115 protein-coding genes (1 of these 115 running past the window's edge) are annotated in these 115,343 nt (G+C 37.4%); 43 read left to right on the top strand and 72 right to left on the bottom strand.

The features are described from left to right. From K6I41_RS09935 to K6I41_RS09945, 3 genes are all read left to right on the top strand, one after another. Window positions 1–270, top strand: coding sequence for a YARHG domain-containing protein (locus tag K6I41_RS09935; protein WP_005304919.1), 270 nt, complete (start codon window positions 1–3; stop codon window positions 268–270). Window positions 271–287: 17 nt separating this feature from the next. Then, window positions 288–701, top strand: coding sequence for an HIT family protein (locus K6I41_RS09940; protein WP_005304916.1), 414 nt, complete (start codon window positions 288–290; stop codon window positions 699–701). A 255-nt stretch (window positions 702–956) separates the two neighbouring features. After that, a complete protein-coding gene (locus K6I41_RS09945) occupies window positions 957–2,063 on the top strand; it encodes a porin (protein ID WP_250374209.1) in 1,107 nt (368 codons plus the stop codon). Between the two features lie 108 nt (window positions 2,064–2,171). On the opposite strand, the gene K6I41_RS09950 is transcribed toward K6I41_RS09945, so the two are convergent. Next, window positions 2,172–2,765, bottom strand: a complete 594-nt coding sequence (locus tag K6I41_RS09950; protein ID WP_151822528.1) for a YidB family protein — start codon at window positions 2,763–2,765, stop codon at window positions 2,172–2,174. 99 nt (window positions 2,766–2,864) lie between these two features. Next, window positions 2,865–3,326 (bottom strand): DUF6231 family protein, encoded by a 462-nt coding sequence (locus K6I41_RS09955; RefSeq protein ID WP_016138231.1) that lies wholly within the window; start codon window positions 3,324–3,326, stop codon window positions 2,865–2,867. Between the two features lie 39 nt (window positions 3,327–3,365). Here K6I41_RS09955 and K6I41_RS09960 point away from each other — a divergent pair, with 39 nt between their 5' ends. Then, window positions 3,366–4,235 carry a DUF2797 domain-containing protein gene (locus K6I41_RS09960; RefSeq protein ID WP_198307959.1) on the top strand — a complete coding sequence of 290 codons (870 nt, stop codon included), beginning with the start codon at window positions 3,366–3,368 and terminating at the stop codon, window positions 4,233–4,235. Between the two features lie 36 nt (window positions 4,236–4,271). On the opposite strand, the gene K6I41_RS09965 is transcribed toward K6I41_RS09960, so the two are convergent. From K6I41_RS09965 to K6I41_RS09980, 4 genes are read right to left on the bottom strand one after another with little or no spacing between them, the layout of a single operon-like run. After that, entirely contained in the window at window positions 4,272–5,390 is a 1,119-nt protein-coding gene (locus K6I41_RS09965) for an ABC transporter permease (protein ID WP_250374210.1), read from the bottom strand. 4 nt (window positions 5,391–5,394) lie between these two features. Next, complete coding sequence (locus K6I41_RS09970; protein WP_250374211.1) at window positions 5,395–6,519, bottom strand: ABC transporter permease; 1,125 nt, start codon at window positions 6,517–6,519, stop codon at window positions 5,395–5,397. 10 nt (window positions 6,520–6,529) lie between these two features. Further along, window positions 6,530–8,293 (bottom strand): ATP-binding cassette domain-containing protein, encoded by a 1,764-nt coding sequence (locus K6I41_RS09975; RefSeq protein ID WP_250374212.1) that lies wholly within the window; start codon window positions 8,291–8,293, stop codon window positions 6,530–6,532. Then, window positions 8,286–9,305 carry an HlyD family secretion protein gene (locus tag K6I41_RS09980; RefSeq protein WP_250374213.1) on the bottom strand — a complete coding sequence of 340 codons (1,020 nt, stop codon included), beginning with the start codon at window positions 9,303–9,305 and terminating at the stop codon, window positions 8,286–8,288. The genes K6I41_RS09975 and K6I41_RS09980 overlap by 8 nt, the downstream gene beginning before the upstream one ends. A gap of 118 nt (window positions 9,306–9,423) precedes the next feature. Between K6I41_RS09980 and eppR the strand changes: the two genes are divergently transcribed. Next, window positions 9,424–10,071: an error-prone polymerase regulator EppR gene (eppR, locus tag K6I41_RS09985; RefSeq protein WP_250374214.1), complete on the top strand. Its 648-nt coding sequence runs from the start codon at window positions 9,424–9,426 to the stop codon at window positions 10,069–10,071. Here eppR and lpxB read toward each other — a convergent pair. Further along, the gene (gene lpxB, locus K6I41_RS09990) at window positions 10,068–11,243 is read right to left on the bottom strand and encodes a lipid-A-disaccharide synthase (protein WP_250374215.1); all 1,176 of its coding nucleotides are present in this window, start codon (window positions 11,241–11,243) and stop codon (window positions 10,068–10,070) included. The two genes, eppR and lpxB, sit on opposite strands and share 4 nt — an antisense overlap. A 221-nt stretch (window positions 11,244–11,464) precedes the next feature. On the opposite strand from lpxB, the gene K6I41_RS09995 reads away from it, so the two are divergent. The 4 genes from K6I41_RS09995 to K6I41_RS10010 all read left to right on the top strand — a co-directional run bounded on the left by K6I41_RS09995 (window position 11,465) and on the right by K6I41_RS10010 (window position 15,793). Continuing rightward, window positions 11,465–13,600 carry a TonB-dependent siderophore receptor gene (locus K6I41_RS09995; RefSeq protein WP_250374216.1) on the top strand — a complete coding sequence of 712 codons (2,136 nt, stop codon included), beginning with the start codon at window positions 11,465–11,467 and terminating at the stop codon, window positions 13,598–13,600. 66 nt (window positions 13,601–13,666) lie between these two features. Beyond that, on the top strand, window positions 13,667–13,966 hold the full coding sequence (locus tag K6I41_RS10000; RefSeq protein ID WP_250374217.1) for a hypothetical protein: 300 nt from the start codon (window positions 13,667–13,669) through the stop codon (window positions 13,964–13,966). Then, window positions 13,959–15,515: a PepSY-associated TM helix domain-containing protein gene (locus tag K6I41_RS10005; protein WP_250374218.1), complete on the top strand. Its 1,557-nt coding sequence runs from the start codon at window positions 13,959–13,961 to the stop codon at window positions 15,513–15,515. Before K6I41_RS10000 ends, K6I41_RS10005 begins: the two co-directional genes overlap by 8 nt. Continuing rightward, on the top strand, window positions 15,512–15,793 hold the full coding sequence (locus K6I41_RS10010; RefSeq protein ID WP_013198031.1) for a hypothetical protein: 282 nt from the start codon (window positions 15,512–15,514) through the stop codon (window positions 15,791–15,793). Before K6I41_RS10005 ends, K6I41_RS10010 begins: the two co-directional genes overlap by 4 nt. Here K6I41_RS10010 and K6I41_RS10015 read toward each other — a convergent pair. Then, window positions 15,768–15,884: a hypothetical protein gene (locus tag K6I41_RS10015; protein WP_081399155.1), complete on the bottom strand. Its 117-nt coding sequence runs from the start codon at window positions 15,882–15,884 to the stop codon at window positions 15,768–15,770. The two genes, K6I41_RS10010 and K6I41_RS10015, sit on opposite strands and share 26 nt — an antisense overlap. A gap of 61 nt (window positions 15,885–15,945) precedes the next feature. Between K6I41_RS10015 and K6I41_RS10020 the strand changes: the two genes are divergently transcribed. Further along, on the top strand, window positions 15,946–16,833 hold the full coding sequence (locus tag K6I41_RS10020) for a sulfite exporter TauE/SafE family protein (RefSeq protein WP_250374219.1): 888 nt from the start codon (window positions 15,946–15,948) through the stop codon (window positions 16,831–16,833). Between the two features lie 96 nt (window positions 16,834–16,929). After that, entirely contained in the window at window positions 16,930–18,039 is a 1,110-nt protein-coding gene (locus K6I41_RS10025; protein WP_284453891.1) for a 3-deoxy-7-phosphoheptulonate synthase, read from the top strand. Between the two features lie 73 nt (window positions 18,040–18,112). On the opposite strand, the gene K6I41_RS10030 is transcribed toward K6I41_RS10025, so the two are convergent. The 8 genes from K6I41_RS10030 to ybaK form a co-directional block, all read right to left on the bottom strand. Beyond that, window positions 18,113–18,856: an adenosylcobinamide-GDP ribazoletransferase gene (locus K6I41_RS10030; protein ID WP_250374221.1), complete on the bottom strand. Its 744-nt coding sequence runs from the start codon at window positions 18,854–18,856 to the stop codon at window positions 18,113–18,115. A 106-nt stretch (window positions 18,857–18,962) separates the two neighbouring features. Then, complete coding sequence (locus tag K6I41_RS10035) at window positions 18,963–20,531, bottom strand: histidine phosphatase family protein (protein WP_250374222.1); 1,569 nt, start codon at window positions 20,529–20,531, stop codon at window positions 18,963–18,965. 125 nt (window positions 20,532–20,656) lie between these two features. Next, window positions 20,657–21,256 (bottom strand): histidine phosphatase family protein, encoded by a 600-nt coding sequence (locus tag K6I41_RS10040; RefSeq protein ID WP_151822706.1) that lies wholly within the window; start codon window positions 21,254–21,256, stop codon window positions 20,657–20,659. After that, entirely contained in the window at window positions 21,249–22,304 is a 1,056-nt protein-coding gene (cobT, locus tag K6I41_RS10045; protein WP_250374223.1) for a nicotinate-nucleotide--dimethylbenzimidazole phosphoribosyltransferase, read from the bottom strand. Before cobT ends, K6I41_RS10040 begins: the two co-directional genes overlap by 8 nt. A 1-nt stretch (window position 22,305) precedes the next feature. Beyond that, window positions 22,306–22,824, bottom strand: coding sequence for a bifunctional adenosylcobinamide kinase/adenosylcobinamide-phosphate guanylyltransferase (cobU, locus tag K6I41_RS10050; protein WP_250374224.1), 519 nt, complete (start codon window positions 22,822–22,824; stop codon window positions 22,306–22,308). Beyond that, window positions 22,812–23,438 (bottom strand): 2'-5' RNA ligase family protein, encoded by a 627-nt coding sequence (locus K6I41_RS10055; RefSeq protein WP_250375775.1) that lies wholly within the window; start codon window positions 23,436–23,438, stop codon window positions 22,812–22,814. The genes cobU and K6I41_RS10055 overlap by 13 nt, the downstream gene beginning before the upstream one ends. A 105-nt stretch (window positions 23,439–23,543) precedes the next feature. Beyond that, window positions 23,544–25,691 carry a bifunctional mannitol-1-phosphate dehydrogenase/phosphatase gene (mtlD, locus tag K6I41_RS10060; RefSeq protein WP_250374225.1) on the bottom strand — a complete coding sequence of 716 codons (2,148 nt, stop codon included), beginning with the start codon at window positions 25,689–25,691 and terminating at the stop codon, window positions 23,544–23,546. Window positions 25,692–26,315: 624 nt separating this feature from the next. Continuing rightward, window positions 26,316–26,783 carry a Cys-tRNA(Pro) deacylase gene (ybaK, locus tag K6I41_RS10065; RefSeq protein WP_151767297.1) on the bottom strand — a complete coding sequence of 156 codons (468 nt, stop codon included), beginning with the start codon at window positions 26,781–26,783 and terminating at the stop codon, window positions 26,316–26,318. Between the two features lie 190 nt (window positions 26,784–26,973). Here ybaK and K6I41_RS10070 point away from each other — a divergent pair, with 190 nt between their 5' ends. The 4 genes from K6I41_RS10070 to K6I41_RS10085 all read left to right on the top strand — a co-directional run bounded on the left by K6I41_RS10070 (window position 26,974) and on the right by K6I41_RS10085 (window position 31,625). Further along, complete coding sequence (locus K6I41_RS10070) at window positions 26,974–27,276, top strand: hypothetical protein (RefSeq protein ID WP_005304842.1); 303 nt, start codon at window positions 26,974–26,976, stop codon at window positions 27,274–27,276. A 233-nt stretch (window positions 27,277–27,509) separates the two neighbouring features. Then, window positions 27,510–28,883 (top strand): ABC1 kinase family protein, encoded by a 1,374-nt coding sequence (locus tag K6I41_RS10075; RefSeq protein ID WP_005304840.1) that lies wholly within the window; start codon window positions 27,510–27,512, stop codon window positions 28,881–28,883. Window positions 28,884–29,112: 229 nt separating this feature from the next. Next, window positions 29,113–30,396, top strand: coding sequence for an acyl-CoA dehydrogenase family protein (locus K6I41_RS10080; protein ID WP_250375776.1), 1,284 nt, complete (start codon window positions 29,113–29,115; stop codon window positions 30,394–30,396). A 23-nt stretch (window positions 30,397–30,419) separates the two neighbouring features. After that, window positions 30,420–31,625 (top strand): acyl-CoA dehydrogenase family protein, encoded by a 1,206-nt coding sequence (locus tag K6I41_RS10085; protein ID WP_250374226.1) that lies wholly within the window; start codon window positions 30,420–30,422, stop codon window positions 31,623–31,625. Window positions 31,626–31,733: 108 nt separating this feature from the next. On the opposite strand, the gene K6I41_RS10090 is transcribed toward K6I41_RS10085, so the two are convergent. Continuing rightward, window positions 31,734–32,957, bottom strand: coding sequence for an alkane 1-monooxygenase (locus K6I41_RS10090; protein WP_250374227.1), 1,224 nt, complete (start codon window positions 32,955–32,957; stop codon window positions 31,734–31,736). A gap of 189 nt (window positions 32,958–33,146) precedes the next feature. Between K6I41_RS10090 and K6I41_RS10095 the strand changes: the two genes are divergently transcribed. Then, on the top strand, window positions 33,147–34,091 hold the full coding sequence (locus tag K6I41_RS10095) for an AraC family transcriptional regulator (protein WP_013198047.1): 945 nt from the start codon (window positions 33,147–33,149) through the stop codon (window positions 34,089–34,091). Between the two features lie 48 nt (window positions 34,092–34,139). Here the strand turns inward: K6I41_RS10095 and K6I41_RS10100 are convergent, their stop codons facing one another. The 3 genes from K6I41_RS10100 to K6I41_RS10110 form a co-directional block, all read right to left on the bottom strand. After that, window positions 34,140–36,005, bottom strand: coding sequence for a SurA N-terminal domain-containing protein (locus tag K6I41_RS10100; RefSeq protein WP_151988016.1), 1,866 nt, complete (start codon window positions 36,003–36,005; stop codon window positions 34,140–34,142). 131 nt (window positions 36,006–36,136) lie between these two features. Further along, window positions 36,137–36,409 (bottom strand): non-specific DNA-binding protein Hbs, encoded by a 273-nt coding sequence (gene hbs / locus K6I41_RS10105; RefSeq protein WP_001043034.1) that lies wholly within the window; start codon window positions 36,407–36,409, stop codon window positions 36,137–36,139. A gap of 168 nt (window positions 36,410–36,577) precedes the next feature. Then, on the bottom strand, window positions 36,578–37,033 hold the full coding sequence (locus K6I41_RS10110) for a phasin family protein (RefSeq protein WP_005304825.1): 456 nt from the start codon (window positions 37,031–37,033) through the stop codon (window positions 36,578–36,580). Window positions 37,034–37,241: 208 nt separating this feature from the next. On the opposite strand from K6I41_RS10110, the gene K6I41_RS10115 reads away from it, so the two are divergent. The 8 genes from K6I41_RS10115 (at window position 37,242) to fdx (ending at window position 43,352) form a co-directional block, all read left to right on the top strand. Then, window positions 37,242–37,889: a hypothetical protein gene (locus tag K6I41_RS10115; protein WP_192454250.1), complete on the top strand. Its 648-nt coding sequence runs from the start codon at window positions 37,242–37,244 to the stop codon at window positions 37,887–37,889. A 109-nt stretch (window positions 37,890–37,998) separates the two neighbouring features. Beyond that, entirely contained in the window at window positions 37,999–38,472 is a 474-nt protein-coding gene (locus K6I41_RS10120; protein WP_004792640.1) for an Rrf2 family transcriptional regulator, read from the top strand. A 1-nt stretch (window position 38,473) separates the two neighbouring features. Continuing rightward, window positions 38,474–39,691 (top strand): IscS subfamily cysteine desulfurase, encoded by a 1,218-nt coding sequence (locus K6I41_RS10125; protein WP_005304823.1) that lies wholly within the window; start codon window positions 38,474–38,476, stop codon window positions 39,689–39,691. 67 nt (window positions 39,692–39,758) lie between these two features. Beyond that, a complete protein-coding gene (gene iscU, locus K6I41_RS10130; protein ID WP_004792646.1) occupies window positions 39,759–40,145 on the top strand; it encodes a Fe-S cluster assembly scaffold IscU in 387 nt (128 codons plus the stop codon). A 30-nt stretch (window positions 40,146–40,175) separates the two neighbouring features. After that, window positions 40,176–40,496 carry an iron-sulfur cluster assembly protein IscA gene (gene iscA / locus K6I41_RS10135; protein ID WP_004792648.1) on the top strand — a complete coding sequence of 107 codons (321 nt, stop codon included), beginning with the start codon at window positions 40,176–40,178 and terminating at the stop codon, window positions 40,494–40,496. Between the two features lie 83 nt (window positions 40,497–40,579). Next, window positions 40,580–41,098, top strand: a complete 519-nt coding sequence (gene hscB / locus K6I41_RS10140) for a Fe-S protein assembly co-chaperone HscB (protein WP_250374228.1) — start codon at window positions 40,580–40,582, stop codon at window positions 41,096–41,098. Window positions 41,099–41,136: 38 nt separating this feature from the next. After that, on the top strand, window positions 41,137–42,996 hold the full coding sequence (gene hscA, locus K6I41_RS10145; RefSeq protein WP_013198052.1) for a Fe-S protein assembly chaperone HscA: 1,860 nt from the start codon (window positions 41,137–41,139) through the stop codon (window positions 42,994–42,996). Window positions 42,997–43,013: 17 nt separating this feature from the next. Then, window positions 43,014–43,352 carry an ISC system 2Fe-2S type ferredoxin gene (fdx, locus tag K6I41_RS10150; RefSeq protein WP_004792653.1) on the top strand — a complete coding sequence of 113 codons (339 nt, stop codon included), beginning with the start codon at window positions 43,014–43,016 and terminating at the stop codon, window positions 43,350–43,352. A gap of 53 nt (window positions 43,353–43,405) precedes the next feature. On the opposite strand, the gene K6I41_RS10155 is transcribed toward fdx, so the two are convergent. The 8 genes from K6I41_RS10155 to K6I41_RS10190 form a co-directional block, all read right to left on the bottom strand. Further along, complete coding sequence (locus tag K6I41_RS10155; protein ID WP_023274248.1) at window positions 43,406–44,872, bottom strand: adenylate/guanylate cyclase domain-containing protein; 1,467 nt, start codon at window positions 44,870–44,872, stop codon at window positions 43,406–43,408. A 56-nt stretch (window positions 44,873–44,928) separates the two neighbouring features. Beyond that, complete coding sequence (locus K6I41_RS10160; protein ID WP_004792657.1) at window positions 44,929–45,363, bottom strand: HIT domain-containing protein; 435 nt, start codon at window positions 45,361–45,363, stop codon at window positions 44,929–44,931. Window positions 45,364–45,564: 201 nt separating this feature from the next. Beyond that, entirely contained in the window at window positions 45,565–49,026 is a 3,462-nt protein-coding gene (mfd, locus tag K6I41_RS10165) for a transcription-repair coupling factor (RefSeq protein ID WP_250374229.1), read from the bottom strand. A 134-nt stretch (window positions 49,027–49,160) separates the two neighbouring features. Continuing rightward, window positions 49,161–49,517: a hypothetical protein gene (locus K6I41_RS10170; RefSeq protein ID WP_174765313.1), complete on the bottom strand. Its 357-nt coding sequence runs from the start codon at window positions 49,515–49,517 to the stop codon at window positions 49,161–49,163. An 82-nt stretch (window positions 49,518–49,599) separates the two neighbouring features. After that, the gene (locus tag K6I41_RS10175) at window positions 49,600–50,532 is read right to left on the bottom strand and encodes a Dyp-type peroxidase (protein ID WP_250374230.1); all 933 of its coding nucleotides are present in this window, start codon (window positions 50,530–50,532) and stop codon (window positions 49,600–49,602) included. A gap of 142 nt (window positions 50,533–50,674) precedes the next feature. Continuing rightward, a complete protein-coding gene (locus K6I41_RS10180) occupies window positions 50,675–51,457 on the bottom strand; it encodes a glutathione S-transferase N-terminal domain-containing protein (RefSeq protein WP_250374231.1) in 783 nt (260 codons plus the stop codon). A gap of 21 nt (window positions 51,458–51,478) precedes the next feature. Then, complete coding sequence (gene rraA / locus K6I41_RS10185; protein WP_250374232.1) at window positions 51,479–51,985, bottom strand: ribonuclease E activity regulator RraA; 507 nt, start codon at window positions 51,983–51,985, stop codon at window positions 51,479–51,481. Between the two features lie 12 nt (window positions 51,986–51,997). After that, window positions 51,998–52,663, bottom strand: a complete 666-nt coding sequence (locus K6I41_RS10190) for an NAD(P)H-binding protein (RefSeq protein ID WP_250374233.1) — start codon at window positions 52,661–52,663, stop codon at window positions 51,998–52,000. 212 nt (window positions 52,664–52,875) lie between these two features. Here K6I41_RS10190 and rpsT point away from each other — a divergent pair, with 212 nt between their 5' ends. Further along, window positions 52,876–53,142: a 30S ribosomal protein S20 gene (gene rpsT / locus K6I41_RS10195; protein ID WP_004792670.1), complete on the top strand. Its 267-nt coding sequence runs from the start codon at window positions 52,876–52,878 to the stop codon at window positions 53,140–53,142. A 57-nt stretch (window positions 53,143–53,199) separates the two neighbouring features. Here the strand turns inward: rpsT and K6I41_RS10200 are convergent, their stop codons facing one another. Both K6I41_RS10200 and K6I41_RS10205 read right to left on the bottom strand, forming a co-directional pair. Continuing rightward, window positions 53,200–53,934, bottom strand: a complete 735-nt coding sequence (locus K6I41_RS10200; RefSeq protein WP_192833436.1) for a histidine phosphatase family protein — start codon at window positions 53,932–53,934, stop codon at window positions 53,200–53,202. A gap of 57 nt (window positions 53,935–53,991) precedes the next feature. After that, window positions 53,992–54,849 carry a 3'(2'),5'-bisphosphate nucleotidase CysQ family protein gene (locus K6I41_RS10205; protein ID WP_250374234.1) on the bottom strand — a complete coding sequence of 286 codons (858 nt, stop codon included), beginning with the start codon at window positions 54,847–54,849 and terminating at the stop codon, window positions 53,992–53,994. Between the two features lie 296 nt (window positions 54,850–55,145). On the opposite strand from K6I41_RS10205, the gene K6I41_RS10210 reads away from it, so the two are divergent. Continuing rightward, window positions 55,146–55,514, top strand: a complete 369-nt coding sequence (locus K6I41_RS10210; protein WP_004792677.1) for a hypothetical protein — start codon at window positions 55,146–55,148, stop codon at window positions 55,512–55,514. Between the two features lie 58 nt (window positions 55,515–55,572). Here the strand turns inward: K6I41_RS10210 and K6I41_RS10215 are convergent, their stop codons facing one another. The 7 genes from K6I41_RS10215 to K6I41_RS10245 all read right to left on the bottom strand — a co-directional run bounded on the left by K6I41_RS10215 (window position 55,573) and on the right by K6I41_RS10245 (window position 65,838). Next, window positions 55,573–56,232 (bottom strand): SOS response-associated peptidase family protein, encoded by a 660-nt coding sequence (locus tag K6I41_RS10215; protein WP_250375777.1) that lies wholly within the window; start codon window positions 56,230–56,232, stop codon window positions 55,573–55,575. 107 nt (window positions 56,233–56,339) lie between these two features. Then, complete coding sequence (locus K6I41_RS10220; protein ID WP_250374235.1) at window positions 56,340–58,073, bottom strand: ABC transporter ATP-binding protein; 1,734 nt, start codon at window positions 58,071–58,073, stop codon at window positions 56,340–56,342. A gap of 12 nt (window positions 58,074–58,085) precedes the next feature. Further along, a complete protein-coding gene (locus K6I41_RS10225; RefSeq protein ID WP_107880070.1) occupies window positions 58,086–59,228 on the bottom strand; it encodes an ABC transporter permease in 1,143 nt (380 codons plus the stop codon). A 7-nt stretch (window positions 59,229–59,235) separates the two neighbouring features. Then, window positions 59,236–60,174, bottom strand: a complete 939-nt coding sequence (locus K6I41_RS10230) for an ABC transporter permease (RefSeq protein WP_250374236.1) — start codon at window positions 60,172–60,174, stop codon at window positions 59,236–59,238. 12 nt (window positions 60,175–60,186) lie between these two features. After that, window positions 60,187–62,220: a M3 family metallopeptidase gene (locus K6I41_RS10235; protein ID WP_250374237.1), complete on the bottom strand. Its 2,034-nt coding sequence runs from the start codon at window positions 62,218–62,220 to the stop codon at window positions 60,187–60,189. Then, window positions 62,221–64,041, bottom strand: a complete 1,821-nt coding sequence (locus K6I41_RS10240) for an ABC transporter substrate-binding protein (RefSeq protein WP_250374238.1) — start codon at window positions 64,039–64,041, stop codon at window positions 62,221–62,223. A gap of 18 nt (window positions 64,042–64,059) precedes the next feature. After that, a complete protein-coding gene (locus K6I41_RS10245; RefSeq protein ID WP_250374239.1) occupies window positions 64,060–65,838 on the bottom strand; it encodes an ABC transporter substrate-binding protein in 1,779 nt (592 codons plus the stop codon). A 780-nt stretch (window positions 65,839–66,618) separates the two neighbouring features. Between K6I41_RS10245 and K6I41_RS10250 the strand changes: the two genes are divergently transcribed. The 5 genes from K6I41_RS10250 (at window position 66,619) to K6I41_RS10270 (ending at window position 71,904) form a co-directional block, all read left to right on the top strand. After that, window positions 66,619–69,288 (top strand): TonB-dependent receptor, encoded by a 2,670-nt coding sequence (locus K6I41_RS10250; RefSeq protein ID WP_250374240.1) that lies wholly within the window; start codon window positions 66,619–66,621, stop codon window positions 69,286–69,288. 108 nt (window positions 69,289–69,396) lie between these two features. Then, entirely contained in the window at window positions 69,397–70,110 is a 714-nt protein-coding gene (locus tag K6I41_RS10255; protein WP_250374241.1) for an energy transducer TonB, read from the top strand. 41 nt (window positions 70,111–70,151) lie between these two features. Then, window positions 70,152–71,033: a MotA/TolQ/ExbB proton channel family protein gene (locus tag K6I41_RS10260; RefSeq protein ID WP_174731767.1), complete on the top strand. Its 882-nt coding sequence runs from the start codon at window positions 70,152–70,154 to the stop codon at window positions 71,031–71,033. Between the two features lie 15 nt (window positions 71,034–71,048). Continuing rightward, on the top strand, window positions 71,049–71,471 hold the full coding sequence (locus K6I41_RS10265) for an ExbD/TolR family protein (protein WP_004792697.1): 423 nt from the start codon (window positions 71,049–71,051) through the stop codon (window positions 71,469–71,471). 19 nt (window positions 71,472–71,490) lie between these two features. Further along, entirely contained in the window at window positions 71,491–71,904 is a 414-nt protein-coding gene (locus K6I41_RS10270) for an ExbD/TolR family protein (protein ID WP_250374242.1), read from the top strand. A 51-nt stretch (window positions 71,905–71,955) separates the two neighbouring features. On the opposite strand, the gene K6I41_RS10275 is transcribed toward K6I41_RS10270, so the two are convergent. The 4 genes from K6I41_RS10275 to K6I41_RS10290 all read right to left on the bottom strand — a co-directional run bounded on the left by K6I41_RS10275 (window position 71,956) and on the right by K6I41_RS10290 (window position 77,290). Beyond that, on the bottom strand, window positions 71,956–72,417 hold the full coding sequence (locus K6I41_RS10275) for a GNAT family N-acetyltransferase (protein ID WP_250374243.1): 462 nt from the start codon (window positions 72,415–72,417) through the stop codon (window positions 71,956–71,958). A 99-nt stretch (window positions 72,418–72,516) separates the two neighbouring features. Beyond that, window positions 72,517–74,682: a malate synthase G gene (locus tag K6I41_RS10280; RefSeq protein ID WP_192454235.1), complete on the bottom strand. Its 2,166-nt coding sequence runs from the start codon at window positions 74,680–74,682 to the stop codon at window positions 72,517–72,519. 365 nt (window positions 74,683–75,047) lie between these two features. Then, window positions 75,048–76,190, bottom strand: coding sequence for a cell division protein ZapE (gene zapE, locus K6I41_RS10285; RefSeq protein ID WP_174732204.1), 1,143 nt, complete (start codon window positions 76,188–76,190; stop codon window positions 75,048–75,050). 77 nt (window positions 76,191–76,267) lie between these two features. Continuing rightward, window positions 76,268–77,290, bottom strand: a complete 1,023-nt coding sequence (locus K6I41_RS10290; protein ID WP_013198070.1) for an AraC family transcriptional regulator — start codon at window positions 77,288–77,290, stop codon at window positions 76,268–76,270. A gap of 121 nt (window positions 77,291–77,411) precedes the next feature. Here K6I41_RS10290 and K6I41_RS10295 point away from each other — a divergent pair, with 121 nt between their 5' ends. After that, window positions 77,412–78,959 (top strand): flavin-containing monooxygenase, encoded by a 1,548-nt coding sequence (locus K6I41_RS10295; RefSeq protein WP_250374244.1) that lies wholly within the window; start codon window positions 77,412–77,414, stop codon window positions 78,957–78,959. A 48-nt stretch (window positions 78,960–79,007) separates the two neighbouring features. Beyond that, window positions 79,008–79,919 (top strand): LysO family transporter, encoded by a 912-nt coding sequence (locus tag K6I41_RS10300; RefSeq protein WP_250374245.1) that lies wholly within the window; start codon window positions 79,008–79,010, stop codon window positions 79,917–79,919. On the opposite strand, the gene pyrF is transcribed toward K6I41_RS10300, so the two are convergent. The 28 genes from pyrF to K6I41_RS10440 form a co-directional block, all read right to left on the bottom strand. After that, window positions 79,916–80,614 carry an orotidine-5'-phosphate decarboxylase gene (gene pyrF / locus K6I41_RS10305; RefSeq protein WP_250375778.1) on the bottom strand — a complete coding sequence of 233 codons (699 nt, stop codon included), beginning with the start codon at window positions 80,612–80,614 and terminating at the stop codon, window positions 79,916–79,918. The genes K6I41_RS10300 and pyrF overlap by 4 nt on opposite strands. A gap of 185 nt (window positions 80,615–80,799) precedes the next feature. Beyond that, window positions 80,800–81,165 carry a lipopolysaccharide assembly protein LapA domain-containing protein gene (locus K6I41_RS10310; protein WP_002121360.1) on the bottom strand — a complete coding sequence of 122 codons (366 nt, stop codon included), beginning with the start codon at window positions 81,163–81,165 and terminating at the stop codon, window positions 80,800–80,802. A gap of 25 nt (window positions 81,166–81,190) precedes the next feature. Continuing rightward, entirely contained in the window at window positions 81,191–81,493 is a 303-nt protein-coding gene (locus K6I41_RS10315; RefSeq protein ID WP_003651488.1) for an integration host factor subunit beta, read from the bottom strand. A 156-nt stretch (window positions 81,494–81,649) separates the two neighbouring features. Further along, the gene (gene rpsA, locus K6I41_RS10320) at window positions 81,650–83,323 is read right to left on the bottom strand and encodes a 30S ribosomal protein S1 (protein ID WP_004792715.1); all 1,674 of its coding nucleotides are present in this window, start codon (window positions 83,321–83,323) and stop codon (window positions 81,650–81,652) included. 111 nt (window positions 83,324–83,434) lie between these two features. Next, the gene (gene cmk / locus K6I41_RS10325; RefSeq protein WP_250374246.1) at window positions 83,435–84,115 is read right to left on the bottom strand and encodes a (d)CMP kinase; all 681 of its coding nucleotides are present in this window, start codon (window positions 84,113–84,115) and stop codon (window positions 83,435–83,437) included. Window positions 84,116–84,125: 10 nt separating this feature from the next. Continuing rightward, the gene (locus K6I41_RS10330) at window positions 84,126–84,566 is read right to left on the bottom strand and encodes an SRPBCC family protein (protein ID WP_013198075.1); all 441 of its coding nucleotides are present in this window, start codon (window positions 84,564–84,566) and stop codon (window positions 84,126–84,128) included. A gap of 68 nt (window positions 84,567–84,634) precedes the next feature. Next, window positions 84,635–85,138, bottom strand: a complete 504-nt coding sequence (gene tadA / locus K6I41_RS10335; protein ID WP_004792719.1) for a tRNA adenosine(34) deaminase TadA — start codon at window positions 85,136–85,138, stop codon at window positions 84,635–84,637. A 4-nt stretch (window positions 85,139–85,142) separates the two neighbouring features. Continuing rightward, window positions 85,143–86,267: an enoyl-CoA hydratase/isomerase family protein gene (locus K6I41_RS10340; RefSeq protein WP_111853773.1), complete on the bottom strand. Its 1,125-nt coding sequence runs from the start codon at window positions 86,265–86,267 to the stop codon at window positions 85,143–85,145. Further along, window positions 86,264–86,977: a uracil-DNA glycosylase gene (ung, locus tag K6I41_RS10345; RefSeq protein ID WP_250374247.1), complete on the bottom strand. Its 714-nt coding sequence runs from the start codon at window positions 86,975–86,977 to the stop codon at window positions 86,264–86,266. Before ung ends, K6I41_RS10340 begins: the two co-directional genes overlap by 4 nt. Before the next feature lie 53 nt (window positions 86,978–87,030). Further along, window positions 87,031–87,627, bottom strand: coding sequence for a 6-pyruvoyl trahydropterin synthase family protein (locus tag K6I41_RS10350; protein WP_004792725.1), 597 nt, complete (start codon window positions 87,625–87,627; stop codon window positions 87,031–87,033). A gap of 228 nt (window positions 87,628–87,855) precedes the next feature. Then, window positions 87,856–88,815 carry a type II secretion system minor pseudopilin GspK gene (gene gspK / locus K6I41_RS10355; RefSeq protein ID WP_250374248.1) on the bottom strand — a complete coding sequence of 320 codons (960 nt, stop codon included), beginning with the start codon at window positions 88,813–88,815 and terminating at the stop codon, window positions 87,856–87,858. Further along, the gene (gene gspJ, locus K6I41_RS10360) at window positions 88,815–89,570 is read right to left on the bottom strand and encodes a type II secretion system minor pseudopilin GspJ (RefSeq protein ID WP_250374249.1); all 756 of its coding nucleotides are present in this window, start codon (window positions 89,568–89,570) and stop codon (window positions 88,815–88,817) included. The genes gspK and gspJ overlap by 1 nt, the downstream gene beginning before the upstream one ends. Next, window positions 89,570–89,950 carry a type II secretion system minor pseudopilin GspI gene (gspI, locus tag K6I41_RS10365; RefSeq protein WP_250374250.1) on the bottom strand — a complete coding sequence of 127 codons (381 nt, stop codon included), beginning with the start codon at window positions 89,948–89,950 and terminating at the stop codon, window positions 89,570–89,572. Before gspI ends, gspJ begins: the two co-directional genes overlap by 1 nt. Then, complete coding sequence (locus K6I41_RS10370; RefSeq protein ID WP_005304714.1) at window positions 89,940–90,494, bottom strand: type II secretion system protein; 555 nt, start codon at window positions 90,492–90,494, stop codon at window positions 89,940–89,942. The genes gspI and K6I41_RS10370 overlap by 11 nt, the downstream gene beginning before the upstream one ends. A 9-nt stretch (window positions 90,495–90,503) precedes the next feature. Then, window positions 90,504–91,112, bottom strand: a complete 609-nt coding sequence (locus tag K6I41_RS10375; protein WP_013198082.1) for a TetR/AcrR family transcriptional regulator — start codon at window positions 91,110–91,112, stop codon at window positions 90,504–90,506. A 36-nt stretch (window positions 91,113–91,148) separates the two neighbouring features. Beyond that, window positions 91,149–91,922, bottom strand: coding sequence for a TatD family hydrolase (locus tag K6I41_RS10380; protein WP_250374251.1), 774 nt, complete (start codon window positions 91,920–91,922; stop codon window positions 91,149–91,151). A 17-nt stretch (window positions 91,923–91,939) separates the two neighbouring features. Next, window positions 91,940–92,281 (bottom strand): PilZ domain-containing protein, encoded by a 342-nt coding sequence (locus K6I41_RS10385; RefSeq protein WP_003651467.1) that lies wholly within the window; start codon window positions 92,279–92,281, stop codon window positions 91,940–91,942. Window positions 92,282–92,291: 10 nt separating this feature from the next. After that, window positions 92,292–93,272: a DNA polymerase III delta subunit-related protein gene (locus K6I41_RS10390; RefSeq protein ID WP_250374252.1), complete on the bottom strand. Its 981-nt coding sequence runs from the start codon at window positions 93,270–93,272 to the stop codon at window positions 92,292–92,294. Between the two features lie 13 nt (window positions 93,273–93,285). After that, window positions 93,286–94,047 carry a 3-deoxy-manno-octulosonate cytidylyltransferase gene (gene kdsB, locus K6I41_RS10395; RefSeq protein ID WP_199942173.1) on the bottom strand — a complete coding sequence of 254 codons (762 nt, stop codon included), beginning with the start codon at window positions 94,045–94,047 and terminating at the stop codon, window positions 93,286–93,288. A gap of 9 nt (window positions 94,048–94,056) precedes the next feature. Beyond that, entirely contained in the window at window positions 94,057–95,067 is a 1,011-nt protein-coding gene (gene lpxK, locus K6I41_RS10400; RefSeq protein ID WP_013198086.1) for a tetraacyldisaccharide 4'-kinase, read from the bottom strand. Window positions 95,068–95,069: 2 nt separating this feature from the next. After that, entirely contained in the window at window positions 95,070–96,797 is a 1,728-nt protein-coding gene (gene msbA, locus K6I41_RS10405; RefSeq protein WP_013198087.1) for a lipid A export permease/ATP-binding protein MsbA, read from the bottom strand. Further along, window positions 96,794–97,222 (bottom strand): ExbD/TolR family protein, encoded by a 429-nt coding sequence (locus K6I41_RS10410; protein WP_004642621.1) that lies wholly within the window; start codon window positions 97,220–97,222, stop codon window positions 96,794–96,796. Before K6I41_RS10410 ends, msbA begins: the two co-directional genes overlap by 4 nt. Window positions 97,223–97,236: 14 nt before the next feature. Further along, window positions 97,237–97,872, bottom strand: coding sequence for a MotA/TolQ/ExbB proton channel family protein (locus K6I41_RS10415; protein ID WP_013198088.1), 636 nt, complete (start codon window positions 97,870–97,872; stop codon window positions 97,237–97,239). A gap of 50 nt (window positions 97,873–97,922) precedes the next feature. Next, window positions 97,923–98,810, bottom strand: coding sequence for a ParB/RepB/Spo0J family partition protein (locus K6I41_RS10420; RefSeq protein ID WP_005304694.1), 888 nt, complete (start codon window positions 98,808–98,810; stop codon window positions 97,923–97,925). After that, window positions 98,807–99,589, bottom strand: coding sequence for a ParA family protein (locus K6I41_RS10425; RefSeq protein WP_013198089.1), 783 nt, complete (start codon window positions 99,587–99,589; stop codon window positions 98,807–98,809). The genes K6I41_RS10420 and K6I41_RS10425 overlap by 4 nt, the downstream gene beginning before the upstream one ends. Window positions 99,590–99,610: 21 nt before the next feature. Continuing rightward, window positions 99,611–100,243 (bottom strand): 16S rRNA (guanine(527)-N(7))-methyltransferase RsmG, encoded by a 633-nt coding sequence (gene rsmG / locus K6I41_RS10430; protein ID WP_003651451.1) that lies wholly within the window; start codon window positions 100,241–100,243, stop codon window positions 99,611–99,613. An 87-nt stretch (window positions 100,244–100,330) separates the two neighbouring features. Further along, complete coding sequence (murU, locus tag K6I41_RS10435; RefSeq protein WP_013198090.1) at window positions 100,331–101,020, bottom strand: N-acetylmuramate alpha-1-phosphate uridylyltransferase MurU; 690 nt, start codon at window positions 101,018–101,020, stop codon at window positions 100,331–100,333. Next, a complete protein-coding gene (locus K6I41_RS10440; RefSeq protein ID WP_013198091.1) occupies window positions 101,020–102,033 on the bottom strand; it encodes an aminoglycoside phosphotransferase family protein in 1,014 nt (337 codons plus the stop codon). The genes murU and K6I41_RS10440 overlap by 1 nt, the downstream gene beginning before the upstream one ends. Window positions 102,034–102,153: 120 nt before the next feature. Between K6I41_RS10440 and K6I41_RS10445 the strand changes: the two genes are divergently transcribed. Together K6I41_RS10445 and K6I41_RS10450 are read left to right on the top strand one after the other, a co-directional pair. Next, on the top strand, window positions 102,154–104,592 hold the full coding sequence (locus K6I41_RS10445; protein ID WP_013198092.1) for an LPS-assembly protein LptD: 2,439 nt from the start codon (window positions 102,154–102,156) through the stop codon (window positions 104,590–104,592). Further along, window positions 104,592–105,902 (top strand): peptidylprolyl isomerase, encoded by a 1,311-nt coding sequence (locus K6I41_RS10450; protein ID WP_049836512.1) that lies wholly within the window; start codon window positions 104,592–104,594, stop codon window positions 105,900–105,902. The genes K6I41_RS10445 and K6I41_RS10450 overlap by 1 nt, the downstream gene beginning before the upstream one ends. Before the next feature lie 113 nt (window positions 105,903–106,015). On the opposite strand, the gene fba is transcribed toward K6I41_RS10450, so the two are convergent. The 3 genes from fba to K6I41_RS10465 all read right to left on the bottom strand — a co-directional run bounded on the left by fba (window position 106,016) and on the right by K6I41_RS10465 (window position 108,732). Further along, entirely contained in the window at window positions 106,016–107,053 is a 1,038-nt protein-coding gene (gene fba, locus K6I41_RS10455) for a class II fructose-bisphosphate aldolase (protein ID WP_005304678.1), read from the bottom strand. 121 nt (window positions 107,054–107,174) lie between these two features. Continuing rightward, window positions 107,175–107,420 (bottom strand): hypothetical protein, encoded by a 246-nt coding sequence (locus K6I41_RS10460; protein ID WP_013198094.1) that lies wholly within the window; start codon window positions 107,418–107,420, stop codon window positions 107,175–107,177. 124 nt (window positions 107,421–107,544) lie between these two features. Further along, on the bottom strand, window positions 107,545–108,732 hold the full coding sequence (locus tag K6I41_RS10465) for a phosphoglycerate kinase (RefSeq protein ID WP_151768065.1): 1,188 nt from the start codon (window positions 108,730–108,732) through the stop codon (window positions 107,545–107,547). A gap of 138 nt (window positions 108,733–108,870) precedes the next feature. Here K6I41_RS10465 and K6I41_RS10470 point away from each other — a divergent pair, with 138 nt between their 5' ends. The 8 genes from K6I41_RS10470 to K6I41_RS10505 form a co-directional block, all read left to right on the top strand. Then, window positions 108,871–109,254 (top strand): DUF2237 family protein, encoded by a 384-nt coding sequence (locus tag K6I41_RS10470; protein ID WP_003651438.1) that lies wholly within the window; start codon window positions 108,871–108,873, stop codon window positions 109,252–109,254. Beyond that, complete coding sequence (locus tag K6I41_RS10475) at window positions 109,254–109,847, top strand: Maf family protein (RefSeq protein WP_151768066.1); 594 nt, start codon at window positions 109,254–109,256, stop codon at window positions 109,845–109,847. The genes K6I41_RS10470 and K6I41_RS10475 overlap by 1 nt, the downstream gene beginning before the upstream one ends. A 31-nt stretch (window positions 109,848–109,878) precedes the next feature. Then, window positions 109,879–111,042 (top strand): ribosomal protein uL16 3-hydroxylase, encoded by a 1,164-nt coding sequence (locus K6I41_RS10480; RefSeq protein WP_250374253.1) that lies wholly within the window; start codon window positions 109,879–109,881, stop codon window positions 111,040–111,042. A gap of 369 nt (window positions 111,043–111,411) precedes the next feature. After that, window positions 111,412–111,975, top strand: a complete 564-nt coding sequence (locus K6I41_RS10485; protein WP_004792769.1) for a TetR/AcrR family transcriptional regulator — start codon at window positions 111,412–111,414, stop codon at window positions 111,973–111,975. A 466-nt stretch (window positions 111,976–112,441) separates the two neighbouring features. Continuing rightward, a complete protein-coding gene (locus tag K6I41_RS10490) occupies window positions 112,442–112,753 on the top strand; it encodes an ArsR/SmtB family transcription factor (protein WP_002121379.1) in 312 nt (103 codons plus the stop codon). 398 nt (window positions 112,754–113,151) lie between these two features. Then, window positions 113,152–114,354 (top strand): serine/threonine transporter SstT, encoded by a 1,203-nt coding sequence (gene sstT, locus K6I41_RS10495; protein ID WP_049836509.1) that lies wholly within the window; start codon window positions 113,152–113,154, stop codon window positions 114,352–114,354. Between the two features lie 4 nt (window positions 114,355–114,358). Beyond that, on the top strand, window positions 114,359–115,039 hold the full coding sequence (locus tag K6I41_RS10500) for a YoaK family protein (protein ID WP_151768069.1): 681 nt from the start codon (window positions 114,359–114,361) through the stop codon (window positions 115,037–115,039). 3 nt (window positions 115,040–115,042) lie between these two features. Next, window positions 115,043–115,343, top strand: the 5' portion of a protein-coding gene (locus K6I41_RS10505) for a DUF2058 domain-containing protein (protein WP_005304667.1). It continues 236 nt past the right edge of the window; 301 of the gene's 537 nt are visible here — the first part of the coding sequence; it begins with the start codon at window positions 115,043–115,045; its stop codon lies off the right edge, out of view.

The following is a 115,343-nucleotide window of genomic DNA, read 5'->3' on the forward strand; positions in this document are numbered from 1 at the left end:
ATGAATAAATTTATGGTTGCAGTCTTTACTGGCATGGTGAGCATGGCTGGTTTAAGCGTTCAAGCTGCAACGCCTGAGCAAGAATGTCAGAAATTGCAAGACGACTATAATTTGATTTATGCATCAAAAGGCTTTTGTTTTAAAGATCCTGATGCTAAAGAAAAATATGGTAATGAAAACTGTCATACGACAAAACCAAAGTTTTCTGACAAAGAGCAACAACGTCTTGATGCTATTAAAGAGCGTCAGAAAGAATTGAAATGTAAATAATTTTAAAGGACTAATACATGGCATACGATGATCAAAATATCTTCGCAAAAATTTTACGCAATGAACTTCCAGCGATAAAAATCTATGAAGATGATCAAGTTCTAGCTTTTATGGATATTATGCCTCAAGCCGATGGTCATACATTAGTTATTCCAAAAACACCTGCTGTAACCCTGCTTGATTTACCCCCAGAAGCAGCCGCATATACCATCCAAATTGTTCAGAAAATTGCGAAAGCAATGGAAAAAGCCTTCAATTTAGAAGGTATTGTCTTGATGCAGCTTTCTGGAGCAGCAGCAGGACAAACTGTTCCGCATGTTCATTTTCACCTTATTCCTACAAATGTGCATCAACTTGGAAGACATGCTGTAGAATTAGGCGATCAAGAAAAAATTAAAGCTTTAGCTGAGAAAATTAAAGCAGCTCTTTGATTTTTAAAATATTAAAGCGGAGTTTTGACTCCGCTTTTTTTCGTCTAAAAACTATAAAAAATTAAAATAATTAATTTATTTCTAAATTTTAATCGTCATAAAACTGTCATTTATTTTTCACTCCCCTGTCACAAAGTTTGCCGATACTGCTTAGCAAGTTGGTGAGCTTTTGTAACTTTTTGTACATAAGTCAACTACAAAATAAATAGTTAACTAGGCATACGCCATTTTTAAATACCTTTTGGAGAAATCTCAATGAAGAAATTGCTACTCGCTGCCGCAGTTGCAACTTTGAGCATAAACGCGGTGCAAGCAGCGCCAACTTTGTATGGCAAACTAAATGTTTCTATTAACCAAGTTGATAATAAAAATTTCGATGGTAAAAGTGATGTTACCGAAGTTAACTCAAACTCTTCTCGCATTGGGGTAAAAGGCGAAGAGAAATTAACTGACAAGTTATCTGCTGTTTATTTAGCTGAATGGGCAATTTCTACTGATGGTTCAGGTTCTGATAGTGACCTTAGCGCTCGTAACCGTTTCATCGGTTTAAAAACTGAAGGTGTTGGTACTTTAAAAGTAGGTAAATACGACTCTTACTTTAAAACTGCTGCTGGTGGTAACCAAGACATCTTTAATGACGATACACGTTTAGATATTACCAATATCATGTACGGTGAAAACCGCTTAGATAACGTAGTTGGTTTTGAATTAGACCCTAAATTATTAGCTGGTTTAACTTTCAACATCATGGCTCAAACTGGTGAAAGCACCTCTGACAGCAAACAAGGTGAAACTGGTAAAGACAGTAAGAATGACAGCTTTGACTCTGTGTCTACTGCGCTTGGTTATGAGAACAAAGACCTTGGCTTAGCAGTAGCTGCCGCTGGTGACTTTGGTATTAAAGGTAAATATGCTGCTTACGGTTTGAAAGATGTTTATACAGATGCTTACCGTGTAACTGGTTCTTATGACATCGCAAAATCAGGTTTTGTTGTAGGTGCTTTATGGCAACACGCTGAACCTACTGATGAATTGACTGCATATGGTCAATCATATAAATCAGATGGTTCAATCGATAAAGCTGGTAAAGCCTACCGCGGTTTAGAGGAACAAGCATATGCAGTAACAGCTGCTTATAAAATTCCTAACACTAAACTTAAAGTGAAAGCTGAATATGCTTCAGCTGAAACCCAAGTAACTGGTCAATCAGACCGTAAAATCGACTTGTACGGTTTAGGTCTTGATTACCAAATCAACAAACAAGCTCGCTTCTACGGCATCGTTGCTCAACAAAAACGCGACTGGTTGAATGATGATGACAAGCAAACTGTTGTCGGTACAGGTATCGAATATAACTTCTAATTAGTTATCTTTGATTCATATCTAAAATAAAAGGGCTAACGCCCTTTTATTTTATTGTTCAGATTAAAAAAGCCGATATTTTTATACCGGCTTTTTTTAATTTGTAGCTTACTTTAAGAAACCACTTACAAGATTCATAACGTTTTGAATGTCTTGGTTTGCTTCTTGATGATCGGTACTTTCACCCTGAGGTGTTAATGAGTCAATGACTTGAGGTAAGACTGAAGCAATTGCACCGTAAACTTGCTCTTTTGGAGCTTGAGCTTGCGCAGCAACTTGCTCAATGTCAGCTGGATTAAATAAACTCTGCAATTGTTGAGTAGGAACTTCGCTATTACTTTGATTTGGATCAACCCAGCTTTGAACTTGGTTACCTAAACCCGCACCTTTTAACTTTTCTAAAGCAGCCTGCAAACCACCTTGTTGTTGAACCCAACCTAAGATTAAAGGTACAACTGCAATTAATAAACTTTGTACGCCACCACCTGCTTGAGGTGCGTTATTATTATTTCCAGTCACTTGACCTAATACAGAACCTAGTACTCCTCCAAGACCACCTTGTGCGCCAGAAGAAGTATTGCCCCCCATTTGTCCGAGTACTGAACCTAAAATTCCACCTAAACCACCTTGACCTGATGCTTGCTGGTTCCCACCTAAAGCCTGCTGAGCCAAAACTTCTACAATGTTGCTTAAATTTGTCATGTGTAACTCTTATGTATGGTTTATACACGAGCATACGCGGATTCTTGTTAAGACAGCAAAAGCCAAATTGTTAAATTTTGAAAGAGATTTGGTGCCATTTTACCAGCGGAATTTATTCCAATTCTCTGGGTTTGCCCAGAACTTTGAATTAAACCAATCTGGAACATGCTTATAGGTCAAGATATTAAATTGCCATAAAGCAAAATCACTATCATGTGAAGTTTTATCAATGAGTTGCGTGAAACCTAAAGAACGTAATAACTGTTCATCACTGCGTTTACTTACTACAACAATTCGTTTTGCTAATAAATCTCTTAGCTTCACTAATAATTGTGACTTTTGTACTTCAGTTATGTTCTGCATTTCATCTGTATCAAACAATACAAAACCCAAATCATAACGCTGAGTAAAAGGCAGACTTAAAAGCTCAGTTACGGTAAAATAGTGCCATTGAATTGCGTTATTCTGGTCAATTTTCTGGCCAATACAAAGTGCAGTATGAATGGGCTGTTCGTTTGATAAATCGTCTAGCATAGAAGTGATGACATTTTGTTCAGCCATAACTGCAACCCTTAATTGAAAGATGTGAGTTTAAACTTTATGGAACTACAAGGCATTTGCCATAAAATGCATGCAGGCCTAAAAGATGCTAGTGTAACTGATCAACAGACAACCAAGGCAAATGTTGAATACAAATTTGTATTAGACCGTTCAGAAATTGATCTTCCTTTTAATTTAGGACAAGAACTAGAAATCGAATGGACAGGTAATATTTATTGCACTTCTTGTGGCACTAAAACACCAAAATCTTATTCTCAAGGCCACTGCTTTAAATGCTTTAAAACTAAAGCAGAATGTGACCTATGCATTATGAAACCTGAAACATGCCACTATCATTTAGGTACATGTCGTGAAGATGACTTTGCCCACAATGTTTGTTTCCAACCTCATATTGTTTATTTAGCAAATTCGAGTGCTTTAAAAGTGGGTATTACTCGTGTTAGCCATATGCCAGGTCGTTGGTTAGATCAAGGTGCAACCCAAGCCTTACCAATTTTAAAAGTTGGATCACGCCGTTTATCTGGTCAACTTGAAACTATGTTTGGTTCTTTAGTTGCTGACAAAACTGATTGGCGTAAACTTCTTAAGGGTGAAGCTGAACCTCTGAAACTGACAGAACAACGTGATCAGTTAATCGAAGAGTTTGCACCAAAAATTCAATCTATTCGTGAAGAATTTAGTCAAAATCTTGAATTTAACGAAACGGTTGAACTACTAGAAAATGAATTGCCACGTGAGTTTGTTTATCCAGTTGAACAATATCCTGAAAAAATTAAGTCTCTAAACTTAGATAAAACACCAAAAATTCGTGGTGTATTACAAGGTATTAAAGGGCAATATTTAATCTTTGATATTGGTGTTATTAATATCCGTAAATATACGGGTTACGAGCTGATCGTACGTGCATAAGTGAAATTAAAAAGCCCCTAAAATGGGGCTTTTTAATTAAGATAATCTGTTTCTAAATAGCCAAGCTGCCAAAGGTAAAGTGACCAGTCCAAGTATGATCATTGGAATAAAGTTGAATTTGATTTGTGCAAAGCCTGCACCTTCCAAATAAACTCGTTGTACCAAGTTAATTCCAAACCTTAAAGGATTTGCGTACGTTGCTATTTGTAATGCTTCCGGCATGTTTTCTACTGGGGTCAATAAGCCTGAAAGTAGCATCAAAGGCATAATGAGTAAAAACGTAAACAACATAGCTTGTTGCATATTTAAAGATAATGCTGAAATTGATAAACCCACACCGACTACAGCTACGTTAAAACTCAATAAACCAAAATAAAGTAGCCCAATAGAGCCATTCATGGGAATTTTAAACCAGAACAAAATAATCAATAAAATAATGGTTGATTGCATCAAGCCTACAAAAATTGGCGGCAAGGCCTTACCAATCATAATTTGTAATGGTGTATACGGTGTCACTAATAACTGATCAAATGTGCCCTGCTCACGTTCACGCGCAACTGATAAAGCAGATAAAAGCAATGTTTGCATCATACTTAAGGCCGCAATTAATGAAGGCATTAGGCTCCATCGAGACTCTTGATTTGGGTTATACCATGTTCTTGTTTCAAGGCTAATCGGCAAAGCTGAGTTAAATTTTTGCTGATTAAACTGACCAACAATTTTATTTAGATATGAACCAGCCACAACAGCAGTTGATGAGTTCCTGCCATCAACAATCACTTGTATAGATGAACTTTGGTTATTATTTAATTTGTCTTCAAAGTCGGATGGTATCGTAATTACAACCAGTGCCTGACGGTTATCAATAACTTGTTTGATTTGATCGGTATATTCAAGTGTTGCAACACGCTTAAAAATACCAGAACCATCTAATTTTGAGATGAGTTCATGTGAGACCTGCCCATTGCTCTGGTCTAAAATTGCATAATCGACATGGTTAACATCATAAGTAGCAGCATAGCCAAACAAAAGTGCCTGCATAAGGGCTGGTACAAATAGAATAACTCTATTTGCAGGGTCACTAAAAATGGTTAAGAATTCTTTTTTGACCAAAAAACTTAAATGTTTTAGCCAAGCGATTAGTTGCTGCCACATATCTTTATCTCAACCGTTTTTTGAGTGACAAGTTCACAGCACATATCAAAACAACGATATATCCCACCAGAAAACCGCATTCTTTAAACCATAGCTTCCAATCATCACCTCCCATAAATAAGGTTTTAATTAAAATCATAAAATGTGTAGCCGGTAATAACTGGCTAATAATTTGAACAACCAAAGGCAAGTTGCGTGTATCAAAAACAAACCCAGAAAGCATCAGCGCGGGCATAAAACTTGCCAATAAGGCAATTTGACTGGCCTGAAACTGACTTTGAGCAAAGCCTGATATAGTTAAACCAAGTAATAAAGAAACAACTAAATAGAGAAATGAAGCCGATAAAATTGAAAATAATGAACCACGTATAGGCACTTCAAAAATAAAATATGCAGCAACAATACAGATCACGATATCAATCATGCCGATCACCACATAAGGAATGAGTTTTGCTAATACAATTTCAAATGGCCGTACAGGTGTGACAAATAAAGCTTCTAGAGTTCCCCGTTCCCTTTCACGAGCAATAAGTAAACCAGTTAAAAATGCGCCAATTAAAGTTAAAATGAGTACCATTAAGCCAGGGACTAAAAACCAAGTACTGTTACCAGATTCGTTAAACCATATTCGTTGTTCAATATTAACGGCACTTGACGTTGCTAATATTGGACTACGGTCAAACTGTATAGACGGCGCGGTAGCTAAAGCACCTGCAACATATCCCTCTAGAGCTGTTGCTATGGTAGTGGATGTACCATTTAATAATAGTTGAACCTTGGCATTACCTTGCTGTGCCTGACTGGCAAAATCTGAATGAAAATGCAAAATGGCATCAATTTCGCCATCTCGAATGGCCTGCTCTGCTTCAGGCAAATTATGAAACTCTTGACTAGCTAAATATCGTGAGCCATTTAAACCAGCTAAAGCCTGATTGATCTGTGGTGAAGACTGATCAACGACAACTCCGACTCGAGCCTGATTTAAGTCAAAAGAAAGTCCATAACCAAACAGTAGAATTAAAATAACAGGCAAAACCAGACCAATCCCGAGGCTGCTTTTATCGCGAATGAGCTGCTTAGTTTCTTTACGAACTAATGCTGTCAGCCGATTCCAAAATCCAAAGCTCATTGTAGACCTCCTAACCAGCGTGCCTTAATGCACGTGCTTGTTCCACAATCGCTATAAAAGCCTCATTCATATCAGCAATATGTTTATCTTTACTTGCCAGTTTACGGACTTGTTGGGGTGAACCTAAGGCTAATAACTTTCCAGCATCTTGTATGGCAATGCGGTCACAATATTCTGCCTCCTCCATAAAATGCGTCGTAATAATGATGGTAATGCCCTGATTTGCCAGTTCACCAATGCTGTACCAAAATGATCGCCGTGCAAACGGGTCAATTCCGCTCGTGGGTTCGTCTAAAAATAAAATTTCTGGTTCATGTAATAGTGCAGCAGCCATAGATAGTCGTTGTTTATACCCACCCGGTAAATCACCACTTTTACTATGAGGTTTTAAATCGTATTGCTGTAAGGCTTTATCAATTTGTTGATTTAGTTTTTTGCCAGATAACCCATATGCTCCACCAAAAAACTTCAAGTTTTCTAAGACAGTTAAATTGCTATACAGTGCAAATTTTTGAGAGACATACCCTACTTTGGCTCTTGCCTCAGCACGAGCTGTCCGTAAATTTTTACCAGCAACTTCCAAATACCCGCTACTTGCTGGTAGCAATCCACACAACATTCGAAATGTTGTCGTTTTACCCGCGCCATTTGGTCCAAGTAATCCAAATATTTCGCCACGTTGTACAGTAAATGATGTATTGGCAACAGCAGTAAAATCTCCAAAAGTTCGGACTAAATCTTTAACTACAATGATAGGTTGCTCTGTTTTTAAATTATCGTTTTGTTCTAATTGAAAAGCTTGCTCAGAAATAGGTATATGTTTTGGTTGCTTTTGAGCCTGCTGCAACAGCAGCATAAACACATCTTCAAGTTCAGGTGGTCGCGTATTTGCTTTTAGCCCTTCAGGTAAAATATCGGCTGATAGCTCTTTTTGACGACTAATAAAGTTCACTTGTTCACCCTTTGGAACAGCATCAATAATCTCTACATGGTTATCAAGTAACTGAGCTTGTAAGGTCCGAGCCTTAATCAGCTCTGAAGGTTTTATATTCCACGTTTGTCCACTTGCTATTTCTTTTAATTGTTCAGGTGAACCTTGTTTTAAAATTTTGCCTTCATGCATTATATAGACTTGGGCACATTTTTCTGCTTCATCCATATAAGCAGTACTTATAATTACGCTTAAGTTTTCTTCTTGAACAAGTTGTTCAATAATGATCCATAAATCTCGTCTTGATAAAGGGTCTACTCCAACACTAGGCTCGTCAAGTAACAGTAACTCTGGGGACCGGACTAACGTACATGCCAGCCCTAGTTTTTGTTTCATCCCGCCAGAAAGTTGGCCTGCTAGACGTTGAGTGAATTGAGTAAGATCCGTTATTTCTAATAACCGCTTAAATCTTTGCTCCCATACATCCTTTGGAATGCCATGTAAGTCGGCATATAAATCTAAATTTTCCTGTACGCTTAAATCTTCATAGAGTCCAAAGCGTTGTGGCATATAACTAATGCAGTCTTGTACAGCTTGCGGATTTTTACTCACATCAACTCCGAGTACATTTAATGAACCAGAAGTTGCTTTATATAGTCCTGCAATTAACCTTAATAAGGTTGTTTTTCCCGAACCATCTAGACCAACTAAAGCTGTAAGCTCTCCTTTGTTAATTTGCATATTCAAATCAACAATTGCACTAATATCTTCTGCCTTATTATTCTCAGCCTTAAAAGTCATGAATAAATTTTTAACTTGAACCACTACTTTTTCATCAGTCATGAGCTTTCTCACCTGAAGCAAGTGGCACGTTTACAGTCACAGGTTGGCCCATTTTTAATTGATCATTCGGATCATTTACATAGACCCTAACCTCATAAACCAGTGTTGTTCTAATCTCTTCGGTCTGTACTGTTTTCGGCGTGAACTCAGCTACTGAAGATATATAGCCAATTTTTCCATTAATGGGCTGATTAGGATCAGAATCACGAATAACTTGGGCCGTGCCCCCGATCTTGATAGAACTTAAATCTTGTTCGTTTACATATACACGAATCCATTTTGGATCGGTCAAAGCCAATGTATAAACGGCCTTTTGTGCAGTTGTCATATCGCCAACTTCTTGTAACCGAGCTCGTACCACTGCATTTACAGGAGACTTTAGTTCAGCTTGAGTAAGGTTATAGTTAATTAGATCTAAATTAGCCTTAGTTACTTCATACTGTGCTTTGGTCGCTTCACGATCTTCTTGTCTGGCACCTTTAATGATTAATTCTAAATTAGCTTGTCTTTCACGGACCGCTGCCTCAGCGCTATCTTTATTACTTTTGGCATAGTCTAGCTCTTGTTGGCTAATTGCCCGACCATCCGTACTACTTACCAAAATTTGTAAGCGTTGCAAGTTTTTGTTGGTTTTATCAAGCTCGGCTTGGGCAGATGCAAGTTGTGCTTTTGCTTGACTAATTTCTTCTGGGCGAGCTCCCACATCTTGTTTAACAATTGCCTCTTGTTGAGCTTTAAGTTGTGCTTGAGCTTGCTTTGCCTGAATGTGTAGTGCATTGGTATTAAGAGTCGCTAGTACTTGACCAGCTTTAACTTTCTCGCCCTCTTGAACTACAAGCTTCTCTATACGGCCAGACTGTTCGAATGCAAGTGAAACTTGGCGAATATCAACATTTCCATATAAAGTTAATACATTATCTTTTTGATTTTTATTGTTATATTTCCATACCCAAAAGCCGATGATAACCACAGCTATAACAACCAAGACGACGGCAATCACTTTTTTATTCATCTTATTGGCCTTCTTATTAAATTCAAATTTTATTAGTTTAAATTCAATTTAAATTTAAATTACTCCAATCTTTGAATAAAAGATATACTTTTATGGTGAATGAAAATTAGGGTTAAATATGTCCAGATCTAGACGAAGTGATGGTGACTTAACCAAGTCCAAAATTATTGAGGCAGCAGGACCTTTAATTGCCCAATATGGTTTTGCAAAGACAGCGAACAAAACAATTGCTAACGCTGCGAATGTAGATTTGGCTGCAATTAATTATCACTTTGATGGTCGAGACGGATTATATCAAGCTGTGTTAGTGGAAGCTCACGCTCACTATCTAGATGAAAAATATTTACTAAAACTTGTTGAAAGCACTCAATCACCAGAAGAAAAGCTAAGCTTATTACTTGAGACCTTGCTGCATAAATTAACCGAAAAAGATGTTTGGCATGGCAAAGTCTTTATTCGTGAACTCTTTTCACCTTCTGAGCATTTATTAAATTTTATTGAATTTGCAGGTATGAGAAAATTTTTTCTTATTCGTAAGCTCATTAGTCAAGTTGCTGGTTTAGATGAAAATGATCCAGCGGTGTTGCCTTGTATTTTAAGCGTGATAACACCTTGCATGATGCTCATTATTGCAGGACCTAATGCTCAAGCACCTGAACCCCTTAAAAATATTGCTCAGATGCCATTACACGATTTAGTTGAACATTTTAAAAAATTTTCATTAGCTGGCTTAAAAGCAATTAGCCAATCAAATCTTAAAAATTAGCTATTTAAACATTGCAAAATTGCCTGTACTGGATCTTCTGTATTTCCAGAAATAAGTTGTTTATGCATGGTTAAATGTTGCATCACTTGAATTTGAGCTGTTTCAACATTCATTAGTTTTTCTATTTCAGCGGCTAAATTTTCTGGTGTTGCATCAGCCTGAATAAGCTCTTCAATGACTTTCTTACCCGCAATAATATTGGGTAAAGAATAATAAGGAATTTTCACCAAAAGCTTAGCAATTATATAGGTCAACCAATGCAATTTATAGAAAGTGACCATTGGTCTATGCATGAGCATGGCTTCTAATGTCGCCGTTCCAGAAGCTAAAGCAATGATATTACTTGCATTCATGACCATACGGCCAACTTTAGACTCGCTATCTGTATTTTCTAAAATATGAATTACAGTTTTCAAATTAGGCGCTAATTGTTCAACACCCTGCTCAATCTGTTGTTTTCGTGCATCGTTAATCGCGGGAATTAAGAATTGAATATCTGGATATTTCTTATGCAGAATATTGGCAGTTCCAAGCAACATAGGCAAAAGTCGTTCTACCTCACCTTTTCGGCTGCCTGGTAATAACGCAATATGTTTTTGATTTTCATTAAGACCTAATTGCTGTTTAGCAATTTGGATTGGATTTTCAAGTGGCAATTGTTTAGCTAATGGATGGCCTACAAATGCTGCTGGAACTTCATATCGTTCATAAAAAACTTTTTCAAAAGGAAATAAGCAAAGTACTAAATCTATACTCTGTTTAATGCCATGAACACGTCCTTGACGCCACGCCCAAACAGAAGGACTGACATATTGAACTGTTTTTATTGGAAGATTCTTTTCTTTAATACTTTTAGAAAGTCTGAGGTTAAAGTCTGGCGCATCAATACCAATAAAAATATCAACTGGATTTTGAGTCCATTGAGTGATTAAACCATCCCGCACGGCGAATAATTTTTTTAAGTCTTTTAATACCTCAACAATCCCCATCACAGACAGAGTTTCCATTGGGTAATAACTGTTAAAACCTTCAGCAATCATTTGAGGACCACCGATTCCCTCAAATTCGGCATCGATTCCTTGTTCTCGAAAACTACGCATAAGTTTCACACCAAGCGTATCTCCAGAAACTTCCCCAACTACAATGCCTATTTTAAGTTTTCGGTTTGCCAAGGCGATTTACCCAAGAATTTGAAAATAATGCATTCTAGCATAGAGGTTTATCAATCTTGAACTTGATGTATATGTACTTACCAAGAGCAGTCACAGCACAAGCTATCTAAAATTACATTCATTCACCATCTTTTAATCTAAATTAACAATGCAATTTGAATTGTAGCTTACATTTACAAACAATAAAATAAATGAGAATTATTTACATTATCCTTAATCTTATGAATATCCCACCTCGACCATTTAAGCTTACCGTAATCGCCTGCGCGATTTGTTATGCGAACCTTTCTTATGCTCAAGACTCAGAGGTACAATCTTTACAGACGATCCAAGTTAAAGCATCAAATGCTGAGCAGTCTTCTGAACAAACCAAAGCATATAATGTTAAAAACTCGAGTAGCGCAACCAAGCTTAATATTGAGGCTAAAGAAACTCCTCAAACCATTAATGTCGTTACTCGTCAGCAAATTGAAGATTTCGGACTGACTAGTACACGAGATGTTTTAAAAAATACCCCAGGTGTAACCGTATCTAATCAAGAAACTGAGCGAACTACTTATATGGCTCGCGGCTTCGAGATTTCAAATATATTAACTGACGGCGTGGGTTTTCCCCTCTCAGGTTATAACTATAACAATACGAATCCTGATACTTATTTCTATGATCGTGTAGAAGTCGTTAAAGGTGCTGATTCTTTAACTAACGCCTTCGGTGATCCGAGCGCAACAATCAACAATATTAGAAAACGTCCGACTCAAGAATTCCAAGCAAGTGGCGGTGTAAGTTATGGTTCTTGGGATACGCAGCGTTATGAAGCTGATGTCTCTGGCGCAATAATACCGAGTGGAAAAGTACGTGGCCGTATTATGGGCTATGAGCAAACTGGTGATTCTTACCTTGATCGATATTCATCAGAGAGAAATGGTTTCGCAGGTATTATTGAAGCTGATTTGACAGATAGTACTTTACTGACCGCAGGTTATAGCCAAGAACAAAATAAACCCAATGCAAACAACTGGGGTGCTCTGCCTTTGTTAGATGCCAATGGTAAACAAATTTTATATGACCGCTCATATAACCCTAACCCTGACTGGGCACACTGGGATAATGAAACACAAAATGCTTTCGTTGAATTAAAGCAAAAAATTAATGATCAGTGGACCGCTAAGCTGACCTATAACTATCTTGATACCAAGCATAATAGTCGTCTTCTTTATTATTATGGTTATCCAAAAGCTGATGGATCAGGTGTTTCTCTAACTCCTTGGGGTGGTCAAGAGCACCAAGAAAAACATGCTGTCGATTTTAATCTCGAAGGAACATATAAACTTTTCAATCGAGAACATGAGGCATCTTTAGGCTATAGCTATGTACGTAGTCATCAGCAAGATAAACAATCTACAGGAACGATTAACGATAGTAACGTTATAAAATCAACCACTACGGATTGGTCAAGTTGGACACCGCAATCTGTAACTTGGTCAGACTTCACAGAAGCCGCAAACTATAAGCAAAATATTAACTCCATCTATGCTGCGACACGCTTACATCTTAATGAAGATTTAAAACTTTTACTTGGTGCAAACTATGTCCAAGCTGAAAGTAAAGGTGAAAGTTATGGTTCACCAATGTCATATAGTGAAAGTAAAGTCTCACCCTATGTTGGACTAACTTATAACTTTACACCTGAATATACAGGTTATATGAGTTACACCTCAATTTTCCGTCCTCAAACTGGTATTGATAAAGACACCAATCAAGCTTTAAAACCTATTGATGGTAAAAGCTATGAAATGGGCGTAAAAAGTTCATGGCTAGATGACCGTTTAACAGGAACACTTTCAGTATTTAAAACTGAACAAAATAATTACCCTCTACGCAGCTCTGATGGAAATCCACTTAATCGAAAAGTACCAACGAGTGATTTAGAATCACAAGGTGTAGAAGTCGGCTTATCAGGTCAAATCACAAATAATGTGAATTTTTCTTTCGGCTATGCTCAATTTAGTATTAAAGATATTAAAAATGGCGGCGAGGCAAGAACTTATAATCCAAACCAGACACTTAACGTGCTAACCACCTACACGCCACCAGTTTTACCGAAGCTAAAAGTTGGTGCAGGCTTACAATGGCAAGATGGGATAAAGTTATATGATTCAAATGTTAATAGTACGATTAAACAAGATGCATATGCTTTAGTTAATTTAATGGCGAGCTATGAAGTCAACGATCATATTACGCTTCAAGCAAATGGTAATAATATTTTTGACAAGAAATATTTAAATAGTTTTCCAGATGGCCAAGCTTTTTATGGTCCTTCTGCCAACTATACAGTTGCTGTAAAGTTTAAATATTAATATCGTAGCCAATCCCAATTTAGGGATTGGCTTTACTTATTATTCTTTGTGTATGTGTCAGTAAAGATGTCCAAAACTGTAAATCTCCCTGTGTCATATCGTATAAAAGTTTTCTATCGATTCTTGCTAGTTTTCGGTATGGGCTTTGCCTGTATGGCATATTTAAGCCTTGGACTCATTGGAATTTTCCTTTTGACCCTCGACAAAGCTGAAGCTATATATCTCGCAGCATTTATAGCAATTCTATTTTACGTCATCTTTGTAATTGTTGGTTTCTGCGTTCAATCACTTTTGAAACTCACTGGGCTATCAATTGTTTTGTGCGCCCTTTTCTTTTTTGTGACACATATGGTGGGTTATGCATAAAGGTATACGTCAATCTATGGCATGGCTACACTCATGGACTGGCTTAATATTTGGATGGCTCGTATTTGCCATTTTCTTAATGGGAAGTTTGTCCTATTACCGCCACGAAATTAATTTATGGATGCAACCTGCACTTGCGCAATATGAAGTAAAGCAAGATATTGCCATTAAAACAGCATATCAATATTTACAAGAAAACGCTCCAGATGCCAAATCTTGGTATTTAACAGTTGCTTCACCAGAAAGTCCCGTCAACACTATGTATTGGGAAAAAGCTGACGGCGGTTATGGCAATGCCACACTTGATGCTAACACGGGAAAAGAACTTCAACTTTCGGCAACTCTAGGCGGCGATTTTTTTTACCGTTTCCATTACCAACTTTTTGGCATTCCAATAATAGTTGGGCGATTAGTCGTGTGTCTTGCAGCATTTATTATGCTGATTGCTTTGGTTTCGGGCATTATTACCCATAAAAAAATATTCACTGACTTTTTTACTTTACGCACATTTAAGTCTCAGCGTTCATGGCTAGACTTTCACAATATTTCTTCTGTCGTTGCACTGCCCTTCTTTTTAACCATTACATTTACGGGCTTAGCTATTTTCTTTTATTTATATCTACCTTGGGGAATGCAAAAGATTTACCCTGAAAACCCTTATCAATATTTTACCGAGATACGCACAAAGACTGTACTTGAGAATCAATCAATTCAGCCTGCTCAAAACTTAGCTATTGATAAGCTATTGAACCAAGTTCAACAAAGTTGGGGTAATCAACCTTTATCAACGATTAGTGTGAAAAACCCGAATACCAATCAGGCGCAAATTACATTTATTCAGCAAGAAGACCGCTCTATTACTCGTAATCAAGCTCAAATTACATTAAATGCTTCAACTGGCAAAGTCTTAGAAGACACACGTAATAATAGTCCTATTGCAACGTTAAATGCGGGTGTCTATGGGCTACATATGGCTACATTTGCTCAGCCTTTACTTCGTTTAGGATTCTTTTTCTCAGGCATTTTAGGCTGTGTAATGATTGCCTCTGGTTTGTTACTGTGGAGTCTTAAACGACAAATTCAAAATAAGAATAGTAAGTTTCATTTCGGGCACTATTTAGTTGACCGATTGAATGTTGCAGCGTTTGTTGGATTACCTTGTGCAACTGTCGCCTATTTAAGCGCGAATCGATTGTTTATAGTCACTTCAACCACGATCAATTATGAAATTTATAGCTTTTTCTTAGTTTGGTTAATCAGCTTAATCATTGCTTTAATCACTAGAAAGCAGCATTTGTGGCGAACTCAACTTTGCTTTTTTATTATGCTCAGTATTGCACTTCCCATCTTAAATCTAAGTTATTTACTTAAACATGAGTATGTTCAAAGCCTCAGAGATTATTGGACCTTTGCACGTGTAGATGTATTTTTGTGGATCTTTGCAGCTTTAGCAATTTTTATATTCTGCAAAATTCAACCTATCCAGCATAAAGCTGTAGAAAAGATTCAAAAAAAGTTGAATAAATTAAATACTGAGGTGAGCTCATGATTCTTATAGCTTTCATCTTAATTTTATTAGGTATGTATTTACTATTTATGGCGAGCGAAAAATATCGATCGCCTAAATCAACAGGTCATTTCAAATCGTTAGCTCAAAAATATTACCGACACATTAAAATAGCTGCATTCATGCTATTTGGTTTATGTGCATTTATTCTTATTCAACACTATAAATTTTCAATTGGTTTTGTCAGTTGGTGGATCTTTGCAACGCCATTAACTTTTATTCTTATACTTTTAGTTAATCCTCTAAAGTCTTCAAAATAATCTTTTTCTTTAAAAAATGATGAAAAATAGAACAAGCTAAGCAATATTTTGATTGCTTAGCTTTTTTTTGCATAAGCAAATCATTATTCATGACAACTGTTTATCTCTAAAAGGAATAAGATATGTGCGTTTCGTGATAAGTGGCGATAAAGATGTCTGGTGCTTTTGAATTTATCTTAGCAGGTATGTTAGTTGGTTTCTGTGTAGGGATTACAGGAGTTGGTGGTGGATCATTAATGACACCAATTTTAATTGGCCTTTTTAGAATTGAACCTCATATCGCAATTGGTACCGATTTACTTTATGCCGCAATTTCAAAATTTTGTGGATCAATGGTTCACGCTAGAAAGCTCAATATTGTCTGGCCAATTGTTTTATGGTTAGCAGTAGGTAGTATTCCTGCATCTTTCGGTACTACATGGGTACTTGAGCATTATTTAAGTCAGTCAACACACTATAAAGCTGTACTCACCATGGTGTTAGGTTTTATGCTGACTTTAACTGGTGTATCTATCATTTTCCGCTCTCGTATTGAGAAGTTCTTCAGTCGTTTTAGAAATAAAGAAGTCACTCAAACTGAGACTGAGCATTTAGCTATCCATAAGAAACGTAGCTTTATCGTGGTTATGGGCATCATCTTAGGTGTATTCGTAACGCTTTCATCAGTCGGTGCTGGTGCATTTGGGATTATGGCACTCGTGATCATGTTCCCAAACTTACCAATGATTCGAATTATTGGTTCCGATGTTGTACATGCCGTATTGCTCACTTTAGTGGCTGGCCTTGGACATATGAGTGCTGGTAACGTCGACTTTACGCTTCTTATGTGGTTATTGGTGGGTTCAATTCCTGCAATTATTGTTGGTACGCTCATTAGTTCTCGTATGCCAGAACGTTTAATCCGAAAAATTTTAGGGATTACCCTATTTGCCCTCGGTGTTAACTTTATGATTCACCCAGTCAAAGCAAAACCGAAAGCACCTGTGGTACAACAACAAGCTGTGGTTGCTGAAAAAACAAGCAACTCAACTGAAAGATAGCAAAATCAATAAGATTTTTCCAAACTGAAATACCATGAGATGTAGGATTTTCATAATTATTTCATGGTATATTCAGTACACAAAACAACCTTTAGTATGATCGAACCAGTGACAGCAATGACTACACATTCAAATTCCGTTTCAAAGCCAGATATCGACGACGTTAATATTAAAAGCATTCAAACTCTTGTAACACCAGCCGAGCTTAAATCAGAACTTCCTTTATCTGATGTTGCTTCACAAACTGTTCTAAAAGGTCGCGATACCATTCGTAATATTTTAGATGGTTCAGATAAGCGTTTGTTTGTCGTTATTGGTCCTTGCTCTATTCATGATCCAAAAGCTGCCCACGAATATGCCGATCGTTTAAAAGCATTAAGTGAAAAGGTTAAAGATTCATTGTATTTAGTTATGCGTGTTTATTTTGAAAAACCACGTACAACAATTGGTTGGAAAGGTCTCATTAATGACCCTGACATGAATGACTCTTTTAATATTGAAAAAGGTTTACGTATTGGTCGTAAGCTTTTACTTGAATTAAATGAAAAAGGTTTACCATGTGCAACTGAAGCACTTGACCCGAACTCTCCGCAGTATTACCAAGACTTAATTTCGTGGTCTGCAATTGGTGCACGTACAACTGAAAGCCAAACTCACCGCGAAATGTCTTCTGGTCTATCATCACCAGTAGGTTTTAAAAATGGTACAGATGGCGGTTTAACTGTTGCAACCAATGCGATGCAGTCTGTTAAATATGGTCATAGCTTCTTAGGTCTTAATGAAGACGGACAAGTTTCGATTATTAATACGAGTGGTAACCCTTACGCACACGTAGTATTACGTGGTGGTAATGGCAAGCCAAACTATGATGCTGGCTCTGTTGAAGAAGCAGAAAATGCTTTAGCAAAAGCAAAAGTTAGTACAAAAATCATGATTGATGCGAGCCACGCAAACTCAAATAAAGACCCGTACTTACAACCACTTGTTCTCAAAAATATTACTGAACAAATTTTAGATGGTAATAAGTCAATTGTTGGTCTTATGGTTGAAAGTCACTTAAAAGGCGGCCGCCAAGATATTCCTGAGAATCTTTGTGATCTCGAATATGGCAAATCAGTGACTGATGGCTGTATTGACTGGGAAACGACTGAAAAAACATTACTTGAAATGCATGAAGCTTTAAAAGAAGTTTTACCAAATCGTTAATTCATCTTTTAAGAAGATCAAAAAAGTCCTCATTTTTGAGGGCTTTTTTATTTTTCTTTGTCGAAATTCAACATCAAACTAAATAAAAATGACTCACCACAAAAGCAAAAAGTAGCACGATTTCGCTAAGCTCAATTGCTGCCCCTACTGTATCACCTGTAATACCGCCAATTCTTTTAATAAAAAGATGTCTTAAATAAACCAGACCGATCAAAAAGCCAATAATGGCGATGAGCCCTTGCCATTCCCAATATAAAGCCAATAACAAAACTACAGCAGTTATTATCCATGACGCTGTTTTGGGTAAATGATCAGTCAATGAACGGCCTAAACCTTTTTCACGGACATATGGCGTAGTTAAAAACAAAATAGACGGCACAATACGCCCAAGTACGGGGACAAAGACTAAAAATAACGTTTGATGCTGTTCAATCAACACATAAATCAGTACAAACTTGAGCAAACAAATAATAACTAAACTTAGCACGCCAATTGGACCACAACTTGGATCCTTCATGATTTGTAAAGTGCGTAGTTTGTCTCCAAAACCACCTACCCATGCATCTGCCGTATCTGCTAGCCCGTCTAAATGTAATCCCCCTGTCAGCCAAATCCATAAAGTCATAATGATAGCAGCAAGCAAAATTACGGGTAATTTAACTAAAAGACACGAGATAAGAAAAAGAATGCCACCAATAATCAGCCCGACTAAAGGATAAAACAAAATAGCTCGACCATTTTGTTGCGCCGTTGGCATTGTCTTTAGCTCAATAGGCAGAACAGTTAAAAATTGCAATGCAATCCAAAAAGGTGTCATATCCAAGTCTCTAACTGATCTATATTTAAAAGCAAATTGGATTATGAAGAAATAAAAATGGGAATAGCAATCCCTATTCCCATTAAAGACTCCAAAAACTGAAAATCTATTGCATTTGATAGCACTGTTTCAATTTAATGTAGTCGTAGTAAAAACTTGTTGGTGTATAACGTGCATAGTTACATGCAGATTTGAACAAAGTTTCTTTTTCGTTATAAAGCATTTTTACCAAAGTATTGCCTTGGCTATTTTGGTAAATATCCCATTGGACATTTGCTGCCATAGGTGAAACTACTTCACCGCGCCATTCGCTGGTTGAGTAATTATAAGTTTGACGTAGTGGTAAAGGCTGCATCATATTATGTAAATCTAGGCTGGTTGCCAAAGGAATAATAATTTCAGCATGGGCAAACCGTAAAACTGCTTTGTAAGGCTGAGCTTTATTCACCACGGCGTCAACTTGTTGGAACAGGTCCTGTTTAAGTCCTTTAGCAATTTCACTTGTGACTTGATTTGACTCTGTAAAACTTGGACCTTTTTCGTAAAAATCGTTTGCATCATTAAATTCAGCGTAGAATTTCGCAGCATCTAACGGCATATATTTATCAAAATCTATACCTTTTAACTCATCTTTCATACCACCAGAAATTGAATAGAGCTCATAAATATAAGCTGCTGCATCAACTGCACTAGCAATCGTATTTTTCCCCTTACCTTTTTCTGTAATTTGCTCACCTTTTGGTGAAGTTACCGTAAAGGATCCGGTATTGCTAAAGTTATAACCTGTTGTACCCAGTTTTTTAATAAAGTCTGCTTTAAAAATCGGATTAAGCACTGTTTGGGCAGTTTTTTCAGCTTCTGTATTTTTTGATAACTCATCTAACTTTTGGGCTAAATCTTTATTATTTTCTTCAAAATCTTGATAGGACTGACTAGCATCATAAATTTTTTGTTGACCAGCACTAAGTGGTTGGACCAAGTCTTCATCTGCATTCAAACTATGAAAATAGAGCTTAAAACGATCAACGCCACCATCTTCAACACTTGGAACGCTTGCACTCGATAAATTGGTATAAGACGTTGGTACAATTTTATCTTTAAGTTGCGGTTGTTGTTGAATGAGTTCAGCCGTGAAGAACTTAGCACTATCTACCGCACGATCCACCCCAGAACTTTGTACCAATATAGATGCTTGCGAATTTAAAAGACTTGGTAAGCGTTGTAATAAACGATCTGCAATGCCGCGGTGTTCTAAAATACCTGTCGTGGTTTCATTTCCATAACCGTACTGGCGGATTCCTTCCACGCCATAGCCTAATAAGATATTGGCTTTCATCATTGCTTCTAAATCAGCACCCAATTGTTCACCTAATGGTGTTAAGGCATTTTCTGCTTTTGCCTGTTTCCATAAATTATAAAGTGCCAAATCATATTTCAGACTTGAGAGACCTCTTGAACCGTGACGTGCCACTAATTCTGTAAAAACTGGCTGGAACCCATTGGGTGCTTGTTCATAGTTTTTTATTTCTTGTTGTGGTTGGTAAGGCGTTTTAGTTTGATAATATTTTGATGAATTTGTTGGGGCAGTTGTTTGAATGTTTTGATCATCATTATTGTTACAAGCCACAAGTAATAATGATGCTGCGAGCACAGTCGTTTTAAATAAAATATTCATAAGTTAGATGAGTGATTAATAAGAAATGCCAATAGCTTAATTTTTAGCAATGACAGTTCTATTACAATCACTCAAATATCTTTTATAAAAATAATAACTTACATGTGTAGAGAAATATAAGGTTGCTATCTCAACATGAAAGTTAATTGACCATCTGTTTCAGAAAATTCGAATGAATATAATTTCCCAAGCTCTGCCGGCATTTTTAGCAAATCATCTAAAGGTTGTTGCGTGGCCAAACAAGCTAATAGCTTAATCACACCGCCATGGGTAACAACCAATGCATGTTGCCAGTTTTGGTTTTGCATTTCTACGAGTAGTTCTTGAAAGCCTTTAAGCACCCTTGTTTGAAATTGCATTAATGTTTCTGCATGCGGTGGACAATATTGACTCGGTTTTTGCCAAAAATTTGCCAGTAATTCCGGTGAAGTTTCATAAATTTGCTGAGTTGAGACACCTTCCCACTCACCAAAATACATTTCTTTTAAGTCATGGTTTAAAAGTAAAGGTAGCTGAGTTGTCTTTGCAAGTTTCTCAGCAAAACAAGCACAACGTTTTAATGATGAACTTATAATGACATCCCATGACTGATTTGCAACTTGCTCAATGGTTGACTGCATTTGCTGCCAACCTTTTGCCGTTAACTCATCATCTAAATGTCCACGTAAAGTATGGCTATATTGACTCTCGCCATGTCTGAGCAAATCAATTCTGAATTTACCCAATTTTATCCCCGCTTACGGCAGCTTGAGCAAAAGTAGCCATTTGGTTGTGTAATACACATGCCATTTTAAGTAATGACAAAGCAGTACCTGCACCACTACCTTCACCTAACCGTAAATTCATTTTTAAAATCGGCTCTGCATTGAGTTCTTGCAAAATACGACGGTGTCCATACTCTGCCGATTGATGGCCAAATAACATCCAATCACGTACTTTAGGGTTCATCCGTATCGCGCACAAAGCTGCGACCGAACTAATAAAGCCATCCACAATAATAGGTAAACCAATCTGCGCACATCGAATATAAGCACCTACAATTGCCGCAATTTCCAATCCACCAACTGCACACAATGTTTTGAACGCATCACCAGTAACATGTTTATGATGAAGCTCAATTGCTTGTTCAATGACTTCAATTTTATGTCTTAACTGATCGGCACCAATTCCTGTCCCTACTCCAGTTAATTGCTCAGCAGTATCATTTAATAAAAGACATGCTAAGGCAGAAGCAGAACAGGTATTTCCAATTCCCATTTCACCGGCAATATAAATATCCGCGCCGTCGGCTTTAGCCGTGTCTACACTATTTTTACCTAACTCTAGAGCAGCACGGCATTCCTCAGTATTCATTGCAACTTGTTTAGCAAAATTTGCTGTACCAGCTCGAATACAATGACGTTCAACGCCTGCGTATTGGTATGCTTCACCTACGGTACCGCAATCAATCACTTGCAAATGAGCTTGATGATATTTGGCAATGACACTAATTGCTGCACCACCGGTCGTGAAGTTTTGCAGCATTTGACGGGTTACGGCTTGAGGATATGCAGAAATATTTTCTTCAACCACGCCATGATCGCCCGCAAAAATGGTGATCCATGGATGGTTAACTTGTGGATGTGCATTTGACTGCAAACTGGCAAGTTTAACTGCTATCAGTTCTAAATCACCTAAGGCACCAGTAGGTTTTGTGAGTTGGAGTTGATGTTGCTCTGCTTGTTGTTTTGCGTCCAAATTTGGTTGCTGTACAGACTCTAACCACCAGTTCATTTTATTTCTCACCTTTTAAAATCATTGGAAAACCAGCCACACAAAATACAACCTTATCTGCAATTTGCCCTAGAGCTTGATGTAGTCTGCCTGCTTCATCTACAAACTGGCGGCTTATCTTACCGAGTGGCACAACGCCTAAACCCGTTTCATTACTTACTAAAATAATTTCTGACTCAAGCGTAGGTAAAACTTTTAACAGCTGCTCACACTCAAGTTGTTGAACACTTTGATCATCTAAAAGTAACAAATTGGTTAGCCAAAGCGTTAAACAATCCACCAAAATAATTTGATTAGGGCTATCAATTTTTTGTAGAGCATTTGCTAAATATAATGGTTCTTCAACCAAAGACCAGTGAGCAGGACGCTGATTTTGATGGTGTTCAATTCGACTTTGCATTTCTGGGTCAAGCGCTTGCGCCGTAGCAACATAAGTCACAGCTAATTGCGTATTTATTGCTGTTTGTTCAGCCAGTCGGCTTTTGCCAGAACGGGCTCCACCCAAAATCAGTTGCAACATGAATCACCTAAAAACAAATGCTGAGATGGATATAACTTACCTTGTAAAGTTTGAGCCTGATAATAACCAAACGTTAAATGCTCGATCTTAAGATCAAATTCAGCGTGTTTGTATTGTACAGGTAATTGAGAAATTTTTCGTAAAATCAAATCACTACTACAGTCTTTTTTATACAACCCCAATGTAATGTGCGGGCAATACTCTAAAGCAGCAATTTCATTAGAAACTATGCCTAATTTTTGACGTATGTGAGATAAAAAATTATCGGTATCTTGGATTTCTACAAATAAAGCACTACTAAAACTATCGACTAAACCAATTCTTAAATGAAACGGAGCAAAATCTTCTTTTATTAAGATTTCTCTTTGCTGCTCAAATTCACTCAAACTAAAGTCATCACTATAGACTCTGGTTTCGTGGTCTAAAAATCCACATATAAACAGCGTGATATGATATTGACGATTATTGGGTTCTAATAAGAATTCTGAAAAATGCGCGCGTAACGCATCTAAATAATCAACTATTTTTTGATCATTAATTTCTAAATACCATAAAGCATAATTTTGGCGCCCAAGATGCCATTCGGGATAATCCCGTATAGATGTTGGCACCATGAACGTCGAAGGTTTTAGCAGCACAGCTTTAATTCAAAATCATTCAATTTTCGTATTAAAGCACATTTGCCTTTCAGTTGTAGAACATTAATTATTTAAACGAACTTAAGCATACTGAGTACGCGTACTTTTGGAGTTGGTAATATTCATATTTAAAGGCTGTTTGCCTTGTTCAGAAAATAAATATTGAACTAATTGCGTTAACTCAACGTCAAGTTGCCTTTTCTGGGTAGTATTCATATCCAATTTCTGAATTTGCTGTTGTAAATGTTTAATCGCATCAGCCTCTTCAATTTCTAAAAATTGAATCGCATAGGCATAACCTAGAGCAGTACCTTTTAATAAATTTTTATAAGGTAAATCATGATTTATGTTCATTTCAATTGATGCCATGACACGTTCATTATGGTTGAGTTTGCGTAATGGATCTCGAGCTACTCTTTGACACGGATCTTTAAATGCGTATTCACATGAGTCTAGAAAACTTTGAGCCATTCGGTTCAGATCTTTTGCATAGTTAGGCAATACAATTGCAAGCCCCTGTTTTACTTCTATAATTAAGTTTTCTGCAAAGGCTTTAACTGAATGATCACCCATGGCAACACCAATAGATTCATAACCTAGTAAAGATGCGTACCAAGCAAGCATGGCATGCACGCCATTCCATAGTCGGTTTTTGATTAATTGAATATCTGTAATCTGATTAACCAAGACAAGTTGACGTAACTTTTCGAGTAGAGGGCTGCCTTTTTCTACATAAATTGGCATATCCGTTTCGCTATGAAACAGAATTAGGTCCATGCTTTGTAATATATGACCTGGCTGGAAATTACGGCGCATGTTATCAACATATAAAGATGCCTGATTTTGCTGATCTTGGGACAGTTTATTGCAATCTTCAATTTCGACTTGTTCTTCATGCTCCACATCAGATAAATGCTGTTCAAGAAAGTGATGCTTAATACGAAGTTGACGATATAAATTCTGATTAGATAGCTTTGAAACCATGCGGTTTACAACGGTGTCACAAAAGTAATGTTCTTTTAAAATATGCTCAGTTACATCTTCATCGTTGGTTAACTCTAGTAGAGCTTCTCTAAGATGCTTCATAACCAAATATTTCGCACCAACTTTATTTAAAATAATTAGAAAAGTTAGCGGTTCAATACATGTTTCAAGTGGCGAGTTAAAACGCGCATATAATCCTCTTGCAATTATTTTTGCTTCAGTCTCGATCGCTTGTTCAGGTAAGCAAAGTGCAATCAAACTTGAATGTGTATACATCTCTAGCATTTGTTGCTCATTGTCAGAATCAACAATGGTCATATTCTCAATACGTTCATCATAAGAAAACTGTCCATAGCGAATACTATAAGTTCCAAATGCATTCACAGCTTCTCGAAAAAGACTATTACGTGTTGAAGCAATAATTCTCTTGGGTTTTGTGTACCCATCCCAATGTGACAAGATTTGCGCTATATAACCACCGCCAATAGCACCGAAACCATGTATTCCAACCGTCAGTTGATTTAGGCTTTGCGGAAAAGGTTCCTGCATCTCTGGCATATCCATAACAGGAATAAATTGGTCGAGATCGGTTAAAAAGTCATACATCTGATCATAATAAAAATGTGCTTTTTCCAGCATTTCGTCATTTGGTTCTTTAATATCTTTTAATAAAATGGTTAAACCTTTTGAAGTGTGAGCTGAAGTTAAACCATTTTCAGAATCTTCAAACATAAGACACTGGTTAGCGTCCAAGTGAAGTTGACTAGCAGCTTTTAAAAAGATTTCTGGATGTGGCTTTCCTTGCTCTACTTCATCACCACAGGTAACCACATCAAAAAATTTATAAACATTCGCATTAATTAAATATTCTTCGGCAATTGCTCTACGGCTTGAAGTCGCAACAGCCATTCTTAAGCCAGATTTTCGTAAACGTTCTAAAACTTGAACCAAACCTTTTTTAATCGGTACGCCGTGTTTTCGAATATATTCGAGTTCCATTTCATCAGCTTTTTTTCGAATTTCTTTATAGGGAACATTTACACCATATAACCGTTGAGCCAATTGCTCAGCCGTAGTTGCACTTAAACCTAAACATTGCATTAAATATTCGTGTGAAAACTCCTGTCCAATGAGTTCTTGAGATGCATGTTGCAATGTTTGAAACCGCAACCTCTCAGTATCAAACATTGTCCCATCCATATCAAAAATTGCTCCATGAACAGGTTTTCCATGAAAAATAAGCACGCTTTTTCCTCTTTTTTGATCATGTTTTATTCAGGGTATACAAAAAATTGGTTAAAAAGGCGGGATATTAATAAATGAAACATTAGTGGTTATTTTTTAATCAAAAATATAAGAGATCTGTTACTGAGCAGAGTTAAAACTCTAAAAAGGTTGAACAATATGAATAAGTATGAAGCTAACTGTAAATACAAGAGTAGCAAGCCATCCTCGCTTGCCACTCTTGGTTTATTCTTTTTGTTGCGCTGATAGTATTTATTTTTCTTAGTTCCATTTACCGCTACTTGAACCTGCATATTTTTATAATGTCTCGCAGGTGTCACATACCAGGAATCAACTCACCTTTCGCTATTCTCATTATTGGTGCTTCTGGTATAACTCTAAAATTCGTAAGAAAATGAGCATGAACGAATAGAATATAAGATTGATATTACAACCAATGTCTTTGCTCCTTTAGAAAATAGCTATATCGCCACTAACAATAATGATAATCATTTTCATTTGATAGTTCAAGCTTTTTCTTCATTATTTGTGCTTCTCTCTTTTAAAAAAAGATCTGCATAAAGTATTTTCTCAATATAGATAGAGAATCATGATTGGTTCTTAAAGTATGTTTTTCAGTCATTATTATTGATCAAGCACATCAACAAATTGAGCATTTAAAAGCTGAGCTAAATCTTTTGGATTTAAACCAATATCCAGCCCTCTTTTTCCCCCACTTACATAAATTTTATTAAAGTTTTGAGCGGATGCATCAATGACCGTTTTTAATCGTTTCTTTTGGCCTAAAGGACTAATCCCTCCTACTAAATATCCTGTTAAACGTTCGGCATCTTTAGGATTAGCCATCTGTATTTTTTTACATCCAAACGCCGTAGCTACTTTTTTTAAATTTAATTGGTGATTAACTGGCAAGACAGCAACGAAATAATTTTTATCGTCACTTACCATTAGAGTTTTAAATACTTCGTTTACATCTAAATCTAATTTTTCGGCTGCTTCTAATCCAAAACTTTTGGCATTTGAATCATGTTCATATTCATGAATAGAAAATTCGATTTTATTACTTTTTAACAATCTACATGCAGGAGTCATGATAAGTGGTGTTATAGATGAAATTGTTTCGATTATAGTTTTTTTAGAAAAATTTTTAAATTTGCTTAGGCTATTTACAAGAGTTACATAAAAATTCAAACAGCAACTGAAGAAAAAATAATCTCAACTTGATATTCGTTGCTCGACTCCATATATTTTATTTAGATTTGAAGTCTGAGCTGACAATTTTATGAGTTATAAACACAACAATCTGATGGCGATGCGTCACCGTTTTTGGGATGAATCTTCAGATTCTGTATTAAATGAAAAGCATTTTTTGCAGCAGACGTTAATTGAACAAGGTATTTTTAATAACGCAACTCTTGATGATGTTAAGTACTTCTTTTATACCCTTCCTAGCATCATTATAGTAAAAGCTCATGCACTTGGCTTTATGCATGATTCAGTCAAACAGATGTTATTGCAACATATTCAGACCAATCGCCTGCATTTGATGCAGAAATCTGAATTAAAGATTCAATTTAAAATGTAATCCACTTTGTTATCAAAGATCTGTTTTATCTTAGTTTTAGTCATCTGAATTGTTTTAATTTCTTAAATTTCCGAATTGCTTAGGCTATTTAAGAATTATTGGAATAAAGATGACCATTTCGGCCTATCATTCAGTCTGAGAGAACTATTTTAATACGCTCAAAACATGTAATATTCGTTACAATTTTAGATCACCAGCGTTTGGCTGCATGATGCGCATAGGATTCTATTTTCATGTCAAATCAGAAAGATAAGCTTAAGAGTTTAAAAACTTCTTCCATGGATCGACGCTTATCAATCGCGAAAGCTTCTTTACTTGCAGGAACACGTTGGGCAACTGCAAGTGCCTCTTCTTTATTTTCTAATGAAGAAGAAAAAGAAAAGAAACGCAAAAAAGCGATGAGCGAACAAGCTAACTATCTGGTTTCTGAAATAGGTAAACTTAAGGGTTCTATTGTTAAAATTGGCCAAATGATGGCTCTTTATGGTGAACACTTTTTACCAGAAGAGATTACACAAGCATTAAATACCCTAAATAACCAAACCGTTGCCTTAGATTGGCCTGCAATTAAGCCACATTTACAAGAGCAATTGGGTGCTAAATTAAATGATTTAACGATTGATCATGAACCAATTGGTACTGCATCTCTCGCACAAGTACATCGTGCAACACGTAAATCAGACGGCTTAGAGTTAGTTTTAAAAATCCAATATCCTGGCGTTGCAAATGCAATTGATTCAGATATGAGCTTGTTTAAAAACATGCTTAAACTGACACGTATGGTGCCACAAACCCGTGAATTTGATCAGTGGTTTGATGAAGTACGTGAAATGATGCATCGTGAAGTTGATTATGATGTTGAAGCTGCCACTACCCGTCGTTTCGGTGAACGCTTAAAAGATGACGAGCGTTATATTGTTCCGACAATTGTAGATGAATACTGCACTAATCAAGTACTTTGCATGACTTTTGAACGTGGTGTTCCAATCAATAGCCCTGTGATGTTGTCTTTACCTCAAGAGCGTCGTAATCAGCTCGGTGAAGCTTCACTCGAAATTGCAGTTCGTGAAATTTTTGAATGGGGTGAAATGCAGACTGACCCTAACTTTGGTAATTACCTTGTTCGTTTGGGTAATGGCCAAGACGTTCAAGACAAAATTGTGTTATTAGATTTTGGTGCTATCCGTCAGTTTGATGAACATCTGTTAGCAGTTGCACGTCAACTCATTCAAGCAGGTTATCAGCATGATAAAAATGCGATGGTACAAGCCATGACTGGATATGAATTTTTTGATGCAATGCCTGAAAGTATTAAACCCGGCATGGCTGATGTGTTTTTAATCGCGACAGAAGCATTTAGTACCCCTGCAAATAATCCAGATATGCCCGCTGGCCTTATGGATGAACATGAACGTTATGACTGGAAGAAAAGTCAGTTACATAGCCGTGTTATGCAGCAAGCAAGTAAATCAATGGCGTCACGTTATTTCTCAGTTCCTCCAAAAGAATTTATGTTTATTAGCCGTAAGTTTATTGGGGCCTATACGTTTATGACAGTTATTGATGCAAAAACAAATGTGCGACGTATGATTCGTAACTTTGCTTAATTTAATAAAGGGCTAGAATGATTCCATGTCATTCTAGTCAATACCTCTCAATCCACCCAATCATCAAATAATTTTAAACAAATAAAATCAAAAACTTATAATTTTATTATTTTCTATTTGCCATTTATCTACTCATTTTTTGAATGTCAGTAACGACATAGTTTTTTAATATGAGGCGTGTCAGCATAAAACAATAACAACGTGTTAGGACACCATAATCATGACAAGTATGATCAATAAAGCTCAGGGTTTGGGTTTATCGCTGATCACCAGATTGGCTGGAAGCGATGTACTTGATCAACTCAAGTTGCGTAAATTTGTTGAAAAATCTCTTTATCAAGGTTCAAAAGCTGGTTTTAAAGCATTAAGCCAGACTCAAAAAGCATTTAAACCAAAACAGATCTCACAACAGCGATTACCTCGCCAACAAAAAAATCTATTTGATTTAAGCCTAACTGAAGAACAACAAATGACTTCTGATGCAATGTCTCAATTTGCTCAAGAGGTTCTATTAGGATTAGCGCATGATGCTGATCAGGCAGCTCAGTTTCCTGAAAGTCTTTGGCAATATGTGGAAGATTTAGGACTCAATTACTATGCACTTCCAGAGGCATTAGGTGGTGTCGCGGCCGAACAAAATATTGTAAGTAATCTATTAATAGCTGAAAAACTAGCTGAAGGTGATTTTAGCCTTACAGCAGGATTACTCAGTACATTTAGCGTTATCAATGCAATCACACGTTGGGGTTCTGCTGAAGTTCAGTCAATGTACCTACCATGTTTTGCAGAAGACTCAGACATTACAGCAACCTTTGCAGTTCAAGAAGCAACTCCAGCATTTAATCCTTATGCTTTAAAAACAAAAGCATCACTTGAAAATGATCAGTTTTTCATTGATGGCGAAAAAACATTAGTAATTTTAGGTGATTTAGCTGATGTATTTTTAGTAAGTGCAGACTTTAACGGCAAGCCAGACGTATTTGTCGTGCAATGCGGTGACACAATTTCAATTAAAAACACTCCAGCTATGGGTCTTAAAGCCACAGAAACTGCAACTCTTCGCTTTAATCACACACCTGCTCTACGCTTAGGTGCAACAGATTTTGATTACACTGCATTTTTAGATTTGGGTAACTTAATGTGGTGTGCAATGGCTGTAGGTACATGTGAAGCTGTTAAAGCTTACTGTATTAAATATGCCAATGAACGAACTGCTTTCGGTGAACCAATTTCTCATCGCCAAAGTGTCGCTTTCATGATTGCAGATATGGCTATCGAAATTGATGCGATGCGTATGTTGATTTTAAATGCGGCAAGTCTTGCAGAGTCAGGCAAGCCATTTCACCGCGAAGCTTATCTAGCCCAACTACTCTGTGCTGAAAAATCCATGAAAATCGGTACAGATGGTGTGCAAATTCTTGGTGGACATGGTTTCACAAAAGAACATCCAGTTGAACGCTGGTACCGTGATCTACGCGCTACTGCAATTTTACAATCTGGCTTACATGCTTAAATGATCAATCAGAGGATACTTTAATGAATTTACAAAATCCTAAAAAATTCAAAATGATGATTGATCAAGCACATGATGTTGCGATCAATGTTTTACGCCCTATTTCTCGTAAATATGATAAAGCTGAGCATGCGTATCCCAAAGAGCTGGATATGCTCGCTTCACTCATTGATGGTATGAATGAAGGTGGCGAAGGTATTAATGCTGGAGCTGCAGGTGCTGGAAAGCGCGGTCATACAGACAGTGAGGGTGTTCGTAACGGAACCAACATGTCGACCGCTCTTGGTATTATTGAGATGTGTTATGGCGATACAGGCTTATTGCTGAGTATGCCACGTCAGGGGCTTGGGAACTCAGCAATTGCTGCTGTCGCAAATGATGAGCAATTAGAGCGGTTCAACGGAACATGGGCAGCAATGGCAATTACTGAGCCAGGATGTGGCTCTGACTCTGCTGCTATCCGCACCACTGCAACAAAAGATGGCAATGACTATATTTTAAATGGTGAAAAGATTTTTGTGACCTCTGGCGAACGTGCAGATTCTGTCGTCGTTTGGGCCACGCTTGATCGCAAACTTGGACGTGCAGCTATTAAGTCATTTGTGGTACCCAAAGGTACACCGGGAATGAAAGTTGAACGTCTCGAACATAAATTAGGAATTAAAGCTTCAGATACAGCAGTGATTAGTTTTATTGATTGCCGTGTGCCAGCCGAAAACCTTTTAGGTAATGCCGAAGTAGACGTCGCTAAAGGTTTTGCTGGAGTAATGGAAACTTTTGACAACACTCGCCCCTTAGTTGCAGCAATGGCAATCGGTTGTGCTAAAGCTTCACTAGAACGTATTAAAGAGATTTTTAAAGATCAACTTGATCTTGATTACTCTACCCCCTACCTACATGCTTCTAACCTTGCAGCACAAATCTACCGTATGGAAGCTGAGTGGGAAGCTGCTCGCCTACTCATGTTAAAAGCAACGTGGATGGCAGATAACAAAAAACCAAACTCTAAGGAAGCTTCTATTGCAAAAGCTAAAGCAGGTCGTGTGGGTAATGAGATCACTTTAAAATGTGTCGAATTAGCAGCAAGTGTGGGCTATAACGAAGATGAGTTACTTGAAAAATGGGCTCGTGATTCGAAAATTCTCGATATCTTTGAAGGTACTCAGCAAATCCAGCAATTAATCATTGCCCGCCGAGAACTGGGTAAATCCTCTAGCGAACTAAAATAATAATTAAGGGAAATTTCCCCTTCTTTTATTAGCTTTTTATGTAAAAACTTAAAAGCCCTCTAGCGATTAAACTAGAGGGCTTCGTATTTCAGGAATTAATTTTTTTATTTATTCGGTAGTTGTACTGTCTAATGCTTTATCAACTACACCAAATTTCTTAAAGATTTTTGCACGTCGTTTTGACGAAATATTTGCTTTGTTTAAATCACCTTTATAATGATCAAAAACTCGCTTATCCATTATTTTAAACCACAATGAAGGGATTAATGCTGGTAGTAGCATACTGGCATAACCGCTTGGTAGCTCAGGTGCCTCGTCAAAATGACGTAATGCTTGGAATGGACGAGTCGGATAAGCATGATGGTCTGAATGACGCTGCAATTGGTACAAGAATAAGTTTGTTACAACGTTATTATTGTTCCAGCTATGCTCTGGCATTGTACGTTCATATTGACCATTTTCTTTTTTCTGACGTAATAAACCATAATGCTCAATATAGTTAATAATTTCAAAAAGACTAATGCCATAGAATGCTTGTGTCGCTAAATATGGAATTGTACGTTTACCAAAGATTCCAACCATAGAACCATGAAAAGCAGCAGTCATTCCCCAGCCTTGCAATAGTTCATTATCTGAAGACCAGAATTCTTTACCTTTACGTTTTAAACGATTTTTTTCAATTTCTATTGCAGACTTAAAAGAACCAATAACAGTACGTGGCCAGAACTCATAGAATGTTTCACCCATACGTGATGAAGCTGGATCTGCTGGTGTTGCTGCACGCTTATGATGACCGTAAGGATGCTCAATACGGAAATGATTATAGCCTGTTGGAACTAAAGCAAGATGAGACAGAATATGGTCTATACGGTCATGCTTATGACTTAACTCATGGGCTGTATTAATCGCAATACCATTGATTGCACCCATTGAAATACCAAGTAAAATCTTATCAATAAAAGATGTTGTTTTACGACTTGTTAAATAACATGCATAAACATTCGCAGCATACTGTAGAGGGATAAAGCTCTTCACAAGACGTGAGTAATATGGATCTTTTTCTAAAAGCTTAATTTCTTCATCTGTCGGATTTCGAGCGTCTTTCCCAATAATAGTATCAATTGCAGGAATCACGACATGTAATAAAAGTGGACCACCTAATGCGAAAACTTTCTTCAAAGGACGTGGACCAAACTGATAACCAGCTAAAATAGCTAAACCGATAGCAGGTAAAGCAGGACTAATCATCCATAAAAAGCGTTTGCGATCTATTTCACGCATAGACGCAGGCACTGGCATAAGTTCTTGCTGAACATTTACTGGTGCATTCATAGCTATATTTCCTTTTTCTATATGTCTATATAGTTAAAGAAATAGTGTTTAGTTAACAGTAGTAACCGTCCAAAAAACCTATGTTAAAGTCTTTGGCATTTTCTTCCACTTTTCTGTCCTAAAAACACATGTTGATCTATTCTTATAGCTCACTATAATTTTATTAAAATAATGATTGATCATTTAAATATGGATGCACTAAGTAAATTTTTTGATGATATTCACCTGAATAAGTCTGAATACATCTATTTAAAAGCGCAAGGAGAATGGGCTTTTAAAACACAAGATCAATCTGCTTTACTTGCTTATATTGTTTTAACTGGTTCTGTATATATTCAACTTAACACTTCAGAAAAAATAACTGCGACTGCTGGCGATATTATTTTAATTCCTTCAGGAAAAGCACATAGTGCGACTGACTCAAAATCAACAGCGAGTAAGTTGGTAGATTCTTTGGATATCACTTCGCTTTTTAATGGTCATAGACAAGATGCCATCGAATTTGGTACTTCATCTCCAGATAATACATTATTGCTATCTTTACGCTGTCAAATCGATACTCATATGGCTGGGCCACTCATTAATGCCCTGCCGTCCATCATGCATATTCAGCATGAAAATCAAACTACCCCACCTGAATGGCTACAAATTGGACTTTATTTTCTAGCAATCGAAACTCAAAAAATCAGGCCGGGTCACGACAAAATTATTGATCATTTAGTCAGTATTTTGCTCATCGAATGCATTCGTGATCATATTCAGCAGATGACAGATCAACAAAACTGGTTAAGTGCTTTAACTCATCCCGAACTAAGCAATGCGCTATCTGCTATTCATAGCCAGCCAGAAGTCACATGGACAGTTGAATCTTTAGCTGAACAATGCTGTATGTCACGTTCTAAATTTGCAAACTTATTTAGCAGTATTATTGGTGAGCCACCTCTAACTTATTTACAACATTATCGTTTCCGTTTAGCCAGCCAGTATTTACGTACAAGTAACTTATCAATTCAGCAAATATCAAATAAGGTTGGCTATTCATCCGAAACAGCATTTAGTCAGGCATTTAAACGAATTTTTGATTTATCTCCTAAACAATATAGACAGCAATATATTGGGCACAGCTTAGATTAACTGCCAATAAAAAAAGCGCCGAGGCGCTTTTTTTATTGAATCAAATTATTATTTAATTTTTGCATGTGATTTTAAATATTGACTGTAATCTTCTAATATTTGTTGACCACGTGACTGACGATAAAGTTGCTTTAACTGCTGCAACTGATCAGCAGGAATAGCATTCGCAGCAGATGAATTTACATTTGAAACTGCAACAACAACTAGCTCATTTGGTAAATTTGCAGTTGTAACAGACCACATACCTGGCTTAGGTGTAGCTGCACTAAATGCCGCGCGCTCAATTTCACGCTTTAATCCTTGTGAACGACTAAATACGCCAGCCGATTCAAATGCTACTTTATTTTTAGCAACTACTTGATCTGCTGGTTGAGTTTTAAATTCAGCTAGCATTGTAGCAATTTTAGCTTGAACAGCTTTACGCGCTTTTTCATCGATAACTTTTGCTTTTGCTTCATTCATCGCCTGTGCTAAAGGTTTTACACCAGCAGCATGATAATCACGTACTTTAACCCATACCGTATCACCATTCGCTAACTGAATATTAGAGGATGCATTACGGTCACCATTTTTCACGTCATCATTAAACAATTTAATTTTAACGTTTGGATCACTTAAATATGGATTTTGTGTAGCTAAAGTTACGCCATTTAATGATTCAACTTTTGTACCTTTTACTTCTTGTACAACAGCTTCTAAAGAATCATTACCAACAATCGTTTCATTTAAACTGTTTACGGTATCTGAATAAACAGTTGCAACTTTATTCTTTTCAACCTCAGCAGTTAAACGCGCCTTCTCTGCTTCGAATGAAGGGATTTGACTAGCTTGAGTTTCTGCCTCAATAATATGATAACCATATTGAGTTTTTACTGGTTGAGAAATCTGTCCATTTTTCAAGCTCACTACAGTTTTATCAAATGCATCGGAAAAAACACCTGGTGCATACGCTTCAACTAAACCACCTTTTGCTTTCGAACTTGGATCTTCAGAGAACTGAGATGCAGCTTGTGCAAATGTCAGACCGCCTTGAATTTTCGCATATACTTCTTTAGCAAGTTTTTGAGCTGCGGCATCATCACGAGCATCAGTAGTAATTAAAATATGCTTCACAGTACGTTTAGCATCTTTTTTCTGAGTTTCAACAAACTTGCTATACGCTTGTTGAAGTTCAGCTTCAGTTGCCGGAGCTGGTTTAGCCATTAGTGATGGTGACACAACCACATAATCCACATCAACAGAAGATTGTTGTTTAAACTCATTTTGGTGTTTGTTGTAATAATCTGTAGCTTCTTGATTAGAGGCAGTTAAACCAGTTTTATAACCATCTAATTTAATACTAGCCAAATGTAATGTACGTTGTTCAGTTTGCAAATTCGCAATTTGCATTAAATCAACTTTACTTACTAAAGAGTAATCAGAAAAAGTTGACGTTAGCATTTTTAAAGCATGATCTTGACGAAGACTAGCGATTAAGCCCTGACTTGTCATACCAATAGAACGTAAGTAATTTTCATAGAGTTTTTGCGAGAACTGTCCATTCTCTTGCAAACTAGGCTGTTGAGCTAACATTTGCTCAATTTGAGTATCACTAAGTGAGATACCTAATTTTTCAGCTTGTTGAATTAGTAAATTACGCGACACTAAAATATCAAGTGCCTTAGCCTGAATAACAGGCAAATTAAGTAAACTCTCATCGCCTTTAACAGCAGCTAAATATTGTTCTTTGTAAGACTGAGTTAAAGTTTCAAGGTCTTTTTTAGATATTTCTTGGCCATTTACTGTTTTTGCAACATCAGCCTTGTTTCCCCTATTAAAATATCCTTCAATACCTACAAGTGCTAAAGGGGTCAAAAACAAAATTAGAAGGACTTTGCCGAGCCAACCCTTAATGACTGTACGAAACGATTCCATAAGTATTCCAATATTTTATTTCGAGGAGAATTTTAACTGAAAAACCACAATCAATGAATGAGCAATATTGGTCAATTCAGATTTTTAATAAAAAACGCGCCTATATTGGCGCGTTTAATCATCTTAAAAGATTAAGCTACTGAATCTTTAAGACCTTTACCAGCTTTGAAGCTAGGTACTTTTGTTGCTTTAATTTGAAGCTCTTCACCAGTTTTAGGGTTACGACCAGTGCGTGCAGCACGTTCTTTAACACTGAAAGTACCAAAACCAACTAAAGTTACTGTGTCACCTTTTTTAAGTGCTTCAGTAATTGACGCAATTGTCGCATCGAGTGCCTTGCCTGCATCAGTCTTAGATACTCCCCCTTTTTCAGCAATTGCATCGATTAATTCTGATTTATTCATGAATAAAACATCCTCTTAATATCGTTTGTTTAAGGTCCAAGGCTATAGTTTAAAAGGCCATGACGCCTTTATAGCAATGCTTTGGGGGAAAACGCAATACTAGAGCAGGGCTTTTAGCGAAAATAAATGCTAAAAAACTGTTATATATTTGCTAAATCCCAACATTTTTTACTTTTTATTCAATTTTTCTTTCAATTGCTGGTTTTCTTCTATTAAAGCATCCACCTTAATATGAAGCTGTACTAAGAGCTGTTCAATGTGCTGTAAATCCTTCGGAGTAACCAATCCAATCCGGTTTAAAGAGTGGTTCACACTGGTATCAAGAATTTTCTCTACTTTATCTTTTGTTTCAGATACAGATTCTTTTGCTTTTTCTGTGACTTTGCCTACAGTGTTATCTGCTAAGTCTCCAGTTTTTGACTCTAGTTCTTCACCAACTTTGACTAAGGAATCAAAGAGTTTGTTGCCCTCTTCTTCTGCGCGAGAAAAAGCTCCTAGTCCAGCTAGCCAAATTTGCTTGGTATACTTTCTAAAATCCAGAGCTGATTTTCTTGAACTTCTTGATTTTAATTTATTTTTTTCTTCCGACTCTTCTGCCTGCGTATCTATATTTGCATTATCCATTAATCTAAACTCCTAATCAGATGAGAGAGATGATGACTGATTTGACCACAAAATATTTCTATAATATCAAAGTAAAGACTTGATCCATTTACAAAACTGTTCTACAAAGCAATTAAGTCATGTAAATATATTTAACACGACATTGTGTTAAGTTTGGGATAGGATGTCCCATTCTTCGGTTAACTGCTATTTGTAAGGATAAACTTTTATGAGTGAAACGCAACAAAGACAAAAACATCCCCGTCTGTTGCTGAATATCGTTCTAATTATTTTAGAAACTTTCTTTTCATTTATTCTCACCCACGATGGTGTTCTTCGCTTGCAAGCGAAAAAGTTTATTTCAAACAAAACGACTATTCGTATCAATAGCTATCTACCTTTTTTTGACTTTTATGTTCAATTTACAGAAAAGGGTTTGTTATTCGATATCCATTCTTTTGACCGACGTATTGATCTTGAAATCAATAGTACTCTTATCGACTTAATTAAGATTTTCGCTTTTTCAAACCAGCGCAGTCTTAAAAATATGCGTATTGATGGGGATGAAGAAACTAAAAAAGAGTTATTAGACTTAATTTCACACCTTACTCTGCCTAAACTTTTAGCAGACTGGAAGCAATGGTTTAATACACCTGATGATGAAGCTGAAGCTCTTTCTTCACGCAAAAGAATTGCCCCATTGCTTGAAAAAATTGATCAACAACGATCAGAAATCAATTCACTTCATGTAGAAATTAAACAATATCAAAATCGAATTACTCGCTTACAGCAGCGTCAACGGAATATTAACTTCTCCTTTGGTATAATTAGCCTGATATTTATTGTTTATTTCATATATAATTTGTGGGTTGCTTAAATTATTTTTCCATTTTGTTCCTGCACTTGAATTAAAAATAAAAAAACTTGACTATTTTAGTCGGGATTCATAAAATCCTATTATCTAGTCTTAACATGTGTATCGAATCATGCGCCTTACAACTCGCGGTCGCTACGCAGTGACTGCTCTACTTGATTTAGCTTTGCAGCCAACTGAACAAACGATCACGCTCGCCGAAATTGCAGCTCGCCAATCCATTTCAGTTGCTTATTTAGAACAGTTATTCGCAAAACTTAAGCGTCATGGGTTAGTTTCTAGTGTTCGTGGTGCAAATGGTGGTTATCATTTGGCTCGAAATGCTGATGAAATTACTGTGTTAGAAATTATTGAAGCTGTAAATGAAACTGTTGATGCAACTCGTTGCGACCATAAAGGTAACTGCCAAAATGGTGCAATGTGTCTCACACACGATTTATGGCAAGAACTCTCTCATCATATTGCCGACTATTTAGCAAAAATCTCTCTTGCCGACCTCATTAGCCGAGACAACGTTCAAACTGTTGCATTACGCCAAAATGTGACTGGCATAGATTCAGCTCTTTTATCGGGTACAGGTATTTGATATGAAACGTCCAATTTATCTTGATTACGCAGCAACCACTCCAGTAGATCCGCAAGTTGCAGAACGTATGATGGAGTGTTTAACTTTCGACGGTACCTTTGGTAATGCTGCATCTCGTTCCCACGCTTATGGCTGGCAGGCAGAAGAGAAAGTTGAATATGCACGTGAGCAAGTTGCAAATTTAATTAAAGCTGATCCACGTGAAATCGTTTGGACTTCTGGTGCAACTGAATCAGATAACCTTGCTCTAAAAGGTGTAGCGCAATTTTATGCATCTAAAGGCAAGCATATCATTACAAGTAAAATTGAACACAAAGCTGTTCTAGATCCTTGTCGTGAATTAGAAGATCAAGGTTTTGAAATTACTTATTTAGAACCAGAACCACAAACTGGTTTAATTACCCCTGAAATGGTAAAAGCTGCCCTCCGTCCTGATACTGTTCTTGTTTCTCTTATGATGGTAAACAACGAAATCGGTACAGTTACAGATGTAGCAGCAATTGGTGAATTAACACGTGCCAATAAAACCTTCTTTCATGTAGATGCTGCTCAAGCTGCTGGTAAAGTTGAAATTGACCTATCTACTATGAAAATTGACCTAATGAGTTTCTCAGCTCATAAAATTTATGGTCCAAAAGGTATCGGTGCATTATATGTACGTCGTAGTCCACGTGTTCGTTTAAAAGCACAAATTCATGGCGGTGGCCATGAGCGTGGTATGCGTTCTGGTACTTTAGCGACTCATCAAATTGTAGGTATGGGTGAAGCTTTTGAAATTGCTGGCAAAAGAATGCAAGCAGAACAAGAGCGTATTCGCAAGCTTCGCGACAAGCTTTGGAATGGTTTACAAGATCTTGAACAAGTTTTCTTAAATGGCCATCCAACTCAAAACGTTGCTAACTATTTAAATGTCAGCTTTAACTTTGTTGAAGGTGAATCTTTAATGATGTCGCTCAAAGATGCTGCAGTATCAAGTGGTTCTGCTTGTACTTCTGCAACTTTAGAGCCTTCATACGTTCTTCGCGCATTAGGTTTATCTGATGAGCTAGCACACAGCTCGATCCGCTTCAGTTTTGGTAAATACACAACTGAAGAAGATATTGACCATGTGCTTACAATTACCAAAGCCGCTGTTGAGAAATTACGTGAACTTTCTCCGCTTTGGGATATGTACAAAGAAGGTATCGATCTTTCTACAGTTGAATGGGCTGAACACTAATTCATTGAAATTAGTGTTTTTACCCTCATATTAATATTAGGCTGACCCCGAGGTTTGGAGAAGCGAAATGGCTTATAGCGAAAAGGTAATTGATCATTACGAAAACCCTCGTAATGTTGGTGTTTTAGACAAAAACTCTGAAAATGTAGGTACAGGCATGGTGGGTGCACCAGCATGTGGCGACGTGATGCGTTTACAAATTCAAGTAAACGATAGCGGTGTGATTGAAGAAGCACGCTTTAAAACTTATGGCTGTGGTTCAGCAATTGCTTCTAGCTCACTTGTAACTGAGTGGTTAAAAGGTAAAACTCTTGATGAAGCTCAAGCAATCAAGAATATTGATATCGCAACTGAGCTTGCTCTTCCACCAGTAAAAGTTCACTGCTCTGTACTAGCTGAAGATGCGATTAAAGCTGCGATTGAAGATTACCGCACTAAAAAATCAAAAGCTTAATTTGTTATTACTGTAAACGTTGGAGTTTTCATGATTCATTTAACTGAAAATGCTGCTACTCATATTAGCAATTACCTCAAAAACCGAGGTAAGGGTGAAGGCATTCGCGTGGGTGTGAAAACTTCTGGCTGTTCTGGGTTGGCTTACGTTCTTGAATTTGTTGATTCTGTCGATGAACATGACGAAGTTTTCGAACAATTTGGCGTTAAGGTATTTGTAGATCCAAAAAGTCATGTCTATTTAGAAGGCTTAGAAATGGACTACGTCAAAAATGGCCTTAATGAAGGGTTCGAATTTAACAACCCCAATAAAAAAGGTGAATGTGGTTGTGGTGAGTCTTTCACTGTATAACCCATCTCCTTCCATCTCTCATTAAAACAGTGTCTTTTATAGCACTGTTTTAATGTATTTAATTAACGTGGACCTCCTTTCTAATGAATCATTTTGAGTTGTTCAATTTACCCGTAGAACTCGATATCGATTTGGCGAGCTTAAAATCTAGTTTCTTGAATTTGCAGCAGCAATATCATCCAGATAAAGCAGAAGATAAAAATCAGGCATTGATCAAATCAAGTGAAATCAATCAAGCTTTTAAAACATTATCGCAAGTAGATAGCCGCGCAGCTTATCTTTTAGCATTAAAAAAGCAAGATCATCACCTTGATCAATCTATTAGCGATTTTGAGTTCTTACAATCAGCTTTGGAACTTCGTGAGCAACTGGATGAAGCAACCTCCCCAGAACATCTAAGCACTCTTAAACAAGAAGTGTTTCAATGGATAGAAAGTTTAGTTCGCGAATTTAAAATTGATTACTCAGATGAAGACTGGGGTGAAGCTCGCGATACTGTACGTAAATTACGGTTCTTTCAGCGCGTTCTTAATGATATTGATAAAGCAGAAGATCAAATGTTGGATGACGAAAACAACTTTGATTTAGACGACGATTTTTAATTTTGCTTTTTCCAATTTATATTCAAGGGATTTAACTCATGGCACTTTTGCAAATTGCTGAACCGGGTCAATCCAGTGCCCCACACCAACACCGCATTGCGATTGGTATCGACCTAGGAACAACACATTCCTTAGTTGCGACAGTGTTATCAGGCAAGCCTAAAGTACTCAATGATGAAAAAGAAAGAAGACTCCTTCCTTCTATTGTGCACTATGGAAATGATGCAACTCACTATGGTGAAGAAGCAAAGCCTTTCCTTATTGCCGACCCGAAAAATACAATTGTTTCTGTAAAACGCTTTATGGGTCGTTCAAAAGCAGATATCAAATTTCAGCATCCATATGAATTAATGGGTTCTGAAAATGAGATGCCAGCTTTTGAAACACGTGCTGGTCGTAAAACCCCTGTTGAAATTTCTGCAGAAATTTTAAAACAATTAAAAGATCGTGCTGAAACTAGCCTACAAAATCCAGTAAATGGTGCAGTTATTACTGTTCCTGCCTATTTTGATGAAGCTCAGCGCCAAGCAACTCGTGATGCAGCACAACTTGCCGGTTTGAATGTATTACGTTTATTAAATGAGCCAACCGCTGCTGCTGTGGCTTATGGTTTAGACCAAGAAACTAATTTAGCTACAGATCATAACTATGTAATTTATGATTTAGGTGGTGGTACTTTTGACGTATCAATCTTGCGTTTTTCACAAGGTGTCTTTGAAGTATTAGCTACCGGTGGCCACACTGCTCTAGGTGGTGACGATTTAGACCGTCTCATTGTTAAATGGGCTAAAAAGCAGTTAGATATTGATACTTTGAGCGATGAAGCATATGCAGTATTTATGGTTGCTGCTCGTCAAGCTAAAGAACAATTATCTACTCAAGAATCAGTTCAGTTAAAATTACTTGAAAATGTATTAACACTGGACCGTCCAACTTTTGAAAGTATTATTCAAGTTGCTTTAGATAAAACAATCAGTGTTTGTAAGCGTGTTTTACGTGATGCAAAACTTGAATTATCAGATATTCAAAATGTTGTTTTAGTTGGTGGCTCTACGCGTTCGTATGCTGTTCAACAAGCGGTTCGTAATGTATTTAATCAAGAACCTCTTTGCACGATCAACCCTGATGAAGTGGTTGCAATTGGTGCTTCGATTACTGCCAACCAATTAATTGGAAACAGTCAAGACGGTTCATTACTTTTAGACGTAACTCCTCTCTCACTTGGTCTAGAAACCATGGGTGGATTAGTAGAGCGCCTTATTTCACGTAATACTGCTATTCCTGTTGCTCGTCGTCAAGAATTCACAACTTATCAAGATGGCCAAACCGCCATGCTTATTCATGTGGTTCAAGGTGAACGAGATTTGGTAGAACATTGTCGTTCATTAGGAAAATTTGTCCTTCACGGCATTCCACCAATGACTGCTGGTCAAGCACGTATTGAAGTTACCTTTCAGGTAGATGCAGATGGTCTACTTACTGTTTCAGCTCGTGAAACAACTTCTGGTGTACAGGCTCAAATTGATATTAAACCATCTTATGGTTTATCAGAATCTGACACTGAGCGCTTATTAATTGAAGGTTTCCAACACGCGGAAGAAGATAAAAATCTACGCCATTTAAAAGAAACCAAAGTTGAAGCCCAACGTGAACTTGAAGCATTAGAACAAGCTCTCAAAGTTGATGCTGATTTGCTTAATGATGAGCAGCTTGAAGCACTTAAAACTGCTGAAAATTTGCTAAAAGTTCAGCTTGAAGGCAATGATATTCAAGCAATTGAAAAAGCTGTAGAACAACTTAAAGTACATAGTGATGCTTTTGCCGCACTACGTATGAATCGACATATTGACCACGCCTTAAAAGGTACAAAACTTGAAGATTGGTCAAATTCAAACTAAAGGTATAGGTGATCAATATGCCCCGTATTAAAGTACTTCCTCATGCTCAGTTCTGTCCTGAAGGTGCAGAATTTGAAGTTGAACAAAATGCAAATCTTTGTCAAAGTTTGCTTGATCGAGGAATTAAAATTGAACACGCTTGTGACATGTCGTGTGCATGTACAACTTGTCACGTAGTCGTTCGCAAGGGTTTTGACAGCCTAGAAGAAATGGATGATGTTGAAGCAGATCTTTTAGATCGCGCTTGGGGTCTTGAACCAGATTCTCGTCTCTCTTGCCAAGTGAAGATTGTTGATGAAGATTTAGAAATTGAGATTCCTAAATATACAATCAATCACGCTTCCGAAAGCCATTAAAATAAAAAAAGCTGCTTTTAAAGGCAGCTTTTTTTTACTTCACGTTTTAAGCTTTACACCTGATCTTGCTGATCAATTTCAATAGGCTTAACTTCATCTTCAAGTCTTAAACGTGCAATACCTTGAGTATTAATTAAAGTTTGTTGAACTTTAAGTCGTTGAATCATTTTCTCAAGTACTTCTACTAATTCAGGGTACTCATAGTTTTGTACTTCTTCTAAATTAAGGACTAAATGGAAGCCTTTATATTCATAGTCGAACCATTGCTGATGATCTGACTTATTCCCTGTATATTTCTCCATTACTTGCCATGTCTTCACAGCACCTTGAATACCTTTTAAGTAAATTGGTGTTTTTGGAGCACAAAGAAAATCACTTTTAATTAATTGATAAGTATCATCTGAAATTAAAATTTCATCTATTTCAGCAGCGTATTGTAAACGAGCTGCCAAATTCACATCACGACCTACAATAGTATAAGCCATACGATGTGTTGCCCCATAGTTCCCTACGTGGCAGTAACCAGTACTAATTCCCATGCGAATATGTAAGGCTGAGTAGCCCATTTTTTTCCAACGCTCACGCAGCAATTTCATTTGCTGACGCATAGCGATTGCCATTTCTACACAGGCTTTTGCATCTTGCTCTACACCCTGAGAATTCGGATCACCAAAAAATATGAGGATGGCATCCCCCATAAATTTGTCGACCGTAGCTTCATACTGCTTGGCAATTTCCGTCATATGGCTTAAATAGTCATTAAGCAAAAATGCCAAATCGTCAGGAATTAAAGTTTCTGATAATTCTGTAAAACCCTGAATATCAGAAAAAAATACAGTCATTTTTTTTCGTTTATATTCAATTTTTGCTTCTGCCTCACCGCGCATGATAGATTGCCACAACTGTAGTGGTGCATATCGGCTTAACTGATTAGCAAAAGCAATATAGCGGGTCATTTGGTCATAGTAATGTTGACGCTGCTGACTGATTTTTTTAACCCAACGATGTTGGTAGTAATTTCCAATGGTAATAAACATGACCAAACCCAAGAGTGTAATTACAGTTAACTCTTGGCTAGTAGGTTCAAAATATGTATAAAAACCGAATAGGAAAAAAGTACTTAAATAAAAAATAATCGCGCCTAGCAGGCTCGTCAAACAAATAACTGCGAAAGAAATACGACTATTAATTGCAGAATAAAATAATGCAAATACCGCAATAAATGTAGGGACTAAATTAAGATGCAACCCTGCCAAGGTAACCGCTACAACAATTGCATCAATTGCAAAAAAGACACTTTTTTGAGTTTTCTTATCGAATTGGTATTGAAGCCAATGTTCTAACTTCGAACTAATAAAAAGTAAAAAGAGAAAAAAAGGAGGAACGTAGATCTGATAATTTGTATTAGGTGAGGTAAAAGCATAGATCACTAAAATTAAGGACAGAATTGAATATCCCATCAAACGATGAAAATATGCAAACTGCTTAGGCTCTCTATCGATAAACCTCTCTAATTGCACCCTGTCCTCCATACCTCAATGTAGCCACATTCGTATAAATGTGGCATTTCATTGATTTAATCCATGCGCCAATCAAAAGGCATATCACCTTGACCACGTAAAGCAAGCATAAGGGTTTGACGCATATGAGCCAGTACATCATTTGTATATGGAACTGCAGGTGTTCCCCAAACTGGCTTAGGCCATGCAACATCATTTTGATAACGTACAACATGATGGAAATGCAACTGAGGTACCATGTTACCTAAAGCTGCAACATTCATTTTATCAGCACGGAATACTCGAGCTAGCTGGCTAGATAACCAACTTGATTCACGTAAAAACTGTTCTTGATCAGCTTGGCTCAATTCATATAATTCTGTGATTCCCGGTACACGAGGGATTAAAATCAACCACGGGAATTGCATATCATTCATTAAACGACATGTTGAAAGCGGAAAATCGCCGACAAAAAAAGTATCTTGAGCAAGTTGTGGATGCAAACTAAACATATCTTTTATAAATGACAATAAACAATAATGGCTAATACTATCACATCAGTTTTGATGTGAGTATTGCTAGTGGCTGGTTTGATTACAAATAACAATGATTTTATGCACTTATTCCTCCTCTGATCCGAGAAATCGTGCATAAAATTCTGATATCAGCTTTTAAAAAATTTGTATGAGATTAAAATCACTTTGAAACACTATTTAAGCATGTAATTCATTTAATAATTTAGCTAATAAATCATTAATAAATTGGATGCGCTTTTCCTGTTCTTCTAACTGAACCATAACTTTTAAACGCTGTCCGCCCTCCATACGATAATAGGTCGGATGCTTTTGCATCAGCTGAATGATACTAATCGCTTGAACAGGTGTATCAGGTGAGAATTCAATATTACCACCTTGAGTATTAATATCGATTTTTGTGATACCCAGTTGCTCTGCTTTCAAGCGAATCTGATGGACAGTAAACAAATGTTTAACCGATTGCGGCGGAACCCCAAAACGATCAATAAGTTCCATACGGATATTATCGAGTTTTTCTTGTGTATCTGTATTACTAATACGTTTATAGAACAATAAACGCTGATGCACATCTCCTAAATACTCATCTGGAATCAATGCCGGAATATGTAAATTAATTTCCGCAGTCAGCGATAAAGGTGCATCAAAATTCGGTGTTTTACCTTGCTGAATTGCTTTAGTGGCTTTTTCCAGCATCTCCATATACAAACTATATCCGATTGCCTGCATTGAACCGCTTTGTTGTTCACCTAAAAGTTCACCAGCACCACGAATTTCTAAATCCTCTGTAGCTAACATAAAGCCAGCACCGAGAGTGGAAGCTCTCTGAATTGCATCCAAACGTTTTTCTGCATCGCCTTTTAAGTGTTTTATAGAAGGAACTAACAAATAAGCATAGGCTTGATGATGTGAGCGCCCTACACGTCCACGTAATTGATGTAATTGAGCCAAACCGAGTTTGTCAGCCCGTTCTATCAAAATTGTATTGGCATTTGGAACATCAATTCCGGTTTCAATAATGGTTGAACATACCAATACGTTAAATTCTTTGTGATAGAACTGCTGCATCACTTGTTCGAGCTCTCTTTCTCTCATTTGCCCATGAGCAACTGCCACACGAGCTTCAGGTACAAGAACACGGATGTTTTCAGCAGCCCGTTCAATCGTATCGACTTCATTGTGTAAGAAATATACTTGGCCACCACGTAGTAACTCACGCAAAATCGCCTCTTTCACAGAGGCTTCTGTATGCTCTTGCACAAAGGTTTTAACAGCTAAACGACGGGCTGGCGGTGTAGCAATGATAGATAGATCACGCATTCCAGAAAAAGCCATATTTAAAGTTCGTGGAATAGGCGTTGCGGTAAGCGTCAACATGTCCACATCTGCTCGTAAAGCTTTGATACGCTCTTTATCACGCACACCGAATCGATGTTCTTCATCGACTACCATTAGGCCCAGATCTTTAAATTGCACATTTTCTTGTAAAAGTTTATGTGTTCCCACCACAATATCAACTTTACCAGCAATTAGATCTTCAATATTTTTTGTATGGGTTTTACTTGAGCCAAAGCGTGATAGCACTTCTATACGCACAGGCCAATCAGCAAAACGATCTTTAAAAGACTCATAATGTTGTTGTGCAAGTAAAGTCGTAGGCACTAAAACAGCAACTTGCTTGCCATTTTGCACAGCAACAAACGCGGCTCGCATTGCCACTTCTGTTTTACCGAAACCTACATCACCACAAACAAGTCGATCCATAGGTCTGGCTTGTTGCATATCGTGAAGCGTCGCTTCAATAGCATTCGCCTGATCGAGTGTTTCTTCGTAGGCAAATCCACTGGCAAATTGCATATAAAGTGATTGATCGAGTTCGAAACCAAAACCAGGTTTTGACTGACGACGTGCTTGTATATGTAATAATTCGGCTGCAACATCATGAATTTGTTCTAAAGCTTTACGTTTAGCTTTACTCCACGCATCACTTCCAATTTTATGAAGTGGCGCTAGATCGGGATCGCCACCACTATAGCGACTGATCAGATGCAAATTAGTCACAGGAACATAAACTTTTGCCCCTTCAGCATAATTGAGTTGCAAGAATTCATAATCTTGCCCTTCAATTGCTAAAGTAACTAATCCTGCATAACGTCCCACACCATGATCAATATGAACAACTGGAGCATCAATACTGAGTTCAGTCAAACTGCGAATTAAGAACTCTTCAGAAACTTCTTGCTGACGTTTACGACGACGCTGAACTACCCGATGTTCATATAACTGATTTTCTGAAATAACAGTTAATTGGTCTGTTAAAAGTAAGCCACGGTCGAGCGGTGCATTTGTAATCGCAATCGCAAACTGACTCGTTTGAAATTGTTCAAAACTGTCTACACTAGGGATATCTCCCAGACTAGCACGTAAACCATCTCTTAGGCTTTCACGTCGGCCTGCACTTTCTGCAACCAATAAAACGGGATGATTGGCTTCATCAATATATTTTTTGACGACGGTAAACGGTTTTTCCTTTTTAGGATCGACTGCTAATTTTGGCGGCTGCTCAGCCTTAAGATTTAATGCTCCAGCTTTTTCTTCAACCAATTCGGCACTTACAAGCATACGAGGAAACTGGTTTAAAGCACTCAGCAAATGGTTTGGAGCAATAAATAGTTCTTCAGGAGGAAGAATTGGCTGATCTACATTATGACGTCTGTCTTCGTAACGACGGAAAACTTCTTTCCAAAAATTAGTTAAATCATTATCTACATCACTTGTTGTAATTACAATGCAATTCTTTGGTAAGTACGTTGTAAGTGTACTTTGCGATTGCATTTGTGCTTTATCAAAAAATAATGGTAAATAAAACTCAATTCCTGGTGAAGCAATTCCCTCTAAGACATCTTGATAAATCGGGTTTTTCTTAGGATTAGCAGTAGGAAAAAGTTCAGAATATCGATCTCTAAAAATTGAGCGAGCTTCTTTTAATGGGAATTCTTTTGCGGGTAAAACTGTAAAACTTTTTAAAGCTGTAGTCGTTCTTTGTGTTTCTGGATCAAAGAATTTTAATGTATCAATTTCATCATCAAACAGATCAATACGGATAGGTGCTTCTTGTCCTGAGGCAAAAATATCCATAATACTGCCACGCACAGCAAACTCACCATGATCATAAACAGTATCTACCAAATGATAACCAGCTTGTACCAAACGTAATTTCTGTTGCTCTAAATCAAATTTTTGACCTACACGAATATCAAAATGCTCACCTAAAACCCATGAATATGGTGCAACTCTTTGGGCTAAAGTGCTTGCTGAAAGGAGCAATACCCCCTTCTGAGGCATATTAGATAAAATTGCGAGGCGTTCTGAAACAATATCCTGATGAGGTGACAAACGATCATACGGTAAGATTTCCCAATCAGGGAAAATTGTTGGTTTTATGCCATAAAATTCAAGTTCACTTTCTAATTGAGCTACATGCTGGTTATTTCTGGCAACCACAACAAGTAAAGACGAATGCTGAATAGCAATTTCCTTAAATAGTAATGCAGCAGATGAACCTAATAACGACCCCACCCAACGCTTTTCACCGGCCTTGAGCTGTTGTAAATTCAATTGAGAGATTTCTTGTTGAAACATGTATATGGCTTTTATCAGCTAAGAAGATATAGGCCTAATAGTAGCATGATGTTTTTAGTGAATTGAGTTATTTTTTTGAAAATCAAACTACTAGTTAGCCCTACTTTTTATATTTTTTAATCAATCAACTATGATTATTTATCACGCAAAAACAAAACGTAATATTGATTTAATATTTGTATAATCGCTTTAAGCTGAAGTAGCTTTTCTTGTGTATTTCCTAATCTTTCTACATAACGCTGGGTTGCGATTTCCAGATCAATTTTTTCATTAATTTGTGGAGTAATGAGGAATAACTTCTGAAGATTATCAAAATTTTGTAATTTACGGTTTGAGAAATACTCAAGATGTTCTGACCATTTCTCATTGATTACTACATCGTTAATGATAGGTCCTTGTTCAGAATCAAATTTTAATTGATTCTCTTGCAAGTAAAGTTGTTCTGGCGTTTCTTTGGAACCTTGAAAAAGCTGAGTTATCTTCTTAAACATTTCATCACATCATATTAATTTTAAATTTAAGTCATGGAAGCAATCTAATTACTTCCATGACTTAAGCCTTCTAATTTAATGACTATTCATCGCCTAAATCATCAAGAAAATCGATAGTCGGTACAAAAAATAAGGTACCTGTCTGAGCAGTACTAAAGTCAAGCAACCTATCAAGATTACCATCCTCATTGCCTAAAAACATGTTTTCAAGCATTTGTCGGGTTGTACTAAATTTACGCGAGTACCCAATAAAGAATGTGCCATATTCATTTCTAGACGGATTTGAAAAAGGCATATTAGCTCGCATAATTTTAAGTTCATTGCCTTCTGCATCATGAGCTTTACTTACAACATTATGAGCAGTTAAAGGCTTTTCATCATCACCAAGTTCAACATCATTGAACTTTTTGCGTCCAATCACTTTCTCTTGCTCTTCATCGGTTAATGAACGCCATTTCTCCATATCATGTGTATATTTTTGAATAAAAGCATAGCTTCCCCCGATAAAATCAGGATCTTCATTACCCACTAACGCCCACTGCGCTGCAATAACGGGTTCCGGGTTTTCAGTCCCATCAACAAAGCCAATAATTGCACGTCCGTCAAAATAACGAAAACCATGAACTTCATCAATTGGATACGTTACTTTACCAAGCTGTTGATTAATTATATTGCCCAGCTCGTAACATAAAGCCTGACGATCGGCACGAATATGAAAAAATAAATCACCTGGAGTTGAGACAGCTGTATATTTCGGGCCTCTAATTTCTTGAAATGGTTGTAACTCTTGAGGCTTCGCTTGCTCTGGGAATAAAATATCCCATGCATTTGAACTAAAACCCAACGTAGCATTAAATTTACTTTCTGGATAACGGTTAGATAGACTTCTGGTTAGTGCTGAAAAATTAGCAGCAAAATCTTTTACTTTTTCTATTACAGAATCACCTTGAGCCAGTCCTAATACAATAAATAATGCATTTTCACCAGGAGCGCTCGTTACAGGCTGAATTCTCATACATTCCATAAAATATGCCTTTTAGGTATTTAACCTTATTAATTTAGCATACTCATTTTCTTTTCATACATCTTGTAATGAAATCTGAGATTGGTAAGAGTTTAAGTAAAGCGCCTTAAACTCTTACTAAAATAGATATTAATTAACGCCCATACTGCTTCTTTAAATATTTTACGATTTGAGCAGACTCAAACATCTTCACTCCTGTATTCGGATCTGCCAAATACGGCACCTGCATTTTACCTTGCATAACAGGCAATATTTTTTCTCTTTTACCATCTTTTAAAGGTATATATTTACCTGGCTTTAAACGAAGTATGGCAGGTCCCATATCTTGCCATCTTTCTTTTGCCACATTATGCAAAATATATGGAAGCTCAAGTTCACAGAGTAAACCTCTTACGACTCTTGAATAAGGACTTGCCTCAAAACTCCATAACTCAAGTTTTTGCTCAGGCGCAGCTCTATCAACAATTTTCTTATTTATCCAAACTCCACGAGCACCATTTAATATGGTCCCTGCAAATGCTACATACGGCATGTTCGGGTAACTCGAAAATTTCTGAGGTGTCTTTCCAGTCTTACCGTAGTGTTTAAATAAATGATGAATAATATCTTGTGATTCGTATAGCTGATCACCAGTATTTTCATCAATTAAAAAAGGAAATTTTAATTTCCCGCCTTTTTCTTTTACAACTGAACGATACTTTGTTCCGCCTTTAGGACATGGATAAATTTCGACATCCAGATTCAAAAGTGTAATCACTTCACGAACGCGGCGGCAAAATGGTGAACCTTCAAATTCATATAGTTTCAAAGCTTTTACAGGTTGCTGAGGAAAAGCAGTGCCTGTTACGCCCCTACCACCTTCAGCAATTGCAGATACAACTGCTTGAAGTACTTTAATTTGATGAATCACCATCATGCGTTCCTTTATATTAGAGAATTAGACTAATTTTTTTTTTGCAATCACAATTCCATTATTATCAGCATAGATAAAATCACCTGATTGAATTGTGACACCACCAAAATACAAATTAATATCTACTTCACCAATGCCCTTACGATTACTTTTTTGCGGAATTGCAGCCAATGCATGTACGCCTAAATCCAAAGTTGCAAGCGCATCTACATCTCGTACACAACCGTAAATCACGACACCATTCCAGTTATTTTTAACTGCTGACTCAGCAATCAAATCACCCATGAGTGCACAGCGCATAGATGCACCGCCATCTACCACTAATACTTTATCTGTACCATCTGTTGCCAATAACTCTTTTACACGTGAGTTATCTTCAAAGCACTTTACTGTTACAACCTGCCCCCCAAAAGTTTTACGTGCACCATAGCTTTGAAAGAACTTTCCATCCATTGAAGGAATTACAACCTGTAAATCTTTTTCAGGGTTATCATCTAATAAATCACATGTTACAAATGGCACTGTCGACACTTTTATTCTCCCTTATCGAGTTTTCTGTATGCTCAGATTATCATATCGTTTAAAGGCTTCAATTTGCGTTAGCGCCGCTACGACCATCGTATGAGCCAATTGCTCCGCAGTTACAGGTTTATATTTGAATGGTTTTTGTAATTTATTCTCAATAAATTTAAATAAACTTTGCCCTAAATCTTCAATAAACCGTACGTCACTACGTTTACCAATAAGTAAAGATGGTCTAAAGATAGATAATTTCTCGAGTTGTAGACTTTCAATATAATCTTCTAGTTGTCCTTTCACTTTATTATAAAAAATCGGTGAATTGGCATTTGCACCAAGTGCACTCACTAACAATAAATGAATATGTTTATCTTGTACTAAATCTGCCAAATGAGCATTGATTTCATAATCCACAGCGTAAAAGGCCTCTTTTGAGCCTGCATTTTTTAATGTTGTTCCCAAACAGCTAAATGCATGAGTATGACCGCTCACATCTTCATCATTCAACATTAAGAAATCTTCTATAACCAGCTGATTAACTTTTTTATATGTATTAAGTAGTTGTGATTCTTTTCTTACCACAACAGTAATCGCTTCAAATTCTGGTGTTTGCTCAAGCTGTTCAACAAGAGCTAAACCCACAAGTCCTGTAGCACCTATCACAATTGCTTTTTTCGTATTTATAGTCATTTTTTATCCAACCCTCTTTAAGTTTGTATCAAATTTAACCTTTTCTTACGGTTTTAGCAGCCCCTAAAACCGCTTAAAATGCTCTCAAGGCTTGACTTCGCGGTGTCTATTCATCACAATATGGCACTTGTTTACGGGCTGGTGATGGTTGCACCAGTTTACTGGATTGACCACAGCCCGCCCAGACCAACTTATTTTCAAGGAGTGCAAGAGTGGCAAACTCTGCTCAAGCTAAAAAACGTGCGCGTCAAAACGTTACTGCACGTAAACACAACGCAAGCTTGCGTTCTATGGTTCGTACATACATCAAACGTACTTTAAGTGCAATTGCTGGTGGTGATCATGCTGTTGCTACAGAAGCTTACAAAAAAGCTGTTCCTGTAATCGACCGTATGGCTGATAAAGGCATCATCCACAAAAATAAAGCTGCTCGTCATAAGAGCCGTTTAAATGCTCAAGTTAAAGCGTTAGCTAACTAATTGAAGCATGTAAAAAAAGCCCTATTGGGCTTTTTTTATTACTTATCGTTTTTGAGCTTATAGCCCTGTGTTAAATTTGGCTACATTTAGCTCATAGGCCTTACCTCGCCAAATCCATTTCAATTTACAATTTGGAAATTCATCCCCTTCAAACCACACAAACAGGCCTTCCATCATTTCTGGCCAATCTGCTTTTTGTATTTGATTGTTGCCTGAAATTACGGCAACTATGGCAGCAATAATTGTGTCATGACTAACAGCTAAACTCAGCCCACTTTTTGTTTTAGGATGAGTCTGATAAATAAGTTCCAACACATCTAAAACCCCAGTAATGGGATGTTTCATACCAGGTAATGCATTATTAACAAAACTATTAATAAAACCCAAAGCGCCTTGTTTTTTAAAATAAGGAGCAGCTTGCTGTATATCTAGTACAAAGCTACCGGGTTCAACCAGTAGTCCCTGCTCAATAATTTCAATGGTATGCGTATTAGATTCGGGACTTACATCATCAGCCCCTTCAATCATGAGCGCAGCCGTATCGACACAACGTTGTATTGGACTTGAAATACAATGCTGGATAACACGATCTGTATTTTTAATTAAATAATTACCCCATGCCTGCGCAAGCTCACGCCCTTGAGGAGTAAGTTGGAGGTCATATCCTGCTAAACCCTGCCCGTCCACAAGTTCTCTTAGAGAATGGCGCGTAAATAAGGTCACGGGAGTTGAAGCATCGGGCAATAAATCAATTGCTTCAAACATACTTTTAGGCAATAAATCGAGTGCCATTGTTATCTTGTCATCTTTTTTCAATACTTTGCCACTATAACATGTCTGGCATAACTCTCAATCTATAACACCTGATTGGGCTAATGCTTCAAATGCTATTTTTTTGCTTTCCTGATCACGAAATGCGATAAAGCCCTTATTTAAAACCGTGTGTCTCTGGTTATATTTAAAAGGTTTTCCATCAAGAGTAAGTAAACCACCACCTATACTTTCCAACAACCCTTGACCAGAACTTGTGTCCCATTCAGAAGTTGGATGGAATCGCGGGTAAATATCTATTTCACCTTCCAGCATCATGCAAAATTTATAGGCACTTCCTGCTTCTCTTCGAATAATGTTACGTTTTTCTTCAATAGGTTGAATAAATTTCTGATATTTAGGATTTTTACTGCCATGACTAAGTCCTATTTGTATAGGGGCATCTAGCGAAGGCGAAGTTATCTGATATTGATACCACTGCTTTTGACTAAAACTATATTTAAAAGGTAAATCTTGCAGATATCCTAAATACACGACTTGTTCACATGGCACAGCAATAACTGAAAAGATTGTCTCTTTACCTTTAATCAAGCTTAGGTTAATCGTGAATTCATCACGCTCATGAATAAATTCTTTAGTTCCGTCAAGAGGATCTAACATCCAACAGGTAGACCAGTCATGGCGAGCACTATAATCACTTTCTTCAGACAAAACAGGCAAGTCTGGGGTAATCTCTGCCAAGTGCTTTAATAAGAAAAGATTCACTTTTAAATCTGCTTGAGTTACAGGTGAGTCGTCTTGTTTTTCATGAATAGTAAACTCATAACCCGCAGAATAATTTTGATATTCTTGTAATAGAATTTGGCTCGCTTGTTCCAAAACTGGAAGAAGCTGATTAATCAACGTATCTTGTGGGCGTGTAGTTGTTATAAACATAAATATGCTCTACATAGTTTCATTTCTATTATAGGTGAATTATGAACAATTCAATATTCGCCAACAGTTTGATTTACTAAAAAAGTAATTTATCTTAATGATTAGATGAACGAGACTTTGTATGCACACTATATAGTTAATATGAATAATGATGATGTTAGAAAAACTATTATTATGTACAAAAAATAATCTATAAGTTATGAAAAATAAACAACTTAAATCAGATTCATCCATTTCCTTTTCATGTATTTCTTGTTATGTTCAATCTCACAATAACAAGATGGAAGAAAGGGCACATGATGCTATATGGATATCATTTCTCGACAATAGAACGTAACTGGGAAGAACTTACTCCCTTAAATGAGTTCTTACAAACATTTGCAGATGATGATGGTGATGTTTCAACAAGAGATAAAGAATCTCTTAAAGAAATTATTGCAAAATCAGATACAGCTTTAGCTTTAGCAAGAGAAATGGGTTGGGATGGTAGTTATACAGGATGTCCTTATCTATTCTGGTTACCAAACAAAAGTAGCCAGTCTTTTGAATATGGTTTTGTATTTAAACAGACCTCAGATAATACAACTTTTGTTATTTCACCCATTGAATTGAGTTATCTAGCTCAAGATTCTGAAGTACAAACATTAAGTAAGAATATTGAATAAACAGTATAGGTTATTGATTCAGAGTTGATATCAATAACCTCATCTTATTTTAGATAGATTAGTCAAACATGCTTAACTGTGGTGTCGGTTTTATCACTTTTTCTTTTGGCACATGAGAGCATTCAAATTCTTCAACCGGAAAGCCTTCGATAAAGCTGGAAATATCAGGTGATTCTAAACTTAACCACTCTTCTAGTCGGTCATGTGGAATCACAATCACTGATCTTTTGACATCGCCTGGTTCGTGAAAGTCTTTCATCATGGGATGGTCGATGGCATCCATAGTTAACATGCTTGCAGAACGAATAACCGTCTCATTAATTTTGCAAATTTCATAAATCGCTGCAATGAAAAAAGCTTGCCCATCGTTACGGCGTACACCCCATCGTTCCGGCTTATCATTTATATATTTACTTTCATAAAACTCGGTCACTGGGATTACACCAAACTTACATTTAAGAGCTGCCTCTTGAAAACTTGGTTTTTGGAAAATCGTTTCATGACGGGCATTGTAGGTATGTTTCGCTATGTTGGTATCTTCAGCCCACTTTGGAACCAAGCCAAACATGACTTCACGCCATTCAAGACCTTGTGGTGATTTGAATAATAGTGGCATTGTTCCTGCAGGATAAATCTCTTCGGCATAGCTAAAGCCAACCACAGGCAACTGAAGTTGCTGTAATTGAGCAAGAGTTAAAGGTTTAAAGTTGGCACACATAGCAAGAATAAAATACTCTATATTTACTTCTGTTATTTTATAAGCATTTACCACATAAACCAAATAAAAAGGCACTCGAAAGTGCCCTTAACGACATAACTTTACGCTTATGAAATGTGTTGAATCCCTTGAGGAATCGCCTGCAATAGACGTTTAGTGTAATCATGTTGAGGATGTGCATAGAGCTCATCTGAATTGGCAATTTCCACAACTTCTCCATGGTTCATGACCATCACCTGATCAGAGATATATTTCACAACCGATAAGTCATGTGAAATAAAGATGTAACTGAGCCCAAACTCATCTTGTAAGTCTTGTAATAAGTTAAGTACTTGCGCTTGGACTGAAACATCGAGCGCAGAAACTGATTCATCACAAATCAAAATTTCAGGCTTTAGCGTTAAACAGCGTGCAATCGCAATACGTTGACGTTGCCCACCTGAAAACTCATGCGGATATCGATAATAAGCTTGTTCAGGTAAATTCACTCTATCAAGTAAACCAAGTGCAATTTGTTTGCGCTCAGCATCATCTTTACCAATACCATGAATTTGCATAGGCTCTAATAATATCTGCCCAATGGTAAAACGTGGATTAAGAGAAGCATACGGGTTTTGAAAAATGATCTGTATCTTTCGCTGATATTTTGCAAACTCTTTTTCAGTTAATGAAAGAATATCTTTACCTTCGATGAAAGCCTGCCCACCAGATGCTTGATGTAAGCGCATGAGTAATAGTCCAACAGTCGTTTTACCTGAACCTGACTCACCGACTAAACCTAAGGTTTTTCCTTTAGCGAGTTTAAAAGAAACTCCTTTAACTGCCTGAAACTCTTCTTTGCCAAATAGACCTTTACGGCTATAAAAGCTTTTTTTCAGATCTTTTACTTCTAAAATGATTTGCTCATCACCCTTTAAGCCACGTTTGCGCTCGGGAATTTCTGAAGCATCAAAACTTTGTTCGACCAATATGTTGTCTTCTTGACGCATAAAATCGCTGGTCACTGGTAAACGATAAGGTCGTTGTGACATTTGCGGGCGGCAATAGAGCAAAGCTCTCGTATATACATCTTTAGGCTGCTCAAGAACCTCTTCAGCAACGCCTTGCTCTCTAATCTCGCCATGACGCATCACAATGACTTTATCTGCAATTTCACCGACCAATGCTAAATCGTGAGTAATAAAAAGCATCGACATTTGACGGCGCTTACGCAATGACTCAAGTAAATCAATAATCTGTTTTTGGATCGTGACATCAAGTGCCGTAGTCGGCTCATCGGCAATGAGCAGTTTAGGCTCACACGCAATCGCCATAGCAATCATGACACGTTGTTGTTGACCACCCGAAAGTTGGTTTGGATAGGCATCAATTTTAGTTTCAGGTGAAGGAATACCTACTTCTTTAAGCAACTCTAAAACGCGTTGTCGGGCCTGTTTACGGCTCAATCCCATATGCAAACACAACACTTCTGCAATTTGATTACCAACCGTAAAAACAGGATTTAATGATGACATCGGCTCCTGAAAAATCATCGCAATATCTTTGCCACAAATTTTACGCATCTCTGTACGAGATAAGCTCAGTAAATCTTTACCTTCAAATATAATTTTACTTTGCTCATCAATTTTACTCTGACCTACCGGCAGTAATCCCATAGTTGCCAAGGAAGTAACCGATTTTCCGCTACCCGACTCACCTACTAAAGTAACCGTGGTGTTTTCTGGAATGTCAAAGCTAATTCCTTTCACAGTTTCAATATATTGTTTATCTTCACCTTTAAAACTTACTCGTAAATTTTTAACATGAAGCAACGGCGCATTCTTATTTTCAAGTTCTGACATTAGGATTTCCTCTTATTTTAGTTTTGGATCTAATGCATCACGGAGTGCATCAGTAAACATTGAAAATGCCGTTACCAAAACAGCCATCGCGACAGAGGCTGCGACAAGCTGCCACCACTTACCTAAAAGAAGTTCACTTTGTGCTTCATTTAACATGCTACCCCAAGACACTACGCCTACTGGCACACCAAAACCTAAGAAACTCAAGATGACCTCAGATTTAATGAAAGACACCACCAAAATTGACATTTGGACCAAAGCGATATGGCTGACATTAGGGAAAATATGAATGAACATACGACGGAAGTGTCCAACGCCAATTGCTTTAGCGGCAAGAACATATTCACGTGCGGTATGTTTCATATATTCGGCACGAATTAAACGATAAACACCCGTCCAGCCCGTTAAACCTAAAATCAGAACAATGGATAAAATGCCTTTTTGTTGAAGTACGGCAGCAATAGCAAGCACTAATAATAAATATGGGATTGAAGTAAAAATGTTATAAAACCAGTTGAGAATGTCATCAACCCAACCACCAAAATATCCAGAAATTGCACCTAAAAGTGTACCGATGCCTACAGCAAGTAAAGCGGATATCACCCCAACAATAATTGATGTTTCGGCACCTTTAATGGTCTTTTTAAGGACATCTTGTCCCCATTTGTCAGCTCCAAATATAAGTGTGCTTTTAAGTTCACTTTGCTGATCAAGTAAATGTCCACCAAGTTGCTGATCAATGGCCTTCATATCATCAGCTAAAGGGTCAACTACACCATAATAATCAATTGCACTTCCCGCACTCTTTTCTTGTTTAATTTCAGCCTTGAGCTGATGAATTACATCTTTTAAAGGATCAACTGGATTTATCGGTAACTCTTCTTCAATCGCTGCTGCATTTTGCCCCGCACCTGTTGTCTTATCTGCGCCTATAAATGTAGGTGGTGCATAACTTACTGCAACCTCTTTATTCCAGTCAGATGCAATCACCCCCGTCATTGATAGAACTAAGATAATAAAATAAAGCAATACAATCACTAGCGATGACATTGCGATCTTGTCGGCCCGAAGACGACGCATGGCAAGTTTCCACAGGCCAGATGAATGAGCTTCGGCTTTTGTTTGTTGTTTTCTTTTTGATAAAACGCTCAGCATAGCCCACCTACTTCAACTGTACACGTGGATCAACCACTTTGTAGACCAAATCGGCAATCAGGTTAAAAATCATGGTTGCAGCTGCGATATAAACTGTAATTGCCTTAATTACAGGAAAATCACTCCGCTCAACTGCAATAATCACCTCTCGACCAATCCCGGGAATACCAAAAAAACGTTCAATTAAAAATGCGCCTATGAGCAATGCAGGTAAAGTTGACATCACATCGGTAATAATAGGAATTGAAGCGTTCCGCAGTACATGTACACCTAAAATTCGGCTTTCACCTACACCTTTAGCACGTGCTGTTCGAACATAGTCCTGATTAATTTCATCAAGCACAAAGCTACGATATAAACGTAAAGTCGGTGCAATACTCACTACCAGCATGATTAGAATCGGTAGTAAGGCAAACTTAAATAAATTATCAGTAAAGCTATCGCTCCAGCCTTGTACAGGAAACCAACTTAGCTGATAAGCCAGAACATATTGAAAAACGATAATGTAAACTAAGATGCTGATCGACATGCCGATGGTACATAACATCATGACCATACGGTCGGTTAGAGAACCACGTACAGCTGCAACAGCCAATGCCAAAATAATTGAAATAACCGTCTGTAAAATAGTCAGTGGAATTAAAAGCGTGAGCGATGGTCCTAATCGGGTTAAAATAATTTGAGAAACAGGTTCGCCAGTACTCCAACTCGCCCCATAGTCAAAAGTGAGAATCTGCTTAATAAAAATCCAGAGCTGAACGTAATAAGGCTGATCGACACCAAGCTGCTTACGAATGTTTTCTATCTGCTCAGGATTAGACATCTTACCCGCTAAAATATAAGCAGGATCGCCACCAACCCAGTTAAAAAGAATAAAAATAAGTAAGACTACCCCCAACATCGTTGGAATCATCTGCCATAAACGCCGAATAACATATGCCACCATAGTGATAATTCCTTATTTAACCCGTTGTCCGGTAATTTCATTAAAGAACGCTTTGTTATCAGGTTCACGGCCAAGGAAATCTTTAACTAATTCAGCAGCCGGCTTTTGGCTACCTTGTGACAAAATGGTTTGACGGTAACGCTGTCCAACTTGCGGGTTATTAAGGTTGTCACCATATGCAGAAAGCATGTCTAAAGCTAAAACCTCAGACCACATATAGCCGTAATAACCTGCTTGATAACCGCCCATCAAATGCCCAAACTGCCCAGGAAATTCTGTTGTTGGTACATAACCTAAGGCTGTAGCAGCTTCCATTTTTTGCCAATTTTCTAAAGGTTTTACCTTTAAGGCATCAGCAGTGTGCAGTGACATATCGTACTGTGCATAAAGAGTCTGACGCGCATAGCGCAAGCCACGACCATAGTTATGTACAGCTTTTAAACGGGCAATTAGTTCGTCATCAACACGTGGACATGCTGGATCACAGTAATCAGCCACTTTAGATAAAGTCTCTTTACGGCGTGCCCACTCTTCATACATTTGAGACGGCGCTTCTACAAAATCACGCTCTACGGATGTTCCTGACTGACTTGCATAACGTGTATTAGATAAAATGCCATGTAAAGCATGACCAAATTCATGAACAAAAGTTTCTAGCTCGTCACTATTTAAACCTTTACGGTTAAAATTGGTGACTAATGCTGAAACTGGTAATCGATTGGTTAAAGTACTGCCACCATATACTCCCCAAACGGCAGCATGGCCATATTTCCCTTCACGAGGAAATTTATCCATATATAAGCCGCCAAGAAGCTTTCCTGTTTTTTTGTCAACTACATCGTAATATTCAACTTCATCCTGCCATGCTTTAACTTTGACAGGTTTAAAATCAATGCCGTAAAGGTCAGATGAAATAGCAAATAACCATTTTTGAGAAGCTAAAGTTGGGAAATAATCACGAAGTTTTTCCTGATCAATCTGATATTTATTCTTACGAAGTTTTTCGCTCCAGTAAGCTTCACTCCAACGTGTGATCTCGGTTTTTTCTAATGGTGTTTTTAAAGTTTGTGCTTTAAATGCACGGAGTTCTTCTACTTCTTTACGTTCAAGTGGTGCTACTGTTTTTTGGACTTCTGCTAAAAATTGATTTACAGCCTCAGGCGTTTTAGCCATACGGTCTTTTAAAACCCAATCTGCATAACTTGCTTTTCCAAATAACTGCGCAAGCTCATAACGCAAATCAATTGCTTGTTTAAGTAGTTTTAAATTTTGCTCAGTACCACGTCGAGTAAAGGCAATTTGATATCTTTTCCGAGCATCATCATTATCTGCCAACTCCATAAAAGGACGATATTCAGGATATTCAAAACCTAATAAATAATTACCTTTAGCATTTTTCTTTAATGCTGAAATATAACTTTGAGGTAAGCCTTTCATCTCTTCAGGAGTAAACTCAAGTTTCTCCGGATTATCACGGACATTACGGGCATATTCTTGTTCGAGTTTGGTCAACTCATCCAGAATGGCCTTCATTCGTGCACGCTTTACTGGTTCAAGTTGAACACCTGTGTCTTCAAACTGATCTAGAATATCTTGGCGGTATTTTTGGTCAATTGGGTCTGTTGCTTGTGTATTTTTAATTAAGTTATATAGCTTCGGGTTCTGAAATATATCAGTGTGAAACTGATTAATTTTGATTTCACAGTCTTCAGCTGCCTTACGTAATTTTGCATCTGGGTCTACGTTACTATATAGACTTATCGGACCTGAGAAATCTTCAAAATGCGCAAAAATTTTATCCCATTTTGCCAATATAGGTGCCGCTGCTGCATTATCTTTCACAGGCGTTTTTTCAAAAATAGTAATCTGTTGTTGAATCTTTTTTAAATTAGCATCACACCATGCTGGGAGCTGTTGTGCTTTAAGTAATGGCAAAGTAGGACGTGTTGTCTCTGCCGTTGCAAACTGACTTATACCTATGGTCAACATACATAAAGTTGTCATTTTCAATGCATTATTTTTCATCATATCTCCAATTTTTTTCATTTAATGATTAGATTTAGTATGTGTATCGATATCAAAATACATCCACTCAGCATGTAAAATTGGATGCTTTTTATACCCAATGATTTGTGGTTGAGCCAGCATATTTCTGTAGCGTGCATAAGAGACCTGAACAGGCATATACACTTCTAATAAACGTGTCATTTTTCGATAAAGCGCATCTCTCTCAGGACCTGCTTGCATTTGTTGTGTCTGACGATATAACTGATCAAACTCTGGTGTCGAACCACAAGACCAGTTCGTCATATGCGTATTGGGTCCATAAAAATTCTGCATAAAATTATCCCCATCTGGATAATCAGCGATCCATGCAGAAGAACCAAACATACCTTCACATTGTTTTTGCGCTCGAATGAGGTCTGCAAAAAGCATGGGTTTAAAGACCATGCGAATATTTAAACTATCAAAGTTCTTTTTCCAAAGCTCAGCGCTTTGCTGACCAATACTGTCACTGCGCGCCATATATTCAATGACGAGAGGCTTACCGTCTGGTTGTGTACGCCAACCTGAAGCATCTTTTTTATAGTGATATCGATCTAATAGTAAATTTGCTGCTTTCACGGAATATGGCGTACTGGTTCTATACTGTGGATCGTTACCCACTACCCCTGGTGGAACTGGAAAATCTAAACGCTGAGCATCATCATTTCTTACTAATTTAATTTCTTGATCTATTGAACGAGACATGGCTATTGCACGGCGCAAAGCAACCTTTTCTTTACTCATTCCACCAACAACCGGATTTTTAAGGTTCCAATATATATAGCTAATTTCAGGATCAACAATACGAGATAGCTGCACACCTTCTTTAGCAAGTTCAGGTCTTAATTTACCGTCTTTAATTGCTTTTGCGACCAGTTGACCTTCAAGCTGAAATATATCAATTTCACCACGCTGAAATGCCAGCCATCGTGATTGATTTTCTTCCATAACCTGAATATCAATTGTGCCTATTTGAGGCATTTTTTTACCTTTAAGGCGTTTTACAATTGCCTCATCTTCAGGACTACTGGCAGCAAAGTTCCAAGTAAAACCACGGAAATCAGGATTCGCTTTTAAAACAATTCGTGATGCTGGTACCCATTTACTGAGTACATAAGGTCCAGTCCCTACAGGATGGCCCATTACATAACCTGCTTTATCTTTATATTTTTCGATGACTTCACGTGCCACCGCACCTGTAGGGTCATGTGCCAGTAACAAAGGAAAGTTATAATCTGGCTTAACTAAACGAATCACCAAGGTGTATTTATCTGGTGTTTGTAAACCAATTACCTTTTCGTCATAGTTAAATTTTCCAGTTTTATTGGCTGCGTTTATTAGTGCATCCATACCTTCAATTTTGTTCTCTAGCAACCAGCTATTTGGAGAACGTAAATTCGGGTCCAATAAACGCTTAAAAGAGTACGCATAATCATTGGCTGTTAATTCTCGTGGTTTACCTTTAAAAACAGGGTCCTGTGTAAAATAAATACCCTTTTTTATGTGAATGGTATAGGTCAGACCGTCGGCACTGACTTCTGGCATGGCTGTAGCTATCTTCGGAACGAGTTTTGCTGGCCTTGCCAAGTAATCATAGGTATATAAAGTTTCAAATATTGAAGTGGTTACATGTGCTGAGTATAGATCATGAATATAAGCTGGGTCGAAACCTGTTTCTGCTGTCGGGAATACGTAACGTAGAACTTTATTGGGATCGGCTGGGCTTTTAGCACATAGAGCTGTAGAACCAGTTAATGCCATGCTAGCAAGTAAAAAACTGACACCACAATGCTTGAGCTGTTTTATTAAATTTTCAGTCATATTTATCTTTATCTAAAATTATTTTTTATCAGGGGTAATATCAAGATATTGCCAGTTTGTGTTCATTATTGGATGAGGTTTAAAACCCTGAACTTGTGGCCGTATCAACCAATTACGAATTCGCGTTACATGAATAATCCAGGGATTATCAGCTTCAATCTGGCGGTTAAGCTTTTCATAATATGGTAGACGTTGTTGGGGTGGTAAATGAGTGGCTTGATTATAAAGGGCATCATATGTTTTAGACTGGTAACAAGCATGGTTTCCCTGACCAGCATTTGGTCCATACAGTAATTGTGCAAAATTGTCTCCTTCAGGATAGTCAGCAATCCATGCGCCGCTCCAAATCATATATTTACATTGAGTTGCAGCCTTTAAGTTATCTGCAAAATTACTCACTTTGAATTCTGCGCGAATACCAATCGCGTCTAGATTTTTTTTCCAGAGTTCAGAGTGAATAACCGATGCTGAGCTATTTTCATTATTAATTTTTAAAACTAAAGGTTTTCCGTTTGGCAAGTTTCGATAGCCATCAGCCCCTTTTTTATAACCATAATAATCAAGTAATTTATTTGCCAATAATGGATTGTACCCTACACTACTTCTGTACTTGGGGTTATATCCATTTACACCTTCAGGTATGAACATTTCTGCTCTAACAGCTTGGCCTTTGTAAGCCAGTCTTATACTTTCTTTTTGATTATATGCCAACGTAATTGCTCTACGAAGTGCAATCTTTTCTGGGCTAAAACCACCAATGACCGGATCACGCATGTTCATCATCGTATAGGTCATTTCAGGTTCTTTATTTGGAAAATGCTTAATTCCCCTTTTCTGAAAAGAAGTCTTAAGTTGATTTCCATCTAAAGCTTGAGGAACAGCATCTGCTGTAAGTCTGTCAAAATCTAATTGACCAGACTGAAAAGCTAGCCATCGTGACTGTTGTTCTTCAATAATACTGACTACAACCTTACCAATTTGGGGCATTTTCTTACCGCTCATTTCTTTAACGAGCTGGTTATCCCAAGGTGTTCCTGTTGATTTAAAATTCCAGATAAAACCACGATAATCAGGATTAGCAACTAACTCGACCTTACTTCTTGGAACATATTTACTTAACATGTAAGGTCCGGTACCAACCGGATGCATGCCAATACGGTCACCGTAATAGTCAACAGCCTCTTTAGCAACGGCCCCAAATGCAATATAGGCAAGAATATAAGGAAGATTAAAATCTTGCCGAGTCAAAGTGAATTGTAGAGTGTATCGATCAAGTGCTTTGACCCCAGCAATTGGAGTAGCATAATTAAACTTTCCCGTTTCCTTTGCTTGAGCTACAACTGCATCGGCACCTAACAACTTACCCTCAATAAAAGAAACTGAAGGTGCCCTATTTTCAGGATCTAAAATGCGTTTAATTGCGTAGACGTAGTCTTCAGCTACCAGCTCACGGCGTTTACCTTTAAAAGCAGGGTCATTGGTAAAATAAATACCTGGCCTGATTTTAAATGTATAAACTTTACCATCTTGTTCCACCTTAGGCAGGCTTTCAGCCGTATATGGAACTAACTGTACGGGACGAGCTAAATAATCATATTTGAGTAAAGGCTCAAATATAGTTTCCGCGATACTGGCACTATAAAAATTGGTGGTTTTAACCATGTCAAAACCATCATCTGGGGCTTCATAGGCAACGTGTAATATTTTGTTTGGTTGCGCAGGCGTTTGGGCGAAAGCACAAGAAACTGATGTAATAGCCAGACTTAAAATGGCGAGCTTAAAAATTTTTAATTTCAAGTTCCTACCTACTTAATTAATTTTTTAAAGATATTATCCTTTTGAGTAACATCTAAATCCGAATAAGAAAAGTTCTTTCTCAATGGACTACTTTCTTCTTTGTAAATTATTAATCTTTCTATTCAATCTTTTATTTGATCGAATGGAAAACATCATAATGAAATTAGAAAGCTGTAACTATCTAATATAAAGCGAATTTCATGCCATATTTTATGATCAAGAATAATTCATATAGAAATATTTAAAATTTACATTTTAATTAGGCACTTAAAACTTCTGGGACTATATAAATAAAAGTAAGTTTTTGCCAAATATTATATTTATATAACTTATTCATTATTAGCCCATAATGCACAATTAAAAGTCATGAATGTTTCATTCTAGTTCATAATTTTTTTATAGATCAAACAATAAACATCAACACAAGTTATTAATTTATATTAAAAAATTAAAAAACAAAAGAAATGTTACATTATATGATTACATTTAAAAAAGTTCTAAAAAGATACAAAAGATACGAATCGATACATGAACAATCCAATAATGATTACTTTTTGTACAAATATTTTTGGAACTTTTGGCCACTGTATAAAAACTTACCAAATGGAAAATTTTTTAGGTGAAGATAAAACACTAAATCCTCACCACAAACATAATAAAATCAATATATATCAATATTTTGCATAAACTAAAAAAAGAAAAATATATAGTTGGCACTTGCTTTGCTTAAAAACTTTCCAGCAATATCGCTAACTACAACAAAAAGGGATCAAATCCACGATGAAAAAAAAATACAATGTTCGATCTCAGGTAACCCCCAAGATTGGCAGAACAATTCTTAAATTAAGTACCCTTAGTTTAAGCATGATGTGTCTTACCATGGCACAAGCAGCAGAAACAGAACAATCAAGCAATGATGATAAACCCGTCAAAGTTGTAAAAGTTGCTGTGACAGGCTCTTCAATCAAGGGAGTTGCAGCTCAAAGTGCTTCACCCATTACTATTGTAAAAGTGGATGAAATTTTAAAACAAGGGGTAACTACAACTGAAGAAGCTTTAGCCAAAATTAGTGCAAACCAATCTAATTTTGTTACTGCCAGTAACGTGGGTGCAAGTAAAACAGCTGGTTCAGCGGCAAACTTGAGAGCCTTAGGTGCTAATAAAACACTTGTTTTACTTAATGGTCGTCGATTAGCTGCAAATGCATATGACAGTGGCGTCACAAACTTAAATATTATCCCACTTGCAATGTTAGACCGCATTGAGGTTCTAAGAGATGGCGCCTCTTCCATTTATGGAACAGATGCAATTGGCGGGGTAATTAACTTTATTACCAAAAAGCAATTTACCGGACTTAATCTGACCGCTGGTTATCAAAAACCAGAACAAAAAGGCGGTGAGCAGCAAGACTACAGCATCTTTGGTGGCTTCGGTGATTTAGACGAAAATGGCTATAACGTTTTTGGTGTGGTGGACTATCGCAAAGGCGATGATGTCATGGCCAAAGACCGTAAAGTTAGTCGACGTGGAGGGATATTACCCGAATTAGGTGTCAATAGAACCAGTAGTGGTTCATTCCCTGCCAATGTCCCAGGTTTAGGTAACCCTTACGCATCCACTGGTTGTGGTAATAACCCTCTTAATAGTGTCGATGATGGAACTTGTCGATATAACAGTCAAGCTGTGATTGGAATTGTTCCAAAAACAGAAGACATCTCAGCTATGGGCCGAGCAACATTTAAACTAAATGATAATTTTAACGCGATTGCAGAATATTTATATGCAAGAAGTGAAGTCACTACTTCAGTTGCGCCAGATGTTTTTTTTGATCTGACGCTTGACTCTAGTAGTAAATATTATCCAGGAAACGGCATAACTCCAGCTTTAGCAGGCGCGAAGGGAACTATCCCTCTATATCTGCGTTCACAATCGGGTAATCGTATAAGTAACAGTATTAACCAATCACATAGATTGTTTGCTGGTATTGAGGGTGAAACTCATGGTTGGGACATTAATTCAGGCGTTACCTATGCACATAGTAGTGCATCGGATGCTATCGTAAGTGGCTATTTAAACTTTGATAAAACACAAGAAGCTTTAAATAATGGTATTTTAAACCCATTCGGACCACAAAACCCTGAAGATGCTAATGTATGGAATGAGTTAGGAGTTGAAGGTAAATACTTAAAAGCCAACTTAGATACAACTACCGTTGATTTCACTGCAAGTCGACCTATATTTAAATTACCAGCTGGAGACGTTGGTTTTGCAGTTGGAGCAAGCTATCGTTATGAAGACTGGACTTCAAAAGTCGTTACTGATGTTGCCCGAGTGGCACCTAGTACAGGTGTCGATCCTGATGAGCCAGTAAATACTGGCGATCGTAATATTAAATCGGTATTTACCGAATTTCATATCCCACTTCTTAAAACTTTAGAAGCTCAAATTGCTGCTCGTTATGATGACTACAATGATTTTGGTGATACGTTTAATCCAAAATTTGCACTTCGTTGGGAACCTATTAAACAATTAATGTTCCGTACAACTTATAGTACGGGCTTCAGAGCTCCAACACTTTGGGAAGTGAATGGGCCAAATTCAGTAACCAACACAGGTGCAGCATATGACGATCCAGTACTTTGCCCTGGCGGAGTTGTACAACCAGGAGGGAAAAAAGAACGCGATTGTAATATGCAATTCGACAGACAAAATGGAGGGAATAAAACTCTAGATCCAGAAGAGTCAAAGTCTTTTACTGCAGGCTTAGTATTTGAACCAATTAAAAATTTAGCCTTCACTCTTGATTACTTCAATATCGAAGTCGACAAGCAAATTGCTACACTTTCAGAAACTGCTATTTTTAATGACCCTGTGAAATATGCAGACAAATTTGTACGTAATCCTGATGGCTCATTAGATTATATTATTACAACACAACAAAATTTAGGTGGAATTAAAACTTCTGGTTTCGACGTCGGCTTAAGTTGGGTTTCTCCAATGACTGCTACAGGTCGTTTCGGTTTCAACATTGATGGTACATATATAACTGATTACAAATACCAAGCCGAGCCAGATGGAGAATGGATAGGTGTTGCTGGGTCATATAGCGGCTTAGACTATCAATCTATTATTCTGCGATGGAAACATACTGCAAACCTAAATTGGAATTATGAAAACTGGGCTTTAAACCTGCAACAAAACTTCTCTCGTGGGTACCAAGATCAAAACTCTAACGACCAAAACCATAGAGTCAGCGACTATACAACATACAATATTTCAGGCACTTATAAAGGCTTTAAAAATCTAGAAGTGACCGCTGGTATTAAAAATATTTTTGATGAAGACCCTCCTGCTTCTAATGTAATTGATAACTTTCAAATGGGATATGACCCACGTTACGCAGATCCTTTAGGGCGTACGTACTTTGTACGAGGTACATATAAGTTCTAAATGGTTGTTCTGCAAACATGACTTTAAACATCGTGTTTGCAGACCGAATACTCACCCTTAGTCAAACATTAATTTAAGAATTGTTTGTCTCAAGTTTCAGGAGTAACTATGGGCATGACTTTTACAGACATAGAAAATAAATCTGCAAAGCGCCTTATTGGTATTGCCGCAGTACTTTTTCTGCATCTTATTGTTGCCTATATTCTGATGTCAGGTTTAGCAAACAATATTCAAAAACCAGCAGAAAAACCTGTGGAATTACAAATTATTCAAGATATTAAACCGCCTCCTCCACCCAAACCAGAGGAGCCAAAACCTAAGGAAAAACCGCCTGAACCTCCTAAAATGGTAGAAAAAGTTGCCAAAGTTCCTGAGCCGCCTAAACAAGTAGAGAAAGTAGCGACACCGGTACAAAAAACGACACCAGTAGCTCAACCAACTAAAGTTGCTACCCCAGCTCCTGCTGCACCTAACACCCCATCACCAAGCCCTGTTGCCGCACCAGCTCCAGTGGCAGCGGCCCCAGCTCCTAAACCAGCTGGCGTAACTCGCGGTGTTTCGGAAGGTTCTGCTGGCTGTGAAAAACCGGAATATCCTCGTGAAGCACTGATGAATGAAGAACAAGGTACGGTGCGTATACGTGTTTTGGTTGATACTTCAGGCAAAGTCATTGATGCCAAAGTAAAAAAATCAAGTGGCAGCAAAACCCTAGATAAAGCAGCAACTAAAGCTTACAGCTTATGTACATTCAAACCAGCAATGAAAGATGGCGTGCCTCAGCAAGACTGGTATGAAATTGAATATCCATTCGTAATTGAATAAACAATTGAATTAGTCAGAAATTAAAAAATATTGGAGATAATATGATGAAAAAATCAACTCAACCGCTAGTACGTTTCGCTTCTGCAAGTTTAATCGCAGCTTGCTCATTACTTCCATTAAACTCGGTTTTTGCAGAAGAAACGAGTAATGCTCCTGTGGCAACTGCAACCACTGAAGCTACTTCAAATGCAAATACTCCAACTCCACCACCGAAACCAGCAACAAGCGAAACTGTTAAAAACCCTTATGGTCTAGAAGCGCTTTGGCGTGAAGGAGACTTAGTCGCTAAATCTACTTTATTTATATTAGTGCTAATGTCTATTGGCACGTGGTACATCATTATTTCAAAATTCTTACAGCAAGCTAAAGTAAAACGCCAAGGTAAAGAAGCAGAGAAAAGTTTTTGGGAAGCAACTTCACTAGATAATGCAGCTGATAATTTAGAACAAAGTAGCGCATATCGCTTTATTGCAGAAAAAGGCATTAACTCAACTAAATCGCACGGCGGCTCTTTACTTGAGCGAATCGATTTTAATACATGGGTGAGCATATCAATTCAACGTGCAATTGAAAAAATACAAAATCACTTAGGTGGTGGTTTAGCTTTCTTAGCAACCGTTGGATCAACGGCACCCTTTGTTGGTCTTTTTGGTACGGTTTGGGGAATTTATCACGCATTAACAGCCATCGGAATTTCAGGTCAGGCATCTATTGATAAAGTTGCTGGTCCTGTCGGTGAAGCTTTAATTATGACAGCTATTGGTCTTGCAGTCGCAGTACCCGCTGTACTTGGTTACAACTGGCTAACTCGCCGTAATAAAGCCGTTATGGAAAATGTTCGTTCATTTGGTTCAGATTTACACGCAGTTTTATTAAGCGGAGAAATTAGTACCAATAATTCGGTTAACCGCAGCATTAAATAACGAGGAGCAAACGTTATGGGTATGAGTGTTGGTTCTGAAGATGATGACGAAATGATTGGCGCAATTAATACGACGCCTCTAGTTGATGTCATGTTGGTTTTACTTATTATTTTCTTAATTACGATTCCGGTAGTTACACATACGGTTCCAGTGAAACTGCCAGAAGAAAAAAATACGCCATATGCCACCACACCTGAAAATATTCAACTTTCTGTGAACAAGAAAGGAGATATTTTCTGGAATGAAAGCTATGTACCTAATAAAGAAATATTGCTATCAAAGCTTCAAGCAGTTGCACAAAAAAGGCCTCAGCCAGAAGTTCATATTCGTGGAGACCAGCTTACTCATTTTGAGGCGATAGATCAGGTCATTAGCACGACCAAACAAGCTGGTATTGGCAAAATTGCATTTGTTACTACCCCACCAGCCTCCCAGTAATTATTTTAAGGAGAATTTTATGGGTATGAATGTCGGTTCAAATAATGATGACGATGTGATGTTAGAGGTCAACATGACACCTCTTATTGATGTCATGTTGGTACTTATTATTATGTTCATTATTACCATCCCTGCACCAAACAACTCGATTAATATTAATTTGCCAAATGGCACACCGCCTCCAACAAATGAAAAACCACCTGAAATGATTGATGTAAGAATTGATGCAGCAGGTAAAGTGTTTTGGAATAATCAGCAGGTTTCAGACCGCACCGCACTAGAGACTTTATTTCAAAGTGTGGTTGCCAAAAAAGATCAAGACCAGATCAAACTTAAACCAGATCAAATGGCTGAATATAAAAATGTAGCGATGGTCATGGCTACAGCGCAGCGTTTAGGTGTCACCAAAATTGGAATTGTGAGCAGTAACTAAAATTGCTTTTAAATCTATTCTATTACTTCATACGCTAACTGGAATTTTCAGTTAGCGTTTTTTTTGAAGGGAAATATTCAACTCTAAAATAATATCTCCACATTCATCATATTCTCCAGTTTCTATAAAACCCAATTTTTTATAAAGTTTTCCAGCACAATCATTAGATGATTTATACATAGTTCGAATGCGTTTAGCTCCTTTTGTAAATATTTCATCGATTGCAATTTGCAACGCTGCGGTACCATAACCTTTAGCTTGATTATTTTTATCAATCATAAAACGAAACAACCAAAATAAAGTCTCATCAGGTGGATCAATTTCGACACAATACATTAAGAACCCAATGACATCATTATTGAAACAGATCACTCTTGGACAGTAATGTTCTTCCACTTTAGACTCAGCAATAGAATATACATTTGGTGCAACATATTCTTTTTGAGATTCATCCAATGATAATTTTGCACATTGAATCCAATTCTTACGATCTAGATTTTTCAAATTAATCAAACTCAAAAATCCTTTAGAGATACATTTTCTTAGTTTACGCAAAAAATATACCGAGAACAAAAAAGCCTCCGAAGAGGCTTTTTTTATGACAGGTTAAAATTAGTCACCTGTATAACCTTTTAACTTTAAACGAGCAGCATGAAGTAACGGCTCAGTATAACCTGAAGGCTGTTCACAACCTTTAAAGATGAGGTCAGAAGCTGCTTGGAAAGCAATATTGGTTTCAAAGTTAGCAGCCATTGGTTTATACAATGGATCATTTGCATTTTGCTCATCAACAATTTTTGCCATGCGTTTAAGCACTTCTTCAACTTGTTCACGAGTCACAATACCATGACGTAACCAGTTTGCAACGTGTTGAGAAGAAATACGTAATGTTGCACGGTCTTCCATTAAGCCCACATTATTAATGTCAGGAACTTTCGAACAACCTACACCTAAGTCAACCCAACGAACAACGTAACCTAAAATACCTTGGCAGTTATTTTCAAGCTCATTGTTGATTTCTTCTGCTGACCAGTTTGTTTCTGGTGCAAACGGAGGAGTCAACAAGTCATCTAATGACAACATTTCTTCAGCTTTCAACTGATCTTGACGTGCTTTAACATTCACTTGATGGTAATGCATCGCATGAAGCACGGCACCTGCTGGAGATGGAACCCAAGCACATGAAGCACCCGCATTTGGATGTGCAGCTTTAGTTGCCAACATATCTTTCATGCTATCTGGTTTTGGCCACATGCCTTTACCAATTTGTGCTTTACCTTGTAAACCAGTCTTCAAACCAATTGCAACGTTACGGTTTTCGTAAGCAGCAATCCATTTTTGTGTTTTTACGGCTTCTTTACGAACAACTGGTGCAGCTTCCATTGAAGTATGAATTTCATCACCAGTACGGTCCATGAAACCAGTATTAATAAAGATTGTGCGGTCTTTTGCAGCAGCAATACAGTTTTTCAAGTTTACAGATGTACGGCGCTCTTCATCCATAATACCGATTTTTAACGATTTAGGCGGTAAGCCAATCGCCTGTTCAGCACGTTCAAATAACTCTACAGCAAAAGCAACTTCTTCTGGACCATGCATTTTTGGCTTAACAATATACATAGAACCTTTACGAGAGTTCTTGTTTTCGTTTTCACTACGAATGTCTGCAACTGACAACAATGGTGTTACCAATGCATCCATAATGCCTTCGAAAATCTCTTCACCATCTACCAAAATAGCTGGGTTAGTCATTAAGTGACCTACGTTACGAAGTAACATAAGTGAACGACCATGAAGTTTCGTTGTACCACCAATTAAGTTTTTAATTTCGCGATCTTTATTTAAATCACGAACAATCGTTTTACCATTTTTCTCGATAGATTCTTGAAGCGTACCTTTCATTAAACCTAACCAGTTACGGTAACCTTCAACTTTTTCTTCAGCATCTACTGCCGCAACAGAATCTTCTAAATCCTGAATAGTAGTTACAGCCGCTTCGAATGTTAGGTCTTTAACACCCGCTAAATCAGTTTGACCAACTGGGCTAGATGCATCAATTTCGATAATGACATGAAGGCCATTACTTAAAAGAACAACTTCTGTAGGGTTCGCTTCTTCACCATTAAAACCAACGAACTGAGCTTCATGAGCTAAACCTGTTTTTGAACCATCTTTCAAAGTCACAACAAGTTTGTTTTGCTCAATCGCATATTTTGTCGCATCTGCATGTGAGCCTTGTGCAAGTGGGAAAACTTCATTTAAGAAATTTTTAGCGAACTCAATTACTTTTGCACCACGTACAGGGTTATATCCTTTACCTTTTTCAGCTCCGCCTTCTTCAGAAATTACATCGAAGCCATAAAGTGCATCATATAAAGAGCCCCAACGAGCATTTGCTGCGTTTAAGCTATAACGTGCATTACGTACAGGTACAACTAACTGCGGCCCTGCCAATAATGCGATTTCTTCATCAACGTTTTCAGTTGTAATTTGAAAGTCTTCAACTTCTGGCAATAAATAACCAATTTCTGTTAAGAACGCCTTATAAGCACCTAATTCAAATTTATTGTTGCGGTGCCATTCATCAATTTTTGCTTGTAATTCATCACGCTTAGCCAATAATGCTTTATTTTTTGGGCTAAGATCGACAACAACTTGCTCAAAGTTCTTCCAGTAAGTTTCACTATCTAAACCAGAACCTGGTAAAGCTTCATTTTCGATAAAATCGTAAAGTTCTTTAGCAATCGCTAACTTGCCTTTTTGAATACGTGCAGTCATTGTCTTTCCTGAAGTTGCTACTTTTTATACCAAGAGAATCCTAGTATACCGATTTAAATTAAGCTGAATACTAATATCACATTCCTAAATAGTAAGCATTTTCCCTTGTAAAACTATTGACAAAGATAAATTTTTCTATATAGGAAATATTAAAATTCTAACTAGGATTCCCAACAATTTATTCAATATTTAAAGATACTGAAACTAGACTTTTTGTTAACAGACAAAAAATTCCACTATCTTATTTTTCTAAAGCGTATTTAGTTATATCAAACTTTGCAGTCTGAAAAAGCATTATTTAACTAAATTTATCTATTTTTGTTGTAAAAAAAGCGCCCTATAAAGAGCGCTTTTCATATCTATTTTTATGCATTTTTAGCTTCATCAATATGACGATGTTCAGAATGCAAATATTCATCCGATTGCATTTCCAGTAAACGTGAACGAGTACGCTCAATTTCAAAGGCTAATTTTTCACCTTGATAAATATCAATAATACTATCTTGTGAAGTTAAAAGTAACTTTACTCCACGGTCATAAAACTCATCGACTAAGTAGATAAAACGACGTGTACCTTCAGACAAGAAATCTGTTAAATGCGGAACATTACTTACCAGAACCGTATTATAGATATTTGCAATTTCAATAAAATCTGCTGGGCTGCGTGGTTTAAAGCAAAGTTCAGAAAACTCACACCACAACACATCTTCTGTATGACCTAGAGTCTCGACCACACGATTATTAATCACAATCGGCTCTTGAGAATGAGCTTGTGTGTGAGTTAAAGCACTAAAACGTTCCGCCATCCAGCTTTGGACTTCATTACTTAATGGAGATTTAAATAATTGAGCTTGTTTTAAGACACGTAAACGATAATCCACACCTGCATCTACGTTTAAAACAGTACAATTCTTTTTAACCATTTCAATTGTTGGCAAGAAACGGTCACGATGAATACCGTTTTTATATAAACCGTCTGGTGCAATGTTTGATGTAGCAATCAATGTCACGCCACGAACAAACAATTTTTGGAATAAATCACTCAAGATCATTGCATCAGTTACGTTTGATACAAAGAACTCATCAAAACAAATAACCACTGCATCTTTATAAATTTGGTCAGCCACAATTTCAAGTGGATTACGTTGACCAGAAAGCTTGTTTAATTCTTTATGGACATGTTGCATAAAATGATGAAAGTGCATACGTGTTTTACGACGAAATGGCACTGACTCATAAAATTGATCCATAAGCCAAGTTTTTCCACGGCCTACTCCACCCCACATATAGACACCTTTAGGTGAGGTTTGGCGGCGAAAACGACGGAAAGCTTTTTTAGAGGCTTTATAACGGTTTAAAAGTTCTTTCCATACACGGTCTAATTCTTGCACTGCCTGTGCTTGCGCTTCATCTGCCATAAACTGGCCTGAAGCTAAAGCCTCAGCATAGCGTTCTGCTGGGGAAGAAGGTGAGAATGCAGTACTATGAGAAGATTTTAAATTTAACATATCGTTTTATTTCAATTTTAACTGATAGGAGTATAGCGAACATTTTGTTCAACCACATTAGCTTTTAGCATCAAGAATTACGACGATGACTCTTTGCCATATTGTCGAGGACTCTGTCCAAACCATCGTTTAAATGCATGATTAAATGCCGCTGGTTCAGAATAACCGAGTAAGTCGGCAATAACTTCTATTGAGTATTCTCTATATTCCATAAGCTTTAATGCCTTATTCTTGATAATTTGTTCACGAATTTGCTTATAACTCGTATTTAACTGTTGCAATTGATGCCTTAATGTCCTTTCAGGCATTTTCAATGCAAAAGCTGTTTCCGCCATGCTCGGGATAATTCCTTGTTGCAACTCAAGATAATCTTGCACACATTGTATGATATGTGGAGTTTGGTGATCTTGTTGATTTAATCTTGTTATTTCTGTAATACATTTTGATTCATAAATACGATGTGTAATGATGTCTGCAGAAGGAATTTTGATTTCAAGTACATCCTTGCTTAGGCTAAATGCTGCATATTTACCATTAAAGTGCACATCATCGCCATAGTATGCAAAATAGCGAGATAAGGTCTCTGAATCCGTTGGTTTTTCAAATGGAAGTTCTATACGCATAGCGGGCATTTCTAATCCCATCATCATATAAATATCTTGAATAAATTTATAAGTTCCTGAAACTTCACATTGTGCCCGTAACTGTCCCACTTGGGTTTTCAAATCAACAGGCAAATAATTTAAGATGGTGCGCTCATCCGTTTCATAAAGCCCTAAAGCACCAAACAAATGAGTAAGTCTTTGATATTTTATCCCTTTACTTAATGCAGTTTGAACATCATTACTTGTTACAAGCAACATAAGTAGTGGCCCGTAACCGGCCAAAGCATAATGCTGTCCAATGAATAGACCCTTTTCAGGCTCAACATTTTCACTAATAATTTGTTGTATATCCCATTCTAGGCGATCATGAATTGTGGAGCTCGGATCTAAAGCATCAACTTTAATTCCTATACCAGCCAAACGTGAGTCGACATCAATGCCCGCATTGCGCATTCCTTGAATTAAATACATTAAACCAAGTATCGACCGTTTCATTCTTCTATCAATTTCCCTAGACTCAAATGTTTTACTATAAAGAAGAAAGAAAATTAATTGCCGAATCTATCAATTTTCACGTCGATACAATCATGTTTAAACTGATCAAAAAACGTTAGTCTTGCCTGCAATCCTCTTTTCAGCTTATGCAGGGTTTCCAATGCTAAACACAAAGCAAGATGCTATTCAAAAAACTAAAATCGCTATTATTGGTGCTGGATTTGGTGGCCTAGCAATGGCAATACGCTTACTGCAAAATCAACAGCAAGACTTTGTTATTTTAGAAAAATCAGATGATGTTGGTGGAACCTGGCGTGAAAATCGCTACCCTGGTGCGGCATGTGATGTTCAATCTCATATGTATTCTCTCTCGTTTGCCCCTAAAACAGACTGGTCGAAACGTTACGCTGAGGGACCAGAGATATTTGAATATATTCAAGATATTACAGAAAAATATAAGATTAAAAATTACTGTAAGTTCAATCACGATGTAACTCATGTCCAATATGATGAAATGCGTCACGTATGGACTCTTGATTTTAAAAATCAGCCTTCGATTGAAGCTCAATTTGTAGTTTTTGCATCAGGTCCCTTACACATCCCACAAATCCCCCATATTCAAGGCATCGAAAAATTCAAAGGGAAAGTTTTTCATTCATCACAGTGGAAACATGACTATAACCTAAATGGTAAATCAGTCGCATCTATTGGTACTGGTGGTAGCGCGATTCAATATATTCCAGAAATAGCTGGAAATGTTAAACAGCTCTATGTATTCCAAAGAACAGCAGCTTGGGTAATACCACGAGATGAACGCAAATACTCTCGTTTGAGTAAAGCATTATTCAAATCTTCTAATCTTTATCGCCAAATTCATCGTAGTCGTCTTTATTGGAGTAATGAGTCGCGCGTTGTACCCATTGTTCAACCACAAATTATGAAATATGGTCAAAAATTGGCAGAAGCTTTCATTCGCTTCCAAGTGAAAGATAAAGAAGTAGCCAAGAAACTTACACCTGACTTTGTGATGGGATGTAAACGTATTCTTATTTCAAATAAATACTTCCCTACATTTAACCGTAAAAATGTTGAGCTAGTAACGGATAGTATTCAAGAAATTAAAGAAAATAGTATTGTTACTAAAGATGGTAAAGAGCGATTTATCGATTGTTTAATTTACGGTACTGGTTTTATTACTGACCCACGTATTTACTTGAAACACTGCACTTGTATTGGACGTAATCAAGTTGAGTTAAAACAGGCGTGGAAAAATGGTGCAGAAAGTTATTACGGTATTATGACTAAAAAGTTTCCTAATCTATTCCAGTTAGTCGGGCCTAATACAGTATTAGGTCATAATTCGATTATTTTTATGATTGAATCTCAAGTAAATTACATTTTACAACTCATCCAACTTGTAGAAAAAACAGGCCAAAAAGCTGTTGAAATTAAACCAGAAGTTCAAGATGCTTTTAACGAACGGGTTCAAATTCAGCTTCAAGGAACTGTGTGGCAAGCTGGAGGTTGTAGTAGCTGGTATCAATCTGCCGATGGAAAAAACTTTTCACTATGGCCCACCTATACATGGAAGTACTGGTTAGAAACACGCAAAGTTAATCCTAAAGATTATTTACTCTTAAATAAAAGCGCACAGAGCTATGCAGCTTAAAATGTTCAAGACATAATAGGTGGGTTAAAACAATCCACCTATTATTATATGCAATCTTTTTATCTCATCATTCAAATATTTTTAGCACTCGCTTTCGGCTATTTTCTAGCACCCAAACTATCTTTAAATATCCAAAAGTTTATTTTTAAAATACTGCCCTATTTTTCTTATATTCTCTTAGCAAGTGTAGCTTTAGAATTAACACTAGCACTTGATCAAATTGAGAATCCTTCTGCCATACTTCCACCCGCTATCATTATTGCACTTACAACATCTTTTGGTTCTTTCTTTACCTGTTTATTGGCTTATACAATTTTTGATAAACAAAGTGTCAAAGGCAAAATTTCACTTCAACTTTTTGTAAATGCTTTAAAAAATATTGCAAAGGCCTTTCTTGCTTTAGGCGTCGGTGTTCTATTAGGAGCTATTGCCACTCAATTCAATTCACATATGGCCTTTAATAGTTGGTATTTATTATTACTATTTATTTTCTTAATTGGTATTGAACTTGCCTTCACTCATTTCAACCGTACGTGGTTAAGCTGGAAGATTTTAATTGTACCCTTAGCCGCTTTTATCGGTTCATGTATAGCCGGCTTCTTTAACTACTTTTTACTTAGCAAGCATTTTGCACTGAATGAGACGTTAGCATTAGCACAAGGTTATGGCTGGTATTCAATGTCAGGGATCTTATTTACCCAATTACACTCGGCAGAACTAGGTGGTATTGCATTATTAACTGATTTATTTAGAGAAATTGTGGCTATATTTTTAATGTATACAATGGGATGGCGTTTTCCACGCCCTGCTATCTCAAGTGCTGGCGCAACATCAATGGATGTTACCTTAGCCATGGTAAAACAGTCATGTGGTACACATTATGTACCACATGCCATGATGAGCGGCTTATTGTTAAGCCTACTCGCCCCGCTATTAATTAGCTTATTCCTAAATTTTTAAGCAATTGAAGTAAGAATAGATTTCAACATTTCTGTTGGATTTTCTGCTTTAGTAATCGGTCGACCAATGACTAAGTATGTAGAACCATCAAGCATAGCCTGCTTGGGAGTCACAATACGTTTTTGGTCGTCCGCATTTGAACCTTCTGGACGAATACCAGGTGTTACTAAAGAGAAATCTTGTCCAATCAATTCACGTAGAATTTTAGCTTCTTGTGCAGAACAAACCACACCATCTAATCCACTTTCTTTCGTGAGTTTAGCTAAGCGTTTTACATGCTCTACTGGCTCAATATCTAAACCAATATCTTTTAAATCTTCACGCCCCATTGAAGTTAACACAGTAACCGCAATTAATTGAGTTTGATAGTTACCTGCTTTTAAGCGTTCTACACAAGTTTCCATCATTTTACGGCCACCTGAAGCATGGACGTTGACCATCCACACGCCTAAATCAGCTGCTGCACAAACAGCCTGAGCGGTAGTATTTGGAATATCATGAAATTTAAGATCAAGAAAAACTTCAAAGTTTTGTTCTTGAAGTTTTTTTACAACAGATGGGCCTTCATGAGTAAAAAGCTCTTTACCCACTTTTACACGACATAAAGTAGGATCAAGTTGTTCAACAATTTTTAAAGCGTCATATTGGCTTTTTGCATCTAACGCAACAATGATACTCAAGAGACTTTCTTCCATCATATAAAATCAGCATCATTATAATAGACAAGTCATCAAGTAATAAAGGAATGTATAAGGAAGGCTTTCAAATTTAGAGACAATAATTTTATAGAGACTTATGTTTAGAAAAATACAAACAAGAACAGGCTAATAAATTAAGGAAAATACTACTCTTTACTCATTAATAAAGAGTAGTACGGGGATTATAGCGGAGTAGAGTTTTTATCTTGCGGATAAATATCTACAACGGTTTTTTCATGTCTTACATTTGCAGCTGCCTCAGCTGCTGCTAATTGAGCACTTTGGATTTGTTCTTTTCTTAAATGGTCAATATCTTTACGCAGGCGTTTAATTTCCCAACCTTTTTGGAATACTCTGAAAACCTGCACACCTAACAAAAGACCAACCACTGTTCCAAGCACCAATGTGAGTAGCAATAATAAGCCTAAACGCATAGCTGGAACTTGGGTAAATAACAAATCAACAGACAGCTCTGTTGGATTTTGCAATACAAGTGCTAAAGAATAACCAAATACAACAATAAGCAATGCAATTAAAATATAACGCATAGGCACCCCGCTTATAAATTTTTATTTATTTCCCGGATTCGTTGACTGCATCACGCAGTGCTTTACCGGGTTTGAAATGTGGAACAGCTTTAGCTGCCACTTCTACTGATCTTCCTGTTTTAGGATTACGACCAACTCTTGGATCACGGTGGTGTAAAGCAAAGCTACCGAAACCACGGATTTCAATTCGATTATCAGTTGATAGGGCCTCTATCATTTGATCAATCATAATTTTAACCGCCTCTTCCACCAAAGGTTCAGCTAAGTGTGGGTTTTTCAGCGCAATGCGTTCAATCAAATCAGACTTATTAAGAGCTTCAGTAGTCATCTACGACCTCGTTATTTATTGCTACTCTATGTCGTCTGATAATAACCTGTTTAAATACAAAACGGTAGCGCAGTATGTTGAATACTAGGCTACCGTTTACAGTAATTTGTATAAAAAGTACAATTCCGTTACATGAAACTGTACTTTGTTAACCTATTACTTCATTTGTGCTTTAATCAAATCACCAATAGTCTTAGGACCATTTTCTTGATTTGTTGTTGCTGTACGCAAGCTAGCAACTGCTTCTTTCTCTTCAGCTTCGTCTTTTGCTTTAACAGACAAGTTGATAGAGCGAGATTTACGATCAACGTTGATGATTTTCGCTTCAACTTCTTGACCAACTTCTAAGAATTTAGTTGCATCTTCAACGCGGTCACGGTTGATTTCAGAAGCTTTAAGAGTAGCTTCTACTTCGTCAGCCAACTTAACAGTTGCGCCACGAGCATCAACTGCAGTTACAGTACCTTTAACTAAAGCACCGCGTTCGTTAGCAGCTAAGAAATCATTGAACGGATCGCTGTTCAATTGCTTGATACCAAGGCTGATACGGTTACCTTCAGCGTCTACAGACAAGATAACAGCTTCAACAGTGTCACCTTTCTTGTAACGACGAATAGCTTCTTCACCTTGCTCGTTCCAAGAAATATCAGACAAGTGTACTAAACCGTCGATACCGCCGTTCAAGCCAATGAAGATACCAAAGTCAGTGATAGACTTGATAGTACCAGATACTTTTTCGCCTTTCTCATGAGCTTTAGCAAACTCTTCCCATGGGTTAGCACGAGTTTGTTTGATACCAAGGCTGATACGACGACGTTCTTCGTCAACTTCAAGAACCATAACATCAACTTCATCACCAATCTGAACAACTTTAGATGGGTGGATGTTTTTGTTAGTGTGGTCCATTTCAGAAACGTGAACTAAACCTTCAACGCCTTCAGCGATTTCAGCGAAACAACCGTAGTCAGTTAAGTTAGTTACACGAGCTTTAACGATAGAACCTTTAGGGTAACGGCTCATGATCGCTAACCATGGATCTTCGCCTAATTGCTTAAGGCCTAAAGATACGCGGTTACGCTCACGGTCGAATTTAAGTACTTTAACAGTAACTTCTTGACCAACTTCAACAACTTCTGAAGGGTGTTTGATACGTTTCCAAGCCATATCTGTGATATGGAGAAGACCGTCAATACCGCCAAGATCAACGAATGCGCCGTAATCAGTAAGGTTTTTGATTGTACCTGTAACTGTTTGACCTTCTTCAAGTTGAGCAAGTAATGCTTCACGGTCAGCAGAAGATTCAGCTTCCATAACAGCACGACGAGATACAACAACGTTATTACGTTTAGCATCAAGTTTGATTACTTTAAACTCTAACTCTTTACCTTCAAGGTGAGTAGTGTCACGGATAGGACGAGTGTCAACTAATGAACCTGGTAAGAATGCACGAACAGGACCGATGTCAACAGTGAAACCGCCTTTAACTTTACCAGAGATAACACCAGTAACGATTTCGCCATCTTCAAAGATTTTTTCAAGTTTAGTCCAAGTTTCAGCACGCTTAGCTTTTTCACGTGATAAAACTGTTTGACCCATACCGTTGTCAAGAGCTTCAACAACTACGTCAACAGTATCACCAACCTGAACTTCAAGTTCACGTTGTTCATTTAAAAATTCAGCACGGTCAACAATGCCTTCAGACTTTAGGCCAGTGTCAACAGTTACCCAGTCGCTATCGATGTTTACAACAACACCTTGGATGACTGCACCCTTTTCAACGTTGAGGTTTAATTCACTTTCTTCAAAGAGGGCTGCAAAAGATTCGGTCATGATATACCTGATAAATTCAGCGGTCTTGGATCAGACAAGGCCGGTTTAGTTAAGTATCAACATAGTCTTTATAGACTGATCAAGCTATGCTTCAACTGATAATTCTATTTGCTAAATGGTACGGCTATCGACATAATCAACCATCAACTTAAATACCTGATCGATCGTTAATTCCGAACTATCAATGATATAAGCGTCTTTGGCTGGCTTGAGCGGAGCAACTTCTCGCTCCATATCTCTTTTGTCACGCGCCTGTATATTAGCTAAAATGTCGTTTATTTTAGCATCTAGGCCCATGCCCTGCAACTGTTTTACTCTTCTCTCAGCACGCGACTCAGCCGAAGCAGTCAGATAAATTTTTGCATTTGCTTCTGGAAAAATAGCTGTAGCCATATCACGGCCATCTGCAACTAAGCCAGGTTTTTGTGCAAAAGCTCTTTGCCTCTCAAATAATGCCTGTCTAAGTTCAGGAATTACCGCAACTTTCGATGCATATTCACCCACATGTTCTGTACGAATTGTTTGAGATACATCTTCACCATCTAGAAAAACTAGAATACCTGTTGCGGAAGTTTCAAATTTAATATCTAGTTGACGTGCATATTGAATACATTCGTCGAGTTGACTGTCTAATTTCTCTAATAAATCGTGTTTATGTAATGACAACCCCAATAAACGATATAAGGCACCAGAATCGAGTAAGTGATATTGATAATATGCTGCAAGTTTTGCCGCCAATGTCCCTTTACCCGAACCACTCGGACCATCAATAGTAATAATTTGAACTGTCATTGAACTCTCACTAAGAAGCAACTGCTTTAGCTAATCTCGAAAAGCCTAGTGTAATGGCTAGTTTTAGCTGTGCAAGGATTAATTTACTTACCACTGGAGCTTTTGCCGTTAACTCGATGCGATATGTAACTAAAGTTATGTATGGGGTGATTTCAGAAAACTCTATTCGACCTAAATGGTGTTTAATCAAAGGATTGTCTATTAATTTATATTCAATGCTTTTATTTTCTTCAAGCAAGGTAATTTCTTCTTTGATTGGCTTGATTGGGCCAAACCCCATACGACGAACTGAACCCAAACCATCAGGTCTTTTAGAATCTGCTGAGTCTTTCACACGTACGACTTGTAATGGCGCAAAAGCAGTATTGTAAGTTGCATGTTTAGAAAGCAAATTAAATACGTCACTAAGAGGAGCATTAAATTCTTTTTTTACGGTAATTACATTACGCATTGAATATTCCTTATTAAAAAAACATGGCAGTAAAATTGCGTTAGTTTGCCATAAACTCGTGTTACTTTTTAATCATTTAAGGACGTTTTCTGTTGTTTTTCTTGTTTCTTTTGCTCGCGTCTTTGTTTAAAAAAATGACTGAGTTGTTGGGCACATTTTTCTTGTAAACAACCTTGTTGAAAGGTAAATCGATGATTGTAATAACCATCTTGTAGTAACTGACGAGCACTTACCAATGAACCCGCTTTCGGTTCTGTTGTACCAAAAACCACATGTTTAATTCTTGCATGTACTAATGCACCTACACACATTGTGCATGGTTCAAGAGTGACATATAAAGTCGCATCGTCAGGTAATCGATAATTATTTAATGATAAGCATGCTGCACGGATAGCTTGAATTTCTGCATGTGCAGTTGGGTCTAACAAACTAATTGGAGCATTATAGCCAGATCCAATCACTCGATTTTGACTTACTACAATCGCACCGACAGGAATTTCACCCTGTTGTGCAGCTAATTCAGCTTGCTCGTAAGCAAGCTGCATCCAATATTCATCACTATATTCAGTCATGTATTTAGGTGATCACACCGTGTTGTCTAAGTAACGCATTCCAGCTATCTATTGAAGTCACTGGCGGACAATCAGCTAATATGCCTCTTAAGCTTAAGTCTTCACATGGTTTCCATTCTGGTGATAAATCTTTATCAACTAACCGTGCACGAACCCCTTCAACAAAGTCAGGATGACGAATTTTCCACTCAGAGATCTGAGCTTCAAGATCAAATACCTCATCCCAAGAATGTATCTGTTTACCCCATTGCCACAGCAACCAAGTGATTGCCGCAGTACTAGGAGATCCTTTCTGTAAGTTCTCACTCGCTTGGCGTAACCAATCACTGCTCGCATCACGCAAGCTCACAATAGCTTGATAATCTTGTTCAAAATTAAAACCGCGGCAAACGCTATGAATCACATCAAGTGAGTTTTGTAATGGACCTGCAGCAACCGGACGATGCAAACTATTTAAAGTATCATCAATTGCGCGGAAATCCCCAGCAGGATAATGAGCCCAATTAATATTTAAAACTTTTTGCAAAACATTATCACGCTGTGCTTCACAAATATGTGTAGCCCAACCGATGCTATATGCGCCAGCGGCTGTCATGATTGAACCAGTTAAACCAGTAAACAAGCCTATTGGACCACGATCTGCCAAGAAGCGGCTCGCCCCTACATCCGGATATAAACCAATATTAATTTCAGGCATTGCTAAACGAGAATATGGAGTTACTAGACGGAATGGTGCTGCCATAAACAAGCCCAAACCACCACCCATAACATAACCTTCGCCCCAAACAACTACAGGCTTAGCATAATTATGTAAGAGTAAATCCAAAGCATATTCTTGCTGGAAAAACTTATTCGCCGTGTCTACTTCTTGATTTATAACAAGTTGACGTAATTTTCTAACATCACCACCTGCACAAAAAGCTTTTGGTGTAGTTGAATCTAACCAAATTGCTTTAACGCTCTCATCATCACGGAAATCTTCAAATACTCGTAATAATGCCGTTACGATTGATTCATCTAAAGCATGCAATGATTTAGGACGATTCAAACGTACTATACGCCAGCCGTTTTTTGCTTCTTCGACCACCAAGTCCGGGTGATAGTTATTTAGATTGGGAGAGTTCATCATGCGTCCAATTGCCAGTCTATGGGCTCAATGCCATGTTGTTTCAAATATTGATTTGTTTTTGAGAACACTTTACATCCAAAAAAACCACCTCTGTTTGCAGCAAGGGGCGATGGATGTGCAGCGGTTAAAACCAAGTGTTTATCTCTATTTATACGTTGTCCTTTGCGCTGTGCATAAGCACCCCACAAAATAAATACTATATGTTCTCTTTGCTCATTCAGGACATCAATGACTTCATCAGTAAATGCTTCCCAACCTTGCTTTTGATGTGAGGTTGGCTGCCCAGCTTCAACAGTAAGCACACTGTTCAGTAAAAGTACGCCTTGCATAGCCCATTTCGTTAAGTCGCCATGACGAGGAGCTGGAATACCCAAATCTGTATGTAATTCATGAAAAATATTACGTAAAGATGGTGGTAATGCAATACCTTTTTGAACGGAGAAACTTAATCCATTTGCTTGGTTTGGTCCATGATATGGATCTTGTCCAAGAATAACGACCTTCACATCAGCCAATGGTGTCGTATTTAGAGCACTAAAGATTTGTTTACTCGGTGGATATATTATTTTTTGTGCTTGTTTCTCTTGAAATAAGAAATCGCGCAAATTATCCATTTGAGGGCTTAACAAAAAAGGCGCTAAAGATAGTTTCCAGCTTTCTTCTAATTGAACTTTACTGAGTTTATCTTGCTGTTGCTCAGTTAATTGCATTAATGTCATCCTAGATCAATTTTCAATTCTACAAATACTGTAAGTAATTCGACTTATACTTCGACTTGTAAATCAACTTGAGGATTATTAAATTTAATCCCATTTTTCAAGTCTTCATACATTTGAGGATTTGCCCACTCTATCTGAATTTGTTCTGAAAAAACAATTCCATCGAGACTTAAAATCCCCATTTGTTCATTTTGAATATCTTCAATAAAGCTTTGTGCATATCCAGTATCAGTCTCATGAACAATCACTGAATAAACCTCAACATCACCTTCCCCATTTTGAGTGATGGTTGATTGTAAAACTTGCTGAGCTAGATAAAAGAAAATACGTGAAAACTGTTCAGCCGAAGGTGAAACAGGTAAAGAAATCCAACGAGCACTAAAAGTCTGACAAGCATCAATGTATTGAGAATCATCTTTTTCCCAAAAACAGATTGCATGATCAAAGCTGTCAATAAGGTCTTTTATTACCCCTTTTAGAAGCCCAAAATCATAAACCATTTGTCCATGATCTAATTTCGAAGCTTTAAGCAATAATTCGACTTTATAGCTATGTCCATGAATTGATCGCTTACAACGATCCGATGTACAGTTTCGTACAACATGTGCATTTTCAAACTTAAATAACTTACGAATTAACATGTGCCAAATCGATCATTCCTTCTAGGAACATTATTATAAAGCAAAAGACGAAAACTTCGCACCACTTTTCAATTAGAAACAATTAGCGAAAAGTATGATAAGACTTGTGAAGAAATATTGAAGATAAATATATAGAAAATTTATCTTCATTTTATTTTGTCATTAGAGAAGTTTCTAACTATGACTTTTTAACAACATGATAAAAATAAATAATTCAAAACTTTTCAATTAGTTAAATGGTGACATATTTCTAGAATAAACATAAACCTGCTTATCATTACGCATTAGTGCACTTGTAAATTGTCTTTTTCGATTATTTAGCACGACCTCAATTTGTGCTTGAAAAAAACTCGACTTCACATCTAACAAGCTATTCACCTCAGTTCTCTTTTGAGTGTCGACTGTTGAAAAAGCATTCAATTGCCATAATTCATCAACATTTTGAAAGAATTTTAAATTTTGTTGACGCATCTGAAGCTCTTTTTCTACCGCCCCTAAATCTAATTTTGGATCAATACTCGCCAAAACTAATGGCGAGGCGGTATTAATATTCACTTTTGTATTTTCAGGTAATGCAGAAATATAAGGAGCAATTAAATCATATTTCTTACCTTCAAACCCTCTTACTAATTTTAGCTCTTCAATACGATGAAATTTAGCATTTGAAGCTAAATAGCTAGGATCAAGACCTTCATAATAACTGCTTTCAGCACCCATAGGCCCAGATGGTTCGTCATCTGAATCTTGCCAATCGATGACTGCTTGACTTAATTCTGCTGGCAAGCCTACACGTATAAGTAGTCGCTCAAACCAATTTTTAGCAGCTTCGTTTACCTTACCTTCATTCGTCGTCAAATTGTTTAGGTTAAATTTGCCTGACTCATCCAATAAACGTCCTGATACTGATCCATCTTCTATTGGAAAAGGTGGCATCGGCTGTGCCCATGTTTCTTTTAAATGATCAACGCCACCTGCATTGTTTGCATCTTGAATTAATAATTCAGAAAAAAAGGCCTCTGCACTTTTTGCATACAGTAATGACTGATTTTGACGCATCAAATAGCCAGTATTTTCCATGGTATTAGTTTGATGCTTTGCAATAGAAGCAGCTAAAATTGTAGCCAAAGCAACCATAATTAGAATGGTGAGCAAAGCAACGCCTTGCTGGCTTTTTTTATAATGCAACACTATCCCACTCCTTTATTGGAGAGCGATAAATCACCTTGATTTAAGCTATAAATCCACTCATAACTTACACCAGCAACTGTGAGTTGTATTTTTATTCCTTTCGGCAACTTTCTAAATTCTTCAGGTTTTGTAGGATCAATATTAATTTCTGGCCACTTTGTCACTTCTTGAGGCGTGAGTACCATAATTTGAAATTGTTCAACTTGGCTCAACAGCGTACTTGATAGTGGTTGCTCTCTGTTTGAAGTATTTAAATTACTATACTTAAGACGATAAAGCTTTTTTTGATCAGGATCATATCGATATTCGATACGCTCAAAAGGTGATAACCCTTGCTTTAAGGGGTCCGTAACACCTGCCTTGCTAAAGTGAAGAACTTGATTATCAAGTTCTAAAGCTGGACGTAGTTGCCCGCCTTGATTAGCCGATAAAGGTATAATTTGCAACGTATCACGTAAAATTTGTTGATAAGCATCTTGTAATTCAAATAACTGCACTTCGTGTTGTGCATTACGATCACGGACTTTTAATAAATAATCAAAAATCTTCCAACCCAACAAAGATAGAACAGCAAAAATTGCAATTGCGACTAAAAGCTCAACTAAAGTAAATCCTGAGCGAGGATTAACAAAGCGAAGCTTTGTCTGAGCGCAAGACGAAGAGCTGTGCTCGGAGTAACCTCTCATCATCTGCTCCGATCGTGCAGCAAGATGAGAAACTGGACTTCTCGAGCGAAGATATTTATTTTTTATCATTATTTTGCTTTCATTGGATAATTAAAAAATACCAAGTGGGTAATACCATTTTGAACTTTCCCTTTATCAGAATCATATAAGCTAATTTGCAAATCTACTTTCTGAACATTAGGGCTGACTGTAGATTCAGCAGATTTATCAATCTGCCAGATTTCACCTTGAGAAGTAACTTGCTTACTTTGAGTACCTTGAAGCCACTCTTGATTTATCTCCATTAAGGCAACTTCATTCATTGCTACAAACTGAGCTTTTGTTCTAAGAATTGCATTTGAGGTAGATTGGGTATATTGCATGGCCACTTTAGTTAACGCGACGGCAGCTACCGCAAAAATTGCTAAAGCTACCATTACCTCTAATAGAGTAAAGCCTTTAGATTTCATTTATTTTACCCAAATGATCAATCTGTATTTCTGAACCAATTGGTTTTTGTTCAAAGTAAAACTGTATTTTAACTGTTTTAGCTTCACCATTTCCAAACCAGATTAACTGCGGAGCCTGCCCACCAATTAAATCTGTATTTGTAGCTTTTGAATAGGTTTGACCATCTAGAGGTTGTACTGTAAACGATACATGTTTAGGCAATTGGCGTGTAGTAAATTCTGGGTATTTCTGCCAACGATTTTTTAAATCTTGTACCTGTAATTTACTCTGATCGTGGTATTCATACAGCTCATAAGAAAATGGAGAAACATCAGTTTCACTCATAGTAGATAGGGCTAAAACACGAGACTGATCAAGTGACTCTTTACCAATTTTATGTGCATCAAGCAAAAACAACTCTCTTGCTTGCATCGCTTTCTTTTGGTCAACGCCACCTATATTAAGTACCACAAGAGAGGTCATAATCGTCATAATAACAATCACTACCATCACTTCAATGAGGGTAAAACCTTTTTGTGATTTAGGCGGTGATTGAGATTTCATATCGACCTATTAAGCATATTGTTCAGCAGTTTGTTTAGGTAAGGCTAATGCCTGATCAATATAAGCCACTCTTAAGGTGTCCCGTGAACCTAAATAGCGTTGGTAAAAACTTGAGTTGAGAATAGCTGCTGCACCATGAGTTAACGACCAAATAGAAGCCAGATAATCTCGAGTTGTCATATTGCTTTGAATCGATTCTAAATAGTGATCTGTCATGCGAATGATAATTCGTAATCGCTGTTTACGCACTTGATAAAGCTCATTAAAAAGGTGATGCACACCTTGAGCTGTAATCGAAAGTTTTTCCTCAATTTGATGAAATAAAACTGTCCGTTCAGGATGGTGTAAATGATGCAGCATAAAAAAGGCCAAATGTTCTGGAAAGGCCTTTTCAGTATCTTGAACCATTTCGAGTAACATACGTTCATTACGAATAATCAACAGCATGTACAATTCATCTTTACTTTGAAAGTGTTTGTACAAAGTTCCTTTTGCTAAATCAAGCTCAGCAGCCAAGACATCAAGTGTCATTCCGGCTTCGCCATTTTCTAGCAATAATTGCTCCGCAACCTGAAATATTAATACTTCTCTTGCTCGGAACTGAGCCTGACGATCCATCTTCACGCAATTACTCTCTTATATAGTTTCTATAACTTAAATCGCTTTTAGCAAGTTCTCAAAATTTTGTGAGGTGATCATTGCAATTTCCTCAACCGATTTATCATATACATCGCTGAGTGCTTTGGCTACATAAGGTACATATTTTGGTTCATTTGTTTTTCCACGGTATGGAACAGGTGCTAAATAAGGGCTATCTGTTTCAATTAAAAGCCGATCTAATGGCACTTGTTTAACTACATCACGCAAGTCTTGTGCATTTTTAAATGACACAATACCTGAAAAAGAAATGTAATAACCACAATCCAAAACAGCCTTTGCTGTTTCCCAATCTTCGGTAAAACAATGCAAAATTCCATGAGTGGAGTTTTCAGCACGAATAATATCTACCGTATCATGCTTTGCTGAACGCGTATGAACGACAACCGGTTTTTTTACAGTTTTCGAAGCTTGGATATGTCTTGCAAAACATGCCTTTTGCTCTTCAACAAAATCTGTACTGTGGTAGTAGTCCAGTCCCGTTTCACCCAGAGCCCATACTTTTTTCGACTGAGCCAATTCAATCAAGTATTCGGTCGTGGCACGAGCTATCGTATCGACATCTTCACAAGGATGAACACCTACCGTATAACCAACGTCTTCATGTCTCTTTGCAATCTCTGCTAGTGCAATGTGGTCATCAAGATCAACGGATATTGCCATAAATTTAGACACACCTTCTGCTCGCGCTGCTGCAAGCGCAAGGTCCAGATCGCCGTTATAAGGCGTTAAATCTAACATCGTTAAATGGCAATGCGTATCAACAAACACTTTTCTATCCTATTTAATTACATGGTATAACTTGGACGATCTAGAGACATACTACCAGCCAAAACTCTTTCTGCCTCAGCTTTATAGTAAATTCCCTTATCTCCACTTAATTGAATAGCAAAACCTTGAGGTTTAAATCCACTCTGCTTGTGCGATATCCAAATCACCTTACCCGTAAGAGGAATTTTTTGAGACTGCTCAGGCAAAGTAGCTAAAATGAAAATTTCTTGTCCCATTTTTACTTTTTGTTTTGATGGCACAAATAGGCCTCCACCTTGCACATATCCCATATAGCTTGCTTGTAAAGTAGCTCTATCAGGAATATTTACCTGAATAATCCCCCCCATTTGTGGCTGCATAATCTTCCCCTTAAATATTCATTAACGTTATAAACAATTGATCTATAATAAGTTGACTTTGTACATTTTGCTCAACAAGCTTTTTTGCTTGTTGTAGTTCACTATAAATATTGAATAAGCTTTCCAAATCGTAATATGGAATTAATTGATCAAAATCTAAATCTGTATTTTTCTGCGGTTGATTTAGCTTGACACAAATTAAATCTCCCAACAAGTACTCAAAAAGTACGATAAAATCGCTAAAACTTAATTCTTTTTGCCATTTTCCTGAGAAAAATAAAGGCATATTTTTTTGAGCTACAATTTTTAGCCAATCATTTAAGAAAATCTGTCGTTTAGTAAACCAATCACTTTTTGCAATTTCTATGGCTTGTAAAGGCATATCATTAGATAGACCAAGCAATAAATCAGGTTGTACTTCTGCAAGTTCAGATAAATGCTCATTCAAATATGAAGTAGCCTGCTCATATGAAATGCGATCTAAAGCAAAGTGCTGCAATCGGCTACGAATAGTAGCTGGTAATTTAAGGTAGTGATCGGCCAATAAAATTAAAACAACACGCTCACCTGGTTCTTCTAAGGTTTTTAATAACGCATTTGAAGATGCCAAGTTAAGAGCTTCAGCAGGTTCAATAAGAATAACGCGCCAACCCTCTCCTGTTTGTTGCACAAAAGGCAGTAAATCTCGAATCTTTTCGATTTTTATTTTTGCATTTTGCTTTTTATTTTCTTCATCTGTTGTGATATGGACATAATTTGGATGAGTATCCGATTTTAACCATTGGCAGCTGCTACACTCACCACAAGCACCATGAGGCTGCTTATTTAGACAAAGCACCCAAGCCAAGAAATGCTTAGCAAAAGCATGTTTCCCACAGCCTTCCTTGCCATAAAATAACAGACCATGTCCAATATTGGGAAACCTTGTTGTTAAGGTGTCCCAAGTTGTTTTCTGCCAAGGATAAATCTTTGAAGTTACATTCGGATTCATTAAAAATTAACGCTTATTCAAAAGATTCGACTGGCATATTATTTAAGCGATCAAGATCAGCTTGAGTATCTACACCAGGTGGTAAATTTGCTTGAGCAACAGCAATCGCAATACGATGTCCATTTTCTAAAACACGTAATTGTTCAAGACTTTCTAATTTTTCAAGCTTACCCATATCCCAATTCACATATTCTTGTAATAAGCTCACTCGATACGCATATAAACCTAAATGACGAAATGCTTGTGTATGTAAAGTCGGTTCATCATGTTTAGCTCCATCCCGATCATAAGGAATAGTTGCTCGGCTAAAATATAAGGCTTCATTTTGTTTAGACATGACTACTTTTACAATACTATCGCGCTGAAATTCATCTAAGGTATGAATAGGCTCGCACAACGTCGACATTGAACAATTTGGTTTATCAACCAAAAGTTTTGCAACTTGCTTAACAAGTTGGGCTGGCAATAAAGGTTCATCTCCCTGAACATTTACAATAATGTCATTAGCATCCCAACCTTTTATACGCGCAACTTCACTTAATCGGTCTGTTCCTGATGGATGATCAGGACTTGTAAGAACAACATCTACACCATCTGCACGACAAATCTCAGCAATACGTTCATCATCTGTTGCCACACATAGATCATCAAAACCCTCGACTTTTTTGGCTTGATCCACTACGCGTAAAATCATAGGACGGTCATGAATAAGCAACAATGGTTTACCTGGCAAACGCGAACTTGAGAAGCGTGCTGGAATGACGATGTGTTTCATTTTTTCTTCCTAAGATAATTGGATATCAAGTTGTTGCAGTTGCTGCTTTAAAACCTGATAACACTCTACAGACAGGATAGCTTTAACAGGAACAACCCAAATAGGCTGTTTAAATTCTGGATATTTTTCAAGCAATGGCAATAATTTAACCGCATCTTTTTCAGTTGTAATAAGTGGCAGTTCATCATTAAAAATTAAATCATCGATTGAGTAATCATGATGGTCGCGAAACGCATGTTCTTGAAATTGTTTCAGGCCTAAATCTTTAAGTGTTTGATAAAAACGCTGTGGAAAGCCAATACCCACTACAGCGTGATAATTACTTTGAGGATTAAAACGGTGTTCGTCCCTTGGCGAAGGATTGAGTAAATATGGCTGCCCAGTCTCAAGATGCATATTTAATTTTGTAGTTGGTTTATAAGCATGTGCAATTACTGTTCCAGTTTCTAAACGCTCAACTGGCTCTCTCAAATATCCTTCAGGTAATAGTTTTTGATTTCCTAAGCCTCGATTTTGGTCAAGTACAATCCACTCGATTTGTCGTCCCAATGCCCAATGCTGCAAACCATCATCACTAATAATTAAATCTACTGATGTTGATGCTAATAAAAGTTCTATTGCAGCCTGCCTATTAGGCCCCACTGCCATTGGTACACTTGTCGATTGAACAATTAATGCAGGCTCATCTCCAACCTGAGTTGCTTGAGCACCCGAAGTAACCAACATTGGAAAAGGACCTATACCACCATATCCACGGCTAATGACCCCAACTTTGACATTATGCTGTTGTAGATAATTCACCAGTTGTATTAATAATGGGGTTTTGCCACTTCCACCTACAGTAATATTACCAATCACCATGACAGGTACAGGTGCCTTATAAACTTTCTTTAAACCCGCAGTATAAAAATTACGATTTAATAGAAACCCAGCACGATACAAACAAGATAATGGACGTAAAGCAATCAACCAACTTGATTGCTTATTCCATGCATTCTGGATCAGCTGGGCCAATGACATGCTTAGTTATCCTCAAAATTACGCTGATGTAATTGATAATAAGCACCATGTTTCTCAAGAAGCTCTTTATGAGTACCTTGCTCAACGATTTGCCCTTGATCCATCACTACAATACGATCAGCATTTTCAATTGTTGATAAACGGTGTGCAATAACGATCGTTGTACGGTCTTGCATCGCTTCATCAAATGCTTGCTGAATAAAATGTTCAGATTCATTATCGAGAGCACTTGTAGCTTCATCTAAAATTAGAATTGGAGCATTCTTTAAGATTGCTCGAGCAATTGCAATTCGTTGACGCTGGCCACCCGATAGATTTAAACCTTGTGCGCCTAAAACAGTATCGTAACCATTTGGCAAATTCATAATGAAGTCATGTGCATAGGCTGCTTTTGCCGCTGCATAGATTTTTTCATCTGATGCGCCTTCCAACTGACCATATGCAATATTTTCACGAACAGTACGGTTAAACAATATAACCTGTTGATTTACCATTGCAATTTGCGTGCGCAGACAAGAAAGTTCAATATTATTAATTGGCAAATCATCTAAATAGATTTGTCCACTCGATACTTCTTGAAAACGTACCAACATATTCACTAATGAACTTTTACCAGCTCCTGAACGACCAACCAATGCTACTGTTTGACCTGGGAGAATATCTAAAGAAAAATCTTTAATAGCTGCTACACCATCAGCATAATTTAATGTCACATGATCAAAACGGATTGCACCATTTAATTTAGGCTTCAATTGACCATTATTTTGCTCTTCAGGTAAATCTAGTAATTCAAAAACAGAATGAGCTGCTGCTAAACCACGTTGTAACTTTTCATTAACATCAGTCAAGCTTTTAACTGGTTTTGCTAATAGACCAGCAGCGGTAAGATAGGCTACAAATTCACCAGCACTTGTATTACCTAAAATCTGAGGTCGCAAAGCTAACCATACAATAAGGGCCATAGCACAAGCCATTACCACCTGAACAACAGGACTATTCAGGTTTTGTACAATCACCATTTTTAAACCACGTTTTAAGTTCTCTTCCGATGACTTATAGAAACGTTTTTGTTCAGATTCTTCACCAGCAAAAGTTTTTACTACAGCATTACCATTAATACTTTCTTGGACAACATGGTTCACATCACCCATCGTATCTTGAACTTGTAACGAAAGCTTTCGCATACGTTTCGAAGCTTTACGTACCAATACACCAATTACTGGTAAAAACACAAAAACGCATAAGGTAAGACGCCAATTGGTATAGAACAGATAGCCTAATAGTCCAATAGTAATCATCCCATCCCTAACAATGGTTCTTAATGATTCTGAAGAAGCAGCTGTTAGCTGTTCAACGTTATACATAATTTTGGCAGTAATATGGCCAGATGAGTTATCTAAGTAATATTGTGCTGGGAGTCTTAAAAGTTTGGCGTAAACTTCCTGACGAATACTAAAAACTAAACTACGGGAAATCACAGCAGTATAGTAGCCGCCCATAAATAGGCCTAAGCCGCGGAAGAATACTAATAAAATAATTAATAACGGGAACCAATCCAAATCTGCTCTACTACTGTTTTGGATTGCATCAATAATAAATTTAATCAATTTAGCAACGGAAACTTCTGTTGCTGAGTTAATACCGAACCCGATAAGTACTAATAAGGCCACGCCCCAATAAGGTTTTAAATAGGCTAAGAGACGCGTATAAACCTTAAAATCTTGATTCACTCAGAAAAACCTCTAGAAGGAACTTTGGTACTAATATTGATGTTAACAAAACCGAGTTGTCCTGCCACATCCATAACGCGAATAACATCCTGATGAGACGCTTTGGCATCCGCAGCAATGATGAACATAAAGTCACGGTGCTCTTGAGCAACTTGCTTAATTGCAGTACTCAGATCAGCAACCTCTTTAGATGAAAGCGCTTGACCATTCACAGCATAATGACCAGCAGAGTCTACCACGACTTCAATTTTATGATCGTACTGTTTTGGTGGAACACCTTGTGCATCTGGTAATGTTAAATTGATGCGACTTGGCTGATTAAAAGTGGTCGACAGCAATAAAAAAACCAAAATGAATAACAAACAGTCAATCATAGGCGTTAAATTGATATGAATGTCTTCAACTTGAGAACGTTTAAACTTCATTTGGCGTCCACCTCTTAACCAACACGGCGGTGTTCAGCTACAGACGAAGAACGTTTATAGAACAATGAAGCATGAAACAAGGTCGATTGCTGTTCTAATTCAGCAATATAATCTTGCACTACTCTTTGGAAATACCGATAAGCAATTAGAGCAGGAATTGCAATTAACATTCCAACAGCCGTGGTAATTAATGCTTTAGAGATACCAGGGATCATTAAACTTGGACTACCAGCCGATCCAAAATCAATCACAAGAAATGACTCAATAATTCCCACCACAGTGCCAAGCAATCCGAGTAACGGCGCTACAGCACTTAAAGTGCCCAAGAAATTAATATTTTTTTCTAAATAGGAAATTTCTTGAGAAGCAGCAACTTCCATTTGCGCGCGAGCAAATTGCTCACCATGTTCGCGATGCTCAAAGCCTGCTTTTAAAATGTGTCCCAATGCACTATTTTGCACTTCTACATTTTGTTCTAAACTTTCCACTATATCTTCAGCTCTTAAAGAGCTCTTACCGCTTAATGCTTCGGGTAGAACTTGTGAACGTCTTAACCGAACAAAACGTTCAATACTGATCGCAACAGTTAAAATTGAGCATAGAATTAAGGGCAGCATCAACCAGCCACCCGCTCTCACAAGTTCCCACATATGTTCTTCCCCAAGAATATAAAATTAGAAATACATGACCCAACTGCAAATTATTCTGGCAAGCAAATATTTAAAATGCCATCTAACTCATCCAAGGTATGATAATGAATAACAAGTTTACCCTTACCTTTTTGGTTATGATCAATTTTTACATTAGCGCCAAAACGCTCTGATAATTTTTGTGTCAATTGCTCAATATCTGGTGCTACAGGCGCTTTTTCCTTTTCCTGCTTAGGCTCACTTCTATCACGCACCAATTGCTCTGTTTGACGAACGGACAATCCTTTCTCGATTACAATTTTAGCAACTTCTAATTGATCTTTACCTTTCAATGTCAAAATTGCTCGAGCATGCCCCATATCAAGCTGCCCTTGCTGCATGAAATCTTTAATATCATCAGCTAAACTCAATAAGCGCAGTAGATTACTGACAGTGGTGCGTGCTTTACCAACTGTGTCGGCAATTTCCTGATGACTTAAACCAAATTCATCATGAAAGCGTTGTAGAGCTATTGCTTGATCAATTGGATTTAAATCTTGACGCTGAATGTTTTCAATTAACGCTAATGCAATTGCAACCTGATCATTTAAATCACGAACAATTGCAGGAATTTCGGTTAAGCCCGCAAGTTGAGCTGCACGCCAACGACGCTCACCGGCAATGATTTCATATGGATGTGTTTCATCATCAACTGGACGGATTACAATAGGCTGCATCACGCCATGTTTTTCAATGGAAGATGCTAACTCTTGTAAATCATGTTCATGAATAAAACGACGTGGTTGATATTCACCACGTTTCAGTAAATTCACATCAATTTGCTTTAACTGTCCGTGGTCTAACGCCTGCGCTTCCAGTTGTAGTTTTTCTTTTTGAATTGAACCAAGTAATGCATCTAAACCACGTCCTTTAGCCAATCCGCGTTTTTTGATGCTCATACTTTACTTCCTTTCTTCACTTTACTTCTCTTTAACATCTCAGCTGCAAGATTTAAGTATGCAACTGCACCTTTAGAACTTTTTTCGAAATAGATAACAGGTAAACCGTGTGCTGGTGCTTCTGCTAAGCGGACATTTCGTGGAACAACAGTATCATAAAGTTTCTTGCCAAAATATTGCTCTAGTTCTGCAGACACATCACGTGTTAAAGCATTTCGTGCATCGTACATCGTACGTAATACACCAATAATTTCTAAATCAGGATTGAGTGCTTTTTGAATACGATCAATAGTCTGAGTTAAATCAGCCAAACCCTCTAGCGCATAATATTCACATTGCATGGGAATAATTACACTATCTACAGCCGCCAAAGCATTGACAGTAATCAAACTCAAGCTTGGAGCACAATCCACAATGATATAGTCAAATGAGTTTCTGATTTCATTCAAAGCATTCTTTAGAATGTATTCACGACCTTCCTGCTCTGCGATAGCGAGCTCTACACCTGAAAGCTCACGATTTGAGCCTAGAACTTTATATCCAACTTCTGCTTTTTGAATGGCTGTTTCAATTGGAACTTCGCCAAGAAGAACATCTGTAATTGAATACAAAAGATCGTTCTTTTGAATACCAGACCCCATCGTAGCATTACCTTGTGAATCCATATCTACAAGTAATACACGTTTTTTTAATACAGCTAGAGACGCTGCAAGATTTACTGCAGTCGTTGTTTTACCAACACCACCCTTTTGGTTTGCAATCGCAATAATTTGAGCCATGGTAACCTTAATACTTTTTATTTAGATACGTTGAAGTAAAAGTAAATGACGTTGTTCATCAAGTCTTGGTACGCGCAGTTCAATCACTTTACATGAAAAGTCCTGCTTGAGCTGCTCAATTTCCTCAACTGGCACTACACCTTTCATCGCTGCGATTATACTGCTCTGATGAAGATATGGCTGAGCTGCATCTACAAAGTCCGTTAAAGAAGCAAAAGCTCGACTTGTTATGACGTCAAACTGGCCAAGCTCATCAATTGTATCTTGATTCTCAACACGTGTTTGCACTGCCACAACGTTACTCAATTTTAGATCAGCAATAAATTGCTTCAAAAAACGAATTTTTTTACCATTAGAATCTAAAAGAACACATTGGCGTTGTGGCTGACAAAGAGCAATAATCATGCCAGGCATTCCACCACCTGTACCCACATCAAGTAGTCTACCTTCAGGTAAGTCATTTAAAATACTTAGACTATCCAACAAATGCTTCACTAACATTTCTTTCGGATCACGAATTGCTGTCAGATTATATGCTTTATTCCAAAGTACCAAAGCATCTTGATACTTTAACAATAATGCCAAAGCTTCATCGCTAAGCGATAAACCTAATTTTTGACTACCCTGTTGTAACTCTTGAAAAAACGGATGCATAAACAGATAACATCTAAGTAAAATTTAAAACAAAGTATACCCATTTATGCATCGTGGAACACTAGTTAACGATTAGGGATTACACACTTAATCGTAGAAGCCTTCACGAATTTGCAAATCTAGCTCCATTAAACGCTCAGGCGTTCCCACATCGACCCATGCACCTTTAAGCTTTTCACCAGATATTTTTTGATTGTGCATCGCTTGCTTCAAGAGTGGAGCTAAAGGACGTTTACCAGGTTCCAATCCATCAAAAAGCTTAGGATGGATAACAGATACACCACTAAAAGTGAGGTTCTCACCTGTCACATCTTGATCGAATGTAAAAGCGCGTCCATCCAATAATGTAAAGTCACCTTCAGGATGCTGTTTAGGGTTATCAACCAATACAAGATGTGCTAAATCATCATTTAACTTAATATGGGGTAAAACTTCAAAATCCATTGTGGTCCATACATCTCCATTCACCAGAATAAACGGATCTGTTCCAAGTAGTGGCAAAGCATTAATAATTCCACCAGCTGTTTCTAGCCCCTCATCCTCTCGTGTCCAACGGATATCCACACCAAATTGCGAACCATCACCTAAGCTACCGATGAGTTTATCTGCCAACCATGCAGAATTGATGACGATTTCAGTTACACCAATTTTCTTAAGTTTTTCAATATGCCACACAATTAGAGGCTTACCGCCCACCTCAAGCAGAGGCTTTGGTGTATATAGCGTAAGTGGACGCATACGATTACCCAAGCCAGCAGCAAGAATCATTGCTTTCATTATGCTGCCACCTCATAGCTACCATATTTCTCGATAAATTTAGGTATGACTACGTTATTTATAAATACCATAAATTCTTCAAGTTCAGCGTAACCACGACTTTCTTCGAGTAAATACCACATGACTCGCGGCAAGTCTTTTAAGTATCCAGACTTACCATCACGCTCAAACAAACGAACAAAAATGCCAAGAATTTTAATATGGCGCTGAATAGCCATTAAATCTGCATCACGCTTGAATTGCTCAAAACTGCGGTTCTGTTTGGCAGACTCAGGCAATAAGTCATAAAAGGTTCTAAACCATTGATAAACATGCTCAGCATTCCATTGAACATATGCATCACGAGTAATCGAAATTAAGTCATATGTATCAGCCCCAATAACAGCATCCTGAAAATCAATTACCCCAAGCTCTAGTTCATTTTCAATTTTCATCAGATTACGACTGTGAAAATCTCGATGTACAATAACTTGTGGTTGGGCTACTGCGGCACGAGCCAAGAAATCAAATGCATCATCAATCGTTTTTTTCTGCTCAGCAGTCGGCTGAATAGCAAGCGATGGCAACATCCAGTCTGTGAGCAACTGCATTTCCGACATTAATTTTTCGTAGGAATAAGCTGGAAACTGGTTAGTCCCATCAATAGATTGCAATTGAATAAGTTGTTTAAAACTTTGTTCATAGTATTTATCGACTGTTTCATCATTTAATAATGTAGACAACAGTACATCACCAAAATCTTCCAATAGCAGAAAACCTTGAGCCAAATCTTTCGCGACGATCTGCGGTACGCGTACACCATGGCCTGCAAAAAATTCGTCAATGGTCACAAACGGAACACAGTCTTCTTTTTCTGGAGGGGCATCCATAAGCATATACGTTTTATTTTGTAACTGGATACGCGCATAACGTCGGAAGCTTGCATCACCTGCTAAAAAAGCGATCTTAAATTGATCATTTTTAAGAACAGATGTAAGCCATGTATATATCAATTGTTCACGTTGTGTATTCATTTGCAATAAAATCTAAAACAAGCTGAGATTTTTGAAGGGTTAAGTGTAGCCACTTATAAACTTTTTCTCTATGATGCGACAATAATTAATTGTGAATTAGCATACTTGGTTAATGAGACAATGAAGCATCAGTTTAAATTTAATCCTTTAGCGACAGCTATTTTTACGCTCTTATGTGGCTCCATACAATCAAGTTATGCTGAGTCAGCTGATGTTGTCTCCAATATAGACAATAATCAACTTAAAGCGAGCATCAAAGAAGCCTACCCGGGTCAAGAATTCTTTCAACAGTACTATGTTGATAAATCTGCACCTGAGGCCCAGCTTCGTGACAATAAATATTTAAGCTCGGCATTTTGCCAAGGTACTTGGGTTACACCGATTAACCCACAGACCAAAGCCGTAGATGCCGATAAGACGACTTCTGTCGTTACGGCTAATTATGGACATTATAATCCTGCCGGCGACTCGGTTTTAGAAGGCGATGTCGTTATTGATCAGGAAGGACGCACAGTTCGTGCTGATAAGGTTACGATTGATAAGACCCAAACCTTTGCACACGCACAAGGCCGAGTACAACTCGCTCAAGGTGGGTTGCTTTCACAGAGTGACGAAATTAATTACAACCTAAAAAACCAGACTGGTAATTTAGAAAATAGTTTTTATATTTCTGAACAGCAACATGCTCATGGTCACGCAGGGAAAATCGAAAGAACATCACCAAATGTGATGGTTCTTAACGATGCGACCTACTCGACTTGTCCACCGGGTCAAAAACCTGGTTGGAAAATTCAAGCAAATAAAATTGAGTTAAATCAGGAAACTGGACGTGGTACAACCCACGGAACAAAACTATATGTTAAAGATGTTCCAGTTCTAGCAATTCCCTACTTTAACTTCCCAATTGATGATCGCCGAACTACAGGTATTCTTAATCCACAGTTTGGTTTCTCAAACGATGGTGGTGTTGAGCTTTCTGTTCCGGTTTATTTAAACCTTGCACCTAACTATGATCTGACACTTACTCCGCGCTATTTAGCAGACCGCGGTGCAATGTTAAAAGGTGACTTTAGATATTTAACCGATGGCTTTGGTGCGGGTGAAATATGGGGTGGCATGTTGCCATCTGACAAAGAATATGATGATAAAGATCGTAAAGATTTCCATTTCTTACATAACTGGAATATCAACGATCAATGGTCGACCAATCTAGAGTACAACTATGCTTCAGATAAAGACTATTTCTCAGATTTAGATAGCAGCCCTAACTCTAAAACAGACCTAAACTTACGCAGAGCATGGGAACTTAACTATCAACACGGTATTCCGGGTTTAAAAGCTCAGCTTAAAGTCGAAGATTTCCAGACACTTGATCCTGACATTGCCGATGTTGATAAGCCTTATGCACGCTTGCCACAATTCTTATTAAATTATGTCACGGGTAATCCATTAGGTTTACAATACGAATTTAATAACGATACTGCATACTTCAAGAAATCAATTAATGATGATTCTGCTCAGGAAAGTAGCGGTACACGTATCTACAACCAGTTTGCAACACGCTACAACTACCGCACACCAGCTGCATTTGTAATCCCTGAAGTTTCAGTACGTTCTATTCAAACATTCTACGATAAGGACAGTATCGCATCTCAAGGTCTGGATGGCGGTTCTGAAAATAAATCAGTCGTTGTACCTCAATTCACATTGGATACTGGACTGAATTTTGAACGTGAGGGCAAGTACCTACAAACACTTACCCCTCGTGCGTTTTATGCATATGCTCCATACAAAAACCAAGACAACTATCCAAATTTTGACTCAACTTCAGCATCAGTAAGTTACGATCAATTATTTAACCCTTACCGCTTCTACGGACATGACCGTCTTGAAGACAACAACTTTCTATCACTTGGCGTAAGCTATAGCCTTTTTGACACAGTCGGCTTAGAGCGTTTACGTGCAAGTGTTGGTCAAAGTTATTATTTTGAAGATCGTCGTGTGACATTAAAGCAACAAGATGAGATTGATACTGAAAGTAACACTGGTCCAGTTGTAAGTTTAACAAGCCAGTTAAACCAAAACTTCACCATTGCTGCCAACTCAGCATGGATGTCTAATGGTGACAATGCTCAGCGTGATTTCCAAGTTTATTATACTGGAGATAAAGGAAACCTATATAACTTAGGCTATTTCTACCGTAAAGACATTGCAGGACGTCAAGATACTTACGATCAGGTTGTTGCATCGTTTATACAACCAGTTAAAGATAATTGGCGTATTATGGGCCACGTACAATATGACATGGACAATGATGTTGCCCGCGAGATATTACTAGGGGTTAACTATGAGTCATGTTGCTGGGGCATTTCTGTCTATGGTCGCTCATACTATAACGATCTAGATGATCCAAAATCTCCAGATGTTAGTGAAAAACGTGCCATTATGGCCGAAATTACGCTAAAAGGTTTAGGTGGTTTAAACAATAAACTCGCGTCTTTACTTGAAAATCGCGTTTTAGGTTTTAACAAAATTAATCAATCTTGGACACAACGTTAATGAAGACAAAGCATCTTAAACAGTTTTTTAAAGCAACTACCCTTGCTGCCCTAATCTCTTCATCAATGCATAGTTTTGCCCAACCCGCTGATGAAGTTGTGGCAATTGTGGACAATAGCGTAATTTTAAAAAGTGATCTTCAACAAGGAATGGCTGAAGCCGCTCACGAACTACAAGCACAAAAAAAAGAGGTTCCACCTCAGCAATATTTACAATTTCAGGTGTTAGATCAACTCATCTTGCGTGAGGCACAACTTGAACAAGTTAAAAAATATGGCATCAAACCTGATGAAAAAAGCTTAAATGAAGCAGTCTTAAAAGTAGCAAGTCAATCTGGAAGTAAAAGTTTAGAAGCTTTCCAGCAAAAGTTGGATGCTATGGCACCAGGAACTTATGAAAGTTTACGTGGCCGAATCGCTGAGGATTTAGCGATTAGCCGTTTGCGCCAACAACAAGTCATGTCCCGTATTAAAATTAGTGACCAAGACGTAGAAAACTTCTTGAAATCACCTCAGGGACAAGCTGCTTTAGGCAACCAAGCACACGTAATTCATATGCGTATTACTGGTGATAATCCGCAGGAAGTTCAATCTGTAGCTCAAGAAGTACGTTCGAAGCTTGCACAAAGTAATGATATAAACGCATTGAAAAAGCTTTCAACTGCAAATGCAAAAGTTGATGGGGCTGACATGGGATTCCGCCCACTTTCAGATATTCCTGCCGAGCTTGCAGCCCGTATTACCCCATTACAAGAAGGTCAAACAACCGACTTAATTTCAGTACGTGATGGTGTACATGTTTTAAAGCTTATTGAACGTAAACAAAATGAGCAAAAAGCTTTAGTACCTCAATATCAAACTCGCCATATTCTTATTCAACCGTCTGAAGTGGTTAGCCTTGATAATGCCAAGCAAATTATTGACAACATCTATAAGCGCTTAAAAGCTGGCGATGATTTTGCAACTCTTGCAGCGACCTATTCAAATGATACAGGGTCAGCGCGTGATGGCGGCAGTTTAGGCTGGGTGACGCCTGGCATGATGGTGCCTGAATTTGACAAAAAAATGCAGGAAATTCCTGTCGGTGAAATCAGCGAACCATTCCAAACTCAATTCGGTTGGCACATTTTACAAGTAACTGAAAAACGTGAAAAAGATATGACTCATGAATATCAAGAGCGTATGGCACGTCAAATTTTAGGTGAACGTCAATTTAATACTGAAATCGACAGCTGGTTGCGTGAAGTGCGTGCGAATGCTTATGTAGAAATTAAAGATCCAAGTCTAGACAAAAAGAACTTACAAAAGTAAGTCTTTTGTCTTCATTAAAACCTGCGTTCATCGCAGGTTTTTTTATGAATAAAATTCACTTAAAAAAAACCGGTTATAAATAACCGGTTTTTTAAATTAAACCCTAACGGGAATTATTTATAACGATCAACCATTTTCTCTAAAGAAATTGGACGAATCTTGTCAGCATTTCCAGCTGTACCAAATGCTTCATAACGATCGATACAAATTTGCTTCATTGTATCAACTGTTTTAGCAAAATATTTGCGTGGATCAAACTCAGATGGATTCTCTGCCAAAAATTGACGAATCGCACCAGTTGAAGCTAAACGTAAATCAGTATCAATGTTGATTTTACGTACACCGTGTTTGATTGCTTCTACAAGCTGCTCAACAGGTACGCCATAAGTTTCGCCAATATTACCGCCAAACTCATTGATTACCTTTAACCATTCTTGCGGAACAGAACTCGAACCATGCATTACAAGGTGAGTATTTGGTAATGCCGCATGAATTTCTTTAATGCGGTCAATTGCCAAGATATCGCCTGTAGGTGGACGCGTAAATTTATACGCACCGTGTGAAGTACCAACTGCAATTGCTAGTGCATCAACATTTGTATCAGCAACGAACTGAGTCGCTTCTTCAACAGAAGTTAAAAGTTGTGAGTGGTCTAGCACACCTTCTGCGCCAACACCATCTTCTTCACCAGCCATACCAGTTTCAAGGCTACCTAAACAGCCAATCTCACCTTCGACAGAAACACCACATGCGTGTGCTAAAGCAACAACATTACGAGTTACATCAACGTTGTATTCGTAAGATGTAGGTGTTTTACCGTCTACACCTAATGAACCGTCCATCATTACAGAACTAAAGCCAAGCTGAATTGAACGCTGACAGATATCAGGGCTTGTACCATGATCTTGGTGCATTACCACTGGAATATGTGGCCATTCTTCAATTGCAGCCAAAATAAGATGGCGTAAGAATGGAGCGCCTGCATATTTGCGAGCTCCAGCTGATGCTTGAACAATTACAGGTGAATTGGTTGCATCCGCAGCAAGCATGATTGCGCGCATTTGTTCTAAGTTATTTACGTTAAATGCTGGTACGCCGTAGTTATGTTCAGCAGCGTGATCCAAGAGCTGGCGCATTGAAATGAGTGCCATAATATCCTCCCAGGTAGTGCGGGTTATTCTACCCTTTCATTTATTTCAATTCAGCAACAAATCACAGTATTTCAAAAAAAATCCCCGCATATGCAGGGATTTTTTAACAAAAAACAACAAATTAATGTGTTTCTGAAGCAGCAGCCTCACTTGATGCACTACCTTCAACCACATCAGTATTCTTTTCATCTAAAACTGGCTTATCAATCGCATCAATTGCTGCTTGTTGCTCAGGCGTTACTTTTTCAGAAACAGCAGTAGAAGCTGCCGATTCTTGCCCAGCCTGAGATGCTTCATCTTTCTTAGCACAAGCAGTCAACATCATCGGTACAATTAACACAGCAGCAAATGTAAGCTTTAAATTCATCACTATTGTCCACAGTTGGTGATTTAATGCTCGCTATTTTATTGCAGATATATGACAGTTTAATGACCTATCCATGAAAAAAGGGATTGGCAACCCAATCCCTCCTTCTTTTTAGATAACAGTATTAAGCGCGCTCAAGTAGAACCGCAACTGCTGGCAAAGTCTTTCCTTCAACAAACTCAAGGAAGGCACCGCCACCTGTAGAAATATAACCAATTTGATCAGCAACGTTATATTTATCAATCGCAGCTAAAGTATCTCCGCCACCAGCAATAGAGAAACCAGCAGATTCAGCAACAGCAAGCGAAAGCGCTTTCGTACCTTCACCAAACTGATCAACTTCAAATACGCCTACAGGACCATTCCAAAGAATCGTTTTTGATGTTGTTAAAATATTTGCAAATGCTTTAGCTGTTTCCGGACCAACATCTAAAATCATGTCATTTGATGTTACATCTTCTACTTTCTTCACAACTGCTTGCGCTGCTGCTAAAGAACCCAAGAAATCTTCAAAGTTAATTTGCGAAGCATCCGCAACTACCACATCTGTAGGAAGTGGAACACTTACTTTAGCTGCAATTTGTTTTGCAGTTTCAACCAAGTCAGCTTCGTATAGTGACTTACCAACATTGAAACCAGCAGCTGCCAAGAATGTATTTGCAATACCACCACCAACGATAAGTTGATCACAAATACTAGAAAGTGAGTTTAGAACATCAAGTTTAGTTGAAACTTTAGAACCTGCAACAATTGCAACCATTGGTTTTTCAGGAGTTTGCATTGCACGGCCTAGTGCATCTAACTCAGCTGCCAATAAAGGGCCAGCTGCTGCAACTGGAGCAAAGCGAGCAACACCTTCAGTAGACGCTTCAGCACGATGAGCAGTACCAAATGCATCCATTACAAATACATCGCATAATGCAGCATATTTTTGTGCAAGCTCTGGATTATTTTTCTTTTCGCCATGGTTAAAACGTACATTCTCAAGCAATACAACTTGACCAGCTTCAACCTCTACGCCATCTAGGTAATCTGTTAACAATTTAACTTCTTGACCCAATACTTCTGTTAAATAAGCAGCGACTGGTGCAAGTGATTGTTCCGGCTTTGGTTCACCTTCAACAGGACGACCTAGATGTGAAAACACCATCACTGCTGCGCCTTTTTCTAAAGCACCCTTGATAGTTGGTAATGCTGCACGTAAGCGAGCATCACTAGTAATCACACCATTTTTGACAGGAACGTTTAAATCTTCACGAATAAGGACACGTTTACCTGTTAAGTTAAGGTCAGTCATACGCTGAAAATTCATGTAAAGCTCTCTTTATGATTTTAAAAACGCGCCAATTTTAAATGATTACATCAAAAAAGGTTAGTTTTTTTGCATAAAAGCTGTAGAAAGCCTGAGTTTTGATTATGATAGAGATAGTCATTTGATATTTCATCCATTATGTCTATTCATCCAGATCCACAAATCAATCGTTTAAATGTTTTAGGGGAACCTTTAGCAAGTTGTTGTTTCGACCCTATTACTGGCTATTTTAGAAATGGCTTCTGCCACACGGCAGTAACAGACCTTGGTCAGCATACCGTATGTGCGCAAATGACCTCTGATTTCTTAAATTTTTCACAAAAAATAGGTAATGATCTTATTACCCCGTTACCAGAAGTAGATTTCCCTGGTCTAAAACCCGGTGATTTCTGGTGTATCTGTGTAACCCGTTGGGTTGAAGCATATCAAGCAGGTCAAGCACCTCCTATCAAAATACATGCATGTCACCAAGCTGTATTAAGCTATGTGCCTTTAGATGTTTTAATGGAATTTGCAGTGTAATGGTTCAGCCACAAATTATTTTGGCATCAAGCAGTCAAACCCGTAAAGCTTTAATGGATCGCCTAGGGATTAGCTATATCTGTGTGAGTCCTGATATTGATGAGAGCCCTCGCAGTGAAACCCATGCCGATGAACTTGCGAAAAGGCTAGCTTTCACAAAAGCTCAAGTGATTGCTGCACAAAACCCACATGCAATTATTATTGGTTCCGATCAAGTCGCATGGCGAGAACACGCTCCTAACGACTTCATTGGTAAACCAATGACCACTGAAAATGCCAAAATACAGTTAGCAGAAAACTCAGGTCGAACTGTCTTCTTTAGTACGGCACTCAGTGTGCAATGGCTTGATGGGAGTTTTGAGCAAACGCTTGTTGAACATTATCAAGTTAAATTCCGAACCCTAACTCAAGCTGAAATTGAACGATATATTGCATTAGATCAACCACTCCATTGTGCTGGTAGCTTTAAGTGTGAAAGTTTAGGAATTAGTTTGTTCGAAAAAATGACTGGCCTAGATCAGACGACACTTATGGGTTTACCCATGATTCAACTTTGCCATATTTTAAGGCAGCTTGGTCTACAAATTCCTTAATTTTAGATGTTTTTATAAATAGGTTATTTCCATGACAGAACCTTTAGCAGTTTTAGGCGGTATTACTGCCGAACAATTTTTAGCAGAATATTGGCAGAAAAAACCTTTACTGGTACGTAACGGGTTGCCAGAAATTGTCGGTCTTTTAGAGCCCGAAGATGTGCAAGAACTTGCTTTGGAAGAACATGCGAGTGCCCGACTCATTCGCCAAAAAGATAAAAATCCAAATGAATGGCATGTCAAGTCTTCACCTTTAACCAAGGGTGATTTTCAAAAGCTACCAAAACTATGGACGCTTTTAGTACAAGCTGTAGATCATTATTCATTTGATTTGTCTGAACTTTGGAAAAAATTTCCATTTATTCCTCAATGGCGCCGCGACGACATTATGGTCTCTTACGCTCCTAAAGGTGGTTCAGTAGGAAAGCATTTTGATTTTTATGATGTGTTTCTAGTTCAAGGTCATGGACATCGTCGCTGGCAGTTAGGACAAATGTGCGATGCAAATACTGCCTTTGTACCGAATCAACCATTAAAACTCTTGCCAGAAATAGATGTACAATTTGATGAAATTTTGGCACCTGGTGATTTGCTATATGTTCCACCTGGAATGGCACATTATGGCGTTGCTGAAGATGAGTGCCTAACGTTCTCATTTGGCTTTCGCATGCCAAACGTTGCAGGGATGATGGAACGTATTAGTGATCAATTTTCAGCTAATAGTTTATTGCAAAATCCTGTTGTCGACATCGCGCGCCAACAGATAAGTCAAATCGGTGAAATTAATACCTCTGAACTTAGCCACCTAAAAGACTTAGTATTAGCTCAATTACAAGATTCGGCAGCACTTGATGCCGCTATCATGTCTTATATGAGTGAACCTAAATATCCGGATAATATTCCAGAGGCTGATGAAATCGAAGCCGATGACTTGAAGGAAATTTTACACGAAGGTTACGAAGTTCTTTTAGAGCCTGCCTCTCGCCTACTCTATACAGAAAAAAACGGAACCCTAAACTTTTGGGGCAATGGTGAAGCGCTATTTATAGCTGAGTCCTTTGAGCAAAAGTTAAAAGGAATAGCTAATGGAGAAAGTCTAGCTTTCGATAGCCAATTTAATGATGATGAAACATTAGAAAATGTTGCTCACTTGTTAAATGAATCTATTCTGATGCTTTTACCTCCTGCAGAGTAAACATCTTAATAAAAGTAGACTTTTACATGAACGTGGAAAAGTCTACTTTTTAAATTAACACCCTACCTCAAAATAAACTCGATTATTGCCCCTTAAATTTACCTGCAAATCCTTAAATAGCGCGTAATCAAAGTTATTAAGCGTAAGAAATTTTGAAATCAAAATTAAAAATAGAAAACCTTATTATTAAAGAAATAGCATACCTCTTACTTACTTTTTCCTTAAAATTTAAACGATACCATTTAAAAAAATAATATCTTTTTTCTATCAATAACAAACAATACCTTGTAAAATTAAAGATCCAGATTCTCATTAATACAGATCACAGTTCAAGCGAATAGCAATTCATTTGTGAGAGGCTAAAAAAATATGTCGAAAAAAGATGACATTATTAACACCGCATTAAGACTTTTTAACTCGTATAGCTATAATTCTATAGGGGTAGATCGCATCATTAATGAATCTGGCGTTGCAAAAATGACTTTCTATAAGCATTTTCCATCAAAAGAAAAATTAATTGAAGAATGCCTACTTCTACGGAATACGCTTTTACAAAACTCTCTGACTTCAGCCTTATCACAACATGATGAGTTAGACCCTCTCGCGAGAATTAAAGCAGTATTCTTATGGTATTCCGACTGGTTTAATAGTGAAGATTTTAATGGCTGTATGTTTCAAAAAGCTTTGGAAGAAGTTTTAAAACAGTATCCGTCAACACACCAACCTGCTACGTTGTATAAAGCTTGGTTGACTCAACTTATGCAAAATCTTCTTAATCAATATGATGTAAAAGAACCTGGTCCTTTATCTTTACTACTCGTTAATATATTGGAAGGTATGACCATTCAAGCTCAGGTCGAACATGGTTCAATAAAAATTTATGATTATTGGAATCGAGTTGAAAAGTTAATCGACTTTGAAAGAGCCGCTTAAAAATAAAGCGTGATGTTCTTCTTCTTATATTAATGTTCTTCTTATCTATCACGCTGCGTCTGAAAGTCATTTTGGTTCAAAATTAGACGTTTTTTTCGACCCTACCGAACCAAAATATACAGACCTGTCTGTACAAAACAGATTATATATTTAAAAAATAAAAACTCAATCATTTTTTATGATTCATTTAAAGATAAATTAGATTTAACTATTTATCAGAGTGGAATAGCAGTTATTTCATATTAGCTTCAATTCACTTATACTTAACAATTAAACTTATAACACAATGCAACACTTTAGACACAAAAGAACTACAAACAACTGTTTTTAATTAAAAATACTACTTATTTATCAGTTCCCCTTATATTGCTTTTCAACAAAAACAATTGGATTGATTAGTTTTGCTACATTCATTTGTGCAAGATCAATCTATACTATGCCCGCTATATTGATATAGGTATAAAGTATGAAAGATGGACTCCAAATTGAAGAAATGAAAAATGCGGCTGATTCAGTCGTTGGAATTCTCAAATCTTTGGCGAATACAGATCGTTTATTAATTTTATGTCATTTAGCTTATGAAGAGCTAAATGTCTCACAAATTGAAGAGAAGACCCAAATTACACAGCCCACTCTTTCACAACAACTTATGATGCTACGTAAAAGTGACGTTGTATCAACTCGTCGTGATGGTAAGCAAATTTTTTATTCTATTAAGGACGACAATATGCATTCAATTTTAAATACGCTTCACCAACTGTACTGTGCAAGTAAATAATATCTTTAAACTATAAATTTATAATAATATTAGTAATTTCCTGAAATATGCGATTTTTCAGCTTGAAAGCTTAGAGTTTAGTCCAAGCACAGAGTTTTGAAAATTCGCGTAGCTTTTCCAAAGTCTCACTGATCCCCTTTATTATTTCATCTATTCATTTCTCTGCGATTTGATAATTATTTGATATAACTCTTTTTCTGACGAACAATTAACAAGCAAAACAATTAACGAGAAAAGTTAAATTTCAACAATAAATAAAATTAAAACAATAGTTTAATATTACCAAGCACTATAAAAAAATCTAGTTAGCATAAAAAAGCTTAAGATTCACTTAACTTAAGTATAAAATACTTCGCTTGTTCAACCTTTAGCCATGAATAGGTTAATAAGGTCTTTATATGCTTGAATTCTTTTCTCGATTAAGCTTGGTAGCCAAGATTATTTTCGCCATTATTTTAGGTATTGGCGTTGCATTATTATTTCCAGACGTTACGCCATATTTAAGTTTGTTTGGTGAGCTTTTTATTAAAGCATTAAAATCTGTTGCGCCTATTTTAGTTTTTGTATTAGTACTTTCCTCTATCGCCAACTTCCAAGTCGGTCATAGTGCAAATTTACGTCCAATCTTGATTTTATATGTAGTAGGTATGTTGCTTGCTGCTTTCACAGCTGTGATTGTTAGTCTTTCTTTTCCTAGTACTTTGTTCCTTAACACTGTTTCGCACAATGATTTGCAAGCACCAGGAAGTTTAGCGGATATTTTAAAAAATCTGCTTTTGAGCTTTATTGCGAACCCTGTTCAAGCAATTAGTGAAGCAAACTTTATTGGTATTTTAGCTTGGGCAATTGGCTTAGGTTTAGCTATGCGCCATAGTTCAGATACCACAAAAGAAGTAATGCAAGATGTTGCACATGCTGTCAGCGCTATTATTCATAAAGTAATTGCTTTTGCACCTGTTGGTATTTTCGGTTTGGTTGCAGTAACTTTTGCTGACGCTGGCCTCGCGACTCTTGAAAGTTATGCGCAATTATTAATAGTACTATTGGGTACGATGTTCTTTGTTGCTTTAGTTATTAATCCAATTCTTGTTGCACTTACCATACGCGGGAATCCGTACCCTCTTGTGTTTAAGTGTCTTAAAGAAAGTGGGATTACTGCTTTTTTCACACGAAGTTCAGCAGCCAACATTCCAGTTAACTTAGATTTAGCAGAACGCTTAGGTGTTAATCCATCTACAGCAAGTGTGTCCATTCCATTAGGTGCGACAATTAATATGGCGGGTGCAGCAGTAACAATTACTGTACTTACGCTAGCAACTGTACATACGCTTGGAATTCATGTTGATTTTGCAACAATGCTTATTTTATCAGTTGTTGCTACAGTTTCAGCATGTGGTGCTTCTGGTGTAGCTGGTGGTTCTTTACTTCTAATTCCAGTAGCTTGCAGTCTATTTGGCATTTCAACTGAAATTGCTATGCAAGTCGTGGCTATTGGTATGATCATTAGTGTATTGCAAGACTCTACAGAAACAGCGCTTAACTCTTCTACGGATGTTTTATTTACCGCAGCTGTAGATATTCGCTCTAAACAAGCTTCTTAAACACATGCCATTTCAACGTCTACCAAACTGGTTCCAGCTCGGAGCCTTTTTACTGGCATTCAATGCCGGAATGATTAATGTATTAGGGTTAATTACCCTTTTACATCAATCTATTTCACATATGACTGGCAACGTTAGTATGCTAGCTATGAGTTTGGTAGAGTGGCAGCCAGAACATATCATTTTCTTGCTTCTGGTAATTATTTGTTATGTTTGCGGTTCATTTTATAGTGGTTTTATTTTAGGCAGCAGCCATTTTCGATTAGGTCGTCGCTATGGACTACCTTTGAGTCTCGTTGCCTTATTCATTTTTCTTTGTTGGCTATTACTTCCTTATTTTCCACGCTATGGATTATTATGGGCTTGTACAGCGATGGGCTTACAAAATGCGATGGTAAGCCATTATAAAGGAACCATTATTCGAACTACCCATCTATCTGGAGTTTTAACAGATATTGGTTTAGCACTCGGATATAAAGCCAGAGGCTTACCAGTAGAAAACCGACGTATTGTTTTACACTTACTTATTTTTACAGGTTTTCTGCTTGGTGGGATTCTCGCAGCGCTCGTACATCCATATTTAAAGTTACAAGCATTTTTATTGCCAGCAACTTTAAGCTTAGTCTTAAGTATTTCTTACTGGGTAGTTTATCTCTATAGCCCTTCAACATCTCATAAGGATTAAGTCATGGTTAAAAATGCCTTACAAGCACAGCTACTAAAAGCTGGGTTAGTGGATAATAAAAAAGCAAAAAAACTAACAAAACAAGCTCATCATGAGCAACGTATCGGTCAAAGTGATGAACCAGCAATCAAAGCGAATATTGAAAAAGCTCAACAAGAAAAGTTAGCTAAAGATCAGGCTTTAAACTTAGAAAAACAACAACAACTTGAGGAAAAAGCCCTCAAAGCATCAATCATTCAAATGATTAAACATCATAAAATTTCAAATACTGATGGTGATAGTGTTTATCAATTTATTGATGAGG

This window comes from Acinetobacter sp. AS23, assembly GCF_023612055.1.
Lineage (GTDB): Bacteria > Pseudomonadota > Gammaproteobacteria > Pseudomonadales > Moraxellaceae > Acinetobacter > Acinetobacter oleivorans.

What these genes read in the sequence shown, in the direction of transcription:
- K6I41_RS10375 (WP_013198082.1), bottom strand. Translation starts at nt 91,112, where the DNA reads ATGGATCGTCAGGCTCAGTTCCGAGCAAGAGAAGTATTAATATTTCAG.
- fdx (WP_004792653.1), top strand. Translation starts at nt 43,014, where the DNA reads ATGCCCCGTATTAAAGTACTTCCTCATGCTCAGTTCTGTCCTGAAGGT.
- cmk (WP_250374246.1), bottom strand. Translation starts at nt 84,115, where the DNA reads ATGACAGTTCAAATTATTACTATTGATGGTCCGAGTGGTTCGGGTAAA.
- K6I41_RS10500 (WP_151768069.1), top strand. Translation starts at nt 114,359, where the DNA reads ATGCCATTTCAACGTCTACCAAACTGGTTCCAGCTCGGAGCCTTTTTA.
- K6I41_RS10120 (WP_004792640.1), top strand. Translation starts at nt 37,999, where the DNA reads ATGCGCCTTACAACTCGCGGTCGCTACGCAGTGACTGCTCTACTTGAT.
- K6I41_RS10420 (WP_005304694.1), bottom strand. Translation starts at nt 98,810, where the DNA reads ATGAGCATCAAAAAACGCGGATTGGCTAAAGGACGTGGTTTAGATGCA.
- K6I41_RS10385 (WP_003651467.1), bottom strand. Translation starts at nt 92,281, where the DNA reads ATGCAGCCACAAATGGGGGGGATTATTCAGGTAAATATTCCTGATAGA.
- murU (WP_013198090.1), bottom strand. Translation starts at nt 101,020, where the DNA reads ATGAAAGCAATGATTCTTGCTGCTGGCTTGGGTAATCGTATGCGTCCA.
- cobT (WP_250374223.1), bottom strand. Translation starts at nt 22,304, where the DNA reads ATGAACTGGTGGTTAGAGTCTGTACAGCAACCAAATTTGGACGCAAAA.
- K6I41_RS10175 (WP_250374230.1), bottom strand. Translation starts at nt 50,532, where the DNA reads ATGAGAATTCAGCCTGTAACGAGCGCTCCTGGTGAAAATGCATTATTT.
- tadA (WP_004792719.1), bottom strand. Translation starts at nt 85,138, where the DNA reads ATGACTGAATATAGTGATGAATATTGGATGCAGCTTGCTTACGAGCAA.
- K6I41_RS10415 (WP_013198088.1), bottom strand. Translation starts at nt 97,872, where the DNA reads ATGTGGGAACTTGTGAGAGCGGGTGGCTGGTTGATGCTGCCCTTAATT.
- K6I41_RS10230 (WP_250374236.1), bottom strand. Translation starts at nt 60,174, where the DNA reads ATGGTGGCATATGTTATTCGGCGTTTATGGCAGATGATTCCAACGATG.
- K6I41_RS10010 (WP_013198031.1), top strand. Translation starts at nt 15,512, where the DNA reads ATGATTCTTATAGCTTTCATCTTAATTTTATTAGGTATGTATTTACTA.
- K6I41_RS10390 (WP_250374252.1), bottom strand. Translation starts at nt 93,272, where the DNA reads ATGAATCCGAATGTAACTTCAAAGATTTATCCTTGGCAGAAAACAACT.
- K6I41_RS10350 (WP_004792725.1), bottom strand. Translation starts at nt 87,627, where the DNA reads ATGTTAATTCGTAAGTTATTTAAGTTTGAAAATGCACATGTTGTACGA.
- iscU (WP_004792646.1), top strand. Translation starts at nt 39,759, where the DNA reads ATGGCTTATAGCGAAAAGGTAATTGATCATTACGAAAACCCTCGTAAT.
- ung (WP_250374247.1), bottom strand. Translation starts at nt 86,977, where the DNA reads ATGCAATTAACTGAGCAACAGCAAGATAAACTCAGTAAAGTTCAATTA.
- K6I41_RS10485 (WP_004792769.1), top strand. Translation starts at nt 111,412, where the DNA reads ATGTCGAAAAAAGATGACATTATTAACACCGCATTAAGACTTTTTAAC.
- iscA (WP_004792648.1), top strand. Translation starts at nt 40,176, where the DNA reads ATGATTCATTTAACTGAAAATGCTGCTACTCATATTAGCAATTACCTC.
- K6I41_RS10020 (WP_250374219.1), top strand. Translation starts at nt 15,946, where the DNA reads ATGTCTGGTGCTTTTGAATTTATCTTAGCAGGTATGTTAGTTGGTTTC.
- K6I41_RS09965 (WP_250374210.1), bottom strand. Translation starts at nt 5,390, where the DNA reads ATGTGGCAGCAACTAATCGCTTGGCTAAAACATTTAAGTTTTTTGGTC.
- K6I41_RS10160 (WP_004792657.1), bottom strand. Translation starts at nt 45,363, where the DNA reads ATGTTTAGTTTGCATCCACAACTTGCTCAAGATACTTTTTTTGTCGGC.
- hscA (WP_013198052.1), top strand. Translation starts at nt 41,137, where the DNA reads ATGGCACTTTTGCAAATTGCTGAACCGGGTCAATCCAGTGCCCCACAC.
- K6I41_RS10210 (WP_004792677.1), top strand. Translation starts at nt 55,146, where the DNA reads ATGATGCTATATGGATATCATTTCTCGACAATAGAACGTAACTGGGAA.
- K6I41_RS10115 (WP_192454250.1), top strand. Translation starts at nt 37,242, where the DNA reads ATGAGTGAAACGCAACAAAGACAAAAACATCCCCGTCTGTTGCTGAAT.
- K6I41_RS10470 (WP_003651438.1), top strand. Translation starts at nt 108,871, where the DNA reads ATGTCTATTCATCCAGATCCACAAATCAATCGTTTAAATGTTTTAGGG.
- K6I41_RS10290 (WP_013198070.1), bottom strand. Translation starts at nt 77,290, where the DNA reads ATGAAACGGTCGATACTTGGTTTAATGTATTTAATTCAAGGAATGCGC.
- K6I41_RS10490 (WP_002121379.1), top strand. Translation starts at nt 112,442, where the DNA reads ATGAAAGATGGACTCCAAATTGAAGAAATGAAAAATGCGGCTGATTCA.
- K6I41_RS10200 (WP_192833436.1), bottom strand. Translation starts at nt 53,934, where the DNA reads ATGGCACTCGATTTATTGCCTAAAAGTATGTTTGAAGCAATTGATTTA.
- K6I41_RS10000 (WP_250374217.1), top strand. Translation starts at nt 13,667, where the DNA reads ATGTCCAAAACTGTAAATCTCCCTGTGTCATATCGTATAAAAGTTTTC.
- gspI (WP_250374250.1), bottom strand. Translation starts at nt 89,950, where the DNA reads ATGAAATCTAAAGGCTTTACTCTATTAGAGGTAATGGTAGCTTTAGCA.
- K6I41_RS10480 (WP_250374253.1), top strand. Translation starts at nt 109,879, where the DNA reads ATGACAGAACCTTTAGCAGTTTTAGGCGGTATTACTGCCGAACAATTT.
- K6I41_RS10170 (WP_174765313.1), bottom strand. Translation starts at nt 49,517, where the DNA reads ATGTTTAAGAAGATAACTCAGCTTTTTCAAGGTTCCAAAGAAACGCCA.
- K6I41_RS10110 (WP_005304825.1), bottom strand. Translation starts at nt 37,033, where the DNA reads ATGGATAATGCAAATATAGATACGCAGGCAGAAGAGTCGGAAGAAAAA.
- K6I41_RS10310 (WP_002121360.1), bottom strand. Translation starts at nt 81,165, where the DNA reads ATGCGTTATATTTTAATTGCATTGCTTATTGTTGTATTTGGTTATTCT.
- K6I41_RS10255 (WP_250374241.1), top strand. Translation starts at nt 69,397, where the DNA reads ATGGGCATGACTTTTACAGACATAGAAAATAAATCTGCAAAGCGCCTT.
- mfd (WP_250374229.1), bottom strand. Translation starts at nt 49,026, where the DNA reads ATGTTTCAACAAGAAATCTCTCAATTGAATTTACAACAGCTCAAGGCC.
- K6I41_RS10465 (WP_151768065.1), bottom strand. Translation starts at nt 108,732, where the DNA reads ATGAATTTTCAGCGTATGACTGACCTTAACTTAACAGGTAAACGTGTC.
- zapE (WP_174732204.1), bottom strand. Translation starts at nt 76,190, where the DNA reads ATGTTAAATTTAAAATCTTCTCATAGTACTGCATTCTCACCTTCTTCC.
- K6I41_RS10300 (WP_250374245.1), top strand. Translation starts at nt 79,008, where the DNA reads ATGCAATCTTTTTATCTCATCATTCAAATATTTTTAGCACTCGCTTTC.
- K6I41_RS10270 (WP_250374242.1), top strand. Translation starts at nt 71,491, where the DNA reads ATGGGTATGAATGTCGGTTCAAATAATGATGACGATGTGATGTTAGAG.
- K6I41_RS09940 (WP_005304916.1), top strand. Translation starts at nt 288, where the DNA reads ATGGCATACGATGATCAAAATATCTTCGCAAAAATTTTACGCAATGAA.
- K6I41_RS10015 (WP_081399155.1), bottom strand. Translation starts at nt 15,884, where the DNA reads ATGAATAATGATTTGCTTATGCAAAAAAAAGCTAAGCAATCAAAATAT.
- K6I41_RS10315 (WP_003651488.1), bottom strand. Translation starts at nt 81,493, where the DNA reads ATGACTACTGAAGCTCTTAATAAGTCTGATTTGATTGAACGCATTGCG.
- rpsA (WP_004792715.1), bottom strand. Translation starts at nt 83,323, where the DNA reads ATGACCGAATCTTTTGCAGCCCTCTTTGAAGAAAGTGAATTAAACCTC.
- K6I41_RS10475 (WP_151768066.1), top strand. Translation starts at nt 109,254, where the DNA reads ATGGTTCAGCCACAAATTATTTTGGCATCAAGCAGTCAAACCCGTAAA.
- K6I41_RS10410 (WP_004642621.1), bottom strand. Translation starts at nt 97,222, where the DNA reads ATGAAGTTTAAACGTTCTCAAGTTGAAGACATTCATATCAATTTAACG.
- K6I41_RS09935 (WP_005304919.1), top strand. Translation starts at nt 1, where the DNA reads ATGAATAAATTTATGGTTGCAGTCTTTACTGGCATGGTGAGCATGGCT.
- K6I41_RS10340 (WP_111853773.1), bottom strand. Translation starts at nt 86,267, where the DNA reads ATGATGAACTCTCCCAATCTAAATAACTATCACCCGGACTTGGTGGTC.
- K6I41_RS10240 (WP_250374238.1), bottom strand. Translation starts at nt 64,041, where the DNA reads ATGACTGAAAATTTAATAAAACAGCTCAAGCATTGTGGTGTCAGTTTT.
- K6I41_RS09970 (WP_250374211.1), bottom strand. Translation starts at nt 6,519, where the DNA reads ATGAGCTTTGGATTTTGGAATCGGCTGACAGCATTAGTTCGTAAAGAA.
- K6I41_RS09950 (WP_151822528.1), bottom strand. Translation starts at nt 2,765, where the DNA reads ATGACAAATTTAAGCAACATTGTAGAAGTTTTGGCTCAGCAGGCTTTA.
- K6I41_RS10070 (WP_005304842.1), top strand. Translation starts at nt 26,974, where the DNA reads ATGAGTTATAAACACAACAATCTGATGGCGATGCGTCACCGTTTTTGG.
- K6I41_RS10220 (WP_250374235.1), bottom strand. Translation starts at nt 58,073, where the DNA reads ATGTCAGAACTTGAAAATAAGAATGCGCCGTTGCTTCATGTTAAAAAT.
- K6I41_RS10205 (WP_250374234.1), bottom strand. Translation starts at nt 54,849, where the DNA reads ATGTTTATAACAACTACACGCCCACAAGATACGTTGATTAATCAGCTT.
- K6I41_RS10005 (WP_250374218.1), top strand. Translation starts at nt 13,959, where the DNA reads ATGCATAAAGGTATACGTCAATCTATGGCATGGCTACACTCATGGACT.
- K6I41_RS10425 (WP_013198089.1), bottom strand. Translation starts at nt 99,589, where the DNA reads ATGGCTCAAATTATTGCGATTGCAAACCAAAAGGGTGGTGTTGGTAAA.
- K6I41_RS09960 (WP_198307959.1), top strand. Translation starts at nt 3,366, where the DNA reads ATGGAACTACAAGGCATTTGCCATAAAATGCATGCAGGCCTAAAAGAT.
- cobU (WP_250374224.1), bottom strand. Translation starts at nt 22,824, where the DNA reads ATGTTGCAACTGATTTTGGGTGGAGCCCGTTCTGGCAAAAGCCGACTG.
- K6I41_RS10235 (WP_250374237.1), bottom strand. Translation starts at nt 62,220, where the DNA reads ATGAAAAAAATTGGAGATATGATGAAAAATAATGCATTGAAAATGACA.
- K6I41_RS10450 (WP_049836512.1), top strand. Translation starts at nt 104,592, where the DNA reads ATGAAGACAAAGCATCTTAAACAGTTTTTTAAAGCAACTACCCTTGCT.
- K6I41_RS09955 (WP_016138231.1), bottom strand. Translation starts at nt 3,326, where the DNA reads ATGGCTGAACAAAATGTCATCACTTCTATGCTAGACGATTTATCAAAC.
- K6I41_RS10095 (WP_013198047.1), top strand. Translation starts at nt 33,147, where the DNA reads ATGGATGCACTAAGTAAATTTTTTGATGATATTCACCTGAATAAGTCT.
- rsmG (WP_003651451.1), bottom strand. Translation starts at nt 100,243, where the DNA reads ATGCATCCGTTTTTTCAAGAGTTACAACAGGGTAGTCAAAAATTAGGT.
- ybaK (WP_151767297.1), bottom strand. Translation starts at nt 26,783, where the DNA reads ATGACTCCTGCATGTAGATTGTTAAAAAGTAATAAAATCGAATTTTCT.
- K6I41_RS10330 (WP_013198075.1), bottom strand. Translation starts at nt 84,566, where the DNA reads ATGCGTAATGTAATTACCGTAAAAAAAGAATTTAATGCTCCTCTTAGT.
- kdsB (WP_199942173.1), bottom strand. Translation starts at nt 94,047, where the DNA reads ATGAAACACATCGTCATTCCAGCACGCTTCTCAAGTTCGCGTTTGCCA.
- K6I41_RS10265 (WP_004792697.1), top strand. Translation starts at nt 71,049, where the DNA reads ATGGGTATGAGTGTTGGTTCTGAAGATGATGACGAAATGATTGGCGCA.
- K6I41_RS10190 (WP_250374233.1), bottom strand. Translation starts at nt 52,663, where the DNA reads ATGACTATAAATACGAAAAAAGCAATTGTGATAGGTGCTACAGGACTT.
- K6I41_RS10100 (WP_151988016.1), bottom strand. Translation starts at nt 36,005, where the DNA reads ATGGAATCGTTTCGTACAGTCATTAAGGGTTGGCTCGGCAAAGTCCTT.
- sstT (WP_049836509.1), top strand. Translation starts at nt 113,152, where the DNA reads ATGCTTGAATTCTTTTCTCGATTAAGCTTGGTAGCCAAGATTATTTTC.
- K6I41_RS10180 (WP_250374231.1), bottom strand. Translation starts at nt 51,457, where the DNA reads ATGATGGTGATTCATCAAATTAAAGTACTTCAAGCAGTTGTATCTGCA.
- K6I41_RS10025 (WP_284453891.1), top strand. Translation starts at nt 16,930, where the DNA reads ATGATCGAACCAGTGACAGCAATGACTACACATTCAAATTCCGTTTCA.
- K6I41_RS10030 (WP_250374221.1), bottom strand. Translation starts at nt 18,856, where the DNA reads ATGACACCTTTTTGGATTGCATTGCAATTTTTAACTGTTCTGCCTATT.
- lpxK (WP_013198086.1), bottom strand. Translation starts at nt 95,067, where the DNA reads ATGTCATTGGCCCAGCTGATCCAGAATGCATGGAATAAGCAATCAAGT.
- K6I41_RS10125 (WP_005304823.1), top strand. Translation starts at nt 38,474, where the DNA reads ATGAAACGTCCAATTTATCTTGATTACGCAGCAACCACTCCAGTAGAT.
- K6I41_RS10055 (WP_250375775.1), bottom strand. Translation starts at nt 23,438, where the DNA reads ATGGTGCCAACATCTATACGGGATTATCCCGAATGGCATCTTGGGCGC.
- K6I41_RS09945 (WP_250374209.1), top strand. Translation starts at nt 957, where the DNA reads ATGAAGAAATTGCTACTCGCTGCCGCAGTTGCAACTTTGAGCATAAAC.
- K6I41_RS10085 (WP_250374226.1), top strand. Translation starts at nt 30,420, where the DNA reads ATGAATTTACAAAATCCTAAAAAATTCAAAATGATGATTGATCAAGCA.
- K6I41_RS10090 (WP_250374227.1), bottom strand. Translation starts at nt 32,957, where the DNA reads ATGAATGCACCAGTAAATGTTCAGCAAGAACTTATGCCAGTGCCTGCG.
- K6I41_RS10460 (WP_013198094.1), bottom strand. Translation starts at nt 107,420, where the DNA reads ATGAATTTAAAGCTTACATTTGCTGCTGTGTTAATTGTACCGATGATG.
- K6I41_RS10250 (WP_250374240.1), top strand. Translation starts at nt 66,619, where the DNA reads ATGAAAAAAAAATACAATGTTCGATCTCAGGTAACCCCCAAGATTGGC.
- K6I41_RS10035 (WP_250374222.1), bottom strand. Translation starts at nt 20,531, where the DNA reads ATGAATATTTTATTTAAAACGACTGTGCTCGCAGCATCATTATTACTT.
- K6I41_RS10260 (WP_174731767.1), top strand. Translation starts at nt 70,152, where the DNA reads ATGATGAAAAAATCAACTCAACCGCTAGTACGTTTCGCTTCTGCAAGT.
- K6I41_RS10440 (WP_013198091.1), bottom strand. Translation starts at nt 102,033, where the DNA reads ATGAATACACAACGTGAACAATTGATATATACATGGCTTACATCTGTT.
- eppR (WP_250374214.1), top strand. Translation starts at nt 9,424, where the DNA reads ATGTCCAGATCTAGACGAAGTGATGGTGACTTAACCAAGTCCAAAATT.
- hscB (WP_250374228.1), top strand. Translation starts at nt 40,580, where the DNA reads ATGAATCATTTTGAGTTGTTCAATTTACCCGTAGAACTCGATATCGAT.
- K6I41_RS10225 (WP_107880070.1), bottom strand. Translation starts at nt 59,228, where the DNA reads ATGCTGAGCGTTTTATCAAAAAGAAAACAACAAACAAAAGCCGAAGCT.
- fba (WP_005304678.1), bottom strand. Translation starts at nt 107,053, where the DNA reads ATGGCACTCATTTCAATGCGCCAGCTCTTGGATCACGCTGCTGAACAT.
- K6I41_RS10075 (WP_005304840.1), top strand. Translation starts at nt 27,510, where the DNA reads ATGTCAAATCAGAAAGATAAGCTTAAGAGTTTAAAAACTTCTTCCATG.
- K6I41_RS10370 (WP_005304714.1), bottom strand. Translation starts at nt 90,494, where the DNA reads ATGAAATCTCAATCACCGCCTAAATCACAAAAAGGTTTTACCCTCATT.
- gspJ (WP_250374249.1), bottom strand. Translation starts at nt 89,570, where the DNA reads ATGATAAAAAATAAATATCTTCGCTCGAGAAGTCCAGTTTCTCATCTT.
- K6I41_RS09980 (WP_250374213.1), bottom strand. Translation starts at nt 9,305, where the DNA reads ATGAATAAAAAAGTGATTGCCGTCGTCTTGGTTGTTATAGCTGTGGTT.
- K6I41_RS09995 (WP_250374216.1), top strand. Translation starts at nt 11,465, where the DNA reads ATGAATATCCCACCTCGACCATTTAAGCTTACCGTAATCGCCTGCGCG.
- hbs (WP_001043034.1), bottom strand. Translation starts at nt 36,409, where the DNA reads ATGAATAAATCAGAATTAATCGATGCAATTGCTGAAAAAGGGGGAGTA.
- K6I41_RS10215 (WP_250375777.1), bottom strand. Translation starts at nt 56,232, where the DNA reads ATGTGTGCCAACTTTAAACCTTTAACTCTTGCTCAATTACAGCAACTT.
- K6I41_RS10445 (WP_013198092.1), top strand. Translation starts at nt 102,154, where the DNA reads ATGAAGCATCAGTTTAAATTTAATCCTTTAGCGACAGCTATTTTTACG.
- K6I41_RS10280 (WP_192454235.1), bottom strand. Translation starts at nt 74,682, where the DNA reads ATGACTGCACGTATTCAAAAAGGCAAGTTAGCGATTGCTAAAGAACTT.
- K6I41_RS10080 (WP_250375776.1), top strand. Translation starts at nt 29,113, where the DNA reads ATGATCAATAAAGCTCAGGGTTTGGGTTTATCGCTGATCACCAGATTG.
- pyrF (WP_250375778.1), bottom strand. Translation starts at nt 80,614, where the DNA reads ATGGAAGAAAGTCTCTTGAGTATCATTGTTGCGTTAGATGCAAAAAGC.
- K6I41_RS09975 (WP_250374212.1), bottom strand. Translation starts at nt 8,293, where the DNA reads ATGACTGATGAAAAAGTAGTGGTTCAAGTTAAAAATTTATTCATGACT.